90 protein-coding genes (1 of these 90 only partly in view) are annotated in these 115343 nt (G+C 47.1%); 47 read left to right on the top strand and 43 right to left on the bottom strand.

The window, feature by feature from the left end; all coding sequences use genetic code 11:
• Window positions 1-249, bottom strand: partial view of a 2-oxoacid:acceptor oxidoreductase subunit alpha gene (locus tag V7Q13_RS05345; RefSeq protein WP_333799645.1) — the beginning only. It extends 1605 nt beyond the left edge of the window; the window shows 249 of its 1854 coding nt (coding positions 1-249); the start codon lies at window positions 247-249; the stop codon falls past the left edge of the window.
• Between the two features lie 365 nt (window positions 250-614).
• Between V7Q13_RS05345 and V7Q13_RS05350 the strand changes: the two genes are divergently transcribed.
• Window positions 615-1484: a hypothetical protein gene (locus V7Q13_RS05350; RefSeq protein ID WP_333799646.1), complete on the top strand. Its 870-nt coding sequence runs from the start codon at window positions 615-617 to the stop codon at window positions 1482-1484.
• Here the strand turns inward: V7Q13_RS05350 and V7Q13_RS05355 are convergent.
• Both V7Q13_RS05355 and V7Q13_RS05360 read right to left on the bottom strand, forming a co-directional pair.
• Complete coding sequence (locus tag V7Q13_RS05355; RefSeq protein WP_333799647.1) at window positions 1481-2719, bottom strand: aspartate aminotransferase family protein; 1239 nt, start codon at window positions 2717-2719, stop codon at window positions 1481-1483. The genes V7Q13_RS05350 and V7Q13_RS05355 overlap by 4 nt on opposite strands.
• Before the next feature lie 17 nt (window positions 2720-2736).
• Complete coding sequence (locus V7Q13_RS05360; RefSeq protein ID WP_333799648.1) at window positions 2737-6258, bottom strand: TraB/GumN family protein; 3522 nt, start codon at window positions 6256-6258, stop codon at window positions 2737-2739.
• Window positions 6259-6346: 88 nt separating this feature from the next.
• Here V7Q13_RS05360 and V7Q13_RS05365 point away from each other — a divergent pair, with 88 nt between their 5' ends.
• The 3 genes from V7Q13_RS05365 (at window position 6347) to V7Q13_RS05375 (ending at window position 12537) form a co-directional block, all read left to right on the top strand.
• Window positions 6347-6865, top strand: coding sequence for a gamma carbonic anhydrase family protein (locus tag V7Q13_RS05365; protein ID WP_333799649.1), 519 nt, complete (start codon window positions 6347-6349; stop codon window positions 6863-6865).
• A 94-nt stretch (window positions 6866-6959) separates the two neighbouring features.
• The gene (locus V7Q13_RS05370) at window positions 6960-7127 is read left to right on the top strand and encodes a hypothetical protein (RefSeq protein WP_333799650.1); all 168 of its coding nucleotides are present in this window, start codon (window positions 6960-6962) and stop codon (window positions 7125-7127) included.
• 34 nt (window positions 7128-7161) lie between these two features.
• Window positions 7162-12537, top strand: coding sequence for a S8 family serine peptidase (locus V7Q13_RS05375; protein WP_333799651.1), 5376 nt, complete (start codon window positions 7162-7164; stop codon window positions 12535-12537).
• 119 nt (window positions 12538-12656) lie between these two features.
• Here the strand turns inward: V7Q13_RS05375 and V7Q13_RS05380 are convergent, their stop codons facing one another.
• Window positions 12657-14879, bottom strand: coding sequence for a TonB-dependent receptor family protein (locus V7Q13_RS05380; protein ID WP_333799652.1), 2223 nt, complete (start codon window positions 14877-14879; stop codon window positions 12657-12659).
• Window positions 14880-15084: 205 nt separating this feature from the next.
• Here V7Q13_RS05380 and mfd point away from each other — a divergent pair, with 205 nt between their 5' ends.
• Window positions 15085-18525 (top strand): transcription-repair coupling factor, encoded by a 3441-nt coding sequence (gene mfd / locus V7Q13_RS05385; RefSeq protein WP_333799653.1) that lies wholly within the window; start codon window positions 15085-15087, stop codon window positions 18523-18525.
• A gap of 103 nt (window positions 18526-18628) precedes the next feature.
• Here the strand turns inward: mfd and V7Q13_RS05390 are convergent, their stop codons facing one another.
• Window positions 18629-21541, bottom strand: coding sequence for a leucine--tRNA ligase (locus V7Q13_RS05390; protein WP_333799654.1), 2913 nt, complete (start codon window positions 21539-21541; stop codon window positions 18629-18631).
• Between V7Q13_RS05390 and V7Q13_RS05395 the strand changes: the two genes are divergently transcribed.
• The 6 genes from V7Q13_RS05395 (at window position 21540) to V7Q13_RS05420 (ending at window position 26341) form a co-directional block, all read left to right on the top strand.
• Window positions 21540-21776, top strand: coding sequence for a hypothetical protein (locus V7Q13_RS05395; protein ID WP_333799655.1), 237 nt, complete (start codon window positions 21540-21542; stop codon window positions 21774-21776). The genes V7Q13_RS05390 and V7Q13_RS05395 overlap by 2 nt on opposite strands.
• Window positions 21777-21819: 43 nt before the next feature.
• Window positions 21820-22689, top strand: coding sequence for a cell division protein FtsX (locus tag V7Q13_RS05400; protein WP_333799656.1), 870 nt, complete (start codon window positions 21820-21822; stop codon window positions 22687-22689).
• Window positions 22690-22838: 149 nt separating this feature from the next.
• Window positions 22839-23093: a DUF3098 domain-containing protein gene (locus V7Q13_RS05405; RefSeq protein ID WP_333799657.1), complete on the top strand. Its 255-nt coding sequence runs from the start codon at window positions 22839-22841 to the stop codon at window positions 23091-23093.
• A 60-nt stretch (window positions 23094-23153) separates the two neighbouring features.
• Window positions 23154-23975, top strand: a complete 822-nt coding sequence (locus V7Q13_RS05410; RefSeq protein WP_333799658.1) for an undecaprenyl-diphosphate phosphatase — start codon at window positions 23154-23156, stop codon at window positions 23973-23975.
• 202 nt (window positions 23976-24177) lie between these two features.
• Entirely contained in the window at window positions 24178-25494 is a 1317-nt protein-coding gene (locus tag V7Q13_RS05415) for an MFS transporter (protein WP_333799659.1), read from the top strand.
• On the top strand, window positions 25481-26341 hold the full coding sequence (locus V7Q13_RS05420; RefSeq protein WP_333799660.1) for an MBL fold metallo-hydrolase: 861 nt from the start codon (window positions 25481-25483) through the stop codon (window positions 26339-26341). The genes V7Q13_RS05415 and V7Q13_RS05420 overlap by 14 nt, the downstream gene beginning before the upstream one ends.
• A 5-nt stretch (window positions 26342-26346) precedes the next feature.
• Here V7Q13_RS05420 and V7Q13_RS05425 read toward each other — a convergent pair whose 3' ends face one another.
• A complete protein-coding gene (locus V7Q13_RS05425; RefSeq protein ID WP_333799661.1) occupies window positions 26347-27138 on the bottom strand; it encodes a DUF3108 domain-containing protein in 792 nt (263 codons plus the stop codon).
• Complete coding sequence (locus tag V7Q13_RS05430) at window positions 27135-28133, bottom strand: lysylphosphatidylglycerol synthase domain-containing protein (protein WP_333799662.1); 999 nt, start codon at window positions 28131-28133, stop codon at window positions 27135-27137. Before V7Q13_RS05430 ends, V7Q13_RS05425 begins: the two co-directional genes overlap by 4 nt.
• A gap of 102 nt (window positions 28134-28235) precedes the next feature.
• Between V7Q13_RS05430 and ruvC the strand changes: the two genes are divergently transcribed.
• Complete coding sequence (gene ruvC, locus V7Q13_RS05435; RefSeq protein WP_333799663.1) at window positions 28236-28868, top strand: crossover junction endodeoxyribonuclease RuvC; 633 nt, start codon at window positions 28236-28238, stop codon at window positions 28866-28868.
• Between the two features lie 157 nt (window positions 28869-29025).
• Here the strand turns inward: ruvC and V7Q13_RS05440 are convergent, their stop codons facing one another.
• Window positions 29026-29421, bottom strand: coding sequence for an HIT family protein (locus V7Q13_RS05440; RefSeq protein WP_333799664.1), 396 nt, complete (start codon window positions 29419-29421; stop codon window positions 29026-29028).
• Window positions 29422-29546: 125 nt separating this feature from the next.
• Here V7Q13_RS05440 and V7Q13_RS05445 point away from each other — a divergent pair, with 125 nt between their 5' ends.
• The 10 genes from V7Q13_RS05445 to V7Q13_RS05490 all read left to right on the top strand — a co-directional run bounded on the left by V7Q13_RS05445 (window position 29547) and on the right by V7Q13_RS05490 (window position 47948).
• Window positions 29547-31100, top strand: a complete 1554-nt coding sequence (locus V7Q13_RS05445) for a helicase HerA-like domain-containing protein (RefSeq protein WP_333799665.1) — start codon at window positions 29547-29549, stop codon at window positions 31098-31100.
• Window positions 31101-31144: 44 nt separating this feature from the next.
• Window positions 31145-32176, top strand: a complete 1032-nt coding sequence (locus V7Q13_RS05450; RefSeq protein WP_333799666.1) for a proline iminopeptidase-family hydrolase — start codon at window positions 31145-31147, stop codon at window positions 32174-32176.
• Between the two features lie 236 nt (window positions 32177-32412).
• Window positions 32413-35532, top strand: a complete 3120-nt coding sequence (locus V7Q13_RS05455) for an amidohydrolase family protein (protein ID WP_333799667.1) — start codon at window positions 32413-32415, stop codon at window positions 35530-35532.
• A 140-nt stretch (window positions 35533-35672) separates the two neighbouring features.
• Complete coding sequence (locus tag V7Q13_RS05460) at window positions 35673-36986, top strand: amidohydrolase family protein (RefSeq protein WP_333799668.1); 1314 nt, start codon at window positions 35673-35675, stop codon at window positions 36984-36986.
• A gap of 316 nt (window positions 36987-37302) precedes the next feature.
• A complete protein-coding gene (locus V7Q13_RS05465) occupies window positions 37303-37782 on the top strand; it encodes a hypothetical protein (protein WP_333799669.1) in 480 nt (159 codons plus the stop codon).
• Between the two features lie 175 nt (window positions 37783-37957).
• Complete coding sequence (locus tag V7Q13_RS05470) at window positions 37958-41101, top strand: VPS10 domain-containing protein (protein WP_333799670.1); 3144 nt, start codon at window positions 37958-37960, stop codon at window positions 41099-41101.
• Window positions 41102-41354: 253 nt separating this feature from the next.
• Complete coding sequence (locus V7Q13_RS05475) at window positions 41355-42620, top strand: pyridoxal phosphate-dependent aminotransferase (protein WP_333799671.1); 1266 nt, start codon at window positions 41355-41357, stop codon at window positions 42618-42620.
• A 31-nt stretch (window positions 42621-42651) separates the two neighbouring features.
• Window positions 42652-43806: an N-acetylmuramoyl-L-alanine amidase family protein gene (locus V7Q13_RS05480; RefSeq protein ID WP_333799672.1), complete on the top strand. Its 1155-nt coding sequence runs from the start codon at window positions 42652-42654 to the stop codon at window positions 43804-43806.
• Window positions 43807-44453: 647 nt separating this feature from the next.
• Complete coding sequence (locus V7Q13_RS05485; protein WP_333799673.1) at window positions 44454-45182, top strand: GLPGLI family protein; 729 nt, start codon at window positions 44454-44456, stop codon at window positions 45180-45182.
• A 291-nt stretch (window positions 45183-45473) separates the two neighbouring features.
• Window positions 45474-47948: a hypothetical protein gene (locus V7Q13_RS05490; RefSeq protein WP_333799674.1), complete on the top strand. Its 2475-nt coding sequence runs from the start codon at window positions 45474-45476 to the stop codon at window positions 47946-47948.
• A 41-nt stretch (window positions 47949-47989) separates the two neighbouring features.
• On the opposite strand, the gene V7Q13_RS05495 is transcribed toward V7Q13_RS05490, so the two are convergent.
• The 7 genes from V7Q13_RS05495 to V7Q13_RS05525 form a co-directional block, all read right to left on the bottom strand.
• Window positions 47990-49288: an aminotransferase class V-fold PLP-dependent enzyme gene (locus tag V7Q13_RS05495; RefSeq protein WP_333799675.1), complete on the bottom strand. Its 1299-nt coding sequence runs from the start codon at window positions 49286-49288 to the stop codon at window positions 47990-47992.
• Between the two features lie 165 nt (window positions 49289-49453).
• The gene (locus V7Q13_RS05500) at window positions 49454-50527 is read right to left on the bottom strand and encodes an iron-containing alcohol dehydrogenase family protein (RefSeq protein ID WP_333799676.1); all 1074 of its coding nucleotides are present in this window, start codon (window positions 50525-50527) and stop codon (window positions 49454-49456) included.
• A gap of 479 nt (window positions 50528-51006) precedes the next feature.
• On the bottom strand, window positions 51007-51558 hold the full coding sequence (locus tag V7Q13_RS05505) for a Crp/Fnr family transcriptional regulator (RefSeq protein ID WP_333799677.1): 552 nt from the start codon (window positions 51556-51558) through the stop codon (window positions 51007-51009).
• A 94-nt stretch (window positions 51559-51652) separates the two neighbouring features.
• Complete coding sequence (kdsB, locus tag V7Q13_RS05510) at window positions 51653-52378, bottom strand: 3-deoxy-manno-octulosonate cytidylyltransferase (RefSeq protein ID WP_333799678.1); 726 nt, start codon at window positions 52376-52378, stop codon at window positions 51653-51655.
• Between the two features lie 15 nt (window positions 52379-52393).
• Window positions 52394-52690, bottom strand: coding sequence for a thiamine-binding protein (locus V7Q13_RS05515; RefSeq protein WP_333799679.1), 297 nt, complete (start codon window positions 52688-52690; stop codon window positions 52394-52396).
• A gap of 9 nt (window positions 52691-52699) precedes the next feature.
• Window positions 52700-53722 (bottom strand): lipid A deacylase LpxR family protein, encoded by a 1023-nt coding sequence (locus V7Q13_RS05520; protein WP_333799680.1) that lies wholly within the window; start codon window positions 53720-53722, stop codon window positions 52700-52702.
• Window positions 53723-53737: 15 nt separating this feature from the next.
• Window positions 53738-54229 (bottom strand): regulatory protein RecX, encoded by a 492-nt coding sequence (locus V7Q13_RS05525; protein ID WP_333799681.1) that lies wholly within the window; start codon window positions 54227-54229, stop codon window positions 53738-53740.
• Window positions 54230-54390: 161 nt separating this feature from the next.
• Between V7Q13_RS05525 and dnaN the strand changes: the two genes are divergently transcribed.
• The 4 genes from dnaN (at window position 54391) to V7Q13_RS05545 (ending at window position 57829) form a co-directional block, all read left to right on the top strand.
• Window positions 54391-55506 (top strand): DNA polymerase III subunit beta, encoded by a 1116-nt coding sequence (gene dnaN / locus V7Q13_RS05530; protein WP_333799682.1) that lies wholly within the window; start codon window positions 54391-54393, stop codon window positions 55504-55506.
• A 63-nt stretch (window positions 55507-55569) separates the two neighbouring features.
• Window positions 55570-55965, top strand: coding sequence for a hypothetical protein (locus V7Q13_RS05535; RefSeq protein ID WP_333799683.1), 396 nt, complete (start codon window positions 55570-55572; stop codon window positions 55963-55965).
• Window positions 55966-56065: 100 nt separating this feature from the next.
• Entirely contained in the window at window positions 56066-56920 is an 855-nt protein-coding gene (locus V7Q13_RS05540) for an HAEPLYID family protein (RefSeq protein ID WP_333799684.1), read from the top strand.
• A gap of 63 nt (window positions 56921-56983) precedes the next feature.
• Complete coding sequence (locus tag V7Q13_RS05545) at window positions 56984-57829, top strand: sterol desaturase family protein (protein ID WP_333799685.1); 846 nt, start codon at window positions 56984-56986, stop codon at window positions 57827-57829.
• Here V7Q13_RS05545 and V7Q13_RS05550 read toward each other — a convergent pair whose 3' ends face one another.
• On the bottom strand, window positions 57830-58339 hold the full coding sequence (locus V7Q13_RS05550; protein WP_333799686.1) for a hypothetical protein: 510 nt from the start codon (window positions 58337-58339) through the stop codon (window positions 57830-57832).
• Between the two features lie 12 nt (window positions 58340-58351).
• A complete protein-coding gene (locus V7Q13_RS05555) occupies window positions 58352-58936 on the bottom strand; it encodes an RNA polymerase sigma factor (RefSeq protein WP_333799687.1) in 585 nt (194 codons plus the stop codon).
• 360 nt (window positions 58937-59296) lie between these two features.
• Here V7Q13_RS05555 and V7Q13_RS05560 point away from each other — a divergent pair, with 360 nt between their 5' ends.
• On the top strand, window positions 59297-59668 hold the full coding sequence (locus tag V7Q13_RS05560; protein ID WP_333799688.1) for a DUF6249 domain-containing protein: 372 nt from the start codon (window positions 59297-59299) through the stop codon (window positions 59666-59668).
• A gap of 76 nt (window positions 59669-59744) precedes the next feature.
• Here the strand turns inward: V7Q13_RS05560 and V7Q13_RS05565 are convergent, their stop codons facing one another.
• The gene (locus V7Q13_RS05565) at window positions 59745-59948 is read right to left on the bottom strand and encodes a hypothetical protein (protein WP_333799689.1); all 204 of its coding nucleotides are present in this window, start codon (window positions 59946-59948) and stop codon (window positions 59745-59747) included.
• 103 nt (window positions 59949-60051) lie between these two features.
• Window positions 60052-60525, bottom strand: a complete 474-nt coding sequence (gene greA, locus V7Q13_RS05570) for a transcription elongation factor GreA (RefSeq protein ID WP_333799690.1) — start codon at window positions 60523-60525, stop codon at window positions 60052-60054.
• Window positions 60526-60876: 351 nt separating this feature from the next.
• On the opposite strand from greA, the gene V7Q13_RS05575 reads away from it, so the two are divergent.
• The 3 genes from V7Q13_RS05575 to V7Q13_RS05585 all read left to right on the top strand — a co-directional run bounded on the left by V7Q13_RS05575 (window position 60877) and on the right by V7Q13_RS05585 (window position 63249).
• Window positions 60877-61308, top strand: coding sequence for a DUF1801 domain-containing protein (locus V7Q13_RS05575; protein ID WP_333799691.1), 432 nt, complete (start codon window positions 60877-60879; stop codon window positions 61306-61308).
• Between the two features lie 56 nt (window positions 61309-61364).
• Window positions 61365-62339, top strand: a complete 975-nt coding sequence (locus V7Q13_RS05580) for a bile acid:sodium symporter family protein (RefSeq protein ID WP_333799692.1) — start codon at window positions 61365-61367, stop codon at window positions 62337-62339.
• Between the two features lie 340 nt (window positions 62340-62679).
• Window positions 62680-63249, top strand: coding sequence for a thioredoxin family protein (locus V7Q13_RS05585; RefSeq protein WP_333799693.1), 570 nt, complete (start codon window positions 62680-62682; stop codon window positions 63247-63249).
• Here the strand turns inward: V7Q13_RS05585 and V7Q13_RS05590 are convergent.
• Entirely contained in the window at window positions 63246-64178 is a 933-nt protein-coding gene (locus V7Q13_RS05590; protein WP_333799694.1) for an NAD(P)-dependent oxidoreductase, read from the bottom strand. The genes V7Q13_RS05585 and V7Q13_RS05590 overlap by 4 nt on opposite strands.
• On the bottom strand, window positions 64171-64929 hold the full coding sequence (gene rsmA / locus V7Q13_RS05595; RefSeq protein WP_333799695.1) for a 16S rRNA (adenine(1518)-N(6)/adenine(1519)-N(6))-dimethyltransferase RsmA: 759 nt from the start codon (window positions 64927-64929) through the stop codon (window positions 64171-64173). Before rsmA ends, V7Q13_RS05590 begins: the two co-directional genes overlap by 8 nt.
• 417 nt (window positions 64930-65346) lie before the next feature.
• On the opposite strand from rsmA, the gene pdxA reads away from it, so the two are divergent.
• Window positions 65347-66435, top strand: coding sequence for a 4-hydroxythreonine-4-phosphate dehydrogenase PdxA (gene pdxA, locus V7Q13_RS05600; RefSeq protein ID WP_333799696.1), 1089 nt, complete (start codon window positions 65347-65349; stop codon window positions 66433-66435).
• A 55-nt stretch (window positions 66436-66490) separates the two neighbouring features.
• Here the strand turns inward: pdxA and V7Q13_RS05605 are convergent, their stop codons facing one another.
• The 14 genes from V7Q13_RS05605 to V7Q13_RS05670 all read right to left on the bottom strand — a co-directional run bounded on the left by V7Q13_RS05605 (window position 66491) and on the right by V7Q13_RS05670 (window position 82714).
• Entirely contained in the window at window positions 66491-67078 is a 588-nt protein-coding gene (locus V7Q13_RS05605) for a DUF420 domain-containing protein (protein ID WP_333799697.1), read from the bottom strand.
• 61 nt (window positions 67079-67139) lie between these two features.
• On the bottom strand, window positions 67140-67949 hold the full coding sequence (locus V7Q13_RS05610; protein ID WP_333799698.1) for an SCO family protein: 810 nt from the start codon (window positions 67947-67949) through the stop codon (window positions 67140-67142).
• A 125-nt stretch (window positions 67950-68074) separates the two neighbouring features.
• On the bottom strand, window positions 68075-68503 hold the full coding sequence (locus V7Q13_RS05615; protein WP_333799699.1) for a cytochrome C oxidase subunit IV family protein: 429 nt from the start codon (window positions 68501-68503) through the stop codon (window positions 68075-68077).
• A gap of 45 nt (window positions 68504-68548) precedes the next feature.
• Entirely contained in the window at window positions 68549-69292 is a 744-nt protein-coding gene (locus V7Q13_RS05620; RefSeq protein ID WP_333799700.1) for a cytochrome c oxidase subunit 3, read from the bottom strand.
• Window positions 69293-69433: 141 nt separating this feature from the next.
• Window positions 69434-70006, bottom strand: coding sequence for a cytochrome c oxidase subunit 3 (locus V7Q13_RS05625; protein WP_333799701.1), 573 nt, complete (start codon window positions 70004-70006; stop codon window positions 69434-69436).
• Between the two features lie 6 nt (window positions 70007-70012).
• Window positions 70013-70876, bottom strand: coding sequence for a heme o synthase (gene cyoE / locus V7Q13_RS05630; protein ID WP_333799702.1), 864 nt, complete (start codon window positions 70874-70876; stop codon window positions 70013-70015).
• Between the two features lie 85 nt (window positions 70877-70961).
• The gene (locus V7Q13_RS05635) at window positions 70962-72770 is read right to left on the bottom strand and encodes a cytochrome c oxidase subunit I (protein WP_333799703.1); all 1809 of its coding nucleotides are present in this window, start codon (window positions 72768-72770) and stop codon (window positions 70962-70964) included.
• 48 nt (window positions 72771-72818) lie between these two features.
• Window positions 72819-73898: a cytochrome c oxidase subunit II gene (locus V7Q13_RS05640; protein WP_333799704.1), complete on the bottom strand. Its 1080-nt coding sequence runs from the start codon at window positions 73896-73898 to the stop codon at window positions 72819-72821.
• A gap of 103 nt (window positions 73899-74001) precedes the next feature.
• On the bottom strand, window positions 74002-75192 hold the full coding sequence (locus V7Q13_RS05645; RefSeq protein WP_333799705.1) for a quinol:cytochrome C oxidoreductase: 1191 nt from the start codon (window positions 75190-75192) through the stop codon (window positions 74002-74004).
• 85 nt (window positions 75193-75277) lie between these two features.
• A complete protein-coding gene (locus tag V7Q13_RS05650) occupies window positions 75278-75931 on the bottom strand; it encodes a c-type cytochrome (protein ID WP_333799706.1) in 654 nt (217 codons plus the stop codon).
• Between the two features lie 36 nt (window positions 75932-75967).
• Entirely contained in the window at window positions 75968-76561 is a 594-nt protein-coding gene (locus V7Q13_RS05655) for a DUF3341 domain-containing protein (RefSeq protein ID WP_333799707.1), read from the bottom strand.
• Between the two features lie 108 nt (window positions 76562-76669).
• Window positions 76670-78118: an NrfD/PsrC family molybdoenzyme membrane anchor subunit gene (gene nrfD, locus V7Q13_RS05660; protein ID WP_333799708.1), complete on the bottom strand. Its 1449-nt coding sequence runs from the start codon at window positions 78116-78118 to the stop codon at window positions 76670-76672.
• Window positions 78119-78258: 140 nt separating this feature from the next.
• A complete protein-coding gene (locus V7Q13_RS05665) occupies window positions 78259-81399 on the bottom strand; it encodes a TAT-variant-translocated molybdopterin oxidoreductase (RefSeq protein ID WP_333799709.1) in 3141 nt (1046 codons plus the stop codon).
• A gap of 79 nt (window positions 81400-81478) precedes the next feature.
• Complete coding sequence (locus V7Q13_RS05670; protein WP_333799710.1) at window positions 81479-82714, bottom strand: c-type cytochrome; 1236 nt, start codon at window positions 82712-82714, stop codon at window positions 81479-81481.
• A gap of 314 nt (window positions 82715-83028) precedes the next feature.
• On the opposite strand from V7Q13_RS05670, the gene V7Q13_RS05675 reads away from it, so the two are divergent.
• Window positions 83029-83907 (top strand): phosphoribosylglycinamide formyltransferase, encoded by an 879-nt coding sequence (locus V7Q13_RS05675; protein WP_333799711.1) that lies wholly within the window; start codon window positions 83029-83031, stop codon window positions 83905-83907.
• Window positions 83908-83974: 67 nt separating this feature from the next.
• Window positions 83975-85252, top strand: a complete 1278-nt coding sequence (locus tag V7Q13_RS05680) for a serine hydrolase domain-containing protein (protein ID WP_333799712.1) — start codon at window positions 83975-83977, stop codon at window positions 85250-85252.
• 136 nt (window positions 85253-85388) lie between these two features.
• On the opposite strand, the gene V7Q13_RS05685 is transcribed toward V7Q13_RS05680, so the two are convergent.
• From V7Q13_RS05685 to V7Q13_RS05695, 3 genes are all read right to left on the bottom strand, one after another.
• Window positions 85389-86228 carry a CvfB family protein gene (locus tag V7Q13_RS05685; protein WP_157479778.1) on the bottom strand — a complete coding sequence of 280 codons (840 nt, stop codon included), beginning with the start codon at window positions 86226-86228 and terminating at the stop codon, window positions 85389-85391.
• A 398-nt stretch (window positions 86229-86626) separates the two neighbouring features.
• Window positions 86627-86818: a YgaP family membrane protein gene (locus V7Q13_RS05690; protein WP_333799713.1), complete on the bottom strand. Its 192-nt coding sequence runs from the start codon at window positions 86816-86818 to the stop codon at window positions 86627-86629.
• 189 nt (window positions 86819-87007) lie between these two features.
• On the bottom strand, window positions 87008-87634 hold the full coding sequence (locus tag V7Q13_RS05695) for a Crp/Fnr family transcriptional regulator (RefSeq protein WP_333799714.1): 627 nt from the start codon (window positions 87632-87634) through the stop codon (window positions 87008-87010).
• 244 nt (window positions 87635-87878) lie between these two features.
• On the opposite strand from V7Q13_RS05695, the gene V7Q13_RS05700 reads away from it, so the two are divergent.
• The 3 genes from V7Q13_RS05700 (at window position 87879) to V7Q13_RS05710 (ending at window position 94391) form a co-directional block, all read left to right on the top strand.
• The gene (locus V7Q13_RS05700; protein ID WP_333799715.1) at window positions 87879-90206 is read left to right on the top strand and encodes a WD40/YVTN/BNR-like repeat-containing protein; all 2328 of its coding nucleotides are present in this window, start codon (window positions 87879-87881) and stop codon (window positions 90204-90206) included.
• A gap of 283 nt (window positions 90207-90489) precedes the next feature.
• Window positions 90490-92076, top strand: a complete 1587-nt coding sequence (locus V7Q13_RS05705; protein WP_333799716.1) for an N-acyl-D-amino-acid deacylase family protein — start codon at window positions 90490-90492, stop codon at window positions 92074-92076.
• A gap of 131 nt (window positions 92077-92207) precedes the next feature.
• Window positions 92208-94391, top strand: a complete 2184-nt coding sequence (locus tag V7Q13_RS05710; protein WP_333799717.1) for a penicillin acylase family protein — start codon at window positions 92208-92210, stop codon at window positions 94389-94391.
• Window positions 94392-94485: 94 nt separating this feature from the next.
• On the opposite strand, the gene V7Q13_RS05715 is transcribed toward V7Q13_RS05710, so the two are convergent.
• The 3 genes from V7Q13_RS05715 to V7Q13_RS05725 form a co-directional block, all read right to left on the bottom strand.
• Complete coding sequence (locus V7Q13_RS05715) at window positions 94486-96480, bottom strand: alpha-ketoacid dehydrogenase subunit alpha/beta (RefSeq protein ID WP_333799718.1); 1995 nt, start codon at window positions 96478-96480, stop codon at window positions 94486-94488.
• A 71-nt stretch (window positions 96481-96551) separates the two neighbouring features.
• Complete coding sequence (locus V7Q13_RS05720) at window positions 96552-96911, bottom strand: phage holin family protein (protein WP_333799719.1); 360 nt, start codon at window positions 96909-96911, stop codon at window positions 96552-96554.
• Window positions 96912-96978: 67 nt separating this feature from the next.
• Window positions 96979-98523 carry a sulfatase family protein gene (locus V7Q13_RS05725; protein ID WP_333799720.1) on the bottom strand — a complete coding sequence of 515 codons (1545 nt, stop codon included), beginning with the start codon at window positions 98521-98523 and terminating at the stop codon, window positions 96979-96981.
• Window positions 98524-98803: 280 nt separating this feature from the next.
• On the opposite strand from V7Q13_RS05725, the gene rho reads away from it, so the two are divergent.
• Entirely contained in the window at window positions 98804-100567 is a 1764-nt protein-coding gene (gene rho / locus V7Q13_RS05730) for a transcription termination factor Rho (protein WP_333799721.1), read from the top strand.
• 62 nt (window positions 100568-100629) lie between these two features.
• Here rho and V7Q13_RS05735 read toward each other — a convergent pair whose 3' ends face one another.
• Complete coding sequence (locus V7Q13_RS05735; protein ID WP_333799722.1) at window positions 100630-101307, bottom strand: DUF502 domain-containing protein; 678 nt, start codon at window positions 101305-101307, stop codon at window positions 100630-100632.
• Window positions 101308-101374: 67 nt separating this feature from the next.
• On the opposite strand from V7Q13_RS05735, the gene V7Q13_RS05740 reads away from it, so the two are divergent.
• The 6 genes from V7Q13_RS05740 (at window position 101375) to V7Q13_RS05765 (ending at window position 110125) form a co-directional block, all read left to right on the top strand.
• Window positions 101375-102001: a TetR/AcrR family transcriptional regulator gene (locus V7Q13_RS05740; RefSeq protein WP_333799723.1), complete on the top strand. Its 627-nt coding sequence runs from the start codon at window positions 101375-101377 to the stop codon at window positions 101999-102001.
• Between the two features lie 56 nt (window positions 102002-102057).
• Window positions 102058-103476 (top strand): TolC family protein, encoded by a 1419-nt coding sequence (locus tag V7Q13_RS05745; RefSeq protein WP_333799724.1) that lies wholly within the window; start codon window positions 102058-102060, stop codon window positions 103474-103476.
• Window positions 103477-103540: 64 nt separating this feature from the next.
• Window positions 103541-104707 (top strand): efflux RND transporter periplasmic adaptor subunit, encoded by a 1167-nt coding sequence (locus V7Q13_RS05750; protein ID WP_333799725.1) that lies wholly within the window; start codon window positions 103541-103543, stop codon window positions 104705-104707.
• Window positions 104708-104767: 60 nt separating this feature from the next.
• Entirely contained in the window at window positions 104768-108403 is a 3636-nt protein-coding gene (locus V7Q13_RS05755; protein ID WP_333799726.1) for an efflux RND transporter permease subunit, read from the top strand.
• Between the two features lie 171 nt (window positions 108404-108574).
• Window positions 108575-109072: a histone H1-like repetitive region-containing protein gene (locus tag V7Q13_RS05760; protein ID WP_333799727.1), complete on the top strand. Its 498-nt coding sequence runs from the start codon at window positions 108575-108577 to the stop codon at window positions 109070-109072.
• Between the two features lie 258 nt (window positions 109073-109330).
• Window positions 109331-110125 (top strand): TIGR00266 family protein, encoded by a 795-nt coding sequence (locus V7Q13_RS05765; protein WP_333799728.1) that lies wholly within the window; start codon window positions 109331-109333, stop codon window positions 110123-110125.
• 162 nt (window positions 110126-110287) lie between these two features.
• Here V7Q13_RS05765 and V7Q13_RS05770 read toward each other — a convergent pair whose 3' ends face one another.
• Window positions 110288-112261 carry an outer membrane protein assembly factor BamB family protein gene (locus V7Q13_RS05770; protein WP_333799729.1) on the bottom strand — a complete coding sequence of 658 codons (1974 nt, stop codon included), beginning with the start codon at window positions 112259-112261 and terminating at the stop codon, window positions 110288-110290.
• Window positions 112262-112463: 202 nt separating this feature from the next.
• On the opposite strand from V7Q13_RS05770, the gene V7Q13_RS05775 reads away from it, so the two are divergent.
• The 4 genes from V7Q13_RS05775 to V7Q13_RS05790 all read left to right on the top strand — a co-directional run bounded on the left by V7Q13_RS05775 (window position 112464) and on the right by V7Q13_RS05790 (window position 115236).
• On the top strand, window positions 112464-112796 hold the full coding sequence (locus tag V7Q13_RS05775; protein WP_333799730.1) for an ArsR/SmtB family transcription factor: 333 nt from the start codon (window positions 112464-112466) through the stop codon (window positions 112794-112796).
• A gap of 37 nt (window positions 112797-112833) precedes the next feature.
• On the top strand, window positions 112834-113679 hold the full coding sequence (locus tag V7Q13_RS05780; RefSeq protein ID WP_333799731.1) for an arsenite methyltransferase: 846 nt from the start codon (window positions 112834-112836) through the stop codon (window positions 113677-113679).
• Window positions 113680-113700: 21 nt separating this feature from the next.
• On the top strand, window positions 113701-114756 hold the full coding sequence (gene arsB / locus V7Q13_RS05785) for an ACR3 family arsenite efflux transporter (RefSeq protein WP_333799732.1): 1056 nt from the start codon (window positions 113701-113703) through the stop codon (window positions 114754-114756).
• 78 nt (window positions 114757-114834) lie between these two features.
• A complete protein-coding gene (locus V7Q13_RS05790; RefSeq protein ID WP_333799733.1) occupies window positions 114835-115236 on the top strand; it encodes an arsenate reductase ArsC in 402 nt (133 codons plus the stop codon).
• Window positions 115237-115343 lie beyond the last annotated feature (107 nt).

Raw genomic sequence — 115343 nt, forward strand, 5'->3', positions numbered from 1 at the left:
GCACAAATCGCCGGGGGTAAATACGGGGTTGCTGCTAAAGCGCAACTGAAAACCCGACACACCCGCCAGTGTACCCTGCGGGGCACGAATTTCTGCCGGAAAATCGGGAAACGTGGCCAGATCGATACCCAGCAATGCCGTGTTGTTGGTAAACTGGCTGCCGGTCAATTGCATGCCATCGCCGCTATCGCCGGCAAACTTGATGACTACATCCTGTAATAAGGTAGTCTCTTTGGGGCTTGTACTCATAATTGGAAAGCAAAATTGAATGGTCACAAATGTAAGGGAGCAACCTCTATCAAAAACATTAGAAAAGTCAGGGTTTTAAGGCTCCCGCTCCTTGAAAAAAATCCAAAGCACGACATGGAATACCAAAGACAAATTCATCGCATTTGCAGTAGCGCAAAGGGGCATAATAGAAAAGTTCCTGCTGTCACTTATTGTAGAATTCCCAACATGCAGGTATTCCATTTAGATAACCACCTGAAGCGTATTAAAACACTTACACCAATACCCGCAGTCCGGCGATATGGCTAGTAGTTTTTCTAAGGTCCCAGTATCTGCACTTCAATATTGCCAGCGTCTTACTATCTTTTACCCTTAAATATTGTATTATGCGAATAAGACTGCTTACTTGTTGTGTTGTAACTGGATTTATATTTTTTGCAACTGTAACCAATGGCCAAAATGTAGGCATTGGCACAGCCACTCCTGGTTTTAAATTGGATGTGGAAGGGAGAATAAGAGCCAAAGAGGGTTTCATGTATTTAGGAACATTGGGGAATTATTTTGCTACTTCTGCTGCTGGAAGCATTTACACGAATGCGGATTTTGAACCACTATCGACCAACGCCTATGATTTAGGCACCATAAATTATAGATGGGCTACCGCTTTTGTATCTAATCTGAATATAAACCAGAGCATTCTGAGCAATGGCCAAGGTGGTAATAGTGGCATTTTTTTAGGCAACGGATTAGCAGGCAAAGAAGCCAATGCCGGGCGAATTGGGTATGCTTTATTTACAGCAAATACTCTTGATATTATTGGAGGCGGCACCAATCCTGACAACCGTCGCATAAGGCTGTGGGCAGAGGATGTAACAGAAATGACCGGCGATGCCAGTGTATTTGGAAATTTGAACGTAGCAGGTAAAGTAACCACGAATGCCACGGGTACTGCTAATGTGGTTCCCATAGCTATAGCATCAATAGATGCTTTGGGCCTGGTGGTAAGTAGTACGGGCAATGTATCAGTAGTAAAAAACTTGGCAAGTGGCTTAAATGAAATTACCATTTCGGGTCAAAACATAAATCTAAATAATTATATTATAGAAGCTACTGCCTTGTATGTTTCTTCTTCAGATGATTTGACAAGTTATGGTACTAGTATTCGCATACTTAATGGTAAAATAAGGCTGTACACTTTACGTGGCGGTGCTGTCAATAGCAGTCCTTTTAGCTTGATAGTATACAAACTCAATTAATCAAGTTGTGATTGAACAACTTGCATGAGTAATTCGGAAACCTGTGCTACTTGAGCAAGTGTAATAATGAGCGGTGGCGCTATGCGCAAACAATTAGGGGCAAACAAAAACCAATCGGTTACCACACCTGCTTTTACAGCAGCATGGCAAATGCGCTGGCACAATTCGGCCGATTCAAACTCAACAGCCAGCAACAATCCTCGGCCGTGAATGGCTTTGATAGCGGGATGATGTAATTGGCTGCGAAACTGCAGTTCCTTTTCGATGACAGTTTCCAGTATGCAGTTTGCAGTTTGCAAGGAAGAATGCCCTGCAAATTGCAAATTGATATTTGCAAACTTGATTAGCTCCTCAAGGGCAGCATGGCCGGCGGCACAACACACCGGATGCCCCGCAAAAGTGCTGATATGCCCCAGCACCGGATTGTAGGTCAACTGCTGCATGTGTGCATGCGATGCAATGAATGCACCCAACGGCAGCCCACCACCAAGTGCCTTACCCAACAATAAAATATCAGGTACCACACCATATTGCTCAAATGCCCAGAGTGAACCAGTACGGCCAAAGCCCGTTTGTATTTCATCAAACACTAATAATGTACCCGTATCTGTACAGCGTTGGCGCAGGGCGGTAAGCCATGATTGTTGAGCAGGTTTGGCGCCAGCTTCTGCCTGTACTACTTCTGCCACTACACAGGCTGTTTTTTCGGTGATGCTTTCCAACGCTTCGGCTGTATTAAAATCTACATGCCACACATCGGGCAACAAGGGCCGGTAGGCATTGCGCCAATACTCGCCACCCATAATGCTGAGAGCTCCTTGTGTGCTGCCATGGTAGGCATTGTTGAAAGCAATGATTTGTGTACGGCCCGTCACCCTTTTGGCCAGCTTCATGGCACCTTCTACAGCTTCGGCACCGCTATTGGTAAAATACACACAGTCTAGCGATGCAGGCAGCAAACTACTGAGGCGTTTGGCATACTGCACCTGTGGCGATTCGATGATTTCGCCATACACCAGCAAGTGCATGTAATCTTCCACCTGCTTATTGATGGCCGCTTTTACTGCCGGATGCCCATGCCCAATGTTCATCACACTAAAGCCACTGATGGCATCAACATAGCGCTGTCCGGCTACATCCCACATGTAAATGCCTTCGGCTTTTACAATTTCCAAACCAATGGGTGCCGGCGATGTTTGCGCCACGTGTTGTAAAAAAAGCTGACGATTGTTCATGGTAATACCGGACGAATTTACTCTTCTTCTTTGGGAGCATCTACTTCAGCTTGCTGTTGTTCAATTTCCTTCAGGTATTGGGTGAGCCATTTGTCAAGCTGTTTTTTCTGAAAAGTCTCTTCCGAAATTTGAGTCACATACAATTCTGGAAGAACGATATCCAGCTTCTTTCTGTCGATGTCAAATGGGCCTGCCACTGCAAAAAGCTCTTCTTTTTCATCATCATATGCAACCACGAATTTGTATACAAAAAACCGATACTTTTTGCCCATAAACAGCAACTCTTTTTCAGCTGCCAGTTCAATGGAAGGATCTTCGAAATCTTCGTCGGCTAATTCATATAAATAAGCAGCTCCAATAGCTGCCTGCGTAGCCAACTCAGCGGGCAGGTCGGCCAAGCGGTCATGCTTTTTCAACAGGCCATACACCGAGTAACTAAGCCATGGAACCTTTGCCAGCGACTGTATAGATTGTGCCGGAAAAACCCCATTGCCTGCAAGCTGCTCCAGTGCTTCCAAACGTAAATAATCTTCCTCCACAGGTTTCATGGTAAAGTCGAACAGCAAAGCATCCGCTTCAGGTGTTTTCATCTTCGCCAGGTATCGGGGCATGGCATCCATGTAGGAATAATATTCATGATCTGGCCTACTAAGTAACTCCAAAAAATGCTGTGACAAGGCCATTACTTTTTGCGGCATATCTGCTGGCGGCGTTGGCGCCATATTGCTATCAGCCAGTAGCAGGCAGGTATTTACAATGCCTGGCCCATACGTAGTATCACTCAGCAGCGGGTACCAGTTGGGCAGCAGTTTTTTTGCCAACTCAAGGTTGTTGTAAAAACGACCGAAAATTTCTCCGGGATACACTTCCTTCTGCCGGGTGAGTGGCAAAGCCTGTTGCACAAATGCCAATGCGTTTGCATCATCCATTTTCATGAGCATAGATACAATTTTACCCTGTGCAGATGAATTGCTATCGGCATTGTGATAAGCAGTTTTCAACATGTCGAGTTGAGATGCGTCGGATACTTTTTCTATGATTTGCCAGAGCTGTGCGTCCAACGATGGATACCCGACAGTATCACGTGGCCATAGCATGCGGGCTTCGCTGAGTAGCAGTGGCAAATCAGCTTTTGTAAAGGGCAATTCATCTACATCACTAACCCATTTTTCAAACTGTTCATTGCTACAAATACGCAACGAGTCGAACACCGTTTTGGCTGTTCTTTTGCTTACATCAACATAAGCTGTGTTGTTGCGTATTGCAAAAGCATTAAACCACGCAGGTACCGATGTATGCTGCACACCAACGCTGTCTGTTTGTACGCTCAATTCAACTATTTCGTTGCCGGCTTTTATCAATTGATAGCGGCTCCACATTTGTGCAGCTGTATCTTTTGCCAGCACCGTGAGTGCAGGCATACCGTTGGTGTGAGTATAGCGTTGCTGTACAATGCTGGCGTTGCTGGCTTTGGCTGCAGCAGGCAGCATGGCAGAGAGCAACAATGAATCGGATGCAGCCCAGGCAAAAGTCGACAACACTTTTCGCTTAGCAGTAAACCAAACACCCAATGCCGGATTGTATGCTTTCAGGATGCTGCTGTCGGCTTCATCGGCATAGTTGGTTTCGTAGGTAGCCGAGTCGCCAAAACTGCCGATTGTTATATCCTTCATTTGCTGATTTTTCACCTGTACTTCGGGGTAAGGCAACAATGTAAAGCTCGAAAAAAAGCTATCGGCCTTTGGTTCGCTGTAGGCTTTCTGACTATCGAAATACCAAACAGAATATAAGCGGGCACCGCGAATTACGTTGCGCATTTCATACCGCAAATTACCCGGCATGTTGCCCCTTACCCGCTGCACTTTCCGGCCAAGCCATTGTATGTCTGTAATTTGAATAGCTCCTTTGTCCGACATAGATTTTACACTTTCGAGCATGGCGTTTTGCATCATGCTTTGCACGGAGGCTAAATATCCTTTGGTGCTGTGTATCACTTTTATCATCAATTCATTGCCCGTTCCATCTACTCTTTTGTAAATGGTTTTTTCCTTCGTATCGGCATCGTCTTGGCCCGACTGCATACCTGGCGGATTGATTTGCGGCTTGCCCGGTATCAGCACTTTAAACTGTGCTTCATCATCCTGATACCAGCTGGATGCAGATGCCTGCTTTGGCAATACCGTCAACGATTGAAAGAACCTTTCAGCGGCAGTGTTAAACAAATTATTGGTGTCTTTGGCTGCTACAAGCATCATGTATAAATCTTCGGCCCGGCTTACCAGCAGCAAACGGATGGTGCTGTTTTCGCGGCTCGGAAAAACGGCCTCTTTAGCAGCCATATTTTTAAATACCAAGCTGCGCAAAATGGGCGCATTTTTACCATTACTGTTTTTGCTGGAAGCATTGGCAGTAGCGGTAAGCATACTATCCCGGTTTTGATCGTTTATTTCTACCTGTGCGGCCACATGCATGCTGTAGTAATAAGTAGTGGTGGCCCAATCAATATACGTGTGCATTTTGAAGCCCGTGTTTTGCAGGTCGTTGGTTACAGGCTTGCCTGGAAAACTGGCGGTGTACCCCTCTTCGGGCGACTGATGCAAAAACCAATCGTTACTGGCGGCATAGCCTTCGGTGGGCGGCTGGTATTTGGATGCATGCAGGTTTTTTTTGCCAAAAACAGGTGTAACCGTGTAGCCTTGCTGCTGCAACAGTTTGAGCAGCCCCAGATTGCCGGGCAAGTGTGCCACACCCACTGCTGTAAAAACACTCGCCTCCCGCATGGCAGGCACAAGGTGCTCCAGCATTATTTTATTGCGGGCCGATAAAAAGGGAACTTCCACTGCCGGAGGCAATGTGTTCACCATTTTCAACACCGCATTCAAATCGCCGGCTACGTAAGATTTAATGAGTTGCTGTGTGGTTTTAGGCGCTGCAAATTCATTGAGAATGTATTCCGGATCCTGACCGGAAACCAATTGGTCCAACAGGTTCAGCTGATCTTCTACCTGCTCCAGGCCTATGATTTTTTTGCCCATGCTCCTCGACACCACCATCAGGTACATATCCATAAAAGTGCCCATGTTGCCGCCTTGCTGTTTGCCGCTGTTTGCTGCCTGTTGCTCCATCAGCACTTCGGCCACTGTCATTTTTTCCAAGGGCTTGCTCAGCTTCGACTGGTACTTTTTTTTGAGGCGTTGCAAACCGGCAGCGTCTACCATTTCAGCAATTGGCTTGCGTTGCTTTTTTGTAAAATAGTGGTCCAGTGCTTTTTCTACAATACTGTCAGGATGCACTTCCATGGCATATACGTCGGCTTGCTCCAGGTAGCGGTACAATGAATCGGGAAAATTGAACACCTGCTGATCATCCACATGAATGGTACCCCAGATGAAAGATGGCTTTGCCAACCCGTTGCCGCTAATACGGTACAAAAAAGTGCTGGGCTGCTGCGCAAAAAGTGGCAGTTGGGTAAAAGCTAAAACGGCGTATACCAAAAAAGCCACCCGTGTGTGTTTGGCAAAAAGATTACCTGAATTCATAACCAATAGCTATTGAAATTGCTTAAACGTTTGACGAAGTTGTAGGCAAATACCCGATTTTCGTTGTTGAACCACTCAATCTTTTTTTATGCCTGTAATTCTGCCCGTGCTTGGTAAGGAACCCCGCTGGGGAAAAGACCCGTTTATAGCGCCTAATGCTACCATAGTGGGCGATGTAACCATGGGCGATGATTGCAGTATTTGGTTTAATGCCGTCATCAGGGGCGATGTGAACTTCATAACCATGGGCCATAAAGTAAATGTGCAAGATGGAGCTTGCATTCATTGTACTTATCAGAAATACCCAACCGTTATTGGCAATAATGTTAGCATTGGCCACCACGCAATTGTACATGGCTGCACTGTGCACGATAATGTACTGATAGGCATGGGAGCCATTGTAATGGACGGCGTTGTAATAGAAAGTAATAGTATAATAGCAGCAGGCGCTGTAGTACTGGAAGGGACACACGTACCCGCTGGCAGCATATTTGCCGGAGTGCCTGCCAAAAAAGTAAAAGATATTTCAGCAGCACTTATAGAAGGAGAGATAAACCGGATAGCAAATAATTACGTAATGTATTCCGGTTGGTTTAAAGATAATTGACCATTAACTGACAAAAGACATTGTTTGATAATAGATTAATGCAGACATTTGTTTTCTCAAGCCCCACAATTATTGTTGGCTTACCTTACGTTGAATGAAGAAACGATTACTGGTTTTGGCATTTTCTGGGTTCTTACTGTCTTGTGCAAGCAGTAAAAAACGTGGCTGTCCCAGCAACAGTGCCAGTATGGGTGCCGAACGTGTTTTGGCCGGAGAAAAACCAGAAAAGAAAGCTAAGTTCAAGATTAAAGGGATGAACTAATATCCTGCCTTGGTAGATTATCAAAACACACTCTATGAAAAAGATCACTTTTTGTAGGGTCCTGTGCTTGATGATTGCATTAGCAGGAGCAGGACTTTCAGCAGTAGCCCAAAAGCAAGTAGCAGCAACGCTGGCTACCGGTCAAAAAATTACCTTATCTCAGGCAGGAGAAAGTAAGGCGTTACAAGCCATTACCCGCCAGCAAGCAGCTGGCAAATACTATTTCCTGGTACATAGCCAGCAAAAAGAGTTGCTTGCTGCGGCAACGGCTCAATCATCCTTACGCATACTGGCCAAGGTAGACAACAACACTTTTTTGGTAGCTACCAATCAGGCACCCCAATCTGCAGATTTACAACGCTGGGGCGTAGATGCAACCGCAGTATTAGAACCTGCACATAAAATGCGGCCATCACTGGCGGCAGGCAATATACCGGCACATGCACTGCAGGGAAACGACCAGGTGCAACTTATGTTGGCCACCTACAAAGGCATTGGCGTTACAGAAGTACGCATGTTGTTATCTCAAGCCGGTTTTCATGCTGCCACATCTCCTGCCAATCAGTGGGGTGTGTTTAGCCTTACCTGTGCCAAAGCCGACATTCAAAAGCTGGCAGCACTTCCTTTTGTGGCTTATGTACAAACCATTCCACCTCCCGAAAAAATATTGAATCAAAGCAGCCGTAACATGGCTGGTGCCAATCAACTTTCATCGCCCATAGCTGGTGGTGGCCGCGGCCTTACCGGCAAAGGCGTAACCGTTGGTGTAGGCGACGATGCCGACCCCAGCCTGCACCCCGACCTTTCTGACAGAATTATCAACCATACTCCCGGTATTGTAAACGATCATGGAGCTCATACCACCGGTACCGTAGCCGGTGCCGGCATACTGCTGCCACAACGGGCCGGGTATGCACCCAAGGCTACTATTGTAAGCCAGTGGTTTGGTGGAATTTGGCAAAATGCCGCCACCTACGTACGTGATTACAACATGGTACTCACCAACAACAGCTACGGCAATATCACAGGCGACTGCGACATGAACGGCACCTACGACCTCAACAGTTATTTGCTGGATGAACAAGCATTTACCTTCCCGCAACTACTACACATTTTTGCTTCCGGCAATGATGGCGAATACACCTGTTCACCGTATCCTTTCCATTATGCCACTGTACTTTCTGGCATGCAAACTGCAAAAAACACCATCACCAGCGGCCGTACCGATTATGTACAGTTAGCCAGCAGCAGCAGTAGTTCTGGCCCGGTAAAAGATGGCCGGATAAAGCCAGAAATTGTGGCACTTGGTGAAGCCATTATGAGCACCACCGGTTTTTTCAATATCAATAATGCATATTGGGGTAGCTGGGGCACAAGCATGGCAGCACCTGCCATTACAGGCGGGCTGGCATTGTTGTACGAAAGATACCGCCAACTCAATGGCAACAGCAACCCACAGGGTGCACTCATGAAAGCACTGTTGCTGAATGGCGCCAGAGATTTAGGAACGCCAGGCCCCGATTACCGGCATGGCTTTGGTATGATGCAACTGAGCAACAGCCTACGGATGCTGGAAGCTGCCAACTATCAGCAAAACAACATTACCCAGGGTGCTGTAAAAGACACCGTTATCAGCGTTCCTGTTGGCACACACCAACTGAAAGTAATGCTGTATTGGCACGACCCAGCTGCCAATCCGATAGCGGCAAAAGCACTGATCAACGATTTAGATCTTCAGGTAATAACTCCGGGAGGTACCACTGTTTATCCATTGGTACTGAATCCTTCGCCCAGTGGCGTGGCCAATGCAGCTACTGCCGGCACAGACCATGTAAACAACGTTGAACAAATAGTAATACCAACGCCTACAGCTGGCAACTATACCATAAGGGTGAGAGGCTATGATGTAATGGTAAACGCTCCACAGCTTTATGCAGTGGCATTTGACTATGTGCCATCCGGCATTGAAATACTAAGCCCTGCTGCTGGTGAAACATGGACACCGAATGGCCCATCTGTACCGATTACATGGGATTACAACGGCAATGCAGCGGGCAGTCTCACACTGGAATACAGTTACGATGGAGGCAATACCTGGAACCTGATAAGCAACAATGTAGTTGCTGCAACCCGTTTTTACAACTGGTCTGCACCACTCACCATTAACACAACTTCTAAAATCAGGATTACCCATAATACGAGTGGTGTGTTTGACACAACGGGCAACTTTGCTTTAATTGCTAACCCTGGCGCAAGCCTTGCGCCAGTTACTGAGCAATGCGAAGGATACATCAAACTCAACTGGACGAATGTAACAGGGGCCGATTCTTTTCAGGTGATTATGAAAAGAGGGGCAGAAATGCAACCCATAGCACAAGTGAGCAACAGTACGCTTTCTTACACTATAAGTGGTTTATCAAAAGATTCAGTGTATTACGTTTCTGTTCGCACAGTTAAAAACGGCCAAACAAGCCGTTGGAACATGCCCATTGAAAGACAACCCAACACTGGCTCTTGCAGTGGCACAATCAGCAATAACGATTTGAAACTGGATGCCATTGTAAGTCCGGTTACAGGCCGCCAATATACAGCCACTGACTTAACCGCATCAGCTGCTGTCAGCATCCGTATCAAAAATCTGGATGACGCAGTTGCAAACGCTTATGCTGTAAAATACAGCATCAACGGCGGCTCATTTGTGCAGCAAGACATTACCACTCCGTTGGCAGTAAACAGCACTGCAGTGCATATTTTTAACGGCATCGATTTTTCTGCACCAGGCACTTACAACATTACAGCGGTAGTTACGAATGCAGTAGCAGATAACAATAGCAGCAACGATACACTGCGGGTGCGTATTCAGCAATTAGCCAATGCGCCTATCAGCCTCATACCTGCATTTACAGAAACATTTGAAACCGCGGAAAACGTACAACTTACCACTGCTACTACCGGTGTACCCGGCAGCACCCGATGGGATTTCAGCAGCACTGATATTTTTGGCCGCTTACGTACCAGTGCCTTTGGCGATGTAGCACACAATGGCAGCAAAGCAGCCACCATGGATGTGCATCGGTCCACTCCATATGCCACTACTGCCAGCAACGAACTTACCGGCACCTTCAACTTGTCGGGGTATAATACCGGTCAAGAAGTAAGGTTGCAGTTTTTCTATCAGCAACATGGCATTGCACAAGTAAGCCATCCACAGAATAAAGTGTGGGCAAGAGGTAATGAAAGCAACAGCTGGATTGAAGTGTACGACCTGGCTGCCAACCAGCCAGCAGTGCCGGGAGAATACAAGCAAACACACAGTATAGAACTGAGTGATGCGCTGGCAAACGCAGGTCAACAGTTTGGCCCGGCTACTCAAATTAAGTTTGGACAGTTTGGCTTGTATGCAGCTGCTGATAACCGCAGATTTGCCGGCTACAGTTTTGATGACATTAGTCTGCAACTTGCATCCAACGATTTGCAAATGGTGGCTATTGATACACCGTATATTTTTAGTTGTGGCCTTACGGCGGCAGTACCTATTCGGGTACACGTGTACAATTCTATGAATACAACGATGTTGAATATTCCTGTTACCTACCGTATCAACAATGGCAGCACAGTGCAGGAAATAATTCCAAGTATTCCTGCTCACACTACCATCACTTACACATTTGCTTCGCCTGCCAACTTTGCCAATCACGGTGCATACACTATTGTAGCTACAGTAAGCATGCCCGGCGATAACATCAGCGATAACAACAGTACCACTGCCAGTATTCGCAACCAACCGGTCATCAGTAGTTTTCCTTACAAAGAAGATTTTGAAAATGGCACCGGCAACTGGTTTACGCAAGGCATCAACAACAGCTGGCAGTTTGGTACACCTGCACATACTGGTATTACTGCTGCCGCCAGTGGCAACAATGCCTGGAAAACCTCATTGACAGCACATTACAACGATAACGAACGCAGCTACTTGTACTCACCCTGCTTCAACATCAACAGCATGACTGCCCCAACGCTCAGCTTTAGCATGGCGTATGATATGGAAGACTGCAGCATGTACAATATTGTGTGCGACGCAGTATGGGTTGAATATTCTTACGATGGCATCAGCTGGACAAAACTTGGTGCTGCCGGCAGTGGTACCAACTGGTACGATTTTCCTGCCGCTCAAGCATGGGTAAGCAAAAACCAAACACACTGGCATGTGGCCACCACAGCACTACCTAAGCAAGCCGGCAACATAAGCCTGCGCATTGTAGTAGCCAGCGACGACGCTGTAAACCGCGAAGGTGTAGCCATTGATGATATTCATGTTTTTGATAACGCTGTTCCTATCTATGCACAAGCAGCCAGTAGCAATACGGTTACACAAGTGGTAAGCGGCAACAATCGTTTCGATTTTATTGATGGAGGACAACTGATTGCAACACTTTTCCCCAATGGCAATAACTTGGGTAGTACCGCTGTAAAAGCATGGATCAATACCGGAAACGTTCGCAACGATGGTCATCAATATTTTGCCAACCGCAGCTTTACTATAAAACCTACCAATCAGGTACTAGGCAATGCAGTAACCGTTCGGCTTTACTTTACCGATACCGATGTAGAAGAAATGCGACTGGCAACCAATTGTGCTGATTGTACACCACCAATTGCATACAACAAACTCAATATTGCCCGTTATTCTGAAGGGGCGAATGAAGACGGCACTCTCGAAAATAACATCATCGGCTTGTGGCGCAGTATCGTCAGCGACAACATTGTATTTACACCCTACGGCAGCGGCTACTATGCAGAGTTTGAAGTGGATGCTTTCTCAGAATTTTGGATTACTGATGGTAGTTACAGTATTGCATTGCCCGTAACCTGGGTAGCTTATGATGCGAAAAAAGATGCACAACAAAACGTACAATTGCAATGGCAAACTGCCAACGAAAGCAATGCACTGCAGTACGAAGTGCAGGTAAGTACCAATGGAATTGAGTTTGAAACAATCGGCATTGTGGCTGCCAAAAATGCAGCTGCTGCTACATACTTCTTTACAGATAAAACTGAAGGCAAAACCGGTATCCGCATGTATCGTATTAAACAAACAGATCGTGACGGACAGTTTTCATTCAGTGCAGTACGCAGTATTCAGTTTGGCAGCATCCGTACCAGCATTCATACCTATCCAAACCCAGTGCAAAACCAACTGCTGCTGGCAATGGTACACAACGCACCTATACAAGTGCAGTGGCAAATAAGCGATGCTGCAGGCAGAATAGTGATGAATGGCAAATGGCAAAGCAATGCAACAGCCGATAAAAAAAGCATCAATACACAACAGTTACAACCAGGTGTATACACCATAACTGTAACCGACGGCACACAACGTTGGTACCACAAAATGGTGAAAGCCAACTAAGTTTATCTCTTCACTCGTTTCTTTACAATAAGTGTAAATGACTTATACTACAAGCAGAAAGGGTTGCAAGTCTGCAACCCTTTCTGCTTGTATACATTCAATAATCAACGGGTGATTATTTAAAACTTTGCACCGAAAGTTACATATGCATTTCTGCCATCAGCAGGCATTAAGCCGGGGCCGGGGTAGCCGCCAGCCCTACGGGTAAAGTAACTTTTATCGGTTATGTTATTGAGCCCGGCCCTGATGGTAAATCGTTTTTTGAAAGCGTAGTTGAGACTAATATCGCCAACATGGTAAGAGGGGATTAAACCGTTTTGTCCATTGGCACTGGGAGCCACTGTATTGTTGGCATCCGTAAAGGCTTCGCCCACATAGCTCCATTGCATAGTGGCAGTAAGGCCTTTCCAAAAATAATTGATGCCATATCGCACAATCCATTCCGGCGCATGCTCTACTTTTTTATTGGAGTAATTGGTTGTAACCAATGTATTTCCTTGTCGGGTGATCACGTTGTAATCAGCATAGCGGGCATCGGTATAACCCACAGATGCAAACACACTAAAAGAACCTCTTTTCAAATTATTTGTAAATGCTTTTATCGGATTAAACTCAACCAGTGCCTCCACTCCTTTGCTGTTACTATTGCCAATATTGGTACGCAGGTTGTAAAAACTACCATCTAACCGCTGCTGTGCCAGCAAACCGATGCGATTGTTATACTGCAGATAAAACAAACCGACATCAAAAAACAAGTAGTCTTTCAGCTTTCCACGATAACCCAAATCGAGATTGTACCCACGGGCATCTTTGAGGTTGGGGTCTATTTCATCGATGGTAACAGGCGCAGTAAGATCACTAAACAATACAGGCCGGTATGCCTGGCTCCAGTTGGCATACAATTCAGTGCTGCCAATATGATATTCAGCTCCCACTCCTGCCAAGGCAAAACTACGGTTACTGCTAGCTTCTGCCGCTTTTACAGGCACGCCATTACTCACTCCTGTTTGGCCAGATACAGTATTGCTCACCTGCTCAAAGCGGATGCCGGGTATCAGCAACAACTTTTTACCAATGCGAAAAATATTCTCCGCAAAGGCCGCCACATTGCTGGTTTTAAAACGAAGCTTTTGTTGATAGTCCGCTACAAGCGTAAGGTCATAATCTACGTTAGTGGTTCCTCTGCCATTGTTGAAACGACGGGTAAGCCCATTGTAATAACGAACGCCGGCAGAAAAAGTACTATTGCCACCCAACAGCTTATAATCAGTGAGATACCGTACTTCAGCACCCCAGTTACGGTACTCATCTACAAAAACGGTTCTGTTGTTGTATGCCAACGTATTTGTATTGATGCTATCTTTTACATTTGGTGCAACCAGAAAACCAACACTGCTACGATTACCGCTAAAGGCAAATAAAGTTGCTTGTAATCTGCTTTTTTCATTGATGGTATAATTGGCTTTTAGGGCGCCGATATTCCACAGCAAATCAAACCAATTTCTCGAACGAAAACTTTGCCGGTCGTTTTGTGTAAACTGAGCATCTGTAAGGCCTCCGGGCTGTTGGCTACGGGCATGCCAGTTGGTATATTCAGCAGTTATACTCAGTTGCTTATTCACTTTATAGGTAAGTGTGGCAAAGCCTGTACCTACCCTATATTGACTATTTTCTCGCCAGCCATCAGCACTCCGGTGATCGTAAAAGGCGTAGTAGTGTAGCTTCTCCGTTTCGCCGCCCAATGCATTGTAGGTATTCACCAACCCATTGGATCCAATCGTGTTTTGTGTTTCAAACTGAAACGGTTGATTAATATCGCTGCCATCTCTCAACACAAAGTTGAGCATGCCGCCAAATTGCGGACCGTACTGCAAGGAGCCGGCACCACGCACCACCTGAATACGCTGCACTGCTTGCAATTGCGGCGTGTAATATGCTTCAGGATAACCAAAAGGATCGGCAGAAATATCGTAGCCATTTTGCCGGGTGTTGAACTCCCAGCTTCTGTTAGGGCTCAACCCACGTGCTGCCACACCAATCTGAATGCCGCTGCCATCACTCTCCCACACATGCACACCCGGCACTTTGGCCATTACTTGCCGCATCGTATTCGTCACAATATTTCCATTCACATTGTCCATTACAATCAGGCTGTTCTTTTTTCCCGCCATAATGGCCGTGCCAACTACCTCGGGCAGCTGATGTATATCTGCACGACTATGCTGTCCCACAACAGTCACATCTTTTACATACCCTTCTTTTGCAGTGAGTGTGTCGGTTTGTTGTGCCATACTGCTCCATCCATTCAGTGCTACTGCTATCGTCAATAAAACGCTTCTCATACTTATTTTTTTGCAGTTGCAAAATTGTTTGCTGCGAAAAAAAAAGAGGTTACGTAAACGGAAAACCGGATTACGCAATGAGGAAAAGCAAGGGCACAATGCAGAAAGAAGTGCTGCTGCAATGATGAAGCTGACAAATACATGACAGTAGAGCGAACCAAAAGCTTGTATCAGGCATTAGGTATTTGTTACATTTGCCACCCTTATGAATCTTGATGCGCTGAAGGAAACGTATCGCAATGACCCCCGCATTTTTCAATTGGCGGACAGGCTTGCTTTTGCCAAACCCCAACATATCAGCGCCCATGGGCTGCATGGTAGTAGCCAGGCCATGACGATGGCGGCCGTTTTTGAACACCCCGCTGCTGCAGGTCTCAACCATGTGGTAATTCTGGAAGACGCAGAAGACGCGGCTTACTTCCACAACAGTCTCGAAAACATTACCAATGCGCTGGACCTGTTTTACTTTCCCAGCTCCTTCAAAAACAGCAAAAACTTTCGGTTGCTCAACAGCAGCCACGTGATGCTGCGGACCGAAGCACTCACCAAAATAGCCACGGGCGGCAACAAGAAAATACTGGTAACCTACCCCGAAGCCATTTTTGAAAAAGTGGTGGTGAGCAAAACACTGTCGGGCAATATCATCAGCATCAAACAAGCCGAAGAGCTGAATGTAGAAGGCATACTGGAACTGCTGGTGATGCTGGGCTTTACCCGCACCGATTTTGTGTATGAGCCCGGTCAGTTTGCCGTACGTGGCGGCATTCTCGACATCTATTCTTTTGGCAACGAAAAGCCATACCGCATCGAACTTTTCGGCAACGAAGTAGACAGCATCCGCATCTTCGATCCGGAAACACAGCTCAGCGAACGCAAGCTGTTGTCGGTCAACATCATCCCCAATATTGAAACGCAATTTGAACAGGAAGAGAAAACATCGCTGTTCGAATTTATGTCGGAAAATACCGTGGTATGGATGAACGACTGGTCATTCATTCACGAAAAAATGCTGCAGGAAAAAGAACAGCTGCAGATTTTTCTGGAATACCTGAAAGACAACCCCGGTGCAGCTTTGGACAATGGTGACGAAGAAGACAAACCGCTCACCAAAGACAATGTAAACGAAGGCGATTTTGTAGACATTGCTGCATTTGAAGACTTGCTGGCACAGCGTCATCAAATTGTGTTTGATGGAAAATGTGCTCAAGCAAACAATAGTAATGCAGAAACAACGGTGGTGCCTTTCAACACCAAACCACAGCCCAGTTTCAACCGTAATTTCAATTTGCTCATTGCCGATTTGAAAAGCTGGGAGCAAAAAGGATTTGCCATTTACCTGTTTGCCGAGCAGGCCAAGCAACTCGAACGCATTTATAACATTCTCACCGATCTCAATACAGAAATTCAGTTCAATCCGGTAGCCGTAAGTATTCACGAAGGCTATATTGATGAAGACCTGAAAGTAGTGTGCTACACCGACCACCAGATTTTCCAACGTTACCACAAGTTCAAGGTGAAGCAGGCTTTCAGCAAAAACAAAGCCATCACCCTCAAAACCTTGCGGGAGCTGCAACCCGGCGATTATGTTACCCATATCGATCATGGCGTGGGCATCTTCAGCGGGTTGGAAAAAATGGATGTAAACGGCCGCATGCAAGAAGCGGTTCGCCTTCGCTATAAGGATGGCGATTTGCTCTACGTCAATCTGTCTTCGTTACACAAGATTAGTAAGTACACCGGCAAAGAAGGCCATGTGCCCAAAATGAATAAACTGGGTAGCGATGTATGGAACCGACTGAAAGAAAAGACGACCAAGCAAATCAAGGATATTGCTGAAGACCTCATTAAATTGTACGCCGAACGCAAGGCGCAGAAAGGCTTTGCCCACAGCGCCGACAACTACATGCAAACGGAGCTGGAAGCTTCGTTCATGTACGAAGACACACCCGACCAGGCCAAGGCTTGTGCGGATGTAAAGAAAGACATGGAAAAAGAGGGCCCCATGGACCGCTTGGTGTGTGGCGATGTAGGCTTTGGCAAAACAGAAGTGGCCATACGTGCAGCATTTAAAAGCGTGGTGGATGGCAAGCAGGCTGCTATTCTGGTACCCACTACCATCCTTGCGTATCAGCATTATAAAACCTTCAGTAAGCGGTTGGAAGATTTTCCGGTGACGGTTGATTTCATCAATCGTTTCAAAAGCAGCAAGGAGAAAAAAGAAACGCTGCAAAAACTGAAGGAAGGAAAAATAGACATCATTGTAGGTACACATGCCCTGCTGGGAAAAGAGGTTCAATTCAAAGACCTCGGCATCATGATTATTGATGAAGAGCAAAAGTTTGGTGTATCGGCCAAAGAAAAACTGAAGCAACTACGTACAACGGTAGACAGCCTGACGCTGACGGCAACACCCATCCCCCGCACTTTACAATTCAGCCTCATGGGTGCCCGAGATTTGAGCATCATCAACACACCACCACCCAACCGGCAACCGGTACAAACCGAAGTGCAGGTGTTTAACGAAGACAATATCCGCGATGCCATTTACTACGAAACAGAACGTGGCGGGCAGGTGTTTTTCATTCACAACCGCGTAGCCAGTTTGGGCGAAATGGCAGCTCTCATTCGTGGCCTTTGCCCCGACCTGAGCGTGGCTTTTGCTCATGGTCAAATGGATGGCGACCAGCTCGAAGACACCATCCTCGACTTTATGGACAAACGCTACGATGTGCTGGTGTGTACCAACATTGTAGAAAGTGGTGTAGACATTCCGAATGTGAACACCATCATCGTAAACAATGCGCATCAGTTTGGTTTGAGCGACCTGCACCAATTGCGTGGCCGTGTTGGTCGCAGCAATAAAAAAGCATTTTGCTACCTGCTGGCTCCGCCCATGAGTACGCTGCCACACGATAGCCGCAAACGCCTGCAAACACTGGAACAGTTTAGCGAACTGGGCAGTGGTTTTCAAATTGCCATGCGAGACCTCGATATACGTGGTGCCGGTAATTTATTGGGTGGTGAGCAAAGTGGTTTCATTGCCGAAATTGGTTTTGAGATGTACCACAAAATTTTGGATGAAGCCATTCGTGACCTCAAACGCAAACAATTCAAAGACCTGTTTAAAGAAGAGATAGCGCAGCAAGACGATTATGTAAGCGACTGTACCATTGAAACCGATCTGGAAATTTTGATACCGGATACTTACGTAGAAAACATTGCCGAACGGTTGAGTTTGTACACCCGCCTCGACAACTACGACAGTGAAGAAGAACTACAGGAATTTCATCAGGAACTGAGCGACCGCTTCGGTGCAGTGCCGCCACAAGTAGAAGATTTGTTCCGTACCGTACGCAGCCGCAAAATGGCTGTGGCATTGGGTTTCGAGAAAATGTTGCTCCGCGACAACGTGCTCAAATGCTTCTTTGTACCCAATCATGAATCACCTTACTTCCAGAGTGATGTGTTCATGAAAATCATGCAGTTTATACAAACCGAAACCAACAAAGCCAAACTGAAACAAGTAGGTAAAAATGGTATTCTGGTAGTAACAGATATGACCAGCATGGAAAAGCTGTTGGCCTTTGTGCAGAAGCTGCATGCCTTTGCTACAGCAAAAAATAACGAGGCTGTATTGCTGCCATAAGACAGCCAAGATTCATGAGACTCGAATCATGTTTACAGATATCAATAAAAAACACCGATAACTTTTTCAGTCATCGGTGTTTTTTTATTTGCTTGAAATGCGTTTACATCACCACATTAATCATCCTGCCCTTTACAAAAATGAACTTCTTGGGCGTTTTGCCTTCGAGCCATTTTTGTACCACTTCGTTGGCGAGGGTGGCGGCTTCGGCTGCTGCCTGATCGGCATCGGCGGGCAGCATAAGGGTGGTGCGCAGTTTGCCATTTACACTCACCGGATACTCCTTGGTGCTCTCCAGCACATGTGCCGGATTGAATACCGGGAATGTGGCATCCAACACACTGTCGGTGTGGCCTAACGCACTATAGAGTTCTGCAGCCATGTGCGGCGCATAGGGTGCCAGCAAAATAGCCAGCGGCTCCAATATGGCAGCCTTACGGCATTTCAAATCGTTGAGTTCATTTACACATACCATCAACGCACTTACCACCGTGTTGAAGCTGAAGCGTTCAATGTCTTCTTCTACTTTCTTAATGGTTTTGTGCAGCACTTTCAACTCATCGGCGGTGGGTTCATCTTGCGTAACCTGCAGGCCTTTCACTTCATCAAAATACAGGCGCCACAGTTTTTTCAAAAAGCGGTGTACGCCTTCGATGCCTTTGGTATCCCATGGTTTGCTCACTTCCACCGGACCGAGGAACATCTCGTACATGCGGAAAGTATCGGCACCAAACTTATGTACGAGGTCGTCGGGGTTTACGGTGTTGAACTTCGACTTCGACATTTTTTCTACAACGCTTGAAGTGAAGAAATCCGGACTTGAAACATTTATTACTTCTGTCTTTTCTTCATTCCAGCTCCACCACAATCCCTTATAGAAAAATGCCTCTGATGTGATGAACACACAATTCAATCGAGCTGGATACTTTGAGACTGCAATTTCAACATCCATTTTATTCCTCGTTTGATTTTGCATATTCACATTTACTACATCAATCGGAATCTTATACTCTGCATAATATTCACGGTTATCTTCTGTTACAAACTCAGCTGAATACAACTGTAATTCTGGTTCTTCGAGACTAAATGGAGGTAATCCTGGAATAATTACAGTATTACTTCTTCCTAGTGGATTTATATCATCCTTACTGAATTTTCGTATGTATGCCACTTGAGAAACACCCTGAATCATCCCCTGATTCAGCAACTTCTTAAACGGTTCATCAAAACCAATATAGCCAAGGTCGTACAGCACTTTGGTCCACATGCGGCTGTACAGCAAGTGGCCAACAGCATGCTCGGTACCGCCTACATACAAGTCTACCTGATTCCAGTAGTCGCTTACTGCACGGTTGCAAAATTCAGCCTCGTTGTGCGGATCCATGTAGCGCAAAAAATACCACGATGAACCAGCGTAGCCGGGCATGGTAGAGGTTTCGCGTTTTCCTTCCGGTGTATTCACCCATTCGGCAATGTTGGCCAGCGGGCCTTCGCCTTCGGGGCCGGGGCCATATTTTTCTACATGTGGCAAGTTGAGTGGCAATGCCGTTTCGGGCATGGCAGTGGGTACTCCGTCATTCCACAAAATAGGGAATGGCTCGCCCCAGTAGCGCTGACGGCTAAAGCCGGCGTCACGCATTTTGTAATTTACTTTTCGCTTGCCGATGCCCAGTTCTTCCAGTTTATCGTTGGCCACCGCAATGGCATCTTTCATGAGCAAGCCCGTGAGAAAGCCGCTGTTTTCCAGCACGGCATCTTTGGTGGGGTTGGCTTCCTGACCATTAAAATGCTTACCAATAATATTGGTGATGGGAATATTGAAATGCTGTGCAAATTTAAAATCACGTTCGTCGCCGCAGGGCACCGCCATAATTGCACCTGTGCCATAGCCAGCCAATACATACTCCGCTATGTAAATGGGAATTTCAACGCCGTTAAACGGATTAATAGCATAGCCACCCGTAAAACATCCCGTTATTTGTTTCACTTCCGCCTGGCGTTCTCTGTCGCTGCGGCTTTTTACATAGGCCACGTAGTTGTCTACCGCTTCGGCTTGTTCGGACGATTTTATTTGGTTCACCAATTCCAACTCGGGTGCTATCACCATAAAATCAACCCCGAAAATGGTATCGGGCCGGGTGGTGTACACTTTCAGTTTTTGGTCGGATCCTTTAATGGCAAAATCAATTTCAGCGCCTTCGCTGCGGCCAATCCAGTTGCGTTGCATTTCTTTCATGCTATCGCTAAAGTCTACCCGGTTGAGGCCTTCCAGCAATCTGTCGGCATAGGCCGTAATGCGCAAATACCATTGGCGCATTTTCTTTTTAATCACAGGGTGTCCGCCACGTTCGCTTACACCATTCACCACTTCATCGTTGGCCAGCACGGTGCCCAAGGCTTCGCACCAGTTTACTTCGCCGTAGGCAGAAAATGCCAGGCGGCGTTTCATGAGCCATTCTTCTTTTTCGGCTACAGAAAAAGCCTGCCACTCGGCAGCGGTAAAATGTTTGCTGCCACTGGTTTCATATTTCGCAATCAGTTCGGCTATGGGCCTTGCTTTTTGTTGTGTATTGCAGAAATAGCTATTGTACAAATCCAGAAAAATCTTCTGCGTCCATTTGTAATACTCCGGCTTGCTGGTGTTTACCTCACGGTCCCAGTCGTAGCAAAAACCAATCTTATCGAGCTGTGCCCTAAAGTTGTTGATGTTTTGCTCGGTGCTTACGGCAGGGTGTACGCCATGCTCCAGTGCATATTGCTCAGCAGGCAGGCCAAAAGCATCGTAGCCCATGGGGTGCAGCACATTGTAGCCTTTCAGGCGTTTGTAGCGGCTGAAAATATCGCTGGCAATGTAGCCGAGCGGATGGCCCACATGCAGGCCGGCACCGCTGGGGTACGGAAACATATCGAGCACATAATACTTGGGCTTGCTGCTGTTGTTGGGCACCTGATACGCTTTGGTATCATTCCACTGCTGTTGCCATTTTTTTTCAATGGCGTTGAAGTTGTATTCCATGAGTAACACCCTTGGGGTTATGGTTTCAAAAAAATGTGTGCATGGAGAAATCCGCTGTCGGCAGCAGTTGCTGCGTGGTTGGTTTTTCGCATGGGCGGTTCCTGTTAAAAGCCTGTTATTGGCTTTCCATCTTTTCTATGGCAGGGCAATAGTGCCCGGCCGCAATCGTTTAAAACAGGAGCGCAAAAATAAGGAAAGGCTTATTCCGTTATTTTTGTCCGGTTCACAAGGCTGAAACTTTGCTTCGGCATTACTAACTCCACATACAACAAACGCTTATGTCTCAAGTAGGGAAAATGGGTACCCGCAAAGGCCGCACATCATACGCCATGGCTATTGTAGGTGTATCGCTGGTTTTGATTTTGATGGGTGTACTGGGCTGGATTGGCATCAACTATACCAAGCTGGCCGATTATTTCCGTGAAAGTGTACCCGTGCAGGTGTTTCTCCGCGAAACCACTACCGAAGCCGAAAAAGATGCGCTGGTAGCCCAGGTAAAAGGCCTGCCTTACATTAAAGCCTACACCTACAAAGACAAAACCACGGCCATGAAAGAGTGGCAGGCCATGGGCAACGAAGATTTTACGCAGTTTATTGATACCAATATTTTGCCCCGCAGTATTGAAATGAACCTGAAAAGCCAGTATGTGGTGGCCGATACCCTCAAAAAAATTGAAGGCATTTTTAAAGCCAGCCCTTACGTAACCGATATTAAGTACCCGCAGAATGTGGTGGGCAATATGACCATCCTGTCGAAAATTGGTTTTGCCCTGCTGGCCGTAGCACTGGTGCTGGCCGTGGTGGTTATCGTCCTCATCGACAATACCATTCGCCTGGCCATGTTCAGCAACCGTTTCCTCATTAAAACCATGCAAATGGTGGGCGCCACCCGTGGCTTTATTGCCCGGCCGCTCAACATACGGGCCATCATCAACGGCAGCATTGCCGGGGGCATTGCCATTGTAGTGTGTGGCATTATACTGGTTACCCTCGAAGGCTGGGTACCCGAACTAAAAGCCGTACACGATACCGGCCTGCTGCTATTGCTGGCGCTGAGCCTGCTCGTATTGGGCGTGGCCATCAGCCTCTTCAGCACCCACCGCAGTGTGGTAAAATACCTGAAGATGAAGCTGGATGATTTGTATTAGCATAGTTGATAGTCGATGGTTGGTGGTTGATAGTGAATACCATTTCCGCTGATTGAACGTGTGAACACGTCAACACGTCAACTCGTAAACTTGCTATCTCGCCAACTTTCCCCGTTTTCCTTTACTTTGCCCCTCTAACATTTGAACGCATGTCTACTAAAAAAGATAACAAGCAACACAGTGTGGTAGACCACACCCCGCTTTTTGGCAAAAAGAACTTTCTGCTCATGCTGCTGGGTGGGGTGATTATTGCAGCCGGCATGCTGGTAATGGCCGGTGGCAAAAGCGCCGACCCTACTGTTTTCAACGACAAAGAAGTGTACAGCACCCTGCGCATTACCGTAGCACCCATCCTCATTTTGCTGGGCCTGGTGGTAGAAGTGTACGCCATCTTCAAAAAATAATTTTTCGGAACCACTTTGAAAGGAACCCTCAGCGGTTCCTTTTTTATTTACACTTGCCGCATGGACGTATTTCAAGCCATCATTATTGCCATTGTAGAAGGCCTGACCGAATACCTGCCTGTGAGCAGCACCGGCCACATGATTATTGCCGAACGCCTGTTGGGTGTGGAGAGCACCAACTTCACCAAAATATTTACCGTGGCCATACAGCTGGGCGCCATCTTGAGTGTACTGGTGCTGTACTGGAAAAGATTCATCGACGTAAAGCATTGGCAGTTTTATGCCAAGCTGGTCGTGGCCGTTATTCCGGCGTTGCTGCTGGGCAAATTGTTTTCCGAAAAAATTGATGCCCTGCTCGAAAGCCCCCTCACTGTAGCCATTGCGCTGCTGCTGGGTGGCGTGGTGCTTATTGTGATTGATAAGGCATTTAAAACACCGAAGATTAAAGAAGAAGAACAAATCAGTTTTGGCAAGGCCTTCATCATTGGCCTTTGGCAATGCCTGGCCATGATACCCGGTGTAAGCCGCAGCGCTGCCAGCATCATTGGTGGTATGCAGCAAAAACTTACCCGCAGTTTGGCGGCCGAATTTTCATTCTTTCTGGCCGTGCCTACCATGGCGGCAGCTACCGGCTATTCGTTGTTTTTGAAAGACTGGGAAGAAAACGGCGTGGCCGTAAAAGGCTACGAAATTATTATGAGCAGTACGCAAAACGTACAGGCATTTGTGCTGGGCAATGTGGTGGCGTTTATTGTAGCACTGCTGGCCATCAAATTCTTTATTGGCTTTTTGCAAAAGCATGGCTTTCGCCTGTTTGGCTGGTACCGTATTGTAGCAGGTATAGTATTGCTGGTGTTGCTGTGGACGGGCTACCTGAAATAGTTGGTGGCAGTAAACTGAACTGCCATCGGCAATGCGTGTATATGCTTTTCGATGTATGTATTGAATCGATAGCATGCATCCGTCTTAACTGCATTCCTATCAACTATCAACCAATCCCGAACATCTTTACTGCAGACATTTTACTACTTGTTGTCGCATTCAAAAAAAGTCCTATTTTTTCCGCTGCTAAACCTGCCACCGCATGCAAACAGCTCCCAAAAAAGTAGTGAACGCCTGGGCCATGTACGATTGGGCCAACAGCGTATACAACCTGGTTATTACGTCTACCATGTTTCCGGCCTATTACGAGGAGGTAACCAAGGGGGCCGATGGCAGCAATGAAGTACAACTGTTGGGCAGAACCTTTGTGAATAACGCTTTGTACAACTATGCTCTCGGTTTCGCCTTTCTGATTGTAGCGCTGCTGTCGCCCATTCTATCATCCATCGCCGATTACAAGGGCAACAAAAAATCGTTCCTCCGCTTTTTTAGCACCATTGGCAGCATTGCCTGCAGTGGCTTGTATTTTTTTGATGGCGATCATGTGGGCTTTGGCATTGCCCTGGTAATAGTGGCCTGCATTGGCTACTGGAGCAGCCTGGTATTTTACAACTCATACCTGCCCGAAATAGCGGCCGAAAAAGACCGCGACCGCGTCAGCGCCAAAGGTTTTTCCATGGGCTATATCGGCAGTGTGTTGCTGCAAATTATTTGCTTTGTATTGCTGTTTAAAAAAGAATGGTTTGGCCTGAGCACTGCCGGGCAATCATTACAAATATCCTTTTTGCTGGTAGGTATTTGGTGGCTGGCCTTTTCGCAAATTCCATTAACCATTTTACCTAAGGGTACACCTAGTGCCAACCGCCCCAACCACAATGTGTTTACCAATGGTTTTATTGAGCTCCGCAAAGTGTGGCATCAGCTGGCCGCCATGAAAATGCTGAAGCGATTTTTGCTGGCGTTCTTCTTTTACAACATGGGCGTTCAAACCGTCATGCTGGCGGCTACGCTTTACGGAAAAAGCGAACTGGCTATTCCTACCGATAATTTAATCATTGCCATTTTACTGATTCAGTTAGTGGCTATACCGGGAGCATTGCTCATGTCAAAATTATCGGCCAAAATTGGGAATATTCAAACACTCATGGTAGCCGTAGTAGTATGGATTGGCTGCTGTATTGCCGGCTACATGATTCCTAAAGGTGGCATCAACGAATTTTATATGCTGGCCGCTGTGGTAGGTTTTGTAATGGGCGGCATTCAATCGCTCAGCCGCAGCACCTACGCCAAGCTTATGCCCGAAACCAAAGACACCACTTCCTTCTTTAGCTTCTTTGATGTAACAGAAAAAATTGCTATTGTGATTGGCATGTTTAGCTTTGGCTTTATTACAGAATTAGCGGGTGGTTCGCAGCGCAATTCTGTATTGGCATTAATGGTCTTTTTCATTATTGGTTTGTTGCTGCTTTGGTACACTGCAGCTGCAAAAAAGCAAACTCCAGCTCATGAAACTGCATAGCATCAATACCGGTTATTTTAAACTTGATGGCGGCGCCATGTTTGGCGTAGTGCCCAAAGTAATGTGGCAAAAACTCAACCCGCCCGATGACAATAACCTGTGCAACTGGGCTATGCGTTGCCTGCTGATAGATACCGGCGCCCGACGCATACTTGTTGATACCGGCATTGGCGACAAACAGGATGCGAAATTTTTCGGGCATTATTACCTCAATGGCCACGATACCCTGCACAATAGTTTGCAGCAGTTGGGCTATAACGCATCAGACATTACAGATGTTCTCCATACCCACCTGCATTTCGATCATTGCGGTGGCACCATTGTAAGAAATGGTGATGCGCTGCAAACAGCTTTTCCCAATGCTACGCTGTGGAGCAACGAACGCCACTGGCGCTGGGCCACGCAACCCAACGACCGGGAGAAGGCTTCTTTTCTGAAAGAAAATATTTTACCTATCGAAGCCAGCGGCAAACTGCGTTTTGTACCTGTGGCAGAAGAAGGTACCGTGCCTTTTGATGATGTGCCCGGCATCAGTGTTCGCTTTGCTTTTGGCCACACCGATGCCATGATGCTGCCGCAAATAAAGATTGGTGATAAAACAGTAGTGTACATGGCCGACCTGCTGCCATCGCCTGCACACATACCACTGCCGTATGTAATGGCGTATGATATGTTTCCACTCATTACCCTGCAAGAGAAAAAACGTTTTCTGGAAGAAGCCGTGGACAACAATTATATCCTCTATTTTGAACACGACCCCAGCGTAGAATGCTGCACATTGGTACGTACAGAAAAAGGCATCCGTGCCGATAAAACGGGTACGCTGCAAGCAATGCTCAGCGTTTAAAAAAACTAACGGATATCTATTAACGATGTCAATGGGTAGCGCAGGTTGTAGTAGCTCATCATGTCTACCTTAATGCTGCCAACTGTAATGGGTGATTCAATACGAACCGGCAGGCGGTTACCATCATCGGTTACCCATACGGTCATTTTTTCACCGCCTTCAAAAATGCTTCCCTTCAGCAGCAGTGGCTTAAACTTAATACAACGAAATTTTCCGTAGCGGGTTTTAATCGTTTCCTTACCGAGGTAGCGTACATACATGTTGTACACTTTATTATCTAAAAACAAATCGAAGGGCAACATTTCGCCGGGCTTGAGCTTATTAAAATCCATGTTGCGGGCCAGGTATACTTCGCTGAGCACATCTTGTGCACATGAGGGTATTGTAAATACACCTTGGTTAGTAACGGCCGTTTTTTTATCGTGGTAAAAGGTTACGTTTTCATAAATTTTATAGCCGCCTTCATCCACATTGCGAATGAATTTTTGCGGCAATAACGTAGCTGTATCTATGTAGGTTTCATAGCGGTCGCGTACCCGGTATATCCAGTCGTAGCTGCTAAGGGTACTGCCATCGGCCACTACATGATAAGCAGGCTTATTGTTGAGCATACTGAGTGTAGCAGTAAATGACACATTGCCCGCATGTACCCACAACCCGGCTACGGTGTAGTACACATGAAAAATAACTTTTTCGCCATGCTTAAAGGCCTTGTTCTTGGTATTGCAAGACCCTTCCGTACTGGCTTTGGGTGCAAATGCCAGCAACAATATCCCTGCTATCAACAATTTCTTCATGCCTTTTCGAATGTGTTTTTACCAAACAGTTTAACGCCCAGCAAAATCAAACTTCCCGCCAATGCGGGTAAAATAATGTTAATAAACCAAATAACGGCTGCCGCCAGTAAAATGCCGACGGCTTGCTGGCAATACCAGCCAAACACCAGCAGGCTTACTTTGCCCCGAATGCCCAGCTCTGCAAGTGATATACTAGGCACTACAGCCAATATCAGAAATAAAATGGCGGTGGCGGCAATGGCATCCAGCCAATGTATGGGTAATTGCAGCGCCATAAATACCAGTACATATTGTATTAAAAAAACGATGTAGCGCAATGCCGCCAGTCCCAGTATTTTCAATAGCTCAAAACGATTGATTTCTCCTACGGCATGCACAATGGGTGCATACTTCATCGCCGCTGGCCACTTCTCCATCCAACGCACCATCCAGCCCGCATTGAAGTACAACAACAATACCGCTATGCAAGCCAGCAGGGTACCAAAGAGCAATATCCGCATCAGCAGTTGTTCGCCATCTGCAGGTAGCACATTACTGCTGTACCAGTACAGTATGCCCATTATACCTGCCGTCATGGTAATAATGAGCTGACTCATGCTGCTCATGGCCGTTAGAGTAGCGGCTTTCATTCGGCTGCCATCGGGCAGGTATAATACACGACCCAAAAATTCGCCCATGCGGTTGGGCGTAAGCATGGTAAATGATACACCGGCCAACACGCCCAGCAACGCTTTCCACCAACCGATGGGCATTAGGTGGTTCACTAGTTGCTGCCACTTGAGTGCTTCAATGCTCCAGTTGAGCAGCATGAGCAACACAATACAGATGAGTGGAACCGTGCCATGCTCTCGTATGTTTTGTACAAGTTGCTGCCAATGCTGCGCCAGATCTTGCTGCGAAGACAACTGTTTGTAAATAGAAAATGCAATGGCGATAAACAACAGCGGACCTGCAACGTAATTGAGCCATTTTTTGAGATGAGAAACCGATTGCAAAGGATGCCGCTTTTTTGTGCCTGCAAAATACTGTTTACTTTCGATTGACCGTTGATACAAACACAACAGCTGGCACAACGGCACTTCAGCATTTCTTTTTGTATGGCTACGCAAAAAATCATCCCTTCATCTACCGTTATACTCGGTGTAGACCCCGGCACAGTGGTGATGGGTTACTCAGTGATACGCTGCACCGGCCAAAAAATTGAGATGCTGCACATGGGCACCCTTAACATGAGTTGGGAGCACGATGTGTTTGAACGCCTGCAACGCATTTACAAAACCATGGACGAAGTGATCCGGCAATTTCAGCCGCAGCACTTTGCTATTGAAGCCCCCTTCTTTGGCAAAAACGTGCAGAGTATGCTGAAGCTGGGCCGTGCACAAGGTGTGGCCATTGCCTGCGCCATGCAGCACAACCTGGCCGTAACGGAGTACTCACCCAAAAAAGTAAAAATGGTGGTGACCGGAAATGGCAATGCAGAAAAAGAACAGGTGTGGGGCATGCTGCAACGCCTGCTGCAACTCACCGAAAAACCCAAAGGCTTTGATGCTTCAGATGCATTGGCCGTAGCGGTGTGCCATCATTATCAGCAGCAATCGCCAATGGCCGGGCTTACTAACAAAAGCAAGGGCTGGGAAGATTTTCTAAAGAAAAATCCGGAGCGGGTAAGTGCTGGCAAATTACCTAACCCTTCCAGCTCCCTCAAGGGAGGGTTGAAGAAGGGAAAATAGAAATTGTAAATCAATCAAATTCATCCTTAAGAAAATCAAGAACAAGGAGAAAAGGATTGCAGAAAAAAAATACGCTGATATCTACGTGTAACCCCTTTACATTAAAGCCATTTTGAAGTCCTCCCTTTAGGGAGCCAGCCAGTCGTCAGACAGGGATTTAGGCGGGTATCGCTGCCAATATTTTTTCCTGTGTCGCCTTCAGTTCTTCCATCGTAGGCTTAATTTTTTTGGTGAGGATGTCGGCGTCCTGCATGCCATTCATGGGTACGAGATGAATGTGTGCATGCGGCACTTCAAAACCAATGGTAACAATGTTGACCCTGTTGCAACCCGTTACTTGTTGGATGGCTTGTGCAATGGGTTTGCAAAAACTCAGGTAGCCATCCAGATAATCATCGGGTAAGTCAAACAGTTTGTCGACCTCAATCTTTGGCACTACCAATGTATGTCCTTCGGTGGCTGGAAAAATATCGAGGAAAGCATAAAATTTATCGTTCTCTGCAATCTTGAAAGAAGGAATTTCTCCGGCGATGATTTTGCTGAAAATACTCATGATGATGGCTGTACATGTTCCGCTCAAAAATACAGCCAATACCAGCAATTACTTTGCTGAATTTGCCGGGCAGTACCGCTTTGCTGCGCAGGCATTTCTGCTATCTTTACTTCAAACCACATTCTATGGCAGACGCTGCACAATTTCTTGAAGCCGTTCAGGCCGGCTATACATTCAAAGGTGAAAAAGTAAAAATTGGCCGGGCCATGTTTGAGGGTCAGGTGGTGCCGGGTGCCGATGTGTACCTGCCACTCAAAACCATGAACCGCCATGGCCTCATTGCCGGTGCCACGGGTACCGGTAAAACCAAAACCTTGCAAGTGATCAGTGAACTGCTCAGCGATGCCAGCGTACCCGTGTTGGTGATGGACATCAAAGGCGACCTGAGTGGCATTGCCGCTGCCGGTACCAGCAATGCCAAAATTGAAGACCGCAGCAAATTGCTCGACATAACGTACACACCTACGGGCTACCCCAGCGAACTGCTGGCCCTGGGCGAAAACCAGCCGGGCGTAAGGCTTCGGGCTACCGTCAGCGAATTTGGCCCCGTGCTGCTCAGCAAAATTTTAGGACTCAACGATACACAGGCCGGACTGGTGGCCATGCTGTTTAAATACAGCGATGACCAGCAACTGCCTTTGCTCGATTTGAAAGATTTTAAAAAGCTCCTTCAATACGCCGCCGAAGAAGGCAAGGCCGAACTGGAAAAAGAATATGGCAAAATTTCTACCACCAGCACCGGTACCATTTTGCGCAAAGTGATTGAACTGGAACAGCAGGGTGCTACCCATTTTTTTGGTGAAAGAAGTTTTGAAGTAGAAGACCTGATGCGCATAAGCGATGATGGCCGTGGCGTGGTAAATATTTTGCGGGTGATGGACCTGCAAGACAAGCCCAAACTCTTCAGCACCTTTATGCTGCAAATGCTGGCCGAACTCTATGCCAGCTGCCCTGAAGAAGGCGACCTCGATAAGCCCAAACTCATTTTGTTTATTGACGAAGCGCACCTCATTTTTCAGGAAGCCAGCGATGCCTTGCTGCAGCAAATTGAAACCATCATCAAGCTCATTCGCTCCAAAGGCATCGGCATTTTCTTTTGTACCCAAAACCCCATGGATGTACCCGCCAGCATACTTGGTCAGCTGGGTATGAAAGTGCAACATGCCCTTCGTGCTTTTACCGCCAACGACCGCAAAACCATTAAGCAAACAGCAGAGAACTATCCCCTCAGCGATTTTTACCAAACCGATGAACTGCTCACACAAGTAGGTATTGGTGAAGCACTAATTACACTGTTGAATGAAAAAGGCATTCCCACACCACTGGTGCATGTAATGCTCAATCCGCCCCGCAGCCGCATGGATGTGATTACCGAAGCTGAAGTAAATGCATTGGTGGCCAACAGCAAGCTGGTGAAGAAATACAACCAGGAAGTAGATAGCCACAGCGCCTACGAAATACTCACTGCCAAACTGCAAGAAGCAGCGGAGAAAACACAGGCTGAGGCTGAGGTAAAGGAAGAGAAAAAAACAGCCAAAGAAGAACCTGGCATGATAGAACAGGTACTGGATAATACCATTGTAAAAAGTGCCATGCGTACTGCCGCCAACACCATTACCCGCAGCCTGCTGGGCGCCCTGGGTCTCGGTGGCAGAAGCAAAAAGAAGAGCTGGTTTTAATGACAACGTAAAACGTATTTGTGTACAACAAACAATCCTTTTTCATGAAAAACTACTGGCTCCTATTTTGTATCGCCATCATGGCTGCAGCCTGCAATAACAGCGGCAACCATCAGCCCGCTACAACAGCTTATTTTGCCCGTACCGACAGCGGCCTGCAAACAGGTGGTGTCAAAATGATTCCCATTGAAACACCCAAGGGAACCTTCCATGTATGGACCAAACGCATTGGCAACAATCCCCGCATGAAACTGTTCTTGCTGCACGGCGGCCCCGGTGGCACCCACGAAGCCTTTGAATGCTTTGAAAGTTTTATGCCGGCCGAAGGCATCGAGATAATTGAGTACGACCAACTCGATAGTTACTACAGCGATCAACCCAACGACAGCAGCCTGTGGACCACCGAACGGTTTGTAGAAGAAGTGGAACAGGTGCGTAAAGCACTGGGTGCTGACAGTAGTAATTTTTATGTGCTCGGCCATAGCTGGGGCGGCATTCTGGCCATGGAGTATGCGCTGAAATATCAGCAACACATTAAGGGGCTCATCATTAGCAATATGATGAGTGATGTGCCTGCATATGGTAAATATGCACAGGAAGTGCTGGCCAAACAAATGGATCCCAAAGTGCTCGATACCATTCGTGGTTTGGAAGCCAAAGGCGATTACAGCAACCCCAAATACATGGAGTTGCTTGGACCTAATTTTTACGACAAACATGTGTGCCGCGTAGTGCCCAATCCGGAGCCAATTTACCGTGCATTCAAGCACCTCAACCCCAATATTTATGTGTGCATGCAAGGCCCCAGTGAGTTTGGCGTGGCCGGCCGCTTGATCAACTGGAACCGCAGCCAGGATTTACCCAAGATAACGGTGCCTACATTGGTGATTGGCGCCACCCACGACACTATGGATCCCGACCACATGCAATGGATGGCCACTCAAGTAAAAAATGGCCGCAGCCTCATTTGCCCCAAAGGCAGCCACTGCGCCATGTGGGACGATCAGGATACGTATTTCACCGGCCTCATTCGTTTTATGAAAGATGTGGATGCCGGCAAGCCAATCAAAGAATAGAAGCAGTACCAGTCCGCTAACACATCGAATTTTTTTATTTTCTACTGCCCTGTAACCAACAGGGCAGTAGCATTTGTAGCTATTACTAAAACCAGTCATTGCCGCCTTGTTGCACCAGAATCAACAATCTCAAAAAAACTCCCCTTTTCCTGCTGCCTATCGGTGCTATTATCGTCAAATGCGGTAGTTTACCGTTTTTCCGTTTTTAACCTCCATTTCAAATAAACTAAAGCACTATGAGAAAAATGAAGCTTTGGTTGGCAGGCCTTGTGCTATTGATGGCACAGGCGAAGGCCCAACCTACCTTCCCGGTAAATGGTGTGAGCACTCCGGGTTCGGGCGCCTATGCGTTTACCAACGCCACCATTGTAAAAGATGCCAAAACCACCATTCCCAATGCCAGCATGGTCATCCGCGATGGCAAAATTGTGGCCATTGGTGCAGGCATCAGCATTCCAAAAGATGCCGTGGTGATTGATTGTAAGGACAAGTTCATCTATCCTTCTTTCATTGATTTGCAAAGTGATTATGGCATGCCTGCTCGCCCCCAAGGCCGCGGCGGATTCGACTTTCGTGCCCCGGCACAGCTCGAAACCAATGTAAAAGGTGCCTTCGGCTGGAACCAGGCCCTCAAAGCAGATGTAGATGCCGCCAGCCTGTTTGTACCCGATGATGCCAAGGCCAAAAGCCTGCGGGATGCCGGCTTTGGTACAGTGCTTACACATCAACCCGATGGTATTGCCCGTGGTACCGGTGCCGTGGTTACACTCGCCAGCGTACGTGCCAATCAGGTGCTGGTAAAAGAGAAAGCCGCTGCGCTGTATTCTTTCAGCAAAGGCAGCAGCACTCAGAGCTACCCCGGTAGTTTGATGGGTACCATTTCGCTGCTGCGCCAAACTTATCTGGATGCGCAGTGGTACAAAAGCAACCCCAAAGCAGAAGGCGTGAACCTGACGCTGAAAGCATGGAACGACCAGCAAAACTTACCACAGGTATTCGACCCCAGCCAGGGCGGCGACTTGTGGAATGTAATGCGGGCCGACCGCATTGGCGATGAGTTTGGTGTACAGTACATCATCAAAGCCAGTGGCAAAGAATACCAGCGCATCAGCGATGTGGCTGCTACCAAAGCGCCGCTCATTGTAAGCCTCAACTACCCTGCTGCGCAGGATGTTGAAGACCCCAATGCGGCCCGCTACGTAAGCCTGGCCGATATGAAGCATTGGGAGCTGGCACCCACCAACCCTGCGGCTATTGAAAAAGCAGGCATTCCTTTCGTACTCACCATGAGTGATGTTCGTGACGGACGCACATTTATGAGCAACCTGCGCAAAGCCATGGAATATGGCCTCAGCGAAACAGCTGCCATGGAAGCGCTGACCAAAACACCCGCATCACTATTGGGTATCTATGATAAAGTAGGCAGCCTCGATGCAGGCAAGCTGGCCAACTTTGTGATTACCAACGGTCCCATCTTTAGCGAAAAAACGACCATCCACCACAACTGGGTGCAGGGCAATGCCTATGTGGTAAAAGACGACAACTGGCACAATACCAATGGTAGCTATGCTTTGACTGTAAATGGCCCATCAGGTGCTCAGCAATTTACCCTCGATGTAAAAAGCAGCAGCAGTGCAGAAGTGTCTGCAAAAGACACATTGACCACGCAGTTTTCTTTTGATGGCAAAATGGTGAAAATTGGTTTTGCGCCCCGTACCCGCCGTGCAGGCATGGGTGGCGGTCGCCCCGGCATGATGATGGGCGGCGGCGCTGCAGCAGCATTGCCCGCCAGCGCCATTCGCCTGAGTGGTGTAAGCAATGGCGATGTATGGCAGGGCACCGGCCTCGACAGTAACGGAAACGCATTGACATGGACCGCAGTTCGTACCAAAACCACCGAAGTAAAAGCAGATAGCGTAGCCAGGAAAGCCGCACCACAAGTGGGTAGCCTCATGTATCCGTTTGTTGGTTTTGGCGCTACCGAAATGCCGAAGCAAGAAACCATCCTCATTAAAAACGCTACCGTTTGGACCAGCGAAAAAGAAGGTGTACTGACAGCAACAGACGTGCTGGTGAAGAATGGTAAAATTGCTGCCGTAGGTAAAAACCTGAGCGATGCATCGGCCCGTATAATTGATGGTACCGGCAAGCACCTGAGTGCTGGTATGATTGATGAGCACAGCCACATTGCGGTGAGCAGCATCAACGAAGGTGGACAGAGTGTAACTTCTGAAGTACGCATCAAAGACAACCTCGATCCGGATGACATCAACATTTACCGCCAGCTGAGTGGTGGTGTTACTACTTCGCATTTGCTGCATGGTAGTGCCAACACCATTGGCGGTCAAACCCAGCTCATCAAGTTGCGCTGGGGCACTAACGATCAGGGATTGATGTTCCAAAACTGGGATCCGTTTATCAAGTTTGCCTTGGGCGAAAACGTAAAGCGTACTACCGCAACCAACGGCAATACTCGCTTCCCCGATACCCGTATGGGCGTAGAGCAAGTGTTGATTGATGCCTTTACCCGTGCCAAAGATTATGAGGCACAACTGAAGGCTGCCGAAGAAAACAACAAGAAGAAGGGCGCTACACCAATGGTGGTGCGTCGCGACCTCGAGTTGGATGCCTTGGTAGAAATCATGAACCAGAAGCGTTTCATTACCTGCCACAGTTATGTGGCCAGTGAAATTGTAAGTACCATGCGTGTTGCCGAGCAGTTTGGTTTTAAAATCAACACCTTCACCCATATTTTGGAGGGCTACAAAGTAGCTGATAAAATGAAGGCACATGGCGCCAACGCATCCACCTTCAGCGATTGGTGGGCATACAAATTGGAAGTACAGGATGCTATTCCTTACAATGCCTATATCATGAACAAAGTAGGTGTGAATGTAGCCATCAACAGTGATGATGCTGAAATGGCCCGTCGCCTCAACCAGGAAGCTGCGAAAGCGGTAAAGTATGGCGGCATGTCTGAGGAAGAAGCACTGCGCATGGTCACCATCAACCCTGCTAAGATGCTGCATGTGGATGACCGTGTAGGTTCTATCAAAGTAGGCAAAGATGCCGACCTCGTATTGTGGAGCGATAACCCACTGAGTATTTATGCAAAGTCACTGTACACCATTGTTGATGGCACTGTGTTTTTCGACCGTGCCAAAGACCTGCAGGTACAACAGCAAGTGAAGGAAGAACGGACCCGCCTCATCAAAAAAATGATGGGTGAAAAAGGTGCCGGTCGTCCTGTAGTTCCCGCACAGCCTTCGTACAAGTTTGTACATACCTGCGGCGACCACAGCCACAAAATGGGCCTGCTGGAATTTGATGAGCATGAATTGGAAGAAATAAAGTGAGGGTATTGAACCACAAGGACACTATGAAGGCACTAAGAGCTCCAGATAAATTATTCTTTGTGTCAGTTGTGTAGCCTTTGTGTCCTGGTGGTTAATAGCAGCGCTTAAAAATGATCAACACATCATTTAAAAAAACTAGAATGAAAAAAATACTTTTTAGCCTCGCAGTATTGGCATCGTTCAGCGGCTTTGCGCAGGACAATGTGTACCCTGCTCCTGCGGCCAAGGGCGTGGTGCTGCTGAAGGGCGGTACCGTTCACGTGGGCAATGGCCAGGTGATAGAAAATGCCACGGTAAAAATCAACAATGGTAAAATTGAGCAGGTAGGGCAAAACATCAATGCTACCGGCGATGCCAAAGTGATAGATGTAACTGGCAAACACATTTACCCCGGTCTTATATTACCTGCTACCCAACTGGGCTTGCAAGAAATTGGCAGCGGTGTACGGGGCAGCAACGACTTTTTTGAAATTGGCGATAACAACGCCTCAGTACGTGCTATTGCTGCATACAACGCCGATAGCAAAGTAACCAACACCTTGCGCAGCAACGGCATTTTGCTGGCCAACGTTGTACCACAAGGTCAGGTGGTGGGTGGCATTTCTTCTGTAGTGCAGCTGGATGCCTGGAACTATGAAGATGCTGCTTACGCCATCGACAATGGCATGCAGTTTTACATGCCCAGCTTGCTGGCCCGCCCCGGTGGTGGCCGCTTTGCTGCCTTCTTTGCGCAAATGGGTGGTGCCCCAACCGACCCGGTAAAACAAGCACTGGAAACCATCGAAAAAGTGAAGCAGTTTTTCCGCGATGCCAAAGCATGGAATGCCGAACCGGTGCATGCAGAAAAAAATCTGAAATACGAGGCCGTGAAGCCTTTGTTTGAGAAAAAACAAAAGCTGTATGTGCATGCCAGTCAGGTAAACCAAATGCTGGTAGCCATTGATTTTGTAAAAGAGTTTGGCTTTGATGTAGTGCTGGTGGGTGCCAGCGAAGCGTACCGCATTGCCGATCTGCTGAAGCAAAACAACATTAGCGTTATTCTGAGCCAAATGCACAACTTGCCTACTAGCGATGATGATGCTGTAGATCAGCCCTATGCTGCGCCAGCGGTGTTGCAAAAAGCGGGTGTACTGTTTTGCATCAACGACGATGACCCGCAAAACCGCGGCCGCAACCTGCCCTTCAATGCGGGTACTGCTGCCGCCTATGGCATGAGCAAAGAGGAAGCACTGACTGCCATTACTCTCAATGCGGCCAAAGTGTTGGGTATTGAAAACCGAACCGGTTCAATCGAAGCAGGCAAAGACGCCAACATTGTGGTAAGCGATGGCGACATTTTGGATATGCGCAGCAGCAAAATTTCGCTGGCATTTATTCAGGGTCGTCAGCTGCTGCTCGATGATAAGCACAAGCAATTGTTTGAACGCTACAAATACAAATACGGCATTAAATAACGGTTGGTTATTTATGTTTACAAAAGAGGACTCCATTCGGGGTCCTCTTTTATTTTATAGCTGGATGAAGTTGCTCCTACGGAACAAAAGACATTCGCCTTTACCAAACACTCAACTTGTGAACTTATGCTCCCCATTAGCTTTCGGGACGAGAACTTGTGAACCCGTGAACGCTGGAACTTGTGAACTCCCAACTTTTCAACTTACAATCCTGCCAACCTTCCAACTTTTCCATCACTTCGTTAAAGAACTGCAAACAGTTTTCTGCTTTTCTCATTCTGGCCTGATTTTTTTAAGGATGCTTGTAAACACAAGTATGAACGTAAAACAATTGTTAGTAGCTGCAGCATTAGTAGGATTGGCTCACACCGCCGGCGCCCAGGCCACCGGAAGCACGTACAAAACCGCTTTGGGTTTCAAATTTTCACCCACAGCTGTTACAGTAAAACACTTTGTAAAAAGCAATGCTGCCATTGAAGGCCTGGCCTATTTCTGGCGGGATGGCTTCCGGGCCACCGGCCTGTACGAATGGCACGATGATATTAAAGGTGCCCGGGGCCTGCAGTGGTACGTAGGTGGTGGTGCCCACATCGACTTGTGGGATGATGAATACCGCAACCGCTTCCGTCCGAGTGGCCGTGCTGCTGCCGGTTTGGATGGTGTGATTGGCCTCGACTACAAATTCAACGGTGCCCCCATCAACCTCAGCCTCGACTGGCAACCGTCAGTTACGTTTATAGGTGCCAACTACAACAGCATAGACTGGTTGGGCGTAGCCGTACGCTTTACATTTTAATAAGGGTGAATAGGGTATAGAAAAAGGGCCTGCAACTTTCTAGCTGCAGGCCCGCTTGTTTATTATATATCCTTCATTTTTTCTTTGACATCTTCCCCGTTTTACGGCAAACTTTCCCAACTTCGACGGATTCTGCTCCACGAAGCTTCTTATTAATAATCAAAACGGTATACGGATGAAAAAACTGTTATGGGCTTGCCTGTTGCTCCTGTTGGTACAGGCTTCACAGGCCCAACTGGTCAACCTCGCTACGGATTTTAAAAACCTGAAAGCCCGCAACATTGGGCCGGCCGGTATGAGTGGCCGTGTTACTGCCATTGATGCAGTACACAGCAACCCCGACATTATTTACATTGGCGCAGCCAGTGGCGGTGTTTGGAAAACCACCAACGGTGGTGCCAGCTGGACGCCCATTTTTGATGATCAGCCAACACAAAACATTGGTGCCATAGCCATTCAGCAAAGCAACCCGAATGTCATTTGGGTAGGAACCGGCGAAGGCAACCCCCGCAACAGTGTAAGCCTGGGCGAAGGCATGTATAAAAGCATCGATGGTGGTAAAAGCTGGAAGCTCATGGGCCTGCAAAAAACCATGAACATTCACCGCATTCTCATCGACCCAACCGATCCCAATACGGTGTATGCCGGTGCCATTGGCAATCCTTTTGCTGCACACCCCGAACGTGGCGTGTACAAAACCACCGACGGCGGCGATACCTGGAAACTCATTTTGCATACCAACGACAGCACCGGCGTAGCCGATATGGTGATGGACCCCAGCAACCCCAACAAACTGCTGGTGTGTATGTGGCAACACAACCGTACCCCATGGAGCTTTTTTAGTGGTGGCAAAGGCAGCGGTTTTTACAGCACCTGGGATGGTGGTAAAAACTGGAAGAAACTCGGCAAAGCAGAAGGTTTGCCCGATACTACCGGCCGCATTGGTATCGCCATTGCCCCCAGCGATCCGGATGTGATTTACGCCATGGTAGAAGCTACCAAAAACGGTCTCTACCGCAGCGAAGATGGCGGCATGAAATGGACACTGGTAAACAGCGATCCACAATGGGTAACCAACCGTCCTTTTTATTTTCAAGACATCATGGTAGATCCACAAAACGAAAACCGTTTGTACAACATCTACCAGATGATTGCACAAAGTGATGATGGTGGTAAATCTTTTCGCATCATCATTCCTTACGATGGCGTACACCCCGACCACCATGCCTGGTGGATTCATCCAAAAGATCCTTCTTTCATCATCAACGGCAACGATGGTGGCATTGCCATCAGTCGCGACCGTGGCCGCAGCTGGCAGTTTGATGAAAAATTGCCCCTCGGTCAGTTTTACCACATCAATGTAGACAATGAAATACCGTACAACGTAATGGGTGGCCTGCAGGATAACGGTAGCTGGCATGGACCTGCGTATGTGTGGGCAGATGGTGGCATCCGCAACAGCTACTGGAAAAGTGTTGGTGGTGGTGATGGATTTGATGTAGCCCCCGACCCGAGCGACAGCAAGTGGGTATACAGCATGAGCCAAGGTGGCAATCTTGGCAGAATGAACATCCAAACCGGCGAACGCTGGAGCATTCGTCCACCGATGCCCGATCCTAACACCCGCATTCGTTTCAACTGGAATGCAGCGCTGGCACAAGATCCTTTTGACGCCAACACCATTTACTACGGAAGCCAATTTGTGCACAAGAGCACCAACAAAGGTGCCCAGTGGACCATCATCAGCGGCGACCTCACCACCAACGATCCGGCCAAGCAAAAGCAGGATGAAAATGGTGGCCTCACCATCGATATTACCAATGCCGAAAACCATTGCACCATCGTGGCTATTGAGCCTTCTAAAAAAGAAAAAGATGTGCTGTGGGTAGGTACCGATGATGGACAACTGCAACTAACCCGTGATGGCGGCAAAACTTGGACCAACCTTACTGCCAACATCAAAGGCTTACCTAAAGGCGCATGGATTCCGCAGATACGCACCAGCCGCTACAATGCCGGCGAAGTATTTGTAATAGCCAACGATTATCGTCGTGGCGATATGGGCACTTATATTTTCCGCAGCACCGACTACGGCAAAACCTGGGTGAACATGATGGCGGGTAAAAACAATGTGAAAGGCTATGCATTGTGTGTGTTGCAAGATCCTGTGCAACCCAACCTGTTGTTTGCCGGTACAGAAAATGGCCTCTGGGTAAGCTTTGATAACGGAAACAGCTTTCAGCAGTTTACCAACAACTACCCTTCTGTAAGCACTTACGATTTAGCCATTCAGGAAAGAGAAGCCGATTTGGTGATTGCTACTTTCGGTCGTGCCTTGTACATCTTGGATGACATTCGTCCGCTGCGGGCTATTGCTGCTAACAAAGGCATGCTGGCCGATAAAAAGTTGAGCACTTACGAAAGCCCCATTGCGTATCAGGCATTTGAAACCGGCCCTCCCGGCATTGAATACAGCACTTATGGTTTGTATGCTGCCGACAACCGTGGTAGCGATGCCAGCATCAATTTCTTTGTGAAAAATGACAAAGCAAAACCTTCAAAAGGCAACGACTCTGTAACGGTGAAAATTTACAACGCTGCCAACGAAGCCATCCGTACGTACAAAGCCAAAGCTGATACTGGTTTCAACCGCATTACCTGGAACTTTACTACCAAAGGCATTCGCCAGCCCGGTAGCCCCAAACCTCGCAGAGGTGCTGCCGAACCCGGTGGTGGTATGCGGGCCGCTCCCGGCATGTACAAAGCCGTAGTAAGCATGGGCGATGTAGCCGATAGCAGCATGCTGAATGTGCAGTACGACCCACGAGTGAAGTTTGATGAAGCCGTATATAACGCACAGAAAGTTATGCTACAGCGTTTGTGGCAAACTTCAGAACGTTTGACTGCCGCTATGGACCGACTCACAGAAATGGAAGACATCACCAGAAAGCTGGATGGACAACTGCGGGATGTAGAAGGCAAGCAAGCCGACAGCCTCCGCAAAACCAACAAGGCCATGCAAGATTCTATCAAAGCCATTCGTGAGTTTATAAATGGCAAGCGACAGGAAAAGCAAGGCTATGGCACTGCATACCAGCTTACTGTAATGACCAAGCTTCGCGAACCACAGATGCTCATCATGGGTAAGCGAACCCTTCCCGGTGCACAAGAAGAAAAGGCATTGGAAGTGGCTGCTGCAATGGTGCAGCAAGCGGTAGACAAAGTGAATGCGTTGAGCAACGGTGCCTGGAAAAACTATCGCCAGCTGGCAGAAAGTACGCCCATCAAACTGTTCAACGATTTGAATGATTTGAAATAATCATACGTAAACCCGTATAGAAAAAAGTGTCGCCATGGTGCGGCACTTTTTTTATGCCCTGTTTTTTGCATTCGCCTGCATTCAACAGAAACGTAAAAACACTAAACAGCTTTCTTCTCTTTTACCCAAAAGCATAGACGGTGTAGAATAGCGTACGGCAAAGCATTGGATGTTGTCTGTAATTGCAAATTCCGGCGCAAAAGGCAGGTGAGCACTGTATTTTTGCGCAGCCGTTAAAAAGGCAATAGCAACCATGGAACAGGTAAAAATGAGTGCACTGGCCGAAAGTATGCAGGGCAGTGAAATTGTGAAGTTGGGCAACATGATTCGGGAACGCATTCGCCTGGGCGATACCATTTACAACTTTACCATCGGCGATTTTGACCCACAGGTGTTTCCTATTCCGCAGGGTTTAGAAGATGCCATTATTGAGGCGTATAAAAATCGTTTTACCAGTTACCCATTGGCTGATGGCGAACTCGATTTGAGAGAAGCGGTTTGTGCTTTTTACAAACGTTCACTCGGCCTCGATTACGGCAGCAACGAAATTCAAATTGCATCCGGTGGTCGTCCGCTCATTTATACCATTTTTAAAACATTGGTAGATGCCGGCGACAAGGTGATTTATGCTGTGCCCAGCTGGAACAACAATCACTACACCAATCTGACCAATGCAGAGCATTGCCTGATAGATGCTACTGTTGAAAACCACTTTATGCCAACAGCGGAGCAGGTAGCGCCACACATTCCCGGTGCTGCATTGTTGTGCTTGTGTACGCCACAAAACCCAACCGGTACCACATTGGTAAAATCGGAGTTGGAAAAAATATGTGAACTCGTATTGGCGGAAAACGCTAAACGTGGCCCCGGCGAAAAGAAACTGTATGTGCTGTTCGACCAAATGTATTGGACACTCACCTATGGCGATACGCAGCATTACAACCCGGTAAGCCTGGTACCTGCCATGAAAGACTACACCATATTTGTAGATGGCATCAGCAAATGCTTTGCCGCTACCGGTGTACGGGTGGGTTGGTCGTTTGGCCCTGGCCAAGTGATTGCAAAAATGAAAGCCATCCTCAGCCACCTCGGCGCATGGGCACCCATGGCAGAGCAAAAAGCAACTGCCAAGTTTTTGCATCAGGAAGCGGCTATTGATGCCTACCTGACTTCATTTAAAGCGGATTTGCATTATCGTTTGGAATATATCTATCAGGGATTGATGCAATTGAAAGCAAAAGGCTTTGCAGTAGATGCAGTAGCACCTCAGGCAGCCTTGTACCTCACCATTCGTTTTGCATTGGTGGGCAAAAAAACTACCGATGGAAAGCTGCTCGACAACCAGGCTGCCGTAACGCAATACCTGCTGGAAGAAGCGGGATTGGCCATCGTTCCGTTTTATGCATTTGGTGCCGATAACAGCAGTAGCTGGTACCGCCTGAGTGTGGGCACCTGCCGTAAAGAAGACCTGGCACCCATGTTTGAAAAACTGGAAGCCGCACTGGCCAAATTGCAGTAACACAAACCATCCTCAATACTTAAATTGCCGCATGAAGACATGGATTTCATGCGGCTTTTTATTGCTCTGCAGCAGCATCGCATTGGCACAATCTGCGGCTGTTATTACAGGCAAGCTGCCGCAACTCTCGTACAGCAATGGTGCCGACAGATTGGGCAGTGCCAAAGCCGGCTATATTGATACTGGCATTGTGGTGAATGTGATAGACAGTGTTCAGGGCAATTACACCTTGCAATTGTCGAAGCACAGAACCGCCTACCTCGCCAAAGAGTTTGTACGTTTTACAACAGATAGTTTACCTGCACAGCCAGCTACCACCGAATCGTGGCATGTGCGGGGTGGCGATATGTACGATACCGTAAGTGTCAGCCTGAGCCGTAAAGTGCCCTACACCTCGTGGATGGAAACCGAACCCACAGCTATTTATGTAGAACTCTACGGAGCACAATCCAATACGAATTGGATTACTCAACTGCAAACAGCCAAAGGCATTGCCTCGGTAAGCTGGAAGCAAACAGACAACGATGTGGTACAGGCTTGTATTCGTTTGAAGCAAGCCCAACACCTGGGCTACCGCATCAGCTACAGCGGCAAGCGGTTGCAGCTCATCATCAAACGCAAGCCGGCACATCCGCATTTGCATGATATGGTAGTAGCCATTGATGCCGGACATGGTGGCAGCAACACCGGCGCCAGCGGTATTGCCACTAAAATTTTGGAGAAAGATTACACTATTCGTTTTGCCAAAGAACTGCAACAATTGCTGCAAAAGAAAGGCATACAAACCATCATGATTCGGGATAAAGACACGACCATTGACAACAAAGACCGCCTTTTGTACCTGCAACCGTTGCAACCCGATGTACTCATTAGTTTTCACCTCAATAGCAGCAGCCGCACTACCGTGAGAGGTGTGAGCACTTACTACAAGCATCCCGCTTTTCAACCGCTAACGCAACACATACTCAGCCAGCTATTGGAGATAGATAACCTGCCGGAGTTTGGCAATATTGGCAGTTTCAATTTTCAACTGGTGCAGCCTACAGATTATCCGAGCTGTTTGGTAGAAGTGGCATTTCTGAGCAATGAGCAAGATGAGCAACTCATCCGCAGCAGCCGCTTTCAGCACAGCATCGCACAAAAAGTGTATGAAGGATTATTGCATTGGGTGAAGGCATTAAAGTAATTGAGTTTATCTATACAGGAGAAATGAAAGTGATTTCCACAATAAATAAACGATGTAATCGCATCTGCAATTGAGCTGATTGCAGCTACTATAAGATTATGATTTTCTTTTTTATTTATGCTTATTGGGTTTTTCCAGTATTCTTATTATGTTTGAAGAGATAAGGCCGGACAAATTTTACAAAATGAAAAAAATCATTAACTGTGTAATTATGGCTTCAATTGTCTTTACGGCAAAAGCTTCTACCCCCCCCCATTTCTAAAACCATCTAAAGCTGTGAGTAGCATTACTGCAATCATACAGCAGCAAGAACACCAAAGCACGACAGTAGTATGGGAAGACTGTTGTCAATTCGCAATTGCTACTGCCAGTGGCTTTGTTGATGGCTGTGATGGCAACTCTTATCCAATTTCTGTTAGCGCATCAGGCTATATGTGTGCCCCAACCTGCACTCAAGCCTATTCTTTAGCTTATCAACAGGCTACAGCTGCTGCTATTAACTTGTTCAAAGCTGAGGTGATAAATCCGACCCAAACACCTCCCTGTTCTGAAATCAATTAGTCTATACACAATGTAAGAATGCTCTGACTCAAGAGCATTTCTTCAGTATCAATTATTCACACCTGCCGGCCTTATCTTTTTTTATTATGAAAAAAACTACCAAGTACACCACAATATCGTTGACACTCTTTATCGTATTCATGCAGCACATTCATGCTCAGTACGCCCAATGTGTGATTTATAAAGTAAATCAAACCTTGCATGTACAGGTGCCAAACAGTAGTCAAAAGCGTGCTGTAGAGTTAGCTTTTACCGGTTATTTATTTGCAGACAGCAATCAATCGCTGTACTATCAAGAGCCATTATTTCTGCAAGAATACCCCAAAGGCTATATCATGCTCACTCAAGAAACAGGTGGTGTCTTTTCTCATACGGTTCCCAGTGCTCCAAGGCAATTGCTCACCTATTTTCGGCTAGACTCTGCCATTAAAAGATCAAGAACTGACTTTATGGATATGGGTATGAATCTTTTCTATCGTTTTGAGCGGGGCTACCAACAATGGGAAATGACAAATGAAACAAAACAAATCGGAAATCTGAAATCCCAAAAATCTATCCTCAAAAACACCAAAGGTGATACCATATTTGAAGTATGGTTTTGTGCCGACATTCCTATGGCATTTGGTCCATGGGGTATAATAGATTTACCAGGCCTTGTACTTGAAGCCACACATCTTCCATCCAATATGCGATTCAGCATAGACACATTCAATCTAAAATGTGAAATACCACCGAACACGTTCTGGCCTCAAGAATTCAATGAGCCATTTACAGATAAGGGTATCATTAGAAAGCCGAGAACACAAGCCCCCTAAATTTCATTTTGTTTTCACCCGAAACTATTCATGCACACTCATCAGACACTTAGGTTCTCCCTGATGCAATTACTCAAAAGCAGATGCTTCATGTTATGTTGTACAATGCTGATGTGCTTTGTTGGCAATACACAACAAACTTCGAAGCAAATCAATATCCAAATTTCAGTATTCGATTCGGTGCAACAGCCAGTAACCGGCTTTTTTGTGAAAGCAAAAAACTTGCATTCACAACTCATTTTGTGGTATGCAAATGCTAGCACAAAAAATTATGTAAACGTACGTATCCCAATGACTACAGACAGCATTGAAATATCTGTATCGGCTGCTGGATTTGACACCTGGAATAAACACATATTGCTTTCACCAACTGATATCGCTTTCCATTGGCGCATAACGCTAATACGATCATCCCGTACTACACTTCCTGATGCACATGTGATAGCATCGCCCACTTGGAAACGTGGCGACACTACATTCTTCAGAGTATCAGCCTATACTGATCCAAGTGATCGAAAATTAAAAGACATTATCACCAAACTGCCAGGCTTCGAACTGAATGAAGATGGTAGACTGTTGTATAAAAGGAAGGCTGTTCAGCAAATCACGATTGACGGCGAAGAAATCTTTGCCGATAAATTACAGCTCATGCTCAATAGCTTTCCAGTGCACGTGCTTGAACAAATACAAGCGTTGGAAAATCAGACCAACAATCCATTGTTGAAAGGACTGCACAATGAGCAACAAGTTTTTGTGAATCTGGCCTTGAAAAAAGAAAAACTGAAAGCAGCTTTTGGCGATGGTGAAATTGGTATGGGTACGCAAGGTCGTTATACTATTAGCCCTGTATTGTTTGCACTTTACGGAAAACTCAAAGGCGGATTGATTGGCAACTACAACAGCCTAGGTGAAGGTTTTGATTGGAAGATGCAAGAGGAAATGAAACAACCGGTTCAACGTGCAGCTGAACCTTGGATGTTACAGCCTTCTACCCTTGCCGTTATCAACAATGTAGCAGCAAGAAGATACATCCGAAATGAGCTTTTTGACACAAGGCTTCAATTGAATTGGGCAGCAGGAAAGTTGATCAAACTAAAAACAGAAATCAATTTTGTTGCTGACAAGCAATCGCAAGAATCTTCGCTTGTGTCATCTTTATTGAATGCAAATACTTTTTTCGAAAGAACAGAGATTAATAAACTCATAAATAAACCGAGAGCGTTTTTAGTCAATCAGGAAATCATTGCCAAACCAGATTCACTGAGTCAGTGGGTGTGGCTCATTTCTGCATCAGGAAACTTTAGCAAAAACCAGCGTAGTTCAATGTACAACTATCCAATAGCAGCCAGCGATACTGCATTTCAAGATATGAACAATCGCTGGGGTTCGGCACAGTTACATCTACAGTTTACCAAACGCATTCATTCTACTAAAGCAAAAAGATGGTGGATCAGTACGAACACCCAACTCAATCAACAAACTGGTATTGGTGTTTCAAATGTTTATCAACAAATTTTTCAACTGCCCGCTAAGTACCATCAATTGGTGCAGCAAATGGATGTTTGGAGAGTGCATGCAAATACTGGCATGGAATGGTTGCACAAGCCTCGCAAACGCTTGTTTACCTATGGTATTCAGCTTCAGCATGAAGCCATCCATACTCAACCTTTTCGATATTTTACGCAGCCGACGCAGCCTATTGATAGTTTCATCAGCAATACAGGATCGTTTAAAGATCGCTTTGCCTACACCAATATTTCCATCTACACTTCAAGCAGCTTTTTGATGCAAGGATGGCCAATCACATTCAAAAGCAATATCGGAGTACAGTTGAATCAATCCAATTACCCGGTTAAAGCAAACCACATACAGCCGGCTTTACTTGCGGCATTGGAAAGTCGAAAACAAATTGGCAGAAACTGGACGGTAAACATCTCCATAAATGCCGAAGCATCACCATTGAAAGTACATCAGCAAATTCAATCAGTTTATCCCGTCAGTTTACAGGCGTTTAAATCGTATGCCAATACAAAGCTGCTACAAATTAGCAATGAACTACAGGCAGGTGTATCTTATGGCAAAGGGAACACTATGCACCAAGTGTATGGCATTATCAACAGACATTGGAATGGCAATGCCATTTCAAGCAGATATGTTCAGTTTGTACAAGTTGCTATTGACTCTTTCAACAGGGTTCCTATGGACGGGTTACATGTAGGCTATAATGTGAACCAAAACTATTTGCAGCATAATTTTCAATGGACAGCATCCATAGGTTCGTACCAAACAGCAAATCAATATAGCATTTTGGGTGAGATTCTAAGTGGCAAGCTTCAGTCTTTGTGGGGAAGTATCATCCTGATTAAAAGTTGGCAAAAAAAGTATTACGTTACTACGCAACTACAAGGATCTCATTTCTGGAATATTCCGCCTGCCAAGCTCCAAAAAGGCATTACACAAAAAGTTCTCAACATCAGCGCCAAACTTAAAAACAGCATGGTTTGGAATAAATGGTTGAAAAGTGAAATGGAAATGAATTGGTTGCTCAACAACATACGCAACCCCAATAGCAATAAGCTTTTGCTACTCGACTTTGCACTATTGTATACTCTACCGGAAAAGCCTTATAGCTTCAGCATAAAAGCCGAAAACCTGCTTAATGCAAAACGTCTGCAAACTGTATGGCAAAATCCTGATGCCCAAAGTTTTTTCAGCATTCCGCTTGTTCCACTCAATTTTATGTTGAGTGCCAGAATTGAACTCTAGCAATTATTACCTCTAATTACAATCGAATAACGTTTTACTATTTACGCTCTCCCCGCAGCTATTTGCTCCAGTGCATACAACAGCTTGTCGAGGTCTTGGGTGCGGGTGTACACATGTGGCGTTACCCTTACGCAATGAATGTTTTCCCAGTTAATGCCTACCGCATGAATCTTGAACTTGTTGAATAGTTTACTATCCAGTTCTTCAGGCTTCAGGCCATCAATACTTACACCGGCAATGGCGCAGGAGTAAGGCCCTTTTAATGAAGTGTGCAGTTTGACCTTGGGTATTTGTGCAGCTTTTTCGGCCCAATAGTTTTTGAGGTAACGAATGCGGTCTTCCTTCCGCTGACTGCCAATGGCTTCCTGAAAATTGATGGCTTCACCAATGGCCTGCTCTATGCAAAAGCTACGGGTACCCAGTGTTTCAAACTTGCGGATATCATCACTCTGCGGCTTATCGTTGCACAACAACGGCCATATTTTTCCAATCTTTTCTTTTTTTATCCAGAGCAAGCCGTTGCCAATGGGAGCACTCAAAAACTTGTGTAGTGATGTGCCATAATAATCGCCACTCAAATCGGGTATCTTGAAATTGAGCAAGCCAAAACTGTGTGCTCCGTCGATGATGACTTCGGCACCACGGCTGTGTGCCATGTCGGCTATTTTTTTCACCGGCAATATTTGCCCTACCCAGTTGACGATGTGGGTGATGTGCACCACTTTGGTTTTGGGCGTCATGGCTTCCGCAAATTTTTGAACGATGATTTCATCACTTTCAATGGGAAAGTCGAAAGAGATTTGCTTGTACACAATACCATCCCGCATTTGGCGCTGCCGCCAGGCTTGTATCATGTTCGGATAGTCCTGCAAGGTGCCAATGACTTCATCGCCTTTCTGCAATGGCAATCCAAAAATCACAGTGTTCAACGACTCCGTTGTATTGCGGTTGATGGCAATTTCTTCGGTGCTGCAACCTGCCAGTTGCGCCAGCTTGTAGCGTAGCGGTTCGCGGTTCATGTCTATTATCCGCCACATGTAGTAGCTCGGTGCCTGATTGGCCAAATCGTTGTAGCGATGCAGCGCTTCCTGCACCACTTTAGGTGCCGGGCTTACGCCACCATTATTCAAGTTAATGAGGTTTGGGTTGACGGTATATGCTTGCTGAAAAAAGGTCCAGAAGGCTTCATTGCGGGCATCCGACTCTGGGTTGTCGGCATCGAGCAATTTGTAGGCATCTTCCAAATGAGCGGCGTGCAATTCTTGCAGCAGTGTATTGGCGGTAAATGCCGAAGTGCCCAATACGGCCAGCTTCTGCATAAATGTACGTCGGTTAGACATATTATAAGGGGGGGGGATAGTTTATACTAAAAGTACAGGATTCATCATTTGCCCCCATAAAAAAACAGCCGACACCGTAGTGCCGACTGTTGTATAATTTGTTTGAATAACTGTGTACAACCGAAATGACAAAGCTGTTTACTGCAAACCTTTCTAACGAATTCGTTACAGCTTTTCATACAGAGCACGAAGCCTGCTGCGGGTCATTTGTGCTTCCCAATTTTTGCCGAGGGCATTTTCCCACAGTGGTTTCATACCCAGACTTACATCTATCATTTTATCAAACTGCTCGTCGGTGAGGTTGGCGCAAATGCCCTTGGGTATTTCGTAACCATCTTTAGCCACCATGCGTTTGAACTCTGCTACACCTGCAGGATAGAACTCTTCCAACTGATCGAACACAATGCAGTTGCCAATGCCGTGCTTGGTACCCAGCAAATAGCTGAGGCCATAGCTCACAGCATGGGCCACACCTACCTGACTGTAAGCAATGCTCATACCACCGGCGTAGCTGGCCATCATCAGTTTGTCGTCGCAGTCATCGGTCCACGCTGGTTCTTCCAAAAACACTTCGCGGCAAAGCTGCAACGCCTTTTCACCATAGCTTTTGCTAAACTCATTCAGGTAGGTGCCTTCCAAACTTTCGATGCAATGGATGTAACAATCCATGCCGGTATAAAAGCGTTGGTTTTTCGGGGCATCTTTCGTGAGTTCGGGGTCGAGCACTATTTGATCGAATGGGGTAAAATCGCTGTTCATGCCCAGCTTACGGGTGGGGCCCGTGAGCACGGTAGTACGGCTTACTTCGGCACCGGTACCACTCAGGGTAGGAATGCCCACTTTGTACACGCCGGGGTGCTTCACCAAATCCCAACCCTGATAATCGGCACTGCTGCCGGGGTTGCCCATCATCAGGCTTACGGCTTTGGCCAAATCCATGGTACTGCCGCCACCAATACCAATTACACCACTTACGGTGCCATAGGCTTCTTTGAGTTCGCTGGCTATGCGGTCTACCTGCGTGGTTTTGGGTTCGTACGTTACATCGGCATACAGCAACACATCGTTGCCCCGCAGCGGAATGCGGGTCTCCAACGGCTTGCCCTGAAAATAATGATCAAGTAAAAACACCATGGGGGCACCGGCTTTGCGGTGAGGTGCAATTATTTCATCCAACTGATTGAAGCTGCCACGGCCATACACCACGTAGCCCACCATTTTAAAGTTTCTGAATTGCATATTGCTCGGTTAAAGATTGGCGAAGATAGCCATTCTACAGAGCCAGCATTCACGAAGACGGGCAGCATGCCCACAACAAAACGGCACAAAAAAGCGGACCCTCGCAGGTCCGCTCTACTCACTCCTCACACTCTTACGCCACACACCCTATTAGGAAAAAGTTTAAGGGTCATACTTTTTTTGATGGCTTCGGAAAAAATATAAACAGGTCGCTACGGCAATACATACTTTTTACAAAGCATGCCTGCTGTTATGGCTTTTCAGCGGTAACTACACAGCCGCAGCGAACACTGTTTTTCTACACCCACCACTATCTTTTTATCTTTTACAGCAGATCATTTTTGTATATGCAAATATCGCCTGCTGCCAAGCGACTGCTCTGTGCTATATGTCACAATAGCCCGGCGTTAACGGAGTTTTGTCAGAATAAAATCTAAAAGAAAACAATGTCCTTAACATGAAATTTGCATCAATGCAAATCAGTTGTTAAGGCGGGCACGAATGCGGCTCAGGCTTTCGCGGCTGGTACCCAACCAAGATGCCAGTTGCGTAAGCGAAACCCGCTGCAGCAAGTGCGGATGATGAGTGCATACGTGCAAATACCGTTCTTCTGCGGTAAGCTTCTTCAACATTTCGCTGTGTGCTTCTTCGGCTATGTATAACTCTTGAAAAAAACGAAAAGCCGCCTGAGTAAATTCAATGTTTTGCTCAAACATCAACAGATAGTCTGGTCTCGCCACCTTCAGCAAATTGCAGGCAGAAAGTGTTATCAAGTTCCTGCTGGAAGGTTTTTGCAACCGCAGGCTTTTAAATTCGCTGACGAGTTCATCTTCAAAATAAAAATGCAGGTTGATTTCACGCCCCTGATTGTCGTGCATGAAACATCGGATGCTGCCTTTTAAAATAAAGTAGAGGTGCCTGCACACTTCTCCCTCCCGCAACAGGATTGTACTTTTTTTTACCTCCATCAATTCAAAATGCGCCAGAAACTGCTCCAGCGTTTCATTCGAAACAGGCTGTAGCTGGTTCATGGCTGCCTTGAACCGTTGCACAAAAGCGATGGGGAAACGATGCATCAGATACTTTGCAGATAAGGGAATAGTTGAGATGAATTGCTCTATAAAATTACAACAATCGGGCTGCTCTCTCTAGGTCTTCTGGTGTATCTATTTCTACCCCCATGTAATCTACCACCACCATTTTCAGCGGTATGCCATGCTCGAGGTAGCGGAGGCATTCTATTTTTTCGGCGGCCTCCAGTGGCGTCATGGCCCAGTTGGTAAAGTTGAGTAGCGCCTGCTTGCGAAAAGCATACACACCAATGTGCTCGTAATACACCGGCGTCAGGTTTTGGTCGCGGTGGTATGGTATGGGCGAACGGCTAAACAGTAGGCTGTTCATATGCAGGTCTACCGCCACTTTTACATAGTTGGGATCGGCAATGCTGGCTGCATGCGTCAGCACTTGCATCAGACTGGCCACTTGTACGTTTTGTCCGTCTTCGCCTGCAAATACGTCGAGTAGTTTTTTGAGTGGTGCGGCTTTTACAAATGGCTCATCACCCTGCACATTTACCACAATGTCTACCTCCATATCGGCCACAGCTTCGGCTATGCGGTCACTGCCACTCTCGTGTTGGCGGATGCTCATTTTGGCCTTGCCACCGTGCTGCACTATTTCGTTGTAAATGATGTCGCTGTCGGTTACCACCATCACTTCATCAAACAAGCCCGTGGCTACGGTATTGTCGTAGGTATGGCGTATAACGGATTTATTACCCAGCTGCTGCATGAGCTTGGCGGGAAAACGGGTGGCCGCATAGCGGGCCGGTATCATGGCAATGGTCTTCATAAATATGCGGTACGTTTATCGGTGCTTAGCGGTTTTTTGTTGCATGGTTACCGCTTGTGCTGGTGCTATATGCAGCTGAATGTTCAACACCCACTCGGCCGAGCTGTTTGCCGCCATCCATGCATTGATGCGGTGAATGAGGGCCATCACCTCTTCATACGATCCTTCTACAGAAGTACCAAACGGGCCCACTTCGTAGGCCAATCCTGAAGTGCGGATGAGGGCAATGGCTTCGTCGATGATGCCCATGGCTTTGTCAGCATCTTGTATGGGTACCAGTTGAATGGAGGCGTTGATGGGAAGTGTATGCATGCTGCGAAGTTAATGGCCACCGGTACGATAGGCGATTTGAATAGACAAGAACTTTTCCGTTCGCTGCTGACCCACGGCTTGTTTGCTGCGGTACACATAATGCATGCACAGTGTCCATCGGTTTTGCGCCAGCTTAAATCCGGTTTGCAGTTGCCACACCCAAGGTTCTATGGCTACTGTTTTCGGGCCTTTATCGCTGCGCAGCATGCCGCCTTGCAGGCTGGCATTGTAGCCTTGCCACTGCAGCGTAGGCTGCACGAAGTAATAAAACTCTTTGTGGTGCACAGGAGCATCTGCACCCTTACGGGAAACACGGCCGTTGAAATGAGCACTGTTTTGATACGCTTCCATCAGCCCGGCCCGCAGTAGCAACCCGGCCTGGGCATTTACAAAAGCATTGCCCAGATTGGCTTCGGTTACTGTAGCAATATCGTAACGTCTTTGCTGTTGTGCTTTTTGCCAAACGCTACGCACATACTGCACCGAACCCTGTACATGAAACTCATTTTTCACCTGATTGCTCCAACCTTGCACATCGTAAATGCCAATGGTGTTGTGGTACCACCGCTGCACCTGTTTGGCCCCCGAGGCCGGCCCCACTACACCCAGCGAACCGCTGAGCTGCAGGTAAGCATTGTGCTTATAAAACAATTGCCGGCTAAACCGGCCATAGAGGTAGCCCGCAAACGGCCGGTCTTGCGTAGCAATATTGAGGCTATCGAAGCGAACGGGATTGAAAATGTGCTGGCCCAACTCGTAGCTGTGTACCGCTTTAGCCAAGCGGTTACCACCAGGCTTTGCAGTAGCTGCGTGGCTGAAACGCAACATCAACCCGTTGGTATAATACCCATCCCGTAGTTGCAGTACATAGTTATCGTTGTCGGAGATGATGAGCGACTCATGCCGGAAATGATTGCGGATAATTCGGGGCGGCATACTGTCTTCCTCAACCAACGGCTGGGCAACGGCCGAAAGGCCCGACAGCAAAATGATACCACACACAGCCGTTAGCTGCCCGTACAATTTTCTCATGCGCCTGTTGATGATTTACTCCTCCAAATCGCCGCGTTGCAATTGTTGCAGCACAGCCTGCACCTCATTGCCCTGATAGCCTTTTTGCAGCAGAAACAATTTGGTTTTGGCCCAGCGTTGGGCGGGTGTGCCGGTGCGGATGGCGGCCCATTTGGCCCGGGCTAGTTTGTGCAAGGCCTGTGTGTAGTCATCCTCGCCTATCTCTTCCATGGCTTTGCGTATGCAATAATCGCTGATTTGCTTTTGCTTCAGCGCATACACTATTTTTTGTTTACCCCATTTCTTCAGCCGAAAGTGGCCGCCGGCAAACTGGCGGGCAAACCGCTCTTCGTTCAGGTAGTTTTCTTCAATCAGCCGGCTGATGATGGTATCGGCTTCTTCGGCCGTAAGACTGGCAGCCCGCATTTTTTGGTACACCTCCTGCTGGCACCGCTCCTGATAGGCGCAGAAGTGCTTCATTTTTTCCCAGGCCTGGTTGGGCGTCCATCTGTTGTTGGGCTGCTGCATGTGTCGTGCAATTTATCAACAGGAGCCCAATGGGGCTGGAAAACCCCAAAAAAATTGCTTTAGGTTTGTTCGCATCAGGTGCCTAACCTGCATCTTTGCGAAAGTGGCTGACGCTCTGCTGTCCGCTTCGCATTACTCACTGACTAAGAAAAAATGCCGATATGAAGTTTATTGTTTCCTCCTCCGTATTACTGAAGCAACTGCAACAAATCAATGGTGTGATTCAGGCCAACAACGTGCTGCCCATTCTGGAAGACTTTTTGTTTGAAATAGACAAAAACACGCTGACAGTAACGGCTACCGACCTGGAAACCGTGATGCGGGTGAAGCTGGATGTGGAAGCCAAAGACAGCGGCAAAGTTTGTGTGCCCGCCAAAATTTTGATGGACTCACTCAAAAACCTGCCCGATCAGCCGCTTACTTTCAACATCGATAAAAACTACGGCATTGAACTCACCAGCGACAGCGGTAAGTACAAGGTAATGGGCGAAAACCCCGACAACTTCCCCAAGGAGCCATCGGCCGATGATACCAACAGTTTTACTATGACCAGCACAGCATTGGTAACGGCCATCAACAAAACCTTGTTTGCCGTAAGTACCGACGACCTGCGCCCTGCCATGACCGGTGTATTTTTTGAACTGAGCAAAGACGGCCTGCAAACCGTAGCCACCGATGCTCACCGCCTGGTAAAATACAAGCGTACCGATGTGAGCTGCCCCAAAGCCGATTCGTTTATTGTGCCTAAAAAGCCTTTGAACCTGTTGAAGAGTGCCTTGCCCGACAACGAAGACGAAATCACCATTAACTATAATGCCAACCACCTGTTTGTGGTGCATGGCACTACGCAAATGAGCTGTCGTTTGATTGATGCCCGTTTCCCCGATTACAAAGTGGTGATACCTGCCGACAACCCGTATAAAATGACGGTGAGCAAAGCTGATTTTCAGCAGGCACTCCGCCGGGTAAGCATCTTTAGTAACAAGAGCACCAATCAGGTGGCACTTACCATCAATGGCAGCCAACTGCAGCTGGCCGCACAAGACATCGACTTTAGTTTTGAGGGTAACGAACGCATGCCTTGCCAGTACAACGGCCAGGATTTGCAAATTGCTTTCAACGCCAAGTTTTTGATTGAAATGCTGAACGCCGCCGATACACAGGAAGTGGTGATGGAACTGAGCACTCCTACCAAGGCGGGCATTATTAAACCCACCGAAATGGGCGATGGCGAAGAACTGCTGATGCTGGTAATGCCGCTGATGCTGAACAGCTAAGTCACTCTATAAATTATTCTTAAAGGCACCGACACTTCTATCGGTGCCTTTTATTTTTACCCCATGGGCATGCAATGGCAACAGCGTAAAAAATGGGCAACACCACTGTTGTGGCTGATGCTGCTGTTGCTGACAAACGCCTGGCTGAATGCCGACACCTGGCATGCTTCAAATAATCATGCACAAGCCTACGATGACATTGATTCATTTGCAGAATGGCTATGCGAAACAGTAGCCGACGACGACCAACTGCTTCCGGAAAATACCCAAGACGATCAGGATGAACAATCCCATCAGCTACATAAATACAATTGGGTGAAAGATTTGATGATGCCCATGCAGGGAGCCATTTTGTTGGAGGCACGTCGGTCATCATCGTTGATGCTGGTTTACCATGCGCCTTTGTCAAAAGGTTTTTTACAACAGCATTATACTCCGCCAAATCTGCAGCAAGCGTAACCTTTTGTAAGCCGGTGAAATTCCGGCATTGCTCCACATTTCTATTTTATCTCATTGCCACTGTGCAGCATTGCTGAGTGGTACGTTTCTATTTACATACATGAAAAACATTTTTATAGTACTGCTGCTCGTTTGCAGCGGTACAGCTGTTAGTCAGCAGGCCGACAGCATCCATGTGACAACAGACAGCCTGTACATTGCCAGTATTGAAAAACAAAAAGGCCGTGCAAAAATTATGCATGCCGAACCTTTATACATTGATTTGATACGTGACTTAGGAGCCCGCAAAGGCGAACGGGAATGGAACTTTGGTACCGGCATTGTAGACAACAATACCTACGATGTGTACCAGGCGCTGATTGAATATGAATGGGCCCCATTGAACAGGTTAGGTGTAGAAGTAGAACTGCCTTTCACTTTTACGCCTTCATCCAGTTGGCAAAAACAGGTAAACAAACTCAACAGCCTTAAACTGGCAGCGCAATACACGGCATTGGTACACGAGCCTTCAAAAACATCTGTTGCGGTTGGCTACCTGCACGAATTTGAATTGCCCGCATTTCATTCGTATGGCAAAACAGCCCTATTGGCTGGGCATACACTCAGTCCGTTTTTTATTGCAGCCAAAAGATTTGGCAGCAACTGGCATGGACTATTGTACACGGGCCCCATTTGGCAATACCATGCCAGTAGCAAACACTGGCACCTGAGTGGGCAATACAATCTAAGCAGCCATTACATGCTGCCCGGTACCCGCAATTTTATTGGCGTGGAAGTGAATGCTTCTTCTACAAAGCAAGACCTTGATGTAACCATACGGCCACAAATGCGCCTGAGCATTTCCGACAATTTATTGATTGGAATTGTAGCAGGCATTCCGGTAAAAAGAGAGAACCAACGGCTGAGTTCTTTTGCCCGCATTATATACGAACCCGGCCACAAGCACCGACAGTAATTGCACAAGCCATTTACGTGGGAAGTGATTTCCTTATCTTCCCACGTAAATATTTTGCTTGCTATGAATGCCGTCCTCGAATTTTTCAACGGGCTGGAAAACCGGCCGCTGTTGCGGCTGTTGCTGGTTGCCATTCCGGTGTTGCTGCTGTGGCTGCTCGAAAACGGATACCCGTTGATACAGCTGCATTACAAACGCTCCAAGGGCAGGCATGCCGTAGTCAATTTTACTTTTACACTAACGCATTTTGTGGTGCATGGGGCACTGGCATTTGGCATTGTGTTCATAGCCGACTGGTGCCAGCGGCAGCAGTTTGGTGTGGTGCATTGGTTGGGCCTGCCCGTGTGGGGCATTGTGGTAGCCGGTGTACTGAGCATGGATTTTTTTGGTGGCTGGCTGGTGCATTGGGTAGAGCATCAGGTGCCGTTTTTCTGGCGCATGCACATTGTGCACCATGCCGACAATAATGTAGATGTGACCAGCGGTTTGCGCCATCATCCTTTTGAAGCCTTAAACCGTTGGATGTTTTTTGCGGCAGGTATTTTCATCATGGGGTTGCCCATTTATGCGGTGATGCTGGCACAAACATTCATGAGCATGTTCACCATGTTTACCCATGCCAATATTCGCCTGCCGGAGCGGCTCGATAAAGCCATCAGCTGGATATTCATCAGCCCCAATATGCACAAAGTGCACCACCACTGGAAGCAGCCCTTTACCGACAGCAACTATGGTACAGCACTCAGCATTTGGGACAGGCTGCTGGGCACTTTCAGCTACCTGCCGCCTGCACAAATCCGTTATGGGTTAGACAGGTATTACAGCAATACCGAAGATGAAAACATTGGCACCCTCATGCAAAGCCCGTTTCACAATGCGGCCGAAGTAGGCGAACCTGCCAACCGCTGATTATTTTTTCTGTAAGAGTTTGGGCCGCAGGTATTGATCCAACAGTGCCAAGGCAGCTACTGCAAAAAGTACGGTTGCAATGGTGCCGAATTGTCCGCCCAACCATTGGCCCCAATTGGTGCTCGTTATGTTTTGTACGGGCAGTTGCAAACTGCTTTCACCACCCTTCCAATTGACAGACGAAAAAGCAGCAGCCAATACGAGAGCCAGCATGGTTACAAACACGCCTGCTACGGTATAGATGATCTTTTTATTGAGGTATTTTTTGGCAGTGGTTTCAATGCTCAACAGGGCGATTTGCTCCATTACATTTTTGGTAAACCGCATAGAAGGTTGCATCAGCTCCGCCTCTTGCTGCAGGCTGCTATGCAAGGCCAACAGCTCGGCATGCAGGCCCCCCCAGCTTTCGTGGTGCTGTACCAGTTGCTGCAGCTGCTGCGCTTCGGCAGCATTGCATTGGCCATCTATCCATTGCCAGAGGCGTTCTTCCATTTCAGCGTGGTTGTTCATGGCATTCATTTTTTAGTGTCGCCAATCCTGCACTTCTTGTGCATAGTTTTTTTCGAGTAATGTCTTTAACCGATGCCGGGCACGGTGCAGTTTTACTTTCACCGTGTTGGGGTCAATCTGCATAATGCGGCCAATTTCTTCCAGCGATTGCTCGGCCTGATAAAACAAGGTGAGCACCTGTGCATCATCGGCACTCAGCTGCTGTATGGCCTGCGTTAGTGTGGCTTGTTTCGATTTTGTTTCTACCACATTGGCCCGCATGCCGCCATCAATATTATCCGCACTGGCATACACCTTTTCATTGTCTAGTGATTGCACCACCAATGTTCGCTTGCGCAAAAAGGTAAGACAAACAGAATGCACAATCGTGTACAGCCAGGTGCTGAACTTAGCTTCGCCGCGGTAGTTGCCCAGGTTTTGGTAGGCTTTTACAAACGCCGACTGCGCCAGTTCTTCGGCATCTTCCCGCTGCGGCACCATGCGATGGGTCACCGTAAATACCAACTGCTGATACCGCTCCACCAGCACAGCAAACAACTGTTGCTGGCCTTGCAGAATGCGTTCTATCAATTCCTGATCGGTAAGGGGATGGCCCATATGCAAGGATAAGACTACGGAAATTGTGCGGAGGTTACAAGGGAAACACGAATAAGTAACACTGATGAATCGAATGGCCACGAATGGGACGAATGAGCACGAATAACACGAATTGAATATCATGTAACACTAATGGAGCGAAGGGGCACGAATAAAACCAATTGCTGCAGAAAGCTGAAAGCAAAAACCTCCGTGCTCTCCGTACCCTCTCCCGCCTGCTGCGGGACAAGTTGTGCGAACCAAAACCTCCGCGGTCAAAAAAATCTTCCGGCCCCTGTAACCTCTGTTTATCGGTCGTAGTCATATTCGGCAAACACACCCACCACACCTCATTTATCAAACCTTATAAATTGAATTACTATGAACGGTCCTGAAATACTTGTACCCATCACCATGTTTGCCGGCAGTTTTGCCATGGTATTTGGCGTGGTGTACCTGCGTACCCGCCAAAACCTGGCCATGATAGAAAAAGGCATGAACCCCAAAACGGATAAGCAGCGTCCTGCGCCATACCAAAACCTCAGGTGGGGATTGCTGCTCATTGGTGCGGGCATTGGCTTGGCACTGGCCTACATTGTGTGCAGCCATGTGCTGCATGAAGAAGAAAATCCGGCCTTGTATTTTGCCTTCATCGGCATAGGTGGCGGCCTGGGTTTGGTTGGTAGCTACAAAGCCGAAAAAGCCTGGCTCGACAAAGAAGAAGCCAAAGAGCAGCAACAGGGAAACGCTTAGTCTGTTGCTTCCTTTTGATACAAACACAAAGCGCAGCGATTTATCATCGCTGCGTTTTTTTATGCATGTAGCAAGCTCAATTTTGCTCCCTCGCTTTTTTCCATTGATACAAATAGTCGGTGCCTGCTATGGCAAAAATGATGACCATCACTATTCTCATAAAGTAATCCATCTTGCTGATAGAATCATCAAGCACAAACCAAACCAACACGGCAATTACATACAACCACATACCAATGCCCAGCCATAAGCGTCGCTGTATTTTATTGTCCTTGTTCATTGTGTTTGCTTCATTATTTGGACAATCTATTCATCATTCCCGATTCATCATTCCCAATTCATCATTTCCAATTCATCATTTATCATTCCTCATTCATCATTCCCTACACCCCAATCTCTTCAATCTTAAATTTCAGGATGCCTGTCGGTGCCTGCACTTCGGCCACTTCGCCAACGGTTTTACCAATCAGACCCTTACCAATGGGTGAAGTCGCCGAAATTTTACCCGCTTTCAGGTCGGCTTCCTTTTCGCCCACAATGGTGTATTCCACAGTTTTTTTGGTAGCCAGGTTGGTTATTTTCACCTTGGTGAGTATGCTCACCTTGCTGGTGTCAATGGTATTGGTATCTACAATGCGGCTGTTGGCAATAGCCGATTCCAGCGATTTGATTTTAGCTTCCAGCATACCCTGCGCCTCTTTGGCCGCGTCGTATTCAGCATTCTCTTTCAGGTCGCCTTTTTCACGGGCTTCCGCAATGGCACGGCTGGCTGCCGGCCGGTCTACTGCCCGCATGTGCTGCAGTTCTGCCTGCATTTTTTCAAAGGTTTCCTGCGTTACATAGTTCACAGCACTCATATCGTTCCTCCTTGCTTTTTACTGATGTTTCAGTTTGGTTTGGACAGAAAAAAATAACAACGCCTTCACCACGTAGTGAAAGCGTTGCTATTGGTTCAAAAGTAGGAAAATTGCTGAACGGGCAAAATTTCGGCCATAGCTTTTCTGTTCTTTTAAGAAATGATTGGGGGGCGGTCGGCTACAGTGCCAGTGGCAGCAGCAGTCCGGTCCCTTTCGGGCTCGCTACCGCTCGGCCCCGGCAATATTTTGCCGGGGCTTCGGCCTGCGGCCTCACCCTCCAGGCACCGCCGCCCTTCGGCTGTAGTGCATTTCCGACCATTACCTTGTATATTCAATCCACATATTTACCCCATGGCCAAGCCCAACAAAACCAGCCTCAACAGCGCCGACCCCATGGCTTTTTTGGAAGCTGCTGCCACAGCAGCACAGCTGCCCGATTGCCTGCAAATAGCCCAATTGTTACAAGAAGCTACCGGCCATCCACCCCGCATGTGGGGCGATGCCATTGTAGGCTTTGGGCAATACCATTACAAATACGAGAGTGGCCGCGAAGCCGATTTTATGCTGGTGGGTTTTGCGCCTCGTAAGAGTGGTATTTCTTTATACATCTATGCCCATACTCCAGCCAATGAGGCATTGCTGCGCCAACTGGGCAAGTACAAAATGGGGCGGAGTTGCATTACCATTCAGCAGTTGCAACACATCAATACAGCGGTGATGCAACAGATAGCCCAACAAACCATGGCCCATTTGCAAGCCAAGTGGCCCAACCCCGGCACATAAACCAATCTCGTACCTTCATGCCCTTCTATTGATTGCTGCCTTTCAATACGCCATGCATGAAGTTTAAGCCGGATAGTTTTGTTGTTGCCATACTCATCGTCATTTTGCTGGCGTGGTTTTTTCCGCAGTGGGGTTTGCCACAAAGCGGCATTCCCCTCGACCGCATTGGTAGCATCGGCGTTTCGTTCATCTTCTTTTTTTACGGCCTCCGCCTCAGCCCCGATAAGCTCAGAGCCGGTCTCAAAAACTGGCACCTGCATGTATTGGTGCAGTTGTCTACGTTTCTGATGTTTCCCTTACTTGTTTTGGTACTGTATCCATTCATGCAATCAAGCAGCCACGCCAGTATTTGGTTGGCGTTGTTGTTTTTAGCCGCCTTGCCATCTACCGTTTCATCTTCGGTGGTAATGGTGTCAGTTGCCAAAGGCAATTTGCCCGCAGCCATTTTCAATGCCAGTATTTCAGGGCTCATTGGCATCGCCATCACGCCCTTGTGGATGGGCCTGTTCATGCAGCAGCAAACGGGCCACTACGATCTCAGCAGCATTTACAGCAAACTGCTGTTGGAGATTTTACTGCCCGTAGTACTCGGTATTTTGTTGCAACGCTTTGGTGGCCAACTGGCCATCCGCTATCACCGGCAGCTCAGCCTGTTCGACAAATCTGTCATTCTGCTCATCATTTACAAAAGCTTTGCCGAATCGTTTGCCGGTGATTTGTATGCGCAGGTGGCGTGGCTCGATTTCGCATTGATAGCTGTGGTAGTGCTGGCATTGTTTTATGTGGTGTATGCATTGATTGGTATTATCAGCAAGCGATTACATTTCAGCATCGAAGACCAGATAACGGCACAGTTTTGCGGCACCAAAAAATCGCTGGTGCATGGCACCGTGTTTTCCAAAATATTGTTTGCGCAGGCAGGTACTACCGGCCTCATGCTGCTGCCGCTCATGTTGTTTCATGCCTTTCAAATACTGGTGATAAGTGTGTATGCTTCCCGGTTGGCCAAGCGGGAGGCGAATACCAATTAGCATAACTTCAAAACCGTTGCAATTCATTGCCTACCACTATGTCGAAAGAAGCGTTGATACAAAGCAAAAATCAAGCAGTATGATTTATTGCCAGCACCGCAATAGCTGTACACGCAAACGTTTTCGCTTTCATTCATCAGACATCACTGCTGTGACAAATGCCACAATATTGTCAAAAAACTGACCATGCTCAGTCGTAAATGGCAATCCTTAACATTTTAAGGTTTTCATGTTTAGCCATGTTGATGCAACTTGCGCCCCCAATTAGCAAGCAATGATCTATCCTGAGTTGAATGAATCTTTGTGGCGCAGTGCAGCAAGCTATCCTGAATACAGGGACATGTTACAGACATTAATGGCAGACAATAAAACCACCGGCACCAATCAGGAGGACTGGCTGGTAGAGTATGCCCGGTTGAACATTGCCCGCATGAACCGTCTCGACAAAACCTTTGCCGTACCACAAAAAAATTGGCATCAAATTCAGAAGATGCCCAATGATTTGTGGTTCCTCACCATTAGCGAAGGTTGGTGTGGCGATGCCGCTCAAATCATACCGGTGATAGAAAAAATGGTGGCCGCAAAAGCCAGCTGGGATCACAAAATTATTTTGCGTGATGAGCATTTGCCGGTAATGGATCGCTTTCTTACCAACGGCACCAGCCGATCTATTCCTGTTACCATTATGCTAAAGGCAGATACCCTGGATGTACTCGGGTGGTGGGGGCCCAGACCGGCCGGTGCACAAGCGGTGATAGATGAACTGAAAGCAGAAAATGCCGATTTCGAAATAGTGAAAGAAAAATTGCACGGCTGGTATGCCAAAGACAAAGGGCAAAGTACCGCAGCTGAATTTATGCAAACCTTACAAGAGGCAATTACTACACTCGAAAATCACATGGCAGCCTAAGCAAACAGCTTCTGCCACACCACTTCTGCCATTTTCAAATAGGCTTCATGCGAATAGCCTGCAATGTGAGGCGTAACCATCACGTTGGGCATGGCACACAATGCATCAAGCACCTGCATTTCTTCGGGTGTGTAGGAGTGTAGTTTTTCATTCTCCAGCACATCGAGAGCTGCGCCGGCTACCAGCCCATGTTGTAGCGCATATTGCAAGGCTGAAAGCTGCAATACTTTACCCCTACTGGTATTGATGATCCATGGTTGCTGTTGCAGCCCTGCAAAAAAATCGTCATTAGCCATGTACCGGGTTTCATCGTTGAGCGGCACATGAAAACTAATCACATCTGCATAGCGTTGCACTTGCTCCAGCGATGCTTCTTTTACATAGTCGTTGGCAAAACCAAAGCGGTTGGCATCATACGCTAAAACTGTTACACCAAAGGGTTGCAGCAGTTTGGCAAATTGTGAGCCCGTGTTGCCATAACCAATGATACCTACAGTTTTCCCCGTCAGTTCTGTACCACGGTTTTCATCCCGTAGCCAAATGCGTTGTTTTACTTCTGCAAAGCTGGTATGCAGTTTATTGAGCAGGCTCAGCAGCATGCCCAACGCATGTTCTGCTACTGCATTGCGGTTGCCTTCGGGGCTGCTCACCACTTTTATGCCCTTGCTTTCGGCATAGGCTACATCTATCAGTTCGAGCCCCGAACCAAGGCGGCCAATCCATTTGAGATTGCTTGCCTGATTGATAATAGCAGCATCAATATTCAACCGGGTGGTTACAATCAATCCTTCAAAATCTGCCACGCAAGTCAACAGCTCTTCATACGTAATTGTCGGTCGAAAATCTACCTGAAATTGCGTATCAAGTTTATCGATAAGCCATGGATGACACTTAGCCGTTATGAGTACACGTGGAAGCATGTTATTCATTCATTTGAAATGTAAGCGCAGCAAATTGTTCGATACTGAGTTGTTCGGCCCGTTGGTGGAAAAGGGGATCTTGCAATACTTCTGCACTAAACAAAGAACGTACCGCATTGCGCAATTGTTTTCTGCGTTGGTTAAATGCGGCTTTTACCAACATGCGAAAGTGTTTTTCACTACGCATGTGTACGGGTGTTTGTACGGGTGTCATGCGTATCACACCACTCATTACTTTGGGTGGTGGCGCAAAGCAATCCGGTGGCACATCAAACAAATATTCTACGTTATAATACGCTTGAGTGAGCACACTGGTTACGCCATATACTTTGCTACCGGGGCCTGCTGCCAACCGTTGCGCCACTTCTTTTTGAAACATACCAATCACCGAAGTGACCTGCGTTTTCCAGTCGAGCACTTTGAAAACAATTTCGGTAGAAATATTGTACGGAAAATTGCCGATCACAGTAAAAGGCCCTTCGAATGGAACACCTGTATCTAACACACTTTCGTGAATGATTTTGCCTTCGAGTGCCGGATAGGTATGTAAGAGATAAGCTACTTTTTCATCATCAATTTCAATCAGTTTGAGCGATACACCCGGCAGCTCCATGAGGTACTTGGTGATGGCACCAGCACCGGGGCCCACTTCTACCAGCTGTTGCACAGGTTGCTGCTGCAGTGCAGCTACAATTTTGCGGCACATGTTTTCGTCGTGCAGAAAGTGCTGCCCCAGCGATTTTTTATGGGTGTATTGCATGAAGTGAATTTGTACAATAATTGTTGAGCCGTGATTTGTCTTAATCTGCAAAAGTCGTTAATCTACAGAAATCTGTCTGTTTACTTTCGTTATCAATAGCAGCTACATCCTTCTTGTTTTTTGCTGATGGGATTTCGTTCCATCTGTACACCTGTGGCTACAACCAAGCACTAACTGTACTTCTGGCTTCCCCGGCCTAAAAAAGGCCGGGGCTATGAACAACACATGTTGCATTTAAATTTCTCTTATTCATCACCAGTAAGTATTACATGTGTCATTTGCGCATACCTCATTTTCCACCTCCCTATTCCTTATTCATCATTCCACATTCATCATTCCTTATTTCTTGTTTCTTACTCCCTACTCATCATTCCGCATTCATCATTCATCCCCCATCATTGCCTTATCTTTGACCATATGACCGACATTCAAAAACCCATCATTGGATTCAGCTGTGGCGACCTCAATGGCATTGGTCTTGAGATTATACTGAAATCGTTGGCTGACAATCGTTTGCTGGAAATGTGCACCCCCGTGATATTTGCCAGCAACAAAACAGTGAACTTTTACCGTAAGTCATTACCCGACAATAATTTTCAGTATCAGAGTATCCGCGAATTCAGCAAGCTCAATCCCAAAATGCTGAACATTTTTAACTGTTGGGAAGAGGAAGTGCTCATAACGCCCGGCCAGCTCAATGAAACCGGCGGCATGTACGGCAGACTGAGTTTGGTGGCGGCTACTGATGCATTGAAAGCCGGTCACATACATGCCTTAGTAACGGCCCCCATTCACAAAAACAATATTCAAAGCGACGACTTTCAGCACACCGGCCATACGCCATTTTTGAAAGAAGCATTTGGCGTACCCGAAGTGGTAATGCTGATGGTGGCCGACAACATGAAAGTGGCCCTGCTAAGCGAACACGTGCCACTGAAAGATGCAGCACAGCAAGTAACCCGCGAAAACATTTTCAAAAAGTTGCAAGTATTAGTGCCTGTGTTGCAAAAAGACTTTGGCATTGATAAACCAAAGATTGCAGTACTTGGCCTAAACCCGCATGCAGGCGATGATGGTTTGGTGGGTAAAGAGGAAGAAGAAATCATCAAGCCTGCTATCAAAGATGCCAAGCAAAAAGGCATGATGGTATTTGGCCCCTATCCTGCCGATGGTTTTTTTGCCCGTGGCCATTATGAACACTTTGATGCAATACTGGCCATGTACCACGATCAGGGATTGATTCCTTTCAAGAGTTTAGCCTTAGGCGAAGGTGTAAACTATACAGCCGGCTTACCGGCAGTACGCACCAGCCCCGACCATGGCACTGCGTTCGATATTGCAGGCAAGGGCGAAGCGGATCATTCCAGTTTTTTGGCAGCTATTTTTAAAGCCATTGATATACTAGTGAGCCGCGGTCAGTTTGCCGACTTACGCAGCAATCCCATGCGCCGTATGAGCCAACGCATGGTGGCCAATGCTGTGGATGAAAGAATTGAAGAGGAATGAGACTCTTTGCTGTTGAAATACAAAAGCCCGCTACAAAAATGTAGCGGGCTTTTATTTATGCCGTGTAATAAGGGCTAATCATTATGTACACCACCGGCCCTGTAATGGCTACATACAACCACAAGGGCCAGGTAATTTTCGCCAGCTTTTTATGCGCCGGAAACTCTGCCGTAAGGCCACGGTAAGCCGTGAATAAAATGAACGGCAAAATGATAGCAGCCAGAAAAATATGCGTCAGTAAAATAATGAGGTACACATAGCGCATACTACCCACAGCAGCTAATTCCGCAGCATCTACAGTGCCATCCAAATTGGCATCGCCATAACGGGTATCGCCGGCCAGCAAGTGGTGTGCAATGTAGCTTACTAAAAAGAGTACGCTCAACACAAGAGCACCCATCATCAGTTTTTTATGCAGCGCATATTTGCCTTGCTTCACTACTACCAATGCTGCTACCAACAGCAATGCAATCACACTATTGATGAATGCATTGATGGTTGCAAATATGTGCACATCAAACCCGAGGTCTACGTCCAGCTTAATGCGGGTGAGCAACACAACGGCTGCAAATACTACAAATGAAAACACCACAATGAGCAGGCGGGCTTGTTTGTCATTTTTTTTAATTGTAGCGGATAACATGGGCAATGAGGAATAATGAATTTGGAATGATGAATGATGTGTATTGACTGATGCATTGAGATCAGAACTGTTCTTTCTTACGGATTCTGTTGAGGAAGAACATCACAATGAATAAGATGAGCGGAATGGTGGCCAACACAGGAATTAACGGTATGTACTGGCGGAAAATGGATGGCTTACGACGGTCTTTTTCCAAATAGAGTTTGCCAATATCGCCTGCAAGGCGGCCTATTTCTGCACTATCTAATCCATTGTAAAAACCACGCACTATTCTGTTACGGTCGAGCAGCATTACTTTTTCGGAATGAATAAAATTGGAGTCGACACCTTCGCCGTCTTGTGTAGCCAGTTTAAAATCATTCAGCAGCAAATTATAAATAGTTTGCTTGTCGCCGGTCATAAGGCTCCAGCTATCACTGTTTACAAAAAAGCGGTCGGCCCATTTTTTCAAAGCTGCTACGCTGTCTCTTTCCGGGTCGATGCTGAGCGATAAAAAGTACACCACAGAAGTATCACCAAACTTTTTACGCTTGGGGTTTTCAAACGATTTCTGCAGTTTTTTAATGTTGCGGGTAAGGCCGGGGCAAATGTTGGGGCATCGGGTAAAAAAAGTATTTACCACTACAATCTTGCCTTCCAGTTCGTGCAGCGATTGTGGTTTGCCCAAATGATTGGTAAACGTAAAATCGGGGATGGTATGCCATGCTGTATCGTACGTTGTTTTGCCGTCTTTGATGTTTGTTACTACTGAATCGGCAAAATATTTTGGCGGCATTTGCACGGCATCTTCGCCCAATAATTTTACAATGAAGTAACTGCCAATGGGTACAAACAATGCTACCAGTAAGCCTCGCCACGCTGTTTTATTCATGGGTGCAAATGTAATGAGGAAGACAGATGAATGCGGGCTACAGCCATGCTGATAACTGTTAAAGCAAACCGCCACCGTAATTGAATACAGTGGCGGTGCACAATATGTTCGGCGCTGGTGCCGGATTATTTTTTATCGCCAGGCGCTACCGCTTTTTCTACTTGCTCAGTAGCAGGCTTTGAACCAGCAGCAGTGTTTTTTAATTCTCTCCAGCTGCTTCCGTCAATAAGGAATGCGGCAATAAACCATACAAACAACAACAACGGCACAATGATGGTCATGATGAAGTTGCGGATTTCATCGCCCAGGTGCATGAAGTAAGAAGTAATGTAGAAAGCCTTGGCCAAAGACAGGATGGTAACCAAACCTTTAATCATGAGCACTGCCATGTGGCTGCCATGGCCCAGTTTGAAAATAGCCAGACCGCACAACAATTCAATGATGGTGACAACAGAAAGAATGATGGTTACTTTCCGTACCGTTTTTTTAAACGTGCCATCGTCGTGGTGCTGTACAAAAGAAATTTCTGATGAAGCCGGAGATGAATGACTCATATACTTAATAAGTTGAAAATGCGAATGAAGTGTTGAACAAACAAGTTAGATCAGATAGAAGCACAAGAATACAAATACCCATACCAGATCTACAAAGTGCCAGTACAAACCAGCTTTCTCAATCATTTCATAATGGCCACGCTGGTCGAAATGACCGAGACGTGTTTTGATGTACATAATGATATTGATAACCACACCACTCAGTACGTGGAAACCGTGGAAGCCGGTAATGCCAAAGAAGAAACCGCCGAATGCTACAGGTCCGGGAGTTGTTACCTGGTGGCCGTTGTGCATCATACCGGGTACTACTTCGCCCCAGGGGTTCACTTTTACAGTGGTAGCCATTTCTACAATTTCGCCATTTACCAGCACGGGGTTGTCGCCGGTCAGCAAGTGTGTCCATTCCCAAGCCTGGCAGCCCAAGAAGGCCAAGCCACCAAGTATAGTCCACAGCATGTATTTTTCTACGCCCTTGCGGTTCATGTTGTGTCCTTCATGCACAGCCAGTACCATTGTTACCGAACTTACAATCAGGATAAACGTCATGATACTTACGAACACCAGCGGCGCACCACCATGAATGAAAGGAGCAGAATCGAACACGTGGTTGGGGTCGGGCCAGTAGTTAGCACTAAACCTTGTGGTGCCATAAGCGATCAAGAAAGCACCGAAGGTGAATGCGTCACTCATGAGGAAGTACCACATCATCATTTTGCCATAGCTCAGGTTAAATGGGCTTTTACCACCACTCCACCATTTAGTACCGGCAGGAATTGCTGCTGAAGACATAGAAAGATTGATTGATTCAGTTTTTTGAGAACCTCGCAAAAATAAGTGCCTGAGGGTGAAAAGTCACAGAATGGTCAAAAGAAATTTGAGGCATCCTTTTTATCTCAAACACCCGTGGCAGCAAGCCTTTTTATCTGCCTATCAACTCACGAATTGTAAAAAAACGAAGAGGTAAATCCACAACAAATCTACAAAGTGCCAGTACTGGGCGGCTACTTCGGCCGGTACGGCACTGTAATTACGAGTTTTGCTAAAGAGGGCATTGCGGAGCATCCACACCAGGGCTACTATTCCACCTGCTACGTGCAGCATGTGCATGCCAGCTATAACTGCCAAAAAAGAACCCGACACGTTGCTGCCTTGTCCAATCAGCCTGATACCTCTTTCGTTGAGTTGTATAAAACCAGTCCACTGCATGGCCAGAAATGCGATACCCAAAATGGCGGTTACCAACAATAATTGGCGGTAGGCCTGCATGTTTCTGCTGCGAATGTTTTTTACCGCCAGTTGCATGGTTACGCTGCTGAGCAAAATAACCACTGTGCCGTATGCAAAAATGGATGGCAAGTCAAAACCCTGCCAGTTGGCCTGATTTCTTTTTACAATATAAGCACTCGTAAAACCGGCAAACATCATGAGCATGCTACCCATAGCCACCCACAGTGTAAACTTGTAAGGATGAATTTTCTTCTTCTCAGCTGTCATCACACTCATTTTCTTTTACAATTTATCAGACAGTAAACTTAATAATACAATCGGAAGGTAAATGTAACTACTAAACATCACCCTTCTGGCGGCGGCTACATCCATGTCTTTGTATAAGCGGATGCATTGTATCACCATGGCCACGTTGGCGGCTAACACTATCCACATGCTAAAAACACCCGACATGCCAATTATGTTGGGCAAAAAACCCAAGGGCACCATGAGCAAAGCATAGCCAATGGCTTGAATGGCAGTATTTCTGGTGGGTTCGTTTTGATTGGGTAACAACTTAAAGCCGGCCAAATCATAATCGCGGTGAGCTACCCAGGCAATGGCCCAAAAATGCGGAAACTGCCAAATGAACTGAATGGCAAAAAGTACCCAGCCGCCAGCAGTAAATCCATCGGCACCGGCTACCCAACCAATAAGGCAGGGAAAGGCCCCGGGGAAGGCGCCCACCAACACACTGATGGCACTTACTTTTTTGAGTGGTGTGTATACAAACCCATAAATAAACAAGCTCAACAAGGAAAGCAACGCGGCTTCGGTATTAAAAAAATACCACATCAGCCACACACCCACTCCACCAGACAAGGCTGCAAAAAACCAGGCTTCTTGTTTGCTCATCCGGCCAGCCGCAATGGGTCTGTTACCCGTACGTTTCATCAGCGCATCCGAGTCTTTTTCGTAAATCTGATTGATAGTATTGGCACTACCGGTGACTAATAATCCGGCAATGGTGAGGAGCATCACCATTTTAAAATTGAAATCAATATTGGGTGCCAGCAAGTAACTGATCACACTGGAAAAGACCACCGTAATATTCAGGGTGAACTTAATCAGCTGCAGGTAGTCTTTTACTTTGGTAGTGATAGCCATGTTGTAATTGAGCCGCAAATGTATTGGCAAAAAAACAGCCCCGCTTGATACGGGGCTGTTTTTTCAATTATTTCTCAATCATTCATTAATGATGTGTTGATTCATCTTTACCAACGGGCTCGGTTTGAGGAATGAAATCCACTCCATCTTTACCGTAGTCGTACGCCCAACGGTGTACTTCAGGAATTTCACCAGGCCAGTTGCCGTGTCCGGCATTGATAGGTGTAGTCCACTCCAGGGTATTCGATTCCCAAGGGTTTTGAACCAACATTTTACGGCCTTTGAAAATGCTGTAGAAAAAGTTGAATACAAATACCAACTGCAACAAGAAGCTAATAATAGCAGCAATGGTAATCAACTCATTAAGTTCGCCGAACTGCTTGAATGATTGCCACTGGCTGTAATCGTAGTAACGGCGAGGCATACCAGCCAAACCTTCGTAGTGCATTGGCCAGAAGATAACGTAGGCGCAAATTAACGTGCCCCAGAAATGAATGTACCCTAAGGTGTTATTCATAAAGCGGCCAAACATTTTAGGGAACCAGTGGTACACACCGGCAAACATGCCAAAGAAGCTGGCCACACCCATTACAATGTGAAAGTGGGCAATTACGAAGTATGTATCGTGCAAGTGGATGTCCAAAGCAGAGTTGCCCAGGAAAATACCTGTAAGACCGCCACTAATGAACAGGCTTACAAAGCCCAGTGCAAACAGCATAGCAGGAGTAAACCTGATATTACCACGCCAGATAGTCGTCAGCCAGTTGAACACCTTGATAGCAGAAGGAACGGCAATCAACAAGGTTAACAGCACGAAGAAAGCACCGAGGAATGGATTCAGACCGGTAACAAACATGTGGTGAGCCCATACCAAGAAAGCCAGAATAGCAATAGCAAACATAGAACCGACCATGGCCATATAACCAAAGATGGGTTTACGTGCATTGGTACTCATAATTTCTGAGGCCATACCCATGGCTGGCAACAGAATGATGTATACTTCGGGGTGACCGAGGAACCAGAACAAGTGCTGATACAAAATGGCAGAACCGCCTTCGTTAGGCAATGCCGTTTGTGTAGACTGCACATAAATTTCGCTCAGGTAGAAGCTGGTGCCGAGGTTACGGTCGAACAACAGGAGAATGAAACCACTGAACAATACAGGGAAGCTCAATACACCCAATACGGCTGTAAAGAAGAAAGCCCAGATAGTCAAAGGCAAACGAGTCATGCTCATACCCTTTGTACGCATGTTCAAAATAGTGGCAATGTAGTTAAGACTACCCAGCAACGAAGACACCACAAAAAGGGCCATTGCTGTAATCCAGAGGTCAACACCCAACTTAGAACCTGGGCTCATATCTCCAACAGCACTCAATGGTGGGTAAGCTGTCCAACCGCCGCTGAATGGTCCTGTTTGGATGAAGAGAGATGAAATCATCACTATACTAGCACCAAAAAAGAACCAGTAGCTAAGCATGTTCAGCATTGGGCTGGCCATGTCACGGGCACCTATTTGCAAAGGAATGAGCAGGTTTGAAAAAGTACCACTCAAACCGGCAGTCAACACAAAGAATACGAGAACCGTACCGTGCATGGTAACCAGTGCGTAGTAAAACTCTTGCTTAATGCGTCCACCTTCTGCCCAACGGCCAAGAATGTCTTCCAGCCATGGGAAAGTAGATTCTGGATAACCAAGTTGCAAACGGAAGAAAACAGAAAACAATCCTCCGATGATGGCCCAAACAATACCGGTAATCAGGAATTGTTTGGAAATGGTTTTGTGATCCATGCTGAAGATATACTTCGACACAAATCCCTGCTCATGATGATCATGATGGGCAGTTTCGTGAGCTCCGTGGGCTACAGTCGGATTCAACACTAATTCGCTCATAATTCGATGCTTCTGTTATGGATTTAACGGACAATACCGTAGAATGGTTTAAATTTTAGGCTTAGCAACTGTTGTAACAACAGCTGCGGTTGCAGGCTTACTTGAGTCGGCTGCGGCAACTGGTGCAGCTTGGTTTGAGGGGTCTTTGTCAGGATTTGCTGCGAAATAAAGTGGCTTCAGTTTGGCCATTTCTACGTCGAACTCTTCTTGAGATACCACTTTAATAACACCACGCATGGCGTAATGGCTGGCGCCGCACAACTGATCGCATACAATTTCGTATTCGAAATCAGGATTGCCGGTTTTGGTGCGCATTTCTTCGGTGGTGATAGTTGGTGTAAACCAAAGTGTGGTAGGAATACCTGGAACAGCATCCATTTTCAAACGAAAGTGAGGCAATCCCACATTATGAATCACATCCTTGCTGCCAATCACAATTTTAACGGGCTTACCTTTTACCAGGTACATTACAGAAGGACTTACGTCGTCGTGATTGGCCTTATCTGACCAGTCCTGTCCGAGGCTGTTATTATTAGTGGCATCAATCAACTTGTAGTTCTTTTTACCCAATACACCATCGGTACCCGGGTAGCGATAAGTCCAACCAAACTGCTGACCAGTGATTTCAACCAGCATAGATTCTTTGGGAGCATCGCCGGTAATCAGAAACCAGTGGCGCAGTCCGAATACTACGAGGATGGTTAAGGTGATAGCTGGAACGATTGTCCAAATCATTTCCAGCTTGTTATTGTGCGGAAAGTAAAATGCTTTGCGGCCTTCTTTTTCCTGATACTTAAAGCTGAACCAAAACAACAATATTTGTGTGATGACAAACACGACACCTGTTACGGCAATCGTAATCAACATCATGGTATCAATAGCTTCTCCTTCGGCAGACGCAGAACCCTGAGCAAACAAGGTTTGAGGAGCTAATTTTTCATTGCACCAATAGGCACCAATGAGGCCGAGCACCATAAAGGCCAGCATCAGAAAGGCATTCACACGATTGCTTTGCTCACGTGCTTTTTTCTCGCCCTTCAATACGCTTACATACTCACTTGCTTTGGCTATCTGAAAGATAACCAGCAAAACCATGGCAACGACCAGCAACAACAACCAAATGTTCATAATATTAGTGGCTTATGATTGATTCCAAAAATAATATCCCAATGCTTTGCAACAACTCTTTTGTTGAAGTCGCAAGGCGCTAAATCTTTACTAACTATCCAAATTAGGTGTGGTGTATTACACTTTCTTTCAGGAAAGGATGGTGCATAGGTACCAGCGGAGCTTTTTCCAACGCACGGCCTACAAACCAGATAATCATTCCTACATAGCCAATGGCTATACCCAGTTCAAACCAACCTATGCTGGCATGATCACCCAGTGGTTTTGGCATCACCATCAGGTAGAAATCAACCCAGTGGCCAATAATGATGAGGATAGCCATGAAGCTTACAATGGTATAGTTACGCTTGGCTCCGGCTTTCATCAAAACAAGGAGCGGGCTCAAAAAGTTGAGTGCCAGATTAAGGTAAAACAGACCACGGTACTCACCCCAAACACGGGCTTTGAAGTATTCAGTTTCCTCAGGAATATTGGCGTACCAGATAAGCATGTACTGGCTAAACCACAGGTACGTCCAGAACACAGAAAACGCAAACATGAACTTGGCAATGTCGTGCAGGTGCTCTTCGGAAGTGTAAGGCAAATGGCCTTGATTTTTGAGATAAATAACAAACAAGGCTATCAATGCCATGCCTGCCACAAATGATGAAGCAAAAGTGTACCAGCTGTACATGGTGCTGTACCAATGTGCATCAATACTCATGAGCCACAACCACGGAATGGAAGAAGCAACCGTCAATGCAAAAAGAACAATGTAAAAAGAGGCATGAACGGTATTCTTGAAAATCCATTTTTTACCTTCTTCTACTGTAAATGGTTGAACGTCTGCTTCGCGGCTGATGCGACGCATGTTCCATCCCAGGAAAATCCATCCGCCAATAGTAATAGCCGACCAAATGGTGAAGAATGTAGGATTGAGGAAGCCGCTTTTGCCAGACAAGATTTTGTCGTTGGCAACTGCTTCGGTATCTAACCAATGGTATATATGGTGTTGGTGACCAAACACCAATCCCATCAGTACTATAAAGGCCAAAATACCAAACGGAATAACTACTACAGAAATGGCTTCTACTACACGTCGGAATGATTGAGTCCAGCCAGCCCAAGCCAGCGTAGTAGCGCACAAAAAGAACATGGCAGCATTTACTACCAATAACCAGTACACACTGTTTTGCAGCAATACCGCCCAAAAGCGGGTGCTGGCATGCTCGTCTTTACTCAAACCCAAAAAGGCAATACCTGCAGCCAATGCTACTGCACCTATAGCAGTAAGCACCATGCCCCATTTTTTCATGCCGGCGGGTTGTACAAATTGGTTACTATATGAAGCCATTCTAAAAAAATTATCGGTTAATACTATGGGCAGTTTCCTGGTAAAATTACTTGGTAGCTTTTGTGCTGTCGGCTACTACGGCAGCTGTGGCAGCGGGTGCAGCGGCAGCTGCTACTTTACCTTGCTTCAGCTTAATGTAGTGAATGATATCCCAGCGTTGCTTTGGCGTAAGCTGTGAAGCATAAGCACCCATCAGGTTACGGCCATAAGTAATACTGTAAAACATGGTTCCGGCAGTCATGGCTTCATACTTCGCATCGCCTACTAATGTGGCAGGTTTTGCGGGGTATGGGCCTTCGCCGCCTTTCCACAACGGACCATTACCATCTAGCTTTTCGCCGTGGCAAATGCCGCAGTTGATCAGGTATTGACGCTCAGCTTCCTTCAGCTCATCGGCATTCAGCGATGTCACCGGGTTTTCAACCAAACGACTGGCAAAATAATTGGCAGTATCGCCATTGGCATCTTTTGCCAAATGGTACACATAGGTTTCACCTTTACTTACAGTGCCAGCTACAGGCTGGTTGTTGTAATTGATGTTTTTGTCTTTCAGGTTGCTGTGGTCGGCGTAAGTTTCGTAAGCACGGCTATTGGCCATGTCGGGCATGTAAATGCTTCCCGGTTTACGCTTCACTTCGCTGCTACATGCCACTATCAACAGTGCAGATACGGCAGTGAGTAGGATAGAAAGTTTTTTCATTTCGAAATATTCAGTATTCGTTGATGCTAATATGGATTAGTGTGCCACTTTAACCTGTGATTCGTCGTACAACTTTTGCTCTTTGTCGTAAGTGCCAAACCACCAGCCTGCTTCTGCAATTTGTGTGTGAACTTCATGAGCACCTGCGGCATTCAGCAGTGCAGTAGCTTCTGCTTCAGTTGTTTCGCTGGTGCATTCAATCACCATTACAAACTTGTCGTCGGTAGCTCTTGCATCAAAGTGATGCTTTTTTACACCCGGTGCCAACTGGCACAAGTAGCAAAAAGTAAGTACCATACCTACCGCTGCACACAGTACTGTAAATTCGAATGTAACGGGCACAAATGCTGGCAGGGGCAGGTGAGGCTTACCGCCAATGTTCAAAGGCCAGTCGCTGGTAAATACCCAGCTCATGAAACTCAATGCAATGGTAGTACCTGTGATGCCGTAAATGAAGCCTGCTGTATGCAAGCTGGTTTCACGCAGGCCCATCACTTTATCCAATCCATGAATCGGGAATGGCGTGTACACATCGTGAATACGAAAGCCTGCTTTGCGCACCTGCTTCACGGCAGGAAAAAGCACTTTCTCATCATCGAACAGTCCTACAACAAATTTTCTTACGTCCATATCATTTAGTTTGACTACCGACGACCGCTATCGGACCACGGTAGTATAATTCAATTTTTGTTTGCCGGACTAAATCGGTGGTCTGAGGTCATTAGTCCTGTGTCTTCGCTAATGCGCCATGGCATGTTCAAACTCTTCGAGGCTCTTCTTCTCCAGTTCTGGTTGGTCGCCTTGCTGCTTGTAGCTATCGCCATTCTTTTTCAGGATGTGCTTGATTTCTGCTACTGCAATTACAGGGAACCATTTTGCAAACAGGAAATAGCAAGTAAAGAACAAGCCGAACGTACCGAGGTAGAAACCAATTTCCCAAATAGTGGGGCTGTAGTAGTAACTCCAGCTCGATGGTACATAGTCACGATACAAAGAGGTTACGATGATTACGAAACGTTCGAACCACATACCGATGTTTACGATGATACTCATGAAGAAAGTAACGGTGATGTTGCGACGCAATTTTTTGAACCAAAAGATCTGCGGGCTCAGTACGTTACAAGCCATCATACCCCAGTAGCTCCAACCATAAGGGCTGAACAGGTTGGCACGGCTGTACCAGAATGTGTATCCTTCGTATGGGTTTTGGCTATACCAGGCCATGAACAGTTCGGTGAGGTAAGCCACACCCACAATAGAACCTGTCAGTACAATTACCTTGTTCATTACTTCAATGTGCTCCATGGTAATGTACTCCTGCAGGTTAAGCACCTTACGGGTAATAATCATGAGGGTTTGCACCATGGCGAAACCCGAGAACACCGCACCAGCCACAAAGTAAGGCGGGAAGATGGTGGTATGCCAACCAGGAATAACAGAAGTGGCGAAGTCAAAAGATACGATGGTGTGTACAGAAAGTACCAGTGGAGTACTCAAACCTGCCAATACCAATGAAAGGCTTTCGTGACGCTGCCAGTGCTTTGTACTACCCGTCCAACCGAAGGCGGCAATACCATAAAAACGCTTGCGCCATTTCAGTTTGGCACGGTCACGTACAGTGGCTAAATCGGGCAGCAAACCTGCGTACCAAAACAACAATGAAACTGTGAAATACGTAGAAATCGCAAATACGTCCCAAAGCAACGGAGAGGTAAAGTTTACCCAGAGTGGTCCGCGACTGTTGGGGTAAGGCAGTACAAAGAAGGCCATCCAAACCCGACCCATGTGGAAGATGGGGAACTGGCCAGCACACATTACCGCAAAGATGGTCATGGCTTCTGCAGCACGGTTTACACCCGTACGCCAGCCCTGGCGGAAAAGTAACAAGATGGCCGAGATCAATGTACCGGCGTGACCAATACCTACCCACCATACAAAGTTGGTAATGTCCCAACCCCAACCGATGGTTTTGTTCAGGTTCCACTGGCCAATACCATAGGTTACTTCGCGGTATACACTGTACACACCAAACAACAGCAACCCTACAGAGATGGCAAAACCAATCTTCCACAACCGTGAGGGAGTGGTCTCAATAGGCCTGATGATGTCTTCAGTTACCTGATGGTAAGTTTTTGAACCATCCACCAAGGGAGGCCTTACGGCACTTTCGTACTTAATTACAGACATATTCGCTTCGCTTTTGGCAATCGGCTTTCGCCGTATGCTTTTGTTCTTTTATTCTTTTTTGTCACCAGCAGCAGTTCCCTGATGGCGCTGCGTTGTGTCACTCACTTGTACTTTCTAATCTCCGGGCAGCTTTTCCCGCATTAATGTGCAGCTTCTTCAGCAGGCTTATGCGCTGCAGCCACTTCCATTACTTCGTCTGTGTTCCGGATTTTTGCCATGTAGTTTACGTTGGGCAATACGTGAATTTGCTCCAATGCATAGTACATACGCAACGGGCTATGGTCACGCATGTTACGCACTACACTGTTCTTATCGTTGCTGTCACCAAATTCAATGGCATTGGTTGGGCAGGCACTCTGGCAAGCAGTTTTTACTTCACCATCCTTAATGGGGCGGCTTTGCTTCTTCGCTTCGAGCTTACCAGCCTGCAGGCGCTGTACGCAGAAAGAACATTTTTCGATCACACCACGGCTACGTACAGTTACGTCCGGGTTCAGTACCATGCGGTACAAATCATCGTTCATTTCCAGTGTTACATCGCTTACATGACCTACCTGGTTGTCAGCAAAGCTGTCAGCACCAGTGTAATCAGCCCAGTTGAAGCGACGTACTTTATACGGACAGTTGTTGGCGCAATAACGGGTACCAATACAACGGTTGTACGTCATTTGGTTGAGACCTTCGCTGCTGTGGTTGGTAGCTGCCACCGGACATACGTTTTCGCAAGGAGCGTTGTCGCAGTGCTGGCACATCATCGGCATAAATATCACGTCCTTCACATCATCGGGGTTGGCCGCATCGCTTACAAAGTAGCGGTCAATACGAATCCAGTGCATGTCGTGTCCACGCAGTACTTCAGTTTTACCTACAACGGGCACGTTGTTTTCAGCATTACAAGCTACCACACAAGCACCGCAACCGGTACAGGTGTTCAGGTCTATGCTCATACCCCAGTGTACCCCCGGGCGGTCGTTCAGGCGAGGGTCGTACAGAGAACCTTCGTTGCGATAGTCGCCGGTTTTGCTGGCGTAGTCGTGCACCAGCATATCTCTTTGAGCCTTGAAAAGCTCAGGATGTTTTTTGAATGTAGCCAGTGAGGTTTCCTTCACCACTTCCATACGACCTTCGTAGGAGTTGTGGGTTTGGTTTTGAGCTACTTCGTACAGTTCATCAGTAGCAGTTACGGTGGCATCGTAAGCAGCGTAAGTCACTACACCATTGGCTATAGTCGCCAGTGGGTAAGCATTTTGACCGGCGCCTTTTACTGCTACACCTACGTTTTCGCTGCGGCCGTAACCTACAGCAATACCGATAGTATTTTTCTGCGTACCGGGAACGATAATTACCGGCAGCTTCATTTCCTTACCGTTTACCTTAATGGCAATAACGGGTTTCTTCGGATTTACTTCGTACCTGTCAGCGTCGCCATTTTTTGTCAGGTCGATGCCCAACAATTCTTTGGCAGCAGCAGCAGAAATAGTAGCGTAGTTATCCCAGGTAGCTTTCGTTACAGGGTCAGGCATTTCTTGCAACCATGGGTTGCTGGCTTGTGCACCCGAACCAATGGCTGTTTTTTCGTATAGCACCACTTCCCAGGTACCTGCTTTTGCAGGAGTACCAGCGGCTGCAACTGCAGCAGCTACACCGGCACCGTTGAATGTACCAGCAGCAACAGTTGCTTCCGCTGGAACCACTACACCGTCACGCAGTGCAGCATCCCAATTTTCCTGACTACCCAGCTTGGTCATCCAGTAGGCTTTCAGGTAGTTGGCGTATTCGGTGGTTGCATTACCGCTCCACTTCAACAGGTTGTCTTGCCAGTTGCGTGTTTTGAAAAGCGGAGCAATAGTGGGCTGAATGAAAGAGTAGTAACCAGATTTTGGTTCGGCATCACCCCAACTTTCGAGGTAGTGATGATCGGGAACCACGTATTTGCAGAGCTCGGTTGTTTCATCCAAACGGGTGTTGAAAGAAACGGTGAGTATTACTGCAGCCAGTGCCTTTTTGAAGGCTTCGGCTTTGGCGTAGGTATAAGCAGGGTTAGCACCGGCTATCAGCAGGGCGCCTACTTTACCGGCACTCATATCGGCCAACAGGGTTTCGAAATCAGCATCCACACCTTGACGGTAGTTGCTGGTTACAGCCCAGTTGATGGTTTTACCATTGGCACCAATGGCCTCGTTAATAGCATTTACAATCAGCTGAACGTTGCTGTCGTTGCTACCGCTTACCACCAGTGCAGCACCGCCGGCAGCTTTCAGGTCCGCAGCAGCTTTACTAAGGCCGGCTTTCAGTTTGGCATCGGCTACGTTTACAGCACCACCGGTTACGGCAGCCAGCAAGGCAGCTGCTACCACACCAGCTTCAGAGGGTTTGTGGGTAAAGCGTTCGTCGGCATTGGCACCCGTCATGCTCATGATGCTTTCGAACTGATAGTGCTTGCTCAGTGTAGGATTTTTTTCGTCGATTTTGCGGCCTTTAGAATATTGCTTGGCAAACTCTACAGGGCTAAGCCAGGTACCGAGGAAGTCGGCGCCGAGGCTTACAATCACTTTCGCATTGTCGAAGTGATAAGAAGGAATGGCACGTTTGCCATAAGCCGCTTCGTTGGCCAGCAGCATACCGCTGTAGCTTACGGCATCGTAAGTTACGTGGCGGCTACCGGGAAACTTAGCGAGGAACTCCCCTACAAGTTGCTTGGTAGAAGGAGAAGTAATGGTAGAAGTCAGCAGCACTACAGGAGCACCGTTCAACTTCGCCATTTCATCAGCAATCATTTTATCAAATGCATCGAACGTAGATACTTCTACGAGCTTGCCTTCTTTAATTTGAGCGGGGAAACGCAGACGCTTGGTGTCGTACATATCCAGCACAGAAGCCTGTGCACGGGCACTGGTACCGCCTTGGAAAATGGGGCTCAGGTCGTTGCCTTCAATTTTGATGGGACGGCCGTCACGCACCTTGGCTACCACACTTACCACATCGCCATCTTGTACATAGGTGGTGGCGTAGTAATTGGCCACACCAGGAATTACATTGTCTGGCTTGCTGACAAACGGAATGGCTTTTTTCACCGGCATTTCGCAACTGGCGGCTACCGTAGCAGCAACAGTGCTAAATCCGAGGTATTTCAAGAAGTCGCGACGAGGTGCATTGGCACTCATCAATCCTTTATCATCCGCTTCAAACGGCAGTTCCTCCCTGAATTCATCAGCTACATTGGCCTGATGGCCTTCGCTTTTGCCTAGGGCTCCGAAACTTTGCCAGATTTTATTACTCATACTATACTAATGTGAGAATTTGAAAATTGAAAACTTGAACTGATGCATCATCAGGAATGTACCTGACAGCAGATTCAAATTAGTAGTGACATTTCTGGCACTCGGTACCACCAATCATTTCTACAGTTACGCTGTCCATTTTGCCATTCTTCATGTCTTCGTGGAACTTCTCGTAAATGCTGTAGAAGCCGTTGTCTTTGAACTGAACCTTGGTTTCGCGGTGGCAATTGATACACCATCCCATGCTCAAATCACTGAATTGCTTCACTTCGCCCATGTTCTGGATTTCGCCGTGGCAAGTTTGGCAGGCTACCTGACCAGCTTTCACGTGCTGTGCGTGGTTGAAGTAAACGTGGTCGGGCAGGTTGTGAATTTTAATCCACTCAATGGGCTTGGCTTTGGAAGGATCCCATGGCTGACCAGGTGTGAAACCTGCGTATTCGTACAGTTTCTTGATTTCGTTAGTGCCGTTCACTTCTTTACCATCGGCGGTATACAGGGGTTCGCCCTTATACTCGTTGATGGCCATGTGGCAGTTCATACACACGTTTACAGAAGGAATGTTGGCATGCTTACCTTCTTGCGCACCGCCATGGCAGTACAAACAGTTAATTTGGTTAACCCCGGCGTGTACTTTGTGGCTGTAATAGATAGGTTGCTCGGGCTGGTAATCTTTGCTACGACCAAGGCCTACTGCGCCTTTAGAAATGTAAACACCCGCTACAATAAATAAAATAACGGTGGTTAAAGCGAGGTAGGTTTTGTTTTTGTAAAAAGGAACCGCAGCTTCTACGGGCAGGCCGTCACGTTCGTCGGCCAGCTTGCGGAGGTTGCTGTTTACCTGCAACAAAATGAGGGCTACCAAAGCCAACACCAAAGTGATAACACCAAAGAGCAAGCTATTGTCGCCTTCAGACTTAGCAGCAGCAGTAGCACCTGCTACAGGGGCTGGAGTTGCAGGCTTCCACTCACGGATGTAGGTGAGGATAGCTTCGATATCTGCATCCTGCAAAGAAGTGAAAGAAGTCATGGCAGCAGGGCTCCAGTCCTTAATTTTCAATGCATAAGCATCGCCGGTTTTTACGGCGTCGGGCCAGTTTTTAATCCAGGTCTTCAACAAATCTTTACTGGGCCAGCGATCTTCGATGCCTTGGAGTGCCGGGCCGGTCAAATCTTTATCGATTTTGTGGCAGGAAGCACAGTTGGCATTGAACAGCGCTTTTCCATCTTGCGCCTGCACTTGGGTAAAGCCGGCTACAAACAGCATTAGAAAACTGGTAATAATGTGAAGGCTGGCTTTGCGTTTTTTACTCATAACTCACTGATATTGAATAACCGATGGAAACATATCCGCGGATAGGCGGGCAAAAATATGACCTCGGCGTGACAATTACCTGTAATCATCAAAAAAAATTTCGCTTAGTGCCACAAGGGTTTCAGCCAATGGAGAGGTTTGTGACAACAGGCTGGCAGGCCATATCTCCAAAGGTTCAACGAAAGAATATTTCTCAGTGAATCGAAGTATGTGACAGCAAAGAACCTTGCCCGGCATAGCATTATTACTGATAAGCATCAGCACATGGGCTGTATTCCATCATCTGCACGTTTTTTTACCCCATCTTCGCAGGCATGTTTGGCCGGCTGCAACAAAAATGGAAGGTTACCGGGGTGCAACTCACCCTTATTCTCTGCACGTTTGCCCTGGGTGGCAGCCTTTGCGGCTTTTTTACCCGGGAAATTCTGGGGCTATTTACCATTCAGCAGCCATTTTTGTATGGTACATTATATTTTATAATACTTACCCTGTTGTGGCCGGTTTGTGTGCTGCTCATCAGCATTCCCTTTGGCCAATTCAGGTTTTTTCGCAATTATTTACGCAAAATGGGAAGCAAATTGGGCATTGGCAGCGTTCCTGCCGCGTCTTCCGATAGTGATTCGCACATACATGTGGCCATTTTTGCCAGTGGCACCGGCAGCAATGCCCGAAAAATCATGGAGCATTTCAAAGGCCACCCCCGCATTAAAATCTCCATGCTGGTGAGCAATAAGCCCGGCGCCGGAGCCTTGCACCATGCCGTCGATTTTGGGGTAAGCACCTTAATAATAAGCCGGGAGCAATTTTTAAAAGGCGATGCCTACGTGCCCGAACTGCAGGCTGCTGGCATCGATTATATTGTATTGGCGGGTTTTTTATGGAAAATACCCCCGACCCTTATCAGCGCCTTTCCAAACCATATCGTCAATATTCACCCCGCCCTGCTGCCCAAATATGGTGGCAAAGGCATGTACGGCCATTTTGTACACGAAGCGGTAATAGCCGCCGGCGAAACAGAAAGCGGCATCACCATTCATTTGGTAGATGAGCAGTACGACCACGGGGCGCATTTGTTTCAGGCCAAATGCCCGGTAATGCCCGGCGATACACCCGATGATTTGGCAGCCCGCATACACCAGCTGGAGCACCAATACTTTGCCAGTGTAATTGAAGGTTGGGTAGCAGGAAAGTAATAACCTCCGCATTGCCCCTGCTGGCAATTCATTTTCATGTACTTTAATTGCCCAAAATTGATTGTACATGAAACCATTTGTGCTTGCACTTGCAGCCAATCTGTTAATTGCTTCGCTTTTTGCCCAGCTACCGCTGGCAACTTCTCCCAAAACAGAAGGTATGGACCCGTTGCGTCTCAACCGTATTGATGCGCTGGTACAACAATACATCGACAGCCAGTGGATTGCTGGCGCCACCTGCATAGTAGCCCGCAATGGCAAAGTGGTATACCATCGGGCATTTGGAGTTCGTAGCACAGCCACCAAAGTGCCACAACAAAAAGATGACATCTTTCGCATTGCTTCGCAAACCAAGGCCATTACCAGCACAGCTGTAATGATGCTGTTTGAAGAAGGTAAGTTTTTGCTCGACGATCCCATTGCCAAATACATCCCGGCATTTGCCAACCAGCAGGTGATTGATCAGTTCAACATGGCCGATACCAGCTTTACTACGGTAAAAGCCAAACGGGCTGTTACCATCCGTGATTTGCTTACCCATACATCGGGTATTGGGTATGCACAAATAGGCAGCCCACGTGCCAAAGCCATGTATGCCAAAGCCGGTGTGCATGCACAAATTGGTGTGCCTGCTGCCAGCCTTAAAGAGCAGGTAATGAAGATTGCTGCACTGCCACTGGAGCACCAGCCCGGTGAACGTTTTACCTACGGCCTCAATACCGATGTGTTGGGTTATTTTGTAGAAGTGATGAGTGGGCAAAGTCTGGCCGATTTTTTCCGCATCCGCATTTTTGAACCACTGGGCATGAGGGATACCTGGTTTTATTTGCCTGCTGAAAAACAAAACCGTTTGGTAGCATTGCATACCGAAGACAAACAACAGCACGTAACGGTTTTGCAGCCCGGGCAATCGGCAAACCTTAAAAATATAGATGTTGATTACCCCAAAGCGAAAGGCCAGTTGTACAGCGGTGGCGCAGGCCTTTCGAGCACGGCCATGGACTACGCCATATTTATGCAAATGCTATTGAACGGTGGCATTTACAATGGCAAACGCATCCTGAGCAAAAACAGTGTGGAGCTGATGACACAAAACCAAATAGGCAATGTAGACCGTGGGCCGAATGAAAAATTTGGACTGGGCTTTGGATTGGTAACGGAAACAGGCAGTGGCAAGCTGGGCCAAAGTACCGGCACGTATAGTTGGGGTGGCGCTTTTAGCAGCACCTACTGGATAGACCCGAAAGAAAAAATTGTAGCGCAATTTTTCTTAAACCAAACACCTACCAGCCACGGCGATATTCACGACAAGTTTAAAGTGCTGGTGTATAGTGCCATTGAGTAATGTGCTAATTAGCTAATTTGAAAATGTGCCAATGTGAATGCAGTGCAATTTGTAAGCGCTTCAACACTGTAACTGTTGCACACTAAAACATTGGAACCAGTGAACACGTAAACTAGTAAAATCGTCAACTAAAAACCTACTCCACCAACTTTATACCACCCGGCAGTATTTCAATCAAGCGTTGTTTGTACAAAGCACCGATGGCCATTTTGAAACTCTTTTTGCTGAGGCCGAAAAAGGCATAAATGTCTTGCGGGTCGCTTTTGTCGTTGTAGGGCAATGCGCCTTTGTGTTGTTTTAGTAACTCGAGAATACGTTCGGGTTCGCCTGAAATTTTATCATAGCCGGGTTTGCCGGGCACAATGTCCAGCTTGCCATCTTCCCGCACCTGCTTAATGAAACCTTGCAAACGCTGACCGGGCTGCAAGCCTACCACTGCATCGGCATGGTGCACCAATCCTTCATAGCAATCATCCACCATCACCGCAAAACCCAGTGGCGTTTGGCGATGTACGAGCAACGTAACGGGTTGCTTTTCTTGTAAGCCCGTGGTATCGGTTTTTAAAAACTGATTGGTCCATTCGGTGGCAGCTAAGCGGCCGGTTTTTTCATCGCGGTACACATACACGAGGTAGCTTTTGCCTTCACTCATAGGCTCCCGTTGCTGGCTGTTGGCTACAAACAAATCTTTGCTCAACCCCCAATCGAGAAAGGCACCGGCCGGGCTGGTGCTGACCACTTTCAAAAAAGCAAACTGGCCCACTACAGCAAACGGTTTTTGTGTAGTGGCGATGAGGCGATTTTCGCTATCGTGGTAAATGAAAACTTCTATTTCATCCCCCTTTTGCAACCCTTCGGGCAACCAGCGGTTGGGCAACAACACGTCTTCATTGCCATGGCGCAAATAGGCACCCGGAGTAACGATGCGTTCTACGGGTAATGTATAAAACTGTCCGGCTTGTAATGTTTCAGGCATGATGCGAAGGTAGATGATAGTTGGTAGTTGGTGGTTGGTAGTTTGTGGTTTGTGGTTTAGTTGGACAATGAGGAAATGGGCAATCCATTGGGTTAAGGAATATAATTTTTTCGGGGATGTGTTACATCAATAATTGTTGGTCGGATGGGCCTTTTTGTATGCAATCCTTCGTTAATAAGAAAAAAATGCAAGCCCTGCAAATTGCAAACTGTCTACTGCAAACTATTTACGCCTTAGTGGTTCAAAAAAACACTCGAGAGGAAAAGCTCCGCTGTGCACTGCAGTACAAGTGTGCGACGCAACAGGTGCTTCATAGCAGCACCTGGCTGGCCCCCAAAAAAACAACACCAGCTGATGGGCTGGTGCTGCTAACGAGTAAATAAGCAAACCCCTATGGTTTATTTTTTGGGGCAGGTATTGAGGCCTACCAATGTATACAACGGACAAAAACTGATGAGGCTGGTAGCCAGGAACACACCACCCAATACGAGCAGCACCAAACCAGGTGTACCTGTTACTGTGCCGGTGAAATACAATACCGCAAACAATGCGGCCAATACAATGCGGATGACGCGGTCTACAGCGCCCATGTTTTTTTCATGCTGGAAGTTTTTTGAGGTTACAAATGATTTAGCTCCGGATGGCTTGCCAAACTACTACGATGCTCCACACCAACAACAGGCAAAGGATACATACCAGCAGCAGACGCAACCATGGTTGTTTCATGCAGTAAAACTAATAGCATCGTTTGGCACAATCTGGTGACCAGCGTCACCGGCTTACAAGAGCAGTATTTTGCCGTCGGCCTGTTTTATTTTTCCTTCTTGCTCCAGCCGCTTCATTACCCTCGTTACCACTTCACGGGCAGTGCCCAAATCTTGCGCAATCTGGCGGTGCCGAAGGTCGAGTACCAACTCGCCTTTCATGCGGGTTTTCTCTTTGAGGTATTGATACACCCGGCTATCGAGCCGGTTAAAAAGCAGTGCATTGATGGTATCGATGAGCTCGGCATACCGCTGGTTGTACTGCGTAAAAAACAACAAATTGATTCGCGGAAATTCGGTGACCCACTGCCGCAATTGTGCCACCGGCAGCAGCCAGAGTGTTGTGGCTTCTTCAGCCACGGCCATTATTTTACTCGGCTCATCGCCCATGCCTGCAGCAAAACTCATCACACAACTTTCGCTGGGGCGGATGTAGTAGAGCAACAGCTCTTTGTCATCGGTTTTGGTAAACACTTTTACCGTGCCATGCAATACCAGTGGTACCACTTTTACAAACTGACCTTCACGCACCAGCGTGGTACCGGCTGGCACATCCATATACTGGCCATGGGTTTCGATGGCTTGCAATAAATCTTCGCCCAGTAGCGCATAGGTAGACCGGAGTAATGCAGGTTGGCTCATACGACAAGTGCCTGTAGTTGTAAGGCAGCAATCAATGTTAGGAAAAATTGCGGGGTTTTGATGAACAGCGAAGGCTTAGACACGCAAAGAAACACAAAGACCGAAGGGCGGTGTGCTGATGAGATGATGCGTCCTACTCCTGCCTTGCAACTACATTCTTTTCCTATATTCACTTTTCGCACCCGGCGCACCATTTTCTCATCTTACCATCGTCTTATTGTCAACCCATCAACATGTACTGCTCATGAAACAGTTTCCTTTTTTGTTGTCGCTGGCGGCCTGTACCCTACTGGCCACCGCACAACCGCATACCAACAACCGCTCTGTGCCCGGCACCGCAAGGCTGGCGGCATACAAACAGCATGAAACGCTAAGCCAAAACAGCCCGTATAAAAACCTGCAGTGGCGGCAAACGGGTCCCAATTATATCAGTGGTCGTGTAACAGATGTGTGGGGCATACCAGGCAATAAAAACGTGATGTATGCTGCATTGGCCACCAGTGGTCTTTGGAAAACCACAGATGCTGGTTTGAGCTGGCAACCTTTGTTCGATAAACAGCCCACCCTCAACATGGGTACCATGGCTATTGCACAAAGCAATCACAACATTTTGTACGCAGGCACCGGCGAAGCCAATATTTTCCGGGCATCGCTGCCGGGCATGGGTATGTTTAAAAGCACTGATGCTGGTAAAACTTGGACGCATATTGGCTTGGAAAATACCGGCACCATTAGTCGTGTTGTTATACACCCCACCAACCCCGATGTAGTGTATGTAGCAGCCGGCGGACACGAGTGGAGCCACAACCCCGAACGTGGGGTGTACCTGACCACCGACGGAGGCAAAACATGGAAAAGAATTTTAGCAGAAGGAACGGCCAGTGGTTGTAATGATTTGCTGATGGATCCCAACGATCCGAATACGTTGTATGCCAGCATGTGGAACCGCATTCGCAAACGCTGGAGCGACCCCATACCTGAAGATAGCGACTACCTCTACAAAAGCACCGATGCCGGCAAAACATGGAAGCGCCTCACCAATGGGTTGCCCGAAACAAAATACACCGGCCGTATTGGTCTGGCCATGAGTAAAAAGAATAGCAACGTGGTATATGCATTTATCGACAACCATACGCCCAAAAGAGAACCCAAGCCGGGCGAACTCGATCCTTACGGTCGCCCCATTCAAATCATTCCGATGGGTGTGCAGGTGTGGCGCAGCAACGACAAAGGGGAAAGCTGGAGCAAGGTGAGCACCGAAGATGAAAAGCTGGAACGCTTTGCAGGTACCTACGGTTGGGTATTTAGCCAGATACGGGTAGACCCGAATGATGAAAACACGGTGTACATCATGGGCGTTCCTTTTGCCAAAAGCACCGATGGCGGTAAAACCTTTCAAACCATTCAAACATGGGGCAACAACTACAAAGGCGATAATGTACACGGTGACCATCATGCCATGTGGATAGATCCAACCAACAGCAAATACATCATCAACGGTAGCGATGGCGGTGTATCCGTGAGCTACGATGGCAGCAAAACATGGAAAACATTTTACCACAACATGCCCACCACGCATTTCTACAATGTAACCTACGATATGCAGGAGCCTTTTCACATCTATGGTTCTGTGCAAGACCAGGGCAGCAGCATGGGTAGCTCTGCGTATACCTACGACAAAGCTTCTATGCAAAGCATTGCCTGGCGGGATGCTCCCGGCGGCGAAGGCACACACATTGCTGTGCACAACAACATCATGTATGCCAGTAGTTTCTATGGTCGTTTGGTAAAAAGTAATTTGAACCTGCCCGATAGTTTGTGGTGGCAAGATATTGGCATCAAAAAATCGGCCGATGAGGAACCCTTGCGTGGTGAATGGATGGCGTACACTTTTTTATCGCCACACAATGCCGGCACTTTGTACCATGGCTTTCAGTACTTGTATAAAAGTACCGATAGCGGCAACAATTGGAAACGCATCAGCCCGGATTTGACCAGCAACAACATTGCTAAAATGGGTAAAACACCTTATGCCATCAACCACCAAGCCATTACGGCAGCCGATGAAAGTCCGCTGCAGCAAGGGCTGCTGTATGTAGGCACCGATGATGGCCGTGTTTGGCTGAGCCAAAACGATGGCAGCAACTGGATAAACATCGAAAAAGGATTGCCAGCGAATGCACATGTATCCCGCTTGGTGGCCAGCAAGTACAACAAGAGCACGGTGTACATTACGCTAAGCGACCGCCGTGAAGACAACAATAAACCATACGTATTTGTGAGCCACGATTTTGGTGCTACCTGGAAGAGCATTGCCGCCAATGTGCCCGCTGCGCCGGTAAATGTGATTCGGGAAGATCCCCGCAACAGCAACCTCCTCTACCTCGGCACCGATATAGGTGTGTATGTGAGCCACAACAAAGGCGCCAGCTGGCAGTCATTGCGGGGCAATTTGCCCGCTTCGGTTTCGGTGCAGGATTTGTTTGTGCACCCCCGCGACAACAAACTGGTGATTGGCACCTACGGCCGTGGCGTGTGGATTTTGGATGATATGAGTGCTGTGCAAAAATGAAAATCAGTTTAACCACGGAGGAATAAGAGGTATGCACTGAGTAACACAGTGTGCTCTGTGTACTCCTTCGCCTCTGTGGTAAAATCATAAATGAATTGAAAATTTAACCACAGAGGAATATGAAGTATACACCGAGTAACGCAGTGTGCTATGTGTGTACTCCTTCGCCTCTGTAGTAAAAAGAATTGAAACAAATAAAACTCAACTACAGCCAATTATGAAGTATGTACAAACACTGTGTGCTCTGTGTGTACTCCATATCCTCTGTGGTAAAAAGAATCACATGAAATACATTCTTCTCGTCATAGCCGTTCTTTCCTCTTCGCTGCTGCAGGCTCAGCAAGCTGATGTGCTCATTCGCAATGGCCGCATCATTGATGGCACAGGCAACAACTGGTACTATGCCGACGTAGCCATCGCTAATGGAAAAATCATCGCCATCGGCAAACTATCCCATTACACTGCCGGCAAAGTCATCGACGCCAAAGGCTTGTATGTAGCACCCGGCTTCATCGACGTGCATACACACATTGAAGGCGATGAAGCAAAAGCACCAGATGCGAAAAGTTTTATTCTCGATGGTGTAACCAGTGTGGTAGCCGGCAACTGTGGCGAAAGTGCCGACGACATGGCGCAATACTTCCGCTTCATCGACAGTTTGAAACTCTCCATCAATGTAGCTGCGTTAGTAGGGCACAATACCGTACGCCAACTGGTGATGGGCGAAGCCAACCGTACACCTACTACCGAAGAACAACAACGTATGGAAGCACTCGTGGCCAAAGCCATGCAGGCAGGTGCAGTTGGTTTGAGTACGGGTTTGATATACATACCGGGCACGTATTCTACAACACCCGAAGTAGTGGGTTTGGCCAAGGTAGCAGCGCAATACAAGGGCGTATATGCCACCCACATGCGCAACGAAGCCGACTTGGTACACGAAGCCATTGCCGAAGCCATCAACATCGGCCGACAGGCAAATATTCCCGTGGAGATTTCGCATTTCAAACTCAGCGGCCAAAACAACTGGGGCCGCAGCAACGAAACCTTGGGCCTTGTAAAACAAGCCAGAGCAGAAGGCATCGAAGTCACCATCGATCAATATCCGTACACAGCGTCGAGTACATCGCTGTCTACACTTTTTCCCGATGAAATGCTGGCCGATGGTGCTGATTCTGTAAAGGCAAGAATCAACAATCCAGTTACCAGAGCCTACATCAAAAATTACATGCTGGCCAAGCTCAAGAAGCGACAACAAAAACATTTTACTTATTGCCAAATTGCTTCCTATCGGGCTAATCCCAGTTGGAATGGCAAAAACATTGAAGAAGTAAACCTGATGCTGGGCAGAAAGCACAACGCAGCTGCCGAAGCCGACCTCATCATCGACATGATGTACAAAGGCGGCGCCAGCATGGTGTTTCATGGCATGAGCGAAGCTGATGTCAAAAACATCATGCAATATCCCTTCAACATGTTTGCCAGCGATGCCAGCATTCGGGTGTTCAACAGCGGTGTGCCGCATCCTCGTGGCTACGGCACCAATGCAAGAGTGTTAGGTAAGTATGTTCGGCAAGAAAAAGTATTGTCGCTGGAAGAAGCCATTCGCAGAATGACCTCTTTACCTGCACAAAAGTTTGGCCTTCACAATCGGGGTTTGCTCAAGCCCGGCATGATGGCCGATATTGTGGTGTTTGATGCCAACACCGTCATTGACAAATCAACCTATGCGCAACCGCATCAGTACAGCGAAGGCTTTCAATATGTACTGGTGAATGGCGCAGTGGTTGTAGATAACGCACAACACACAGGGGCTCGCCCCGGCACCATCTTGTACGGACAAGGCAAAACGGCTCAACCATCACATTAGTTTTTTTGGTCGACCAACAGAAGCGCCTTGTGGCAGCTGCGTTGTGTCACTCCCTTCGTCTGCATCGCTTTGTGCATCTTTTCACATCATCCTTTTGTATCACACATAACCCTTGCACATCATTAATGATTATGAAATACTTGCTGTATCTCTTATTGTTGCCTACCTTCTCGTTGGCACAATCATTCACCCCCGCCGAGGTTGCCAAATGGAAGCAACAGGCACAACGTGTCACCATCATCCGCGACAAATGGGGCATACCACATGTGTATGGCAAAACCGATGCCGATGCCGTGTTTGGTTTGTTGTTCGCCCAATGCGAAGACGACTTCCCACGGGTGGAAGCCAACTACATCGAAAAGCTCGGCCGCCAGGCAGAAGTGCAGGGCAGCAAAGCCTTGTACGAAGATTTACTGCATCGGTTGGTGCTGGATAGTGCCGCTGCCAAAAAAGATTTTGCCACCGCACCTGCGTGGATGAAAAAGTTGTGCATCGCCTTTGCAGACGGCGTTAATTATTACCTCGCTACGCATCCAAAAGTGAAACCGGCTTTGCTTCGCCGCTTCGAACCTTGGTGGCCTTTCATGTGGACCGATGGCAGCATTGGCGCCATCAGCACCGGCGGTGCTACCCCACAAGAGCTGCAAAGTTTCTACACCGGTGAAACAGTGGCCGCCCTGCCACCCAAACTTGGTGATGACCCGCAAACCGGTAGTAACGGTTTTGCCTTTGCACCATCCGTTACCGCATCGGGCAAAGCCATTTTGTACATCAATCCACATGTTACTTTTTACTTCCGTCCCGAAGTGCACATGGTCAGCGAAGAAGGTTTGAATGCCTACGGTGCTGTTACCTGGGGGCAGTTTTTTATTTACCAGGGCTTTAATGAAAACTGTGGCTGGATGCATACCAGCAGCCAGGCCGATGTAGCCGATTTGTATGCGGAAAAAATTCAAGACAGCGCCGGCCAACTCATGTATCAATACGACAATGCATTGCGTAAAGTGCAGCAAAAAGACATCCGCATTACCGTACAAGAAAATGGGGTGAAGAGCACGAAAAAATTCACCGCCTTTTTCACGCACCACGGACCTGTGATGGCCAAGCGCAACGACCGCTGGCTGACACTCAAGCACCACAACCGCAGTGCCAAAGGACTGGAGCAAAGCTGGCTCCGCACCAAAGTGAAAAACTTCGCCGGCTTTCAGCAGCTGATGGCCATGAAAGAAAATACCAGCAACAACACCGTGTACGCCGACAAAGAAGGCAACATCGGTTATTGGCATGGCAACTTTATGCCGCGTCGTAATCCGCAGTACGACTGGAGCCAACCCGTAGATGGTACCACCAGCGCTACCGAATGGCAGGGCCTGCATGAGCCTGCAGAAATGGTCACCATCATCAACCCTGCCAATGGTTGGTTGCAAAACTGTAATGCCACGCCATTTACTGCAGCAGGTACCGCCAGCCCCAACCGCAGCAATTTTCCTACATACATGGCCCCCGATGCCGAAAACTACCGGGGCATCAATGCCGTGAATGTATGGCGTAACGCACAGGTATTGACGATAGACAAAGTGATAGCTGGTGGCTACACCCGCAAGCTGCCTGCTTTTGATGATATGATTCCCGCATTGGCCAAAGCCTGGGCCAACAGACCTTACCTGGCAGACAGTAGTGTGAAGCAATTGGAACAAGCCATTGGTATGATGACTGCCTGGGATCGTCAATCTGATTATGGTTCTATTGCGACCACGCTGGCCATTGAATGGGCGCAGCGGTTGCTGCCCGCCATTCAGCGGATGCCTACTCCCAATACGCCCAATGCAGGTTTTATTGAAAAAGCACAAGCTTATCTGCAGCAAGCTGCTCCACTGGAACTCATTCAGCCACTGCAAGCAACGCTCAATGATTTACGCAGTCGCTTTCCATCGTGGCAAGTGCCCTGGGGAGAAATCAACCGCTACCAACGCTTAACAGGTAAATTGCAAGAAATGTACAACGATACATTGCCCAGTATTCCGGCACGTTTTGCCGCTGCTACCTGGGGTGCATTGCCGAGCTACGTAAGCCGCCAAATGAATGGCAGTGCACGACGCTATGGCTTTAGTGGCAACAGCTTTATTTGTGCCGTAGAGTTTGGCGAAAAGGTATCTGCCAAATCATTGCTGGCCGGCGGCAACAGCAACAACCCTTCTTCCAAACATTTTAGCGACCAGGCTGCCATGTACGCCAGTGGCGAGTTTAAGCCAGTGCTGTACTATAAAGCCGATGTGCTGAAATACAAAGAACGTGTGTACAAGCCGGGAATGTAGGCAATGAAGAATGAGGGATTAGTATTTAGGAATTTGTAGATAAAAAACTGGCGGCTCGTTTTGAACGAGCCGCCAGTTGTATTTTCAACCGTTATCAATATTTCATCAGCTTTTTCACAGCTGCATCTAAACGGCTTTTGGCGAGGTATTGTTGTTCAAGTTCAATATTGAATGGGATGGGTGTATCTAGCGAAGCACAACGCACCACAGGTGCATCCAGCATATCAAAACAATGCTCACTGATCCATGCACTGATTTCGCCACCGATACCGCCGAGCAAATTGTCTTCATGCAAAATGAGCACTTTGCCCGTGGCTTGTACCGCTTCCCGAATGGCGCTGTAATCCAGCGGTAGCAAACTCCGCAAGTCCAAAATGTGCAGCGATACATGCATGTGACGCTGCTGATATTCCATGGCCCAATGCACACCGCTACCATAAGTAATGATGGAGATATCCTCACCATCCTGCACCACACGGGCTTTGCCAATTTCAACTTCATAATAATGCGACGGCACATAACCACTCACACTACGGTACAAAGCTTTGTGCTCGAAAAACATCACCGGGTTAGGATCATTAATCGCAGCAATCATCAGGCCCTTGGCATCGGCGGGAGTAGATGGATACACCACTTTTAAGCCGGGTGTATGCGTAAACCACGCTTCATTGCTTTGGCTATGAAAAGGACCGGCTCCCACACCAGCACCTGATGGCATCCGAATCACCACATCGGCATTTTGCCCCCAGCGGTAATAAATCTTCGCCAGGTTGTTGATGATTTGGTTGAAGCCAACCGTTACAAAATCGGCAAACTGCATTTCCATCATGCTCTTGTACCCTTCAAGTGACAAGCCTAAAGCAGCGCCTACAATAGCACTTTCGCACAAAGGCGTATTCCGTACTCTGGCTTTACCAAACTCCTGAACAAATCCTTCAGTGATTTTGAATGCACCGCCGTATTCAGCAATATCCTGACCCATCAGCACCAGGTTGGTGTGCACCTGCATGCTTTGGTACAAGCCATCTCTGATGCCATCAATAAACCGGCTGTTGTTGCTGTCGGTAATCAATGATGTAGGGCTGACAGCTGGTACTAGCATCGGCTTTACAGGTGCGTAAACATCTGCGAGTTCCTCTTGTTCATCGGGCATCATTTCAGCCGAATCGTAAGCCTTGGTGAGTTCGGCTTCTATGTGTGCTTTCAGGTTTTGTTTGAGTGCATCAATCTGTTGTGCGTTTATCACACCCGTTTGCTGCAAGTAGAATTCAAAATTCTCCACCGGATCTTTTTTCTTCCATTCATCAAACAAATGCTGCGGCACATATTTGGTACCACTGGCCTCTTCGTGGCCCCGCATTCTAAACGTCATGCATTCTACGAGGTAAGGCTTTTGCTCTTTGATGCAATACTCCCGCACTCCTTTCAGCGTATCTATAACGGTCAATATATTGTTGCCGTCGATAGTAATGCCTTCCATGCCGTAGCCTTTGGCTTTATCAGCTATTTGTGCACATCGAAACTGTTCATTGGTAGGCGTACTCAATCCGTAGCCGTTGTTTTCTACAATAAAAATCACGGGCAAATCCCACACAGCGGCTACGTTCAGTGCTTCGTGAAAATCGCCTTCGCTTGTTCCACCATCACCGCTAAATGCCACGGCTACTTTAGCTTCGCCTTTCAGTTTGTGGGCCAATGCCACACCATCTGCCAAAGCCAGCTGTGGGCCCAGGTGGCTAATCATACCGCATACATGATGCGCTGCACTACCAAAGTGAAAGCTTCTTTCACGGCCTTTGCTGTAGCCATCTTTATTGCCCTGCCATTGTTTAAATAATGTTGAGAGCGGCATGTGCCGGCCGGTAAACACACCGAGGTTGCGGTGCAGCGGCATAATCCATTCATCTTGCTGCAGCGCATGTGTTACACCGCAGGCAATGGCTTCCTGCCCAATGCCACTAAACCATTTGCTGATTTTTCCCTGCCGCAGCAGCACCAGCATTTTTTCTTCTATCATGCGGGGCAGCAGCAGTTGCTGGTATATGTCTATGAGTTCGGCATCACTCCATTGTTTGCGGTCGTACATCATGGCAATCGTTCAGATAAGATGCCGCAATTTACCAGTAATGCTTCAAACCCCATGACCATAGATTGGTGAACTTATTCTTCTTGCTGGTGACTGCTCAGCAGCCAACCTTGCAACCAGGAATTGATGATGGATAAGAGGAAACTGAACAGCAAGGCCCACCAAAAACCATCCACCCGAAAGCCATCAATCCAGTTGGCAGCCAGCAGTACCATGAGTGCATTTACCACAAACAAAAACAACCCAAGGGTAACAATGGTAACGGGCAAGGTGAGCAATACCAGTATCGGCTTTATAAAAGAATTGATAAGCGACAAAACCACTGCTGCCACTACCGCTTTCCAGCTGCTGGCTACTGCAACACCTGGCAGCAACCAGGCCAGAAAAACAATCACCACTGCCGAAATCAATACCCGTGCTATCCAGAGTTTCATGTGCAAATTTTTAAGCTGCCTAAATGTAGGCCAGCCTACCAGAAAATCCTACAAGCTCTAACAGCTTTTACTTTGTTGTAACCAGTGCTTTTTGCAACAGCTGCACTGCTTCTTTGTCTTCATAGTCACGGGCCAGTTGTAGCAAAGCCTGCTGTAGCGATGCTTTCACAGTAGCCATGGCAGGCAGCTGCGCTATGTTTTTCATTTCCGAAGGATCGCTGCCCAAATCGTACAACTCCCACTGCTCAAACGGTCCGTAAAAGAAAATGAGTTTGTACTGTGCGGTTCGAATACCAATATGCGGCGCTACCCGATGTGGCTCTGGATACTCGTAATAGTGATAGTACAACGAAGACCGCCATGTGTTTGTGTCGCTCTTTTTTTGCCACAGTGGCACCATGCTTTTACCCTGAATATCAGCTGGCACCGGCACTCCTGCCAATTGCAGTAATGTGGGTGCCAAATCCATATTCATTACCAATTGCGGCACTTGTGTACCCGGCTGAATGTGCTTGGGATACCGCATCAGCAAAGGCGTTCGCATGCTTTCTTCATACATAAAGCGTTTGTCGAACCAGCCGTGTTCACCCAAATAAAAACCCTGATCTGATGCATACACCACAATGGTTTCGTTGCTGAGTCCTGCACTGTCCAGGTAGTTGAGCACCCGGCCAATATTTCTGTCCATTGATTTGGCAGTGGCGAGATAATCTTTCAGGTAGCGTTGGTATTTCCACTCGGTCAATTTATTGCTGTCGGCTTTTACTTTTTCGTACGACGCTGTTACACCTGAATAATATTTTTTCAGCTGCTGCCGTTGCGGTTCATTCAACCGGCGATACATCCAGCCCTTATCAAAATCAGCATTCACTTTTAAATCATAATCGAGCAGCATGGTTTGCTTGATGCTCATGTCTTGCTCTTGTGCAGCACGGCGACCAGTGTAGCCATCATAAAAGGTTGCGGGCAAATCAAACTGCACCGAATCGTAAGCGCCAAATTCTTGCAAATCTGGTATCCAGGTACGGTGTGTGGCTTTGTGCCCAATCACCAGAAAAAAAGGTTTGTCGGCTGCTGTTTGTTGCCGCAGCCAATCCAAAGAAAAATCTGTGATGACAGTTGAAACATACCCTTCGTGGCGCAGGGTATCGTTGTTCATGTTGATGAAATCGGGATTGTAATAATGGCCCTGATCGGGCAGTATATGCCAGTGCTGAAAACCTTGCGGCAATGTTTGCAAATGCCATTTACCAATCCATGCGGTTTGATAGCCTTGTGCCGCCAGCAATTTTTGTATTTGTTGCTGGCTGCCATCAAATCTTCTACCGGCGCTGTTGTCTATCAGGCCCGATTTGTGGCCGTATTTACCCGTGAGCAACACCGCTCTGCTGGGAGCACAAATAGAGTTGGTCACAAAACTGTTGCTAAACAAAGCCCCTTCTTTTGCCAGCCGGTCGATGGCGGGTGTTTGCATCAGTTTGCTGCCGTAAGCACTAATAGATTGCTGCGCATGATCGTCGGAAAAGATGACCACAATATTGGGGCGCTTTTGCTGTGCCTGTGCAGTAGCCGCCAGCAGTACACAACCCACAATCAATTTTCTGAATGGCATGGCATAACGATGTTGAATAACGAAGTTGCTCATCAACACGGTTGCTTTTTCAAGTTGGCGCTTATTAATTATTTTAAAAAAAACAGTTTCATGACGGTGTAGCCGCTGCGCTACAAGCTTTTTTCAGAAAAACTCCTAATATTGCAGCAGCATTCTGATTCGAGCCCTTGCGATTCTCCTCCCTCAAAGGCTCTCAGCTTCGCCAAATCAAACCGATTCTCACTTTTCCTTTTACGGTCTCACTGACTCAAGTAAACGATTCTTTATTTATTATCCCCGTATGTACGACATTTTGCAACTGAACGACATGCTCGTTCCTGAACTGGTGGACATTGCAGAAAACCTGAAAATAACTGATGCCAAAAAACTGGCCAAGCAGGATCTTATTTATAAAATTCTTGACAAGCAAGCTGTGATAGAAAGCGCTATGAAAGCAAATGAAGATGGCGATAAGCCAAAACGCAAACGCATTGTAAAAGCCACTACAGCCAATGTAACTGAAGAGGCAGAAGTAATGGAACCAACACAACCTGCTGCTCCTGCTGCAGTAGAACCGGTTCAGGAAAAAAAGGCGGGCCGCCCTGCTAAAAAAGCGGCTCCGAAAAAAGCGGCTCCAAAGAAAGAAGAACAGGCCGAACTGCCATTGGAAAATACCCGCCAGCACCACCGCAAAGACAAAGTGGCCGGTCCGATTTTAGAAGATGGTGAGTCTATCGAAGATATTTTCCGGAATGCCCTGCAAAACATGGACAATCCTACTATTTCCGAAGATGAAGTAGTGGTAGAAGATCCGGCAGAAAATACGGAAGTACAAAGCCCTGAAGCGCCTGTGGCAGAGCAGCGCCCAAGGCCACAGCAGCCTTACCAGCAGCGCCAGCAGCAACAACTGCATGTACAAAAGCCCAAAGAACCTGCTTTCAATATCGAACTGGATGCCATTGTACATGGTGAAGGCGTATTGGAAATGATGCCCGACGGCTATGGCTTTTTGCGCAGCAGCGATTACAACTATTTGAGCAGCCCCGATGATGTATATGTAAGCCCCAGCCAAATCAAACTCTTTGGCCTCAAAACCGGCGATACTGTTTTGGGTACGGTGCGGCCACCGAAAGAAGGCGAAAAATATTTTGCCTTGGTAAAAGTGGACAACATCAACGGCAAAACGCCTGAAGAAGTGCGTGACCGTGTGCCGTTCGATTACCTGACGCCATTGTTCCCTTACGAAAAACTGAACCTCTTTACCACACCTGGCAACCTGAGCACCCGCATCATGGATTTGTTTACGCCCATTGGTAAAGGTCAGCGTGGCCTGATTGTGGCGCAGCCCAAAACGGGTAAAACCATGCTGCTGAAAGAAGTAGCCAATGCCATTGCCGCCAACCACCCCGAAGTATATATGATGGTGGTACTGATAGACGAACGCCCTGAGGAAGTAACCGATATGGAACGCAGCGTTCGTGCCGAAGTATTGGCCAGCACCTTTGATGAGCCTGCAGAAAAACACGTGAAAGTGAGTGCCATTGCCTTGCAAAAAGCGAAGCGATTGGTAGAATGCGGTCACGATGTGGTGATACTGCTTGACTCTATCACCCGCCTGGCCCGTGCACACAACACTGTAGCTCCTGCCAGTGGTAAAGTGCTGAGCGGTGGTGTGGAAGCCAACGCCATGCAAAAGCCGAAGCAGTTTTTTGGCGCCGCCCGTAAAATTGAAAATGGCGGTTCACTCACCATTTTGGCCACCGCTTTGATTGATACCGGCAGCCGTATGGATGAAGTGATTTTCGAAGAATTTAAAGGTACCGGCAACATGGAATTGCAGCTGGATCGCCGCTTGGCAAACAAGCGCATCTTCCCTGCTATCGACCTGGTTGCCTCTTCTACCCGCCGCGACGATTTGTTGTTGGACAAAGATGTAGTGAGCCGCATGTACCTGCTGCGCAACTATCTGGCCGACATGAACGCCGAAGAAGCGATGAACGACCTGATGAAACGGATGCGTGGCACCAAAGACAACTACGAGTTTCTGGCCAGCATGAACCGCTAATCACGAACGTATATTTATGAAAATAGCCTGCAACAACTGCAGGCTATTTTTTTGCGGTGCATTTATTCTTCTACCTCTACCACCCCGCCGCTAATGGCAAACTTCAGCGCATTGGGAGCAGCTACATCGTCAAGTTTTTTAATGCGGTCTCTTGTTACAAAAAACAAGGTACCTGCTACCGCATAACTGTTGGGTACATACACAGTAATATGTTCTTCCAGTCCGAATTGCTCCAAATCTTCGTTGGTAATAAAACCCACCTGCCACACATCGGGCTGGTAAATGCTTACCAGCACAGCCTTGCTAAACTTGCGTTTTTTGCCGGCAAATGCTTCCGAAAAGTCTTTTACAAAAGAGTAGATGGTTTTTACACCGGGCGTTTTTTCCAGGGCGTGGTCGAAAAAGGCGAGCAACCTGCCTACCACAAAGAACGAACTTACATAACCCACCAGTAAAATGCCCGCCATTACCAGCACAAAACCAAGGCCGGGTAGGTAAAAAGGCTTGTCGGGGTTGCCGCTCAGGTTGATGTACACAGGAATGAGCCTGTCGAGCCAGGAAAAAAGGTTATAAATAATATAGGCCGTAATACTTACCGGGGCCAGTACCAGAATGCCCTGCAAAAAGTATTGAAATAAACGACGGCTGGTAAAATGGTTGCGCATACTGCAGCATGGTTTGGTGCTGTTGCGAAGGTGCACAAAGTTGGCCAGTTGGCGGGCAGCCCTTACAGGCGGCAAAATAATTTGATGGAAACTTTGGATGCCTTAAAAGTTTCCATAGTTTTGCCCGTTCCCAATTCTGACCATGGAAGCTCAACAACTCATTTTAGAAAAAGCCTTCGATTTATTTAAGCGCTACGGCATTCGTAGTGTGTCGATGGATGACATTGCCTCGCAATGCGGCATGAGCAAAAAAACACTCTATCAGCACTTTGACGATAAAGACACGCTGGTGCACATTATTCTGGTACACATGGTAAGCAAGAGCGAAAGTCAGTGCTGCACCATAGAGCAGAAGAGTGAAAATGCCGTGCACGAAATCTTTTTGTCGATAGACATGCTGCAGGAAATGTTTGAAGGCATCAATCCCATCATGCTGTTCGACTTGCACAAGTACCACCAAATGGCCTACAAAAAACTAAACGATCACAAACAGCAGTTCATTTACAGCATCACCAAAAAAAATATTGAGAGAGGCATTGCAGAGGGTGTGTTCCGTGCCGATATTAATGTTGAAATTATGACGCACCTGCACCTGCACACCATATCTATGACTTTTGAACAGGAAATGCTGCCCCGCCAGAAATACAGCCTGGTAGATATACAAATGGAAGTGATGCTACACTATGTGCATGGTTTAGCTACCCCAAAAGGCGTTAAGCTGATAGAGAAATACAAACAGCAAAGAGCTGCCGCACTGCAACCTGCCTGACACCGTTCGGGCACACAACAATACCACCCAAAACAAAGTATCCAAAAGAATTTCAGATGAAACGAATGTTCACCTCCTTAGCAGGAGTAATGCTTACCCTCACCTGCCTGCCAGCAATGGCTCAACCCGCTGCTCCGCAAAAAACGGTGCATCAGCTTTCTGCCACACAAGCAGTAGAAATGGCCCTAAAACAAAGGGCTGAAGTACTATCGGCTCAAATTGACATCAACAATCAGGAAGCAATGAATAAAGAAATTACCGGCTCTGCTTTACCGCAGGTAAAGGGTAGTTTCGGCATTACCAAAAACTTCAAAATTCCTGTTACAGTATTGCCCGATTTTATTTCACCATCGGTATACGGTGTACTCGAAAAAGAAGATGTACGGGATGCACAGGGCAACCCTATCAAATTCGATGGCATCGTTAATACATTTCCGGCGGCTTTTGGTGTACCCTGGCAAGCATCGCTAGGTGTATCGGTACAACAGTTGCTGTTTCAACCCGATGTGTTTGTGGGGCTGAAAGCAAGAGATGGCTCAATGGAGCTGTACCGCAATCAACTGAAAGTAGCTGAAGACAGCGTAAAAGCCAACGTACTGCAAGCCTACTACGGTGTGCTCATTGCGCAAAAGGGTTTGGCCTTTGTAAGCGAAAGCAAGCAGCGGTTGCTAAAGTTGTTTTCCGATCAGGAGCAATTGTATGCCAATGGTTTTATTGAAAAACTGGACGTAGATAAAACCAAGGTAAACCTCAATAATCTTACAACCACCGAATCTCGCACCAGCAACCTCGTTCGCATTACATACAGTGGTTTAAAATTTGCGCTGGGCCTGCCACAAACCGATTCGCTGGTGCTCACCGATTCGCTTACAACGGAGTTTCTGACCCAGGATATTCTGTCGCTGGAAAATGATTTCAATTACCAAAATCGCAGCGAAATAAAAACCATTGAAACCAGTAATAAGCTGCTGGGCCTGCAGGTAGAACGGTATAAACTACAGGCCTACCCTACGGTAGCCGCTTTTTGGAATTTGCAAACCAATGCCCAGCGTCAGAAGTTCGACTTCTTTGCAAAAGAACGTTGGTTTTTTGCCAACATTGCCGGCATTAATGTGAGTGTACCACTGGCCGATGGATGGCAGCGCCGCAACCGTGTAAAGCAAGCCCAGTATGCTTTAGATAAAAACACGCTGAACATGGAGCGGTTTAAGCAAGCCATCGATTTGCAGTTGGTTTCGGCCCGCACCAACCTTACAAATGCTATTGAGCAACTCAATGCACAGGTTGAAAATAAGGCACTGGCAGAGCGGGTGTACAACACCACCAAACTGAAATACGACCGTGGCCTCGGCAGCAGTTTCGAATTACTGCAAAGCGATGCCGACTTGCAAGAGTCGCTGAACAACTACTACCAGTCGTTGTACAACGCAGTCATAGCTAAAATAAATTATACCCGTGCGTTGGGCAAGCTGTAAGCGTACCGCAACCACAAACTTCAATATCAATCTTTCGAAACATCACTTTTTCCAACTACGATTTATGAAACGCTCCTTTACCAACATCATTGCGGTAGCCCTGCTGGCCACACTGGCTATGGCCTGTGGCAATAGCCAAAAAGAACAAGCCGGAAAACTGGGCGAAAAGAAAGCTGAGCTGGCCAAATTGCAGGCCGAATCAGCCACACTGCTCGAAAAAATTACTTTGCTGGAAAGCGAAATAGCCAAACTGGATACGGCCGCAGCCAAAGTAGAAACCGGCAAACTCATTTCTGTTTTAGCCGTTGCACCACAAGATTTTAATCACTACATAGAACTGCAAGGCCGCGTAGATGCCGATGATATTTCTTACGTAACACCACGTGGCATGGGCGGCCAGGTAAAAGCCTTATACGTAAAACAAGGCGATGTGGTAAGCAAAGGCCAGCTGCTGCTAAAGCTGGACGACCGCATTGCCAATCAACAATTAGAACAACTGAAAACACAACTCAACTTTGCTGAAGACATTTACAAACGCCGCCAAAACCTGTGGAAGCAAGGCATTGGTAGTGAAGTAGAACTACTGAGTGCCAAAAACAACGTAGACAATTTGAACAAGCAAATTGACTTGGTAAAAGAACAAATCAGCATGACAAATGTGTATGCAGAAGTAAGCGGATTTGTAAATACCATGAATGCACGGGTTGGTCAGGTGTTTCAGGGTGTAAGCGGCGTTACACCAGATATCACCATCATCAACACCAGCCGACTGAAAGTAATCACCGATGTACCTGAAAACTATTTGTCGAAAGTAAACAAGGGCAGCCGTGTTGAAATCAGTATTCCCGACATCGGTAAAAACTTCAATTCAAACATCAGTTTTATTTCAGCATCTATCAACCCTGCCAGCCGCGGTTTTGCTACAGAAGCCCGCCTTCCAGCCGATGCTTCGCTAAAACCTAACCAGCTTGCATTGGTGCGCATTCTCGACTATGCCGCACCAAGTGCCATGGTAGTGCCGGTAAACCTGGTGCAGAGCGATGAAAAAGGCAAATATGTATTTGTAGCAGTTACAGAAAAAAATGGCATGGTAGCCCGCAAAAAGCCGGTGATAGTAGGCCAGGTGCAAGGCGAACAAGTAGAAATTAAAATGGGCCTTTCTGCCGGCGATCAGCTGGTGGCACAAGGCTACCAAGGCTTGTACGACGGTCAAAAGGTAGCACTTAACTAAGCCACTCCTTTTGCATACAATTTTTTTTGCCGCAAGGCATCAACATCAAAATCAGCAACAGTGACTGCACTTGAAAAACTAAAAGCAGAACTGGCGAAAATAAAAGAGTTTAAACCCACCACCTGGTCGGTTAAAAACAAAACCTCCATCTATCTCATGATGGTGTTCGTCAGCATTTGGGGTATCTACCAGTTCATGACACTGCCCAAAGAGCAGTTCCCCGATATTGTGGTACCCACCGTGTACGTACAAACCGTGTATGTGGGCAACTCACCCAAGGATATTGAAAACCTTGTAACCCGACCTATAGAAAAACAACTGAAAGGCCTCAGCGGCGTAAAGGTGAAGAAGATTACCAGTACCTCGCTGCAAGATTTTTCGGCTGTAATAGTAGAATTTGATACCGATGTAAATATTGATGCTGCGGTACAAAAAGTGAAAGATGCGGTAGACAAAGCCAAAAAAGATTTACCCAACGATCTTACGCAGCTGCCTACCGTACAAGAAATCAGCTTCTCTGAATTTCCTATCATGTACGTAAACGTGAGTGGCAATTATGATTTAGTAAAGCTGAAAGAATATGCCGACCGCTTGAAAGACCGTATAGAAGAGCTGCCCGAGATAACCCGTGTAGATTTGGTAGGTGCTCCAGAACGGGAAATTCAAATCAATGTCGACAATTTTAAAATGCAGAGCAGTGGCGTATCTTTTTCAGATATTGAAGCTGCGGTAGCCAGAGAGAATGCCGACATTACCGGTGGCTTGCTCAACGTGGGCACCATGAAGCGTACCCTGCAGGTAAAAGGCCAGTTTAAAAGTGCCTTCGACTTGTACAATGTAGTGCTGCGCAACAACCGTGGCGGCGCAATCTACCTCAAAGACATTGCTGAAATAAAAGACACCATTAAAGAGCGGGAAAGTTTTGCCCGCCTGGGTAGCAACACCACACAATCTCAACCTGTGGTAACGCTCAATATTATTAAGCGAAGCGGCGAAAACCTCATTAATGCAGCCGATCATGTAAAAGCTGCCGTAGAAGAATTGAGGGCTGCTGAGTTTCCGAAAGACCTGAACCTGATGGTGACTGCCGACCAAAGTAAAACCACCAAAGCATCATTCGAAGAACTCATCAACACCATTGTACTCGGCTTCATATTTGTGCTGCTGGTACTCATGTTTTTCATGGGTGTAACCAATGCATTCTTTGTAGCACTAAGTGTGCCGCTGAGTATGTTTGTAGCCTTTGTGTTTTTGCCCGTGGGCGATGTGATTGTAGGCTCCGATATCACCCTCAACTTTATTGTACTTTTTGCCTTGCTATTCGGCTTGGGTATAATTGTAGATGATGCCATTGTGGTAATAGAAAATACCCACCGTATTTTCTCCGAAGCCAAAGGCAATATTTCTGCAGAAATGAGTGCCCGTTATGCTGCAGGCGAAGTATTTATTCCTGTACTTACCGGTACGCTTACTACGCTGGCGCCATTCTTTCCGCTACTGTTTTGGCCTGGGCTTATTGGTAAGTTTATGATATACCTGCCGGCCATGCTCATCTTTACGTTGACAGCATCGCTGATTGTGGCCTTCATTATGAACCCCGTGTTTGCGGTAGATTTCATGAACCATGAAGAGGGCCATGAACACAAACGCAAGTCGGCCATATTCCGCAAACCACTGTTATGGGTATTTGCCGGTGGCGGTTTGTTGCTGGATGTAATTGGCATGACCAACGGCGGCGGGCTCTGGTATTTCTTTGGCAATCTGCTGTTGTTTATGGCCATTCTCATGGTCATAAACACTTATTTCCTCGATGGTGTTATTAAGGGTTTCCAACATCGGTTTTTGCCTGCACTTATGCGGTTGTATGAGCAGCTGCTTCGTTGGTCATTGGCAGGTAAGCGCCCCGTGTGGATTTTGATCGGACTGTTTGTGTTGCTTATTGGTTCATTTCAAATATTTGGGGTAGCTGTATCAAGCGGCCGTGTGCCCATTGTATTCTTCCCCAAAGGCGATCCCAACTTTGTGTATGTGTACCTCAAGTTGCCTTCGGGCACTGCTGTTACCTACACCGATAGTGTGATTAACAGCATGGAGAAAAAAGTGTACGATGTACTGGGCATGGGCAATGGCAAAACAAACGCCATTGTAGAAAGTGTAATTACCAATGTGGCCGTAGGTGCCAGCGACCCCAACAGTGGCGACCGCAGCACCCGCCCCGAACTTGGCCGTATACAGGTAAGTTTTGTTGAATATGAAAAACGCCATGGCCAAAGTACAGCACCCTATCTCGACGCCATTCGTGGTGCTATTAAAGGCATACCCGGTGCCGAAGTTTCGGTAGACCAGGAAAGCAGCGGACCACCTACGCAACCTCCTGTAAACATTGAGCTGGCCAGCGAAAACTTTGAATCGCTGACGAAGACCGCCATTGCATTGAAAAACTACCTCGACACCAACCGGGTGCCTGGTATTGAAGAACTGAAAATGGATGTGGATTTACAAAATCCTGAAATCACTATTTCAGTCAATCGTGAACGTGCCATGATTGAGGGCATTTCTACTGCACAGGTAGGTTTGGAAATACGCACTGCATTGTTTGGTAAAGAAGTAAGCAAACTGAAAGACGATGAAGACGAATACAAAATTCAATTGCGCAGCAATGAAATACAGCGCCAGAGTTTGTCTGATTTGTTGAACATGCGCATCACCTTCCGCGACTTCAATACCGGACAAATTAAGCAAGTACCCATTTCGGCAGTAGCCAGCATCGACCTCACCAGTACTTATGGCAGCATCAAACGTAAAAACCTGAAGCGGGTGATAACCTTGTACAGCAACGTACTCATGAGCCAGGGCTATACACCTACTGCGGTAAATGCGGAGCTTACAAAAACCATTGCTAAGTTCAGAGAAAAACCAGTGGATGTAACCATTGCACAAACCGGTGAAGGTGAACAACAGGATGAGGCCGTTTCGTTCTTAACAGGGGCATTGCTCGTAGCACTGGCACTCATCTTATTCATCCTTGTGTTGCAGTTCAACAGTATCAGCAAGCCCATTATCATCCTTACCGAAATTGTGTTTTCCATTATTGGTGTGTTGCTTGGCTTTAGCATTACCGGCATGCAGGTTTCGGCCGTAATGACAGGCATTGGTATTGTGGGCCTGGCAGGTATTGTGGTAAAAAATGGTATCCTCGTTATTGAGTTTGCCGATGAATTGCGCAGCCGTGGTATGCGTACCCGCGAAGCAGTGATACAAGCAGGTAAAACACGTATCATTCCTGTATTGCTTACGGCAGTAGCCGCCATACTTGGTTTAATACCACTGGCGGTTGGTCTCAATATCAACTTCATTTCTATGTTCGAAGAGCTCAATCCGCACATCTGGTTTGGTGGCGATAACGCAGCCTTCTGGAAGCCCCTTAGCTGGACAATTATCTTCGGCCTGATCTTCGCATTCTTTATGACGTTGATAGTAGTACCCGCCATGTACCTGATGGCGGAACGCTTACGCCGGCCAATGCGCAGAGCCTTTGGTGGTAAATGGATCAGCTTTATGGCAGTGCCACCACTTACTTTCCTGTTTATTCCATTAACCATCGTTGCTGCATTTTTGCACCGCTTCAAAGTGGCAGCACGACGCAAAAGAGCCAAAGGAAAAGTAGACGAAACCTTTATTGGCAGCTGGTTCTAACACATTTGCATACATACATGATAGATAAAAAGGCAGTCGTTTTTGACTGCCTTTTTTCATGAGGTATGCTTTCCCGCTAATCACAACTGTATACATTTTTTCCACTTTCTCAAACTTGCGTGTTGAAAGATTTTAATCAACTGTAAATTCACATTACAAAAATCTTATAAGATGGCCACCTCTAAAAAATCTGTTGCAAAAAAGAAAGCTGCTCCGGCAAAAAAAGTAGCTGCAAAAAAAGCAGTGAAAAAAGCTGCTCCGGCAAAAAAAGCAGCGAAGAAAGCTGCCAAAAAAGCTGCCCCTAAAAAAGCTGTTAAGAAAGTAGTAGCTGTAAGAAAAGTAGCCAAGAAAGCCGCTGCCAAAAAAGCTGCGCCAAAAAAAGCTGCTGCTAAAAAAGCCGTAGCCAAAAAATCTGTTGCGAAGAAAGCCGCTCCGAAAAAGGCCGCTAAAAAAGCTGCACCCAAAAAAGCTGCCGCTAAAAAAGTAGCTGCTAAAAAGCCAGCCGCAAAGAAAGCCGCTCCGGTACCAGCACCGGCTCCTGCTCCGGCTAAAAAGAAAGCTGCTAAAAAAGCTGCTAAGAAAAAAGTAGCTGCACCAGCACCGGCTCCTGTAGCTGCTCCCGAAGTAGCACCAGCACCAGCCGCACCAGAAACGCCAGCTGCATCTTAATGCAACCATTGAACAATTGACACATGCGCATGTGTGAATGCCTGCTGAAATTTCAGCAGGCATTTTTTTGCGGGTGGGTGAGCTGAAGTTGGAGGGTTTAGGGTTACCATTCTTTTGAACACGTGTGGGCAGTTTCGGATACCTGTATTTTTTACCACTAATCATTTACAGGCAGCATTTACAAAAAAAGCAGAAAGCCCCGGCGTAGTCTATACCGCATTTGAGGTATTTTCAGCCCATCAATAAAACACTTTTTTTATGCCAACAGCACACGAAATAGACTACCGCATTTACGGTGAAGAAATGCAGTATGTAGATGTAGAATTAGACCCGGGTGAAACAGCCATTGCTGAAGCCGGTGCCTTTATGATGATGGATGACGGCATTCAAATGCAAACCATTTTTGGCGATGGCAACCAACAACAAGGTGGTGGACTGCTCAATAAATTATTCAGTGCAGGCAAGCGGTTGCTCACCGGCGAAAGTTTGTTTATGACGGCTTTTACCAACGTTGGCCATGGCAAAAGAAGAGTGGCTTTTGCCTCTCCTTATCCTGGTAAAATCATTCCGCTTGATCTGGCAGAGCTGGGCCACTATGTAGTTTGTCAGAAAGATGCTTTTCTGTGTGCAGCCCGTGGCGTAAGTGTAGGCATCGAGTTTCAGCGCAGACTGGGCACGGGATTGTTTGGTGGCGAAGGCTTTATTATGCAAAAACTGGAAGGCGATGGTATGGCCTTTGTACATGCCGGTGGCCACGTGTTTGAACGCACCCTGCAAGCCGGCGAAACATTACGCATTGATACCGGTTGTTTAGTGGCTTACACCCATACCATTCAATACGACATACAATTTGTGGGCGGTATTCGCAACACCATTTTTGGTGGCGAAGGTGTGTTTTTTGCAACCCTCCGTGGCCCAGGCAAAGTGTGGATTCAAACACTGCCCGTGAGCCGTTTGGCCAGCCGTATTTTGAGCTATGCTACCACCAACCGCAAAGAAGAAGGCAGCTTGCTGGGTGGTTTAGGCAACCTGCTCGATGGCGACGGCCGATAAGCAGTATTCTTTTTTTATACAAAAGCGTGTTGCAGTTGTAGCAACACGCTTTTGTATTTACGCAGTCGTTTTGCATCGGTACTATGCTGGCATTGTGCACAAACAAAAAGCCCTGACTGGTAGAAACCAGCCGGGGCAATTGATGTGCGAAAAGTGAGGGGATTAGAAAAACACTGCGGTAAAATTCCGGTCGCTGGTTTTCCAGAAAACGACACGGCCAATATCATCGAAGAAGTATTCCGGCTTCTTGTCTTTGAGTACAACGGAGCCTTCCTTCTGTCCGTTTTCTTTGCTGTAAATTTCGATACCTACGCCAGTATCTGCACCATCATCTGTTTTGGTGAGAATACTCTGCATGCTGGCTGTAGCACGGGTGGCTTTAAACCGCTTGTTCATGGCCTGGAAGGATGCCACGGCAATGGCGCCCCAGTTGTTGGCATCCTGCTCATACGAGTCGGCGGCCGATTGGTTGCTCATGTATTGACCCTTGGCTGTAGCACCGCCGGCAGAAGCCACACCCGCCTGATAACTGTTGGCCGCCATCATGGCTACACTGGTCACAGCTACTACACCCAATGCAATTTTACCAACCAAACTTACACCCGGCGCAGCACGGTATACTTTCCAGCCCTGCTTGCCATCAAAACCATAGTGGGCAATGTTTTGGCTACTGGTAAGCACCAATCCATTGGCCGTGAATTGCAGGCCCGAAGGGTTTTCTTTGCCGTCCAAAGCAATACTGCCAATTTTAGTAGGCGTACTGGTGTTTACATCAAACCGGTGCAGGTCGCCATCTACAGCAATGTATGCTTCGTTATCATCTTTAAAACCATGCACCACGTAGTCTTTTACCTTCATGCTTTTGCCCCACGCATCGGCACCGGTTTCTAAATTCAAGATGTTGATTTCTTCATCGGTGATGTACAGCAGACCTTTGCTCACCAGCTTAATATCGCGGATATTACCACTCACTTTCATGGGGCGTTTCATGGCCGATACACCATTCACCAAATCAATAATGTCAATCTTATTGGTACCCTTGTCGCTAGCGGTGGCTATCACCATTTTGTTGCCGGTATTGTCGTAGCTGTAACCAATTACATTACCCGCTACATCTATTTCATCTTTCAGCAATTGCTTACCACTGGCGTAGTCAAACATGTACATTTTGGCTTTGTTGCCACCACCCAAAGCTTTGCCCATGAGGCCGCCTTGCTTGCCATAGTTTTCGCCCCGCTGATTGGTGGTGACAATAATGCCGCGGTCATCTAAAATGTAGTTATTCAGCGGACTGTTGAGCTCCTGACGCTGCCACACTTCTTTGCCGGTAGCCCAATCGAAACAAGTGAAATAATCGTTGTTGAAGAAGTACACTTTGCTGGCATCTTTCACCTGAAAAAACTTAGATGAAACAGCCACCGCCATTTGTGCATTCATCTTGTTCATCGACTTACCAAAACCTGCAAAAGGAATTTTGCTGCTGGCAGGAGCTGCCACAACTGGAGCATCTGTTTTAATTTCTGACCGCCATTTTTCTTCACCGGTATTGGCATCCAAACAATAAATGGCTTTGGTGGTGCTAATCAGCATCAGGTCTTTGTTGATGGCATACACATCGCTACAAATCACTTCGGTGGCTTTGTCAAACACCTTTTCTGCTTCAAATCTTTTTTGGCCTGTAACCGCATCTACCAGCATCAGGGTTGGCCGGCCTTTCTTATTCATGCCGCTAAACAAAACAGCGCCGAGTTTGGCATTGGCAAAACGCTTGTTTACCGTAGTCATGCCGAGGTCTTTTGTTTTACAAACTACCTGTCCGGTTACCGTATTAATAATGGCATGCTCCACCATCATGCCCCGGTCTACAATAGCTGCCAATGGGCTATTGGGTATGGCACTCAGCGCATCTTCCGAAATACGGCGAAACTCTTCGAGCTTCCAGATTTCCTTGCCCGTTTCCGGGTCTACGCCATACAAGGCATCGTTAGTGCCCACAATAAAAATGCCTGCATCGCTAAGACTGTAAAAATTGATGCTGCCGCCAAAGTCTTTCGACCAGGTTTTCTTTTGTGCATGCAGCGCTTGCACAGAGCATAGCAGCAACACAACCAGCCATATCTTATTGAAGAATTTCATGGTAAAATAATTTTGGGTCAAATGTTTCAGATTTGAGATTCCATGCCTATACCCTGCAGCGGGTATTTTCAGCATCTGCTGCAGCGACTGTAGTCGGGGACGAAAAAAAATTTGGTGGGCAAAACAGATTAATCGTACTTTTACGATGAATAAGCGGAGCACCCGCTTTTATTTTGATTTAATTCATCGTACAAATACGATTATGGCAATAGCAAAAACAGCCGCTTTTAGTAAAAAGGAACAGGAAATAGCCGCCTTCGCCAAGGCCATAGCCCACCCTGCAAGAGTGGCTATTTTAAAAGTATTGGCAGGCAAAACAGAATGTGTATGTGGCCAGATAGTGGATGTATTGCCACTGGCACAAAGCACCGTAAGCCAACACTTAAAAGAACTGAAAGCCGCCGGCCTCATTAATGGTACCGTGGAAGGCCCCCGCAGTTGCTACTGCATCAACTGGAAAGCTTTTGAAAAATTCCGGAACGAATTCAACAGCCTGTTTGATACACTGCAGGTAAAAAACAACAGCTGTTGCTGATGCCGGATGAATTACTCATACTTAAAATTTTTACAAGATGACACAAGAAGAAACACTCAAAGCGATTGTAAAAGAAAAATACTCGCAGATAGCCTTGCAAGACAAAGAATACAACGCCGCCAGCTGCTGCGGAGCTACCGGCTGCTGTGGCGGCGATGAAGTCTACAACATCATGAGTGATGACTACACACAACTGGAAGGTTACAATGCTGATGCAGATCTGGGATTGGGCTGCGGCATACCCACAGCATTTGCACAAATGAAAGAAGGTGACACCGTGATTGACTTGGGCAGCGGTGCTGGCAACGATGCCTTTGTAGCCCGCAAAATTGTTGGCCCCACCGGCAAAGTGATTGGTATTGACTTTAGCGAAGCCATGCTGGAAAAAGCCCGTACCAATGCCGATAAAGTAGGCTTTAATAACGTAGAGTTTCGGTTGGGCGATATTGAGCAAATGCCCGTAGCTGCCAACCGTGCCGATGTGGTGCTGAGCAACTGTGTGCTCAACCTTGTACCCAATAAGCCAGCAGTCTTTGCAGAAATATTGCGGGTACTCAAACCCGGCGGTCATTTCAGCATCAGCGACATTGTATTGCAGGGCGAATTGCCCGGCAAATGGAAAGAAGTAGCCGAACTGTATGCCGGATGCGTAAGCGGTGCCATTCAAAAAGAAGAGTACCTCCGCATTATTAAGCAAACGGGTTTTGCCAATATAACGGTACAAAAAGAAAAGACCATTGTGATACCCGACGAACTGCTGCAGGAATACCTCACAGCCGATGAAATGGAAACCTACAAGAATGGTAGTGTAAAAATTTTGAGTATCACTGTATATGCGGAAAAACCCGCCGCCTGCTGTACACCTGGTGCCGGATGTTGCTAATTGTTTCAGTAAGTAATTGATATGAAAAAACTGTCCTTTCTCGACCGCTACCTGACGGTGTGGATTTTTGCCGCCATGGCCATTGGTGTTGGTCTCGGTTATTTTATTCCGGAAACTGAAGCGTTTATCAATCAGTTTCAGTCGGGCTCTACCAATATTCCCATAGCCATTGGTTTGATACTGATGATGTATCCGCCACTGGCCAAAGTAAAGTATGCAGAACTGCCCAAAGTATTTCAGCACAAAAAAATACTGGGCTTATCGCTGGTGCAAAACTGGCTGGTAGGGCCGTTGCTGATGTTTATACTCGCTGTCATCTTTCTACAAGATGAACCGGAGTATATGACAGGTTTGATTCTTATTGGCATAGCCCGCTGTATTGCCATGGTAATTGTATGGAACGATTTGGCCAATGGCGACCGTTTGTATGCCGCAGGCTTGGTAGCATTCAACTCCATCTTTCAGGTTTTCTTTTACAGCTTCTATGCATGGATTTTTATTACCAAACTGCCGCCGCTGCTGGGCCTGAAAGGATATGAAGTGGACATCAGCATTGGTGAGGTGGCGCAGAGTGTATTCATCTATCTGGGCATCCCCTTTTTGGCGGGTATGCTGAGCCGCTGGCTGCTGAGTAAATGGAAAGGAACGGCCTGGTATGAACAACGTTTTTTACCAGCAGTAAGCCCCATGACATTGGTTGCATTGCTCTTTACCATTGTAGTAATGTTTAGCCTGAAAGGCCAACTGATTGTAGAAATACCTGGCGATGTGGTGCGTATTGCGATACCACTGACGATATATTTCATGATCATGTTTTTCTCGGCATTTTACCTCAGCAAAAAAGCGGGTACAGATTATGCCAAAGCCACATCGCTGGCGTTTACTGCTGCGGGCAACAACTTTGAGTTAGGCATAGCAGTGGCCATAGCGGTGTTCGGCATCAACAGTGGGGCCGCATTTGCCGCAGTGGTGGGGCCGCTGATTGAAGTACCGGTACTGATATTGATGGTGCGCTTTGCACTGAAACAAGAACACAAATTTGTACAACCTGCTCCTGCTTCAGGAAAAGTAAAATAGAATTACAACTGTTGAAAGGTGCCATCGCCACTGCTGCATCATAGTAGCACTTGGCTTGGCCCATAAAAAGAAAAAAATATGTCATCAACAATCAAATTGCTTTTTGTGTGCGTTGAAAACGCCAACCGTAGCCATATGAGTCAGGCATTTGCCCGTATACACGGGGGTGATAAAGTGGAAGCTTACAGCGCCGGTAGCAAACCGAGCGGAGTGGTAAATCCGAAAGCCATTGCTGCCATGAAAGAACTGGGCTACGACCTGACCACGCATGATAGCAAAAGCCTGCAGGAAGTGGAAGCTTTTGCACCATTTGATGCCGTGGTAACCATGGGCTGTGGCGATGCCTGCCCGTGGATGCCGGCCAAACAATTTATCGACTGGCAAATACCAGACCCTAAACACATGGAGCCGACACAGTTTAATGAAGTGCGGGATTACATTAGCGGCAAGGTGAAAGCATTGATTGATTCAATTGTTTGATGATTTGGGTTGTTGGTTTGGTGTTGGCTTTATGTAGATGAATTAACTAAATAGTCCTCGTCTCCGGACGAGGATTTTATGGTCCACAGATTCTATCTGGAATTTAT

The organism is Phnomibacter sp. (assembly GCF_036803085.1).
Classification (GTDB): domain Bacteria; phylum Bacteroidota; class Bacteroidia; order Chitinophagales; family Chitinophagaceae; genus Phnomibacter.

Bases quoted from the DNA above. Each gene is read 5' to 3' on its own strand.
- V7Q13_RS05405 (WP_333799657.1), top strand. From the start codon at position 22,839: ATGTCTACTAAAAAAGATAACAAGCAACACAGTGTGGTAGACCACACC.
- V7Q13_RS05635 (WP_333799703.1), bottom strand. From the start codon at position 72,770: ATGAGCGAATTAGTGTTGAATCCGACTGTAGCCCACGGAGCTCACGAA.
- V7Q13_RS05715 (WP_333799718.1), bottom strand. From the start codon at position 96,480: ATGATGTACGACCGCAAACAATGGAGTGATGCCGAACTCATAGACATA.
- V7Q13_RS05745 (WP_333799724.1), top strand. From the start codon at position 102,058: ATGAAACGAATGTTCACCTCCTTAGCAGGAGTAATGCTTACCCTCACC.
- V7Q13_RS05680 (WP_333799712.1), top strand. From the start codon at position 83,975: ATGAAACCATTTGTGCTTGCACTTGCAGCCAATCTGTTAATTGCTTCG.
- V7Q13_RS05615 (WP_333799699.1), bottom strand. From the start codon at position 68,503: ATGAGTCATTCATCTCCGGCTTCATCAGAAATTTCTTTTGTACAGCAC.
- arsB (WP_333799732.1), top strand. From the start codon at position 113,701: ATGAAAAAACTGTCCTTTCTCGACCGCTACCTGACGGTGTGGATTTTT.
- kdsB (WP_333799678.1), bottom strand. From the start codon at position 52,378: ATGAAGACCATTGCCATGATACCGGCCCGCTATGCGGCCACCCGTTTT.
- V7Q13_RS05720 (WP_333799719.1), bottom strand. From the start codon at position 96,911: ATGAAACTCTGGATAGCACGGGTATTGATTTCGGCAGTGGTGATTGTT.
- V7Q13_RS05505 (WP_333799677.1), bottom strand. From the start codon at position 51,558: ATGAACCAGCTACAGCCTGTTTCGAATGAAACGCTGGAGCAGTTTCTG.
- V7Q13_RS05515 (WP_333799679.1), bottom strand. From the start codon at position 52,690: ATGCATACACTTCCCATCAACGCCTCCATTCAACTGGTACCCATACAA.
- V7Q13_RS05370 (WP_333799650.1), top strand. From the start codon at position 6,960: ATGAAGAAACGATTACTGGTTTTGGCATTTTCTGGGTTCTTACTGTCT.
- V7Q13_RS05765 (WP_333799728.1), top strand. From the start codon at position 109,331: ATGCCAACAGCACACGAAATAGACTACCGCATTTACGGTGAAGAAATG.
- V7Q13_RS05420 (WP_333799660.1), top strand. From the start codon at position 25,481: ATGAAACTGCATAGCATCAATACCGGTTATTTTAAACTTGATGGCGGC.
- V7Q13_RS05485 (WP_333799673.1), top strand. From the start codon at position 44,454: ATGAAAAAAACTACCAAGTACACCACAATATCGTTGACACTCTTTATC.
- V7Q13_RS05460 (WP_333799668.1), top strand. From the start codon at position 35,673: ATGAAAAAAATACTTTTTAGCCTCGCAGTATTGGCATCGTTCAGCGGC.
- V7Q13_RS05725 (WP_333799720.1), bottom strand. From the start codon at position 98,523: ATGCCATTCAGAAAATTGATTGTGGGTTGTGTACTGCTGGCGGCTACT.
- ruvC (WP_333799663.1), top strand. From the start codon at position 28,236: ATGGCTACGCAAAAAATCATCCCTTCATCTACCGTTATACTCGGTGTA.
- V7Q13_RS05540 (WP_333799684.1), top strand. From the start codon at position 56,066: ATGAAAAACATTTTTATAGTACTGCTGCTCGTTTGCAGCGGTACAGCT.
- V7Q13_RS05395 (WP_333799655.1), top strand. From the start codon at position 21,540: ATGAGTAACACCCTTGGGGTTATGGTTTCAAAAAAATGTGTGCATGGA.
- V7Q13_RS05375 (WP_333799651.1), top strand. From the start codon at position 7,162: ATGAAAAAGATCACTTTTTGTAGGGTCCTGTGCTTGATGATTGCATTA.
- V7Q13_RS05545 (WP_333799685.1), top strand. From the start codon at position 56,984: ATGAATGCCGTCCTCGAATTTTTCAACGGGCTGGAAAACCGGCCGCTG.
- rho (WP_333799721.1), top strand. From the start codon at position 98,804: ATGTACGACATTTTGCAACTGAACGACATGCTCGTTCCTGAACTGGTG.
- mfd (WP_333799653.1), top strand. From the start codon at position 15,085: ATGAATCTTGATGCGCTGAAGGAAACGTATCGCAATGACCCCCGCATT.
- V7Q13_RS05645 (WP_333799705.1), bottom strand. From the start codon at position 75,192: ATGAAAAAATGGGGCATGGTGCTTACTGCTATAGGTGCAGTAGCATTG.
- pdxA (WP_333799696.1), top strand. From the start codon at position 65,347: ATGACCGACATTCAAAAACCCATCATTGGATTCAGCTGTGGCGACCTC.
- V7Q13_RS05365 (WP_333799649.1), top strand. From the start codon at position 6,347: ATGCCTGTAATTCTGCCCGTGCTTGGTAAGGAACCCCGCTGGGGAAAA.
- V7Q13_RS05415 (WP_333799659.1), top strand. From the start codon at position 24,178: ATGCAAACAGCTCCCAAAAAAGTAGTGAACGCCTGGGCCATGTACGAT.
- V7Q13_RS05705 (WP_333799716.1), top strand. From the start codon at position 90,490: ATGAAATACATTCTTCTCGTCATAGCCGTTCTTTCCTCTTCGCTGCTG.
- V7Q13_RS05560 (WP_333799688.1), top strand. From the start codon at position 59,297: ATGAACGGTCCTGAAATACTTGTACCCATCACCATGTTTGCCGGCAGT.
- nrfD (WP_333799708.1), bottom strand. From the start codon at position 78,118: ATGTCTGTAATTAAGTACGAAAGTGCCGTAAGGCCTCCCTTGGTGGAT.
- V7Q13_RS05750 (WP_333799725.1), top strand. From the start codon at position 103,541: ATGAAACGCTCCTTTACCAACATCATTGCGGTAGCCCTGCTGGCCACA.
- V7Q13_RS05500 (WP_333799676.1), bottom strand. From the start codon at position 50,527: ATGCAATTCAGAAACTTTAAAATGGTGGGCTACGTGGTGTATGGCCGT.
- V7Q13_RS05520 (WP_333799680.1), bottom strand. From the start codon at position 53,722: ATGAGAAAATTGTACGGGCAGCTAACGGCTGTGTGTGGTATCATTTTG.
- V7Q13_RS05550 (WP_333799686.1), bottom strand. From the start codon at position 58,339: ATGAACAACCACGCTGAAATGGAAGAACGCCTCTGGCAATGGATAGAT.
- V7Q13_RS05440 (WP_333799664.1), bottom strand. From the start codon at position 29,421: ATGAGTATTTTCAGCAAAATCATCGCCGGAGAAATTCCTTCTTTCAAG.
- V7Q13_RS05670 (WP_333799710.1), bottom strand. From the start codon at position 82,714: ATGAGTAAAAAACGCAAAGCCAGCCTTCACATTATTACCAGTTTTCTA.
- V7Q13_RS05470 (WP_333799670.1), top strand. From the start codon at position 37,958: ATGAAAAAACTGTTATGGGCTTGCCTGTTGCTCCTGTTGGTACAGGCT.
- V7Q13_RS05650 (WP_333799706.1), bottom strand. From the start codon at position 75,931: ATGAAAAAACTTTCTATCCTACTCACTGCCGTATCTGCACTGTTGATA.
- V7Q13_RS05610 (WP_333799698.1), bottom strand. From the start codon at position 67,949: ATGAATAAAACAGCGTGGCGAGGCTTACTGGTAGCATTGTTTGTACCC.
- V7Q13_RS05480 (WP_333799672.1), top strand. From the start codon at position 42,652: ATGAAGACATGGATTTCATGCGGCTTTTTATTGCTCTGCAGCAGCATC.
- V7Q13_RS05665 (WP_333799709.1), bottom strand. From the start codon at position 81,399: ATGAGTAATAAAATCTGGCAAAGTTTCGGAGCCCTAGGCAAAAGCGAA.
- V7Q13_RS05760 (WP_333799727.1), top strand. From the start codon at position 108,575: ATGGCCACCTCTAAAAAATCTGTTGCAAAAAAGAAAGCTGCTCCGGCA.
- V7Q13_RS05360 (WP_333799648.1), bottom strand. From the start codon at position 6,258: ATGAATTCAGGTAATCTTTTTGCCAAACACACACGGGTGGCTTTTTTG.
- V7Q13_RS05495 (WP_333799675.1), bottom strand. From the start codon at position 49,288: ATGTCTAACCGACGTACATTTATGCAGAAGCTGGCCGTATTGGGCACT.
- V7Q13_RS05400 (WP_333799656.1), top strand. From the start codon at position 21,820: ATGTCTCAAGTAGGGAAAATGGGTACCCGCAAAGGCCGCACATCATAC.
- V7Q13_RS05455 (WP_333799667.1), top strand. From the start codon at position 32,413: ATGAGAAAAATGAAGCTTTGGTTGGCAGGCCTTGTGCTATTGATGGCA.
- V7Q13_RS05525 (WP_333799681.1), bottom strand. From the start codon at position 54,229: ATGCAGCAGCCCAACAACAGATGGACGCCCAACCAGGCCTGGGAAAAA.
- V7Q13_RS05690 (WP_333799713.1), bottom strand. From the start codon at position 86,818: ATGGGCGCTGTAGACCGCGTCATCCGCATTGTATTGGCCGCATTGTTT.
- V7Q13_RS05390 (WP_333799654.1), bottom strand. From the start codon at position 21,541: ATGGAATACAACTTCAACGCCATTGAAAAAAAATGGCAACAGCAGTGG.
- V7Q13_RS05380 (WP_333799652.1), bottom strand. From the start codon at position 14,879: ATGAGAAGCGTTTTATTGACGATAGCAGTAGCACTGAATGGATGGAGC.
- V7Q13_RS05355 (WP_333799647.1), bottom strand. From the start codon at position 2,719: ATGAACAATCGTCAGCTTTTTTTACAACACGTGGCGCAAACATCGCCG.
- V7Q13_RS05575 (WP_333799691.1), top strand. From the start codon at position 60,877: ATGGCCAAGCCCAACAAAACCAGCCTCAACAGCGCCGACCCCATGGCT.
- V7Q13_RS05490 (WP_333799674.1), top strand. From the start codon at position 45,474: ATGACTACAGACAGCATTGAAATATCTGTATCGGCTGCTGGATTTGAC.
- V7Q13_RS05775 (WP_333799730.1), top strand. From the start codon at position 112,464: ATGGCAATAGCAAAAACAGCCGCTTTTAGTAAAAAGGAACAGGAAATA.
- V7Q13_RS05450 (WP_333799666.1), top strand. From the start codon at position 31,145: ATGAAAAACTACTGGCTCCTATTTTGTATCGCCATCATGGCTGCAGCC.
- dnaN (WP_333799682.1), top strand. From the start codon at position 54,391: ATGAAGTTTATTGTTTCCTCCTCCGTATTACTGAAGCAACTGCAACAA.
- V7Q13_RS05555 (WP_333799687.1), bottom strand. From the start codon at position 58,936: ATGGGCCATCCCCTTACCGATCAGGAATTGATAGAACGCATTCTGCAA.
- V7Q13_RS05410 (WP_333799658.1), top strand. From the start codon at position 23,154: ATGGACGTATTTCAAGCCATCATTATTGCCATTGTAGAAGGCCTGACC.
- V7Q13_RS05685 (WP_157479778.1), bottom strand. From the start codon at position 86,228: ATGCCTGAAACATTACAAGCCGGACAGTTTTATACATTACCCGTAGAA.
- cyoE (WP_333799702.1), bottom strand. From the start codon at position 70,876: ATGGCTATCACTACCAAAGTAAAAGACTACCTGCAGCTGATTAAGTTC.
- V7Q13_RS05475 (WP_333799671.1), top strand. From the start codon at position 41,355: ATGGAACAGGTAAAAATGAGTGCACTGGCCGAAAGTATGCAGGGCAGT.
- V7Q13_RS05625 (WP_333799701.1), bottom strand. From the start codon at position 70,006: ATGAGTGTGATGACAGCTGAGAAGAAGAAAATTCATCCTTACAAGTTT.
- V7Q13_RS05465 (WP_333799669.1), top strand. From the start codon at position 37,303: ATGAACGTAAAACAATTGTTAGTAGCTGCAGCATTAGTAGGATTGGCT.
- V7Q13_RS05675 (WP_333799711.1), top strand. From the start codon at position 83,029: ATGTTTGGCCGGCTGCAACAAAAATGGAAGGTTACCGGGGTGCAACTC.
- V7Q13_RS05770 (WP_333799729.1), bottom strand. From the start codon at position 112,261: ATGAAATTCTTCAATAAGATATGGCTGGTTGTGTTGCTGCTATGCTCT.
- V7Q13_RS05695 (WP_333799714.1), bottom strand. From the start codon at position 87,634: ATGAGCCAACCTGCATTACTCCGGTCTACCTATGCGCTACTGGGCGAA.
- V7Q13_RS05590 (WP_333799694.1), bottom strand. From the start codon at position 64,178: ATGAATAACATGCTTCCACGTGTACTCATAACGGCTAAGTGTCATCCA.
- greA (WP_333799690.1), bottom strand. From the start codon at position 60,525: ATGAGTGCTGTGAACTATGTAACGCAGGAAACCTTTGAAAAAATGCAG.
- V7Q13_RS05710 (WP_333799717.1), top strand. From the start codon at position 92,208: ATGAAATACTTGCTGTATCTCTTATTGTTGCCTACCTTCTCGTTGGCA.
- V7Q13_RS05565 (WP_333799689.1), bottom strand. From the start codon at position 59,948: ATGAACAAGGACAATAAAATACAGCGACGCTTATGGCTGGGCATTGGT.
- V7Q13_RS05655 (WP_333799707.1), bottom strand. From the start codon at position 76,561: ATGGACGTAAGAAAATTTGTTGTAGGACTGTTCGATGATGAGAAAGTG.
- V7Q13_RS05580 (WP_333799692.1), top strand. From the start codon at position 61,365: ATGAAGTTTAAGCCGGATAGTTTTGTTGTTGCCATACTCATCGTCATT.
- rsmA (WP_333799695.1), bottom strand. From the start codon at position 64,929: ATGCAATACACCCATAAAAAATCGCTGGGGCAGCACTTTCTGCACGAC.
- V7Q13_RS05425 (WP_333799661.1), bottom strand. From the start codon at position 27,138: ATGAAGAAATTGTTGATAGCAGGGATATTGTTGCTGGCATTTGCACCC.
- V7Q13_RS05780 (WP_333799731.1), top strand. From the start codon at position 112,834: ATGACACAAGAAGAAACACTCAAAGCGATTGTAAAAGAAAAATACTCG.
- V7Q13_RS05790 (WP_333799733.1), top strand. From the start codon at position 114,835: ATGTCATCAACAATCAAATTGCTTTTTGTGTGCGTTGAAAACGCCAAC.
- V7Q13_RS05620 (WP_333799700.1), bottom strand. From the start codon at position 69,292: ATGTCTTCAGCAGCAATTCCTGCCGGTACTAAATGGTGGAGTGGTGGT.
- V7Q13_RS05605 (WP_333799697.1), bottom strand. From the start codon at position 67,078: ATGTTATCCGCTACAATTAAAAAAAATGACAAACAAGCCCGCCTGCTC.
- V7Q13_RS05700 (WP_333799715.1), top strand. From the start codon at position 87,879: ATGAAACAGTTTCCTTTTTTGTTGTCGCTGGCGGCCTGTACCCTACTG.
- V7Q13_RS05445 (WP_333799665.1), top strand. From the start codon at position 29,547: ATGGCAGACGCTGCACAATTTCTTGAAGCCGTTCAGGCCGGCTATACA.
- V7Q13_RS05640 (WP_333799704.1), bottom strand. From the start codon at position 73,898: ATGAACATTTGGTTGTTGTTGCTGGTCGTTGCCATGGTTTTGCTGGTT.
- V7Q13_RS05740 (WP_333799723.1), top strand. From the start codon at position 101,375: ATGGAAGCTCAACAACTCATTTTAGAAAAAGCCTTCGATTTATTTAAG.
- V7Q13_RS05350 (WP_333799646.1), top strand. From the start codon at position 615: ATGCGAATAAGACTGCTTACTTGTTGTGTTGTAACTGGATTTATATTT.
- V7Q13_RS05535 (WP_333799683.1), top strand. From the start codon at position 55,570: ATGGGCATGCAATGGCAACAGCGTAAAAAATGGGCAACACCACTGTTG.
- V7Q13_RS05585 (WP_333799693.1), top strand. From the start codon at position 62,680: ATGTTACAGACATTAATGGCAGACAATAAAACCACCGGCACCAATCAG.